The organism is Nonomuraea ferruginea, assembly GCF_039540635.1.
Lineage (GTDB): Bacteria > Actinomycetota > Actinomycetes > Streptosporangiales > Streptosporangiaceae > Nonomuraea > Nonomuraea ferruginea.
Map to the genome: position 1 here is coordinate 1 of NZ_BAABFD010000013.1, position 112,260 is coordinate 112,260.

Annotated in this window: 106 protein-coding genes and 2 tRNA genes (1 of these 108 only partly in view); 48 read left to right on the forward strand and 60 right to left on the reverse strand. The window is 71.8% G+C overall.

Features of this window, described 5'->3' with window-relative positions; translation table 11 throughout:
• The first annotated feature begins 502 nt into the window (after positions 1 to 502).
• The 3 genes from ABD999_RS24010 to ABD999_RS24020 all read left to right on the forward strand — a co-directional run bounded on the left by ABD999_RS24010 (position 503) and on the right by ABD999_RS24020 (position 1,439).
• Positions 503 to 907, forward strand: a complete 405-nt coding sequence (locus ABD999_RS24010; RefSeq protein ID WP_271280197.1) for a hypothetical protein — start codon at positions 503 to 505, stop codon at positions 905 to 907.
• A 128-nt stretch (positions 908 to 1,035) separates the two neighbouring features.
• Complete coding sequence (locus ABD999_RS24015; RefSeq protein ID WP_246639496.1) at positions 1,036 to 1,209, forward strand: hypothetical protein; 174 nt, start codon at positions 1,036 to 1,038, stop codon at positions 1,207 to 1,209.
• A 5-nt stretch (positions 1,210 to 1,214) separates the two neighbouring features.
• Complete coding sequence (locus tag ABD999_RS24020) at positions 1,215 to 1,439, forward strand: hypothetical protein (protein WP_148029319.1); 225 nt, start codon at positions 1,215 to 1,217, stop codon at positions 1,437 to 1,439.
• Here ABD999_RS24020 and ABD999_RS24025 read toward each other — a convergent pair.
• Entirely contained in the window at positions 1,436 to 1,903 is a 468-nt protein-coding gene (locus ABD999_RS24025) for a group II truncated hemoglobin (protein WP_271280198.1), read from the reverse strand. The two genes, ABD999_RS24020 and ABD999_RS24025, sit on opposite strands and share 4 nt — an antisense overlap.
• A gap of 55 nt (positions 1,904 to 1,958) precedes the next feature.
• Here ABD999_RS24025 and ABD999_RS24030 point away from each other — a divergent pair, with 55 nt between their 5' ends.
• Positions 1,959 to 2,537, forward strand: a complete 579-nt coding sequence (locus ABD999_RS24030; protein WP_271280199.1) for a class I SAM-dependent methyltransferase — start codon at positions 1,959 to 1,961, stop codon at positions 2,535 to 2,537.
• On the opposite strand, the gene ABD999_RS24035 is transcribed toward ABD999_RS24030, so the two are convergent.
• Entirely contained in the window at positions 2,534 to 3,109 is a 576-nt protein-coding gene (locus ABD999_RS24035) for a hypothetical protein (RefSeq protein WP_148029316.1), read from the reverse strand. The two genes, ABD999_RS24030 and ABD999_RS24035, sit on opposite strands and share 4 nt — an antisense overlap.
• A gap of 192 nt (positions 3,110 to 3,301) precedes the next feature.
• Between ABD999_RS24035 and ABD999_RS24040 the strand changes: the two genes are divergently transcribed.
• Complete coding sequence (locus ABD999_RS24040) at positions 3,302 to 4,621, forward strand: glycoside hydrolase family 6 protein (RefSeq protein ID WP_271280200.1); 1,320 nt, start codon at positions 3,302 to 3,304, stop codon at positions 4,619 to 4,621.
• On the opposite strand, the gene ABD999_RS24045 is transcribed toward ABD999_RS24040, so the two are convergent.
• Genes ABD999_RS24045 through ABD999_RS24060 form a run of 4 tightly spaced genes read right to left on the reverse strand, consistent with a single transcriptional unit; the run spans position 4,618 to position 8,182 of the window.
• Positions 4,618 to 5,205, reverse strand: a complete 588-nt coding sequence (locus ABD999_RS24045) for a GTP-binding protein (protein ID WP_148029314.1) — start codon at positions 5,203 to 5,205, stop codon at positions 4,618 to 4,620. The two genes, ABD999_RS24040 and ABD999_RS24045, sit on opposite strands and share 4 nt — an antisense overlap.
• Positions 5,186 to 5,536 (reverse strand): DUF742 domain-containing protein, encoded by a 351-nt coding sequence (locus ABD999_RS24050; RefSeq protein WP_219543950.1) that lies wholly within the window; start codon positions 5,534 to 5,536, stop codon positions 5,186 to 5,188. The genes ABD999_RS24045 and ABD999_RS24050 overlap by 20 nt, the downstream gene beginning before the upstream one ends.
• Positions 5,533 to 5,958 (reverse strand): roadblock/LC7 domain-containing protein, encoded by a 426-nt coding sequence (locus ABD999_RS24055; protein WP_148029312.1) that lies wholly within the window; start codon positions 5,956 to 5,958, stop codon positions 5,533 to 5,535. The genes ABD999_RS24050 and ABD999_RS24055 overlap by 4 nt, the downstream gene beginning before the upstream one ends.
• The gene (locus tag ABD999_RS24060) at positions 5,951 to 8,182 is read right to left on the reverse strand and encodes a sensor histidine kinase (RefSeq protein ID WP_271280201.1); all 2,232 of its coding nucleotides are present in this window, start codon (positions 8,180 to 8,182) and stop codon (positions 5,951 to 5,953) included. The genes ABD999_RS24055 and ABD999_RS24060 overlap by 8 nt, the downstream gene beginning before the upstream one ends.
• 293 nt (positions 8,183 to 8,475) lie before the next feature.
• Between ABD999_RS24060 and ABD999_RS24065 the strand changes: the two genes are divergently transcribed.
• The gene (locus tag ABD999_RS24065) at positions 8,476 to 8,778 is read left to right on the forward strand and encodes an EthD family reductase (RefSeq protein WP_148029310.1); all 303 of its coding nucleotides are present in this window, start codon (positions 8,476 to 8,478) and stop codon (positions 8,776 to 8,778) included.
• On the opposite strand, the gene ABD999_RS24070 is transcribed toward ABD999_RS24065, so the two are convergent.
• On the reverse strand, positions 8,750 to 9,427 hold the full coding sequence (locus tag ABD999_RS24070; RefSeq protein WP_345482889.1) for a class I SAM-dependent methyltransferase: 678 nt from the start codon (positions 9,425 to 9,427) through the stop codon (positions 8,750 to 8,752). The two genes, ABD999_RS24065 and ABD999_RS24070, sit on opposite strands and share 29 nt — an antisense overlap.
• 133 nt (positions 9,428 to 9,560) lie before the next feature.
• Between ABD999_RS24070 and ABD999_RS24075 the strand changes: the two genes are divergently transcribed.
• The 4 genes from ABD999_RS24075 to ABD999_RS24090 all read left to right on the forward strand — a co-directional run bounded on the left by ABD999_RS24075 (position 9,561) and on the right by ABD999_RS24090 (position 13,611).
• Positions 9,561 to 10,649 (forward strand): ATP-binding protein, encoded by a 1,089-nt coding sequence (locus ABD999_RS24075; protein WP_271280504.1) that lies wholly within the window; start codon positions 9,561 to 9,563, stop codon positions 10,647 to 10,649.
• Entirely contained in the window at positions 10,646 to 11,872 is a 1,227-nt protein-coding gene (locus tag ABD999_RS24080) for a vWA domain-containing protein (RefSeq protein WP_378525272.1), read from the forward strand. The genes ABD999_RS24075 and ABD999_RS24080 overlap by 4 nt, the downstream gene beginning before the upstream one ends.
• Complete coding sequence (locus ABD999_RS24085) at positions 11,869 to 12,606, forward strand: hypothetical protein (RefSeq protein WP_271280502.1); 738 nt, start codon at positions 11,869 to 11,871, stop codon at positions 12,604 to 12,606. The genes ABD999_RS24080 and ABD999_RS24085 overlap by 4 nt, the downstream gene beginning before the upstream one ends.
• A gap of 201 nt (positions 12,607 to 12,807) precedes the next feature.
• Entirely contained in the window at positions 12,808 to 13,611 is an 804-nt protein-coding gene (locus ABD999_RS24090) for a hypothetical protein (RefSeq protein WP_271278955.1), read from the forward strand.
• 13 nt (positions 13,612 to 13,624) lie between these two features.
• Here the strand turns inward: ABD999_RS24090 and ABD999_RS24095 are convergent, their stop codons facing one another.
• A complete protein-coding gene (locus ABD999_RS24095) occupies positions 13,625 to 15,205 on the reverse strand; it encodes a peptide chain release factor 3 (RefSeq protein WP_271278956.1) in 1,581 nt (526 codons plus the stop codon).
• Between the two features lie 211 nt (positions 15,206 to 15,416).
• On the opposite strand from ABD999_RS24095, the gene ABD999_RS24100 reads away from it, so the two are divergent.
• On the forward strand, positions 15,417 to 16,340 hold the full coding sequence (locus tag ABD999_RS24100) for a CPBP family intramembrane glutamic endopeptidase (RefSeq protein WP_271278957.1): 924 nt from the start codon (positions 15,417 to 15,419) through the stop codon (positions 16,338 to 16,340).
• A 101-nt stretch (positions 16,341 to 16,441) separates the two neighbouring features.
• On the opposite strand, the gene ABD999_RS24105 is transcribed toward ABD999_RS24100, so the two are convergent.
• The 6 genes from ABD999_RS24105 to ABD999_RS24130 form a co-directional block, all read right to left on the reverse strand.
• Positions 16,442 to 16,515, reverse strand: a tRNA-Met gene (locus tag ABD999_RS24105).
• A gap of 165 nt (positions 16,516 to 16,680) precedes the next feature.
• Positions 16,681 to 16,757, reverse strand: a tRNA-Met gene (locus tag ABD999_RS24110).
• Between the two features lie 54 nt (positions 16,758 to 16,811).
• Positions 16,812 to 19,763: a UPF0182 family membrane protein gene (locus ABD999_RS24115; RefSeq protein ID WP_271278958.1), complete on the reverse strand. Its 2,952-nt coding sequence runs from the start codon at positions 19,761 to 19,763 to the stop codon at positions 16,812 to 16,814.
• A gap of 132 nt (positions 19,764 to 19,895) precedes the next feature.
• Positions 19,896 to 20,936: a YlbL family protein gene (locus tag ABD999_RS24120; protein ID WP_271278959.1), complete on the reverse strand. Its 1,041-nt coding sequence runs from the start codon at positions 20,934 to 20,936 to the stop codon at positions 19,896 to 19,898.
• A gap of 10 nt (positions 20,937 to 20,946) precedes the next feature.
• Complete coding sequence (locus tag ABD999_RS24125; RefSeq protein ID WP_148029300.1) at positions 20,947 to 21,372, reverse strand: molybdenum cofactor biosynthesis protein MoaE; 426 nt, start codon at positions 21,370 to 21,372, stop codon at positions 20,947 to 20,949.
• 20 nt (positions 21,373 to 21,392) lie between these two features.
• Positions 21,393 to 22,466, reverse strand: coding sequence for an NAD-dependent epimerase/dehydratase family protein (locus tag ABD999_RS24130; RefSeq protein ID WP_271278966.1), 1,074 nt, complete (start codon positions 22,464 to 22,466; stop codon positions 21,393 to 21,395).
• A gap of 130 nt (positions 22,467 to 22,596) precedes the next feature.
• On the opposite strand from ABD999_RS24130, the gene ABD999_RS24135 reads away from it, so the two are divergent.
• The 3 genes from ABD999_RS24135 (at position 22,597) to ABD999_RS24145 (ending at position 25,436) form a co-directional block, all read left to right on the forward strand.
• Positions 22,597 to 23,802: a zinc-dependent metalloprotease gene (locus tag ABD999_RS24135; protein WP_271278967.1), complete on the forward strand. Its 1,206-nt coding sequence runs from the start codon at positions 22,597 to 22,599 to the stop codon at positions 23,800 to 23,802.
• The gene (locus tag ABD999_RS24140; RefSeq protein ID WP_271278960.1) at positions 23,799 to 24,371 is read left to right on the forward strand and encodes an NUDIX hydrolase; all 573 of its coding nucleotides are present in this window, start codon (positions 23,799 to 23,801) and stop codon (positions 24,369 to 24,371) included. Before ABD999_RS24135 ends, ABD999_RS24140 begins: the two co-directional genes overlap by 4 nt.
• Before the next feature lie 63 nt (positions 24,372 to 24,434).
• A complete protein-coding gene (locus ABD999_RS24145) occupies positions 24,435 to 25,436 on the forward strand; it encodes an endonuclease/exonuclease/phosphatase family protein (protein WP_271278961.1) in 1,002 nt (333 codons plus the stop codon).
• Here the strand turns inward: ABD999_RS24145 and ABD999_RS24150 are convergent.
• Positions 25,423 to 26,007, reverse strand: a complete 585-nt coding sequence (locus ABD999_RS24150) for a hypothetical protein (protein WP_271278962.1) — start codon at positions 26,005 to 26,007, stop codon at positions 25,423 to 25,425. The genes ABD999_RS24145 and ABD999_RS24150 overlap by 14 nt on opposite strands.
• Complete coding sequence (locus tag ABD999_RS24155; protein WP_261808313.1) at positions 26,004 to 26,519, reverse strand: M48 metallopeptidase family protein; 516 nt, start codon at positions 26,517 to 26,519, stop codon at positions 26,004 to 26,006. The genes ABD999_RS24150 and ABD999_RS24155 overlap by 4 nt, the downstream gene beginning before the upstream one ends.
• A 325-nt stretch (positions 26,520 to 26,844) precedes the next feature.
• On the opposite strand from ABD999_RS24155, the gene ABD999_RS24160 reads away from it, so the two are divergent.
• On the forward strand, positions 26,845 to 28,179 hold the full coding sequence (locus ABD999_RS24160) for a thiamine biosynthesis protein ThiF (RefSeq protein ID WP_271278963.1): 1,335 nt from the start codon (positions 26,845 to 26,847) through the stop codon (positions 28,177 to 28,179).
• A gap of 16 nt (positions 28,180 to 28,195) precedes the next feature.
• Positions 28,196 to 29,533 carry an ABC1 kinase family protein gene (locus ABD999_RS24165; RefSeq protein ID WP_271278964.1) on the forward strand — a complete coding sequence of 446 codons (1,338 nt, stop codon included), beginning with the start codon at positions 28,196 to 28,198 and terminating at the stop codon, positions 29,531 to 29,533.
• Between the two features lie 41 nt (positions 29,534 to 29,574).
• Here the strand turns inward: ABD999_RS24165 and ABD999_RS24170 are convergent, their stop codons facing one another.
• Positions 29,575 to 30,018 (reverse strand): hypothetical protein, encoded by a 444-nt coding sequence (locus tag ABD999_RS24170; protein ID WP_271278968.1) that lies wholly within the window; start codon positions 30,016 to 30,018, stop codon positions 29,575 to 29,577.
• A 30-nt stretch (positions 30,019 to 30,048) separates the two neighbouring features.
• Between ABD999_RS24170 and ABD999_RS24175 the strand changes: the two genes are divergently transcribed.
• Together ABD999_RS24175 and ABD999_RS24180 are read left to right on the forward strand one after the other, a co-directional pair.
• Entirely contained in the window at positions 30,049 to 32,010 is a 1,962-nt protein-coding gene (locus ABD999_RS24175; RefSeq protein ID WP_333485738.1) for a heavy metal translocating P-type ATPase, read from the forward strand.
• A gap of 346 nt (positions 32,011 to 32,356) precedes the next feature.
• Entirely contained in the window at positions 32,357 to 32,947 is a 591-nt protein-coding gene (locus ABD999_RS24180; protein ID WP_271278965.1) for a hypothetical protein, read from the forward strand.
• 92 nt (positions 32,948 to 33,039) lie between these two features.
• On the opposite strand, the gene ABD999_RS24185 is transcribed toward ABD999_RS24180, so the two are convergent.
• From ABD999_RS24185 to ABD999_RS24205, 5 genes are all read right to left on the reverse strand, one after another.
• Positions 33,040 to 33,237, reverse strand: a complete 198-nt coding sequence (locus ABD999_RS24185; protein ID WP_148029291.1) for a hypothetical protein — start codon at positions 33,235 to 33,237, stop codon at positions 33,040 to 33,042.
• Positions 33,238 to 33,277: 40 nt separating this feature from the next.
• Entirely contained in the window at positions 33,278 to 33,547 is a 270-nt protein-coding gene (locus ABD999_RS24190; RefSeq protein ID WP_148029290.1) for a WhiB family transcriptional regulator, read from the reverse strand.
• Positions 33,548 to 33,678: 131 nt separating this feature from the next.
• Positions 33,679 to 33,975: a hypothetical protein gene (locus ABD999_RS24195; protein WP_219543968.1), complete on the reverse strand. Its 297-nt coding sequence runs from the start codon at positions 33,973 to 33,975 to the stop codon at positions 33,679 to 33,681.
• Positions 33,976 to 34,071: 96 nt separating this feature from the next.
• Complete coding sequence (tesB, locus tag ABD999_RS24200) at positions 34,072 to 34,956, reverse strand: acyl-CoA thioesterase II (RefSeq protein ID WP_271279780.1); 885 nt, start codon at positions 34,954 to 34,956, stop codon at positions 34,072 to 34,074.
• Between the two features lie 135 nt (positions 34,957 to 35,091).
• Entirely contained in the window at positions 35,092 to 37,128 is a 2,037-nt protein-coding gene (locus ABD999_RS24205) for an ATP-dependent DNA helicase UvrD2 (protein WP_271279781.1), read from the reverse strand.
• 152 nt (positions 37,129 to 37,280) lie between these two features.
• Here ABD999_RS24205 and ABD999_RS24210 point away from each other — a divergent pair, with 152 nt between their 5' ends.
• Together ABD999_RS24210 and ABD999_RS24215 are read left to right on the forward strand one after the other, a co-directional pair.
• A complete protein-coding gene (locus ABD999_RS24210) occupies positions 37,281 to 38,183 on the forward strand; it encodes an alpha/beta hydrolase (protein WP_271279779.1) in 903 nt (300 codons plus the stop codon).
• Positions 38,184 to 38,257: 74 nt separating this feature from the next.
• On the forward strand, positions 38,258 to 38,506 hold the full coding sequence (locus tag ABD999_RS24215; protein ID WP_148029287.1) for a glutaredoxin family protein: 249 nt from the start codon (positions 38,258 to 38,260) through the stop codon (positions 38,504 to 38,506).
• A gap of 45 nt (positions 38,507 to 38,551) precedes the next feature.
• Here the strand turns inward: ABD999_RS24215 and nudC are convergent, their stop codons facing one another.
• The gene (gene nudC / locus ABD999_RS24220; protein ID WP_271279778.1) at positions 38,552 to 39,526 is read right to left on the reverse strand and encodes an NAD(+) diphosphatase; all 975 of its coding nucleotides are present in this window, start codon (positions 39,524 to 39,526) and stop codon (positions 38,552 to 38,554) included.
• Positions 39,527 to 39,641: 115 nt separating this feature from the next.
• Between nudC and ABD999_RS24225 the strand changes: the two genes are divergently transcribed.
• Positions 39,642 to 41,348 carry an IucA/IucC family protein gene (locus tag ABD999_RS24225; RefSeq protein ID WP_271279777.1) on the forward strand — a complete coding sequence of 569 codons (1,707 nt, stop codon included), beginning with the start codon at positions 39,642 to 39,644 and terminating at the stop codon, positions 41,346 to 41,348.
• A gap of 268 nt (positions 41,349 to 41,616) precedes the next feature.
• On the opposite strand, the gene ABD999_RS24230 is transcribed toward ABD999_RS24225, so the two are convergent.
• From ABD999_RS24230 to ABD999_RS24280, 11 genes are all read right to left on the reverse strand, one after another.
• On the reverse strand, positions 41,617 to 44,871 hold the full coding sequence (locus tag ABD999_RS24230; protein WP_271279776.1) for an ATP-dependent helicase: 3,255 nt from the start codon (positions 44,869 to 44,871) through the stop codon (positions 41,617 to 41,619).
• Entirely contained in the window at positions 44,865 to 48,035 is a 3,171-nt protein-coding gene (locus ABD999_RS24235) for an ATP-dependent helicase (protein WP_345482894.1), read from the reverse strand. Before ABD999_RS24235 ends, ABD999_RS24230 begins: the two co-directional genes overlap by 7 nt.
• Positions 48,036 to 48,221: 186 nt before the next feature.
• Positions 48,222 to 51,074 (reverse strand): CDP-glycerol glycerophosphotransferase family protein, encoded by a 2,853-nt coding sequence (locus tag ABD999_RS24240; RefSeq protein WP_271276325.1) that lies wholly within the window; start codon positions 51,072 to 51,074, stop codon positions 48,222 to 48,224.
• A 94-nt stretch (positions 51,075 to 51,168) separates the two neighbouring features.
• The gene (locus ABD999_RS24245; RefSeq protein WP_148029282.1) at positions 51,169 to 51,489 is read right to left on the reverse strand and encodes an MGMT family protein; all 321 of its coding nucleotides are present in this window, start codon (positions 51,487 to 51,489) and stop codon (positions 51,169 to 51,171) included.
• Positions 51,477 to 51,836: a hypothetical protein gene (locus tag ABD999_RS24250; protein ID WP_148029281.1), complete on the reverse strand. Its 360-nt coding sequence runs from the start codon at positions 51,834 to 51,836 to the stop codon at positions 51,477 to 51,479. The genes ABD999_RS24245 and ABD999_RS24250 overlap by 13 nt, the downstream gene beginning before the upstream one ends.
• A 22-nt stretch (positions 51,837 to 51,858) precedes the next feature.
• Entirely contained in the window at positions 51,859 to 53,016 is a 1,158-nt protein-coding gene (locus tag ABD999_RS24255; RefSeq protein WP_148029280.1) for a S8 family serine peptidase, read from the reverse strand.
• Positions 53,010 to 53,918, reverse strand: a complete 909-nt coding sequence (locus ABD999_RS24260) for a hypothetical protein (RefSeq protein WP_271276324.1) — start codon at positions 53,916 to 53,918, stop codon at positions 53,010 to 53,012. Before ABD999_RS24260 ends, ABD999_RS24255 begins: the two co-directional genes overlap by 7 nt.
• A gap of 57 nt (positions 53,919 to 53,975) precedes the next feature.
• A complete protein-coding gene (locus ABD999_RS24265; protein ID WP_261808308.1) occupies positions 53,976 to 55,232 on the reverse strand; it encodes a S8 family serine peptidase in 1,257 nt (418 codons plus the stop codon).
• Entirely contained in the window at positions 55,226 to 55,942 is a 717-nt protein-coding gene (locus ABD999_RS24270; protein ID WP_261808307.1) for a hypothetical protein, read from the reverse strand. The genes ABD999_RS24265 and ABD999_RS24270 overlap by 7 nt, the downstream gene beginning before the upstream one ends.
• Positions 55,943 to 55,998: 56 nt before the next feature.
• Positions 55,999 to 57,180, reverse strand: a complete 1,182-nt coding sequence (moeZ, locus tag ABD999_RS24275) for an adenylyltransferase/sulfurtransferase MoeZ (RefSeq protein ID WP_148029279.1) — start codon at positions 57,178 to 57,180, stop codon at positions 55,999 to 56,001.
• A 42-nt stretch (positions 57,181 to 57,222) separates the two neighbouring features.
• Positions 57,223 to 58,119, reverse strand: a complete 897-nt coding sequence (locus tag ABD999_RS24280; protein WP_271276323.1) for an alpha/beta fold hydrolase — start codon at positions 58,117 to 58,119, stop codon at positions 57,223 to 57,225.
• Positions 58,120 to 58,237: 118 nt separating this feature from the next.
• Here ABD999_RS24280 and ABD999_RS24285 point away from each other — a divergent pair, with 118 nt between their 5' ends.
• Positions 58,238 to 58,603, forward strand: a complete 366-nt coding sequence (locus tag ABD999_RS24285) for an SH3 domain-containing protein (RefSeq protein ID WP_271276322.1) — start codon at positions 58,238 to 58,240, stop codon at positions 58,601 to 58,603.
• Positions 58,604 to 59,240: 637 nt separating this feature from the next.
• Positions 59,241 to 59,609, forward strand: coding sequence for a hypothetical protein (locus ABD999_RS24290; protein WP_148029276.1), 369 nt, complete (start codon positions 59,241 to 59,243; stop codon positions 59,607 to 59,609).
• A gap of 781 nt (positions 59,610 to 60,390) precedes the next feature.
• Here ABD999_RS24290 and ABD999_RS24295 read toward each other — a convergent pair.
• The gene (locus ABD999_RS24295) at positions 60,391 to 60,675 is read right to left on the reverse strand and encodes a hypothetical protein (protein ID WP_148029275.1); all 285 of its coding nucleotides are present in this window, start codon (positions 60,673 to 60,675) and stop codon (positions 60,391 to 60,393) included.
• Between the two features lie 316 nt (positions 60,676 to 60,991).
• Positions 60,992 to 61,927 carry a non-homologous end joining protein Ku gene (gene ku / locus ABD999_RS24300; RefSeq protein WP_271276321.1) on the reverse strand — a complete coding sequence of 312 codons (936 nt, stop codon included), beginning with the start codon at positions 61,925 to 61,927 and terminating at the stop codon, positions 60,992 to 60,994.
• A 213-nt stretch (positions 61,928 to 62,140) separates the two neighbouring features.
• On the opposite strand from ku, the gene ligD reads away from it, so the two are divergent.
• The 4 genes from ligD to ABD999_RS24320 all read left to right on the forward strand — a co-directional run bounded on the left by ligD (position 62,141) and on the right by ABD999_RS24320 (position 64,271).
• Positions 62,141 to 63,025 (forward strand): non-homologous end-joining DNA ligase, encoded by an 885-nt coding sequence (ligD, locus tag ABD999_RS24305; protein WP_271276320.1) that lies wholly within the window; start codon positions 62,141 to 62,143, stop codon positions 63,023 to 63,025.
• Positions 63,026 to 63,058: 33 nt separating this feature from the next.
• Entirely contained in the window at positions 63,059 to 63,271 is a 213-nt protein-coding gene (locus ABD999_RS24310; RefSeq protein WP_246639498.1) for a hypothetical protein, read from the forward strand.
• Between the two features lie 62 nt (positions 63,272 to 63,333).
• Positions 63,334 to 63,954, forward strand: a complete 621-nt coding sequence (locus ABD999_RS24315) for a TetR/AcrR family transcriptional regulator (protein WP_148029272.1) — start codon at positions 63,334 to 63,336, stop codon at positions 63,952 to 63,954.
• Between the two features lie 83 nt (positions 63,955 to 64,037).
• Positions 64,038 to 64,271: a DUF3107 domain-containing protein gene (locus ABD999_RS24320; protein ID WP_246639500.1), complete on the forward strand. Its 234-nt coding sequence runs from the start codon at positions 64,038 to 64,040 to the stop codon at positions 64,269 to 64,271.
• Between the two features lie 50 nt (positions 64,272 to 64,321).
• On the opposite strand, the gene ABD999_RS24325 is transcribed toward ABD999_RS24320, so the two are convergent.
• Complete coding sequence (locus tag ABD999_RS24325; RefSeq protein ID WP_148029271.1) at positions 64,322 to 64,966, reverse strand: ferritin-like fold-containing protein; 645 nt, start codon at positions 64,964 to 64,966, stop codon at positions 64,322 to 64,324.
• Between the two features lie 349 nt (positions 64,967 to 65,315).
• On the opposite strand from ABD999_RS24325, the gene ABD999_RS24330 reads away from it, so the two are divergent.
• On the forward strand, positions 65,316 to 67,256 hold the full coding sequence (locus tag ABD999_RS24330; RefSeq protein WP_271276319.1) for a DEAD/DEAH box helicase: 1,941 nt from the start codon (positions 65,316 to 65,318) through the stop codon (positions 67,254 to 67,256).
• Positions 67,257 to 67,411: 155 nt separating this feature from the next.
• A complete protein-coding gene (locus ABD999_RS24335) occupies positions 67,412 to 68,296 on the forward strand; it encodes an alpha/beta fold hydrolase (RefSeq protein WP_271276318.1) in 885 nt (294 codons plus the stop codon).
• 5 nt (positions 68,297 to 68,301) lie between these two features.
• Here the strand turns inward: ABD999_RS24335 and ABD999_RS24340 are convergent, their stop codons facing one another.
• Genes ABD999_RS24340 through ABD999_RS24350 form a run of 3 tightly spaced genes read right to left on the reverse strand, consistent with a single transcriptional unit; the run spans position 68,302 to position 70,712 of the window.
• Entirely contained in the window at positions 68,302 to 69,234 is a 933-nt protein-coding gene (locus tag ABD999_RS24340) for a RecB family exonuclease (protein WP_271276317.1), read from the reverse strand.
• Between the two features lie 28 nt (positions 69,235 to 69,262).
• Complete coding sequence (locus ABD999_RS24345) at positions 69,263 to 69,979, reverse strand: MBL fold metallo-hydrolase (protein WP_219543983.1); 717 nt, start codon at positions 69,977 to 69,979, stop codon at positions 69,263 to 69,265.
• Between the two features lie 49 nt (positions 69,980 to 70,028).
• On the reverse strand, positions 70,029 to 70,712 hold the full coding sequence (locus tag ABD999_RS24350) for a DUF6758 family protein (protein WP_345482896.1): 684 nt from the start codon (positions 70,710 to 70,712) through the stop codon (positions 70,029 to 70,031).
• Between the two features lie 17 nt (positions 70,713 to 70,729).
• Here ABD999_RS24350 and ABD999_RS24355 point away from each other — a divergent pair, with 17 nt between their 5' ends.
• Complete coding sequence (locus tag ABD999_RS24355) at positions 70,730 to 71,125, forward strand: NUDIX hydrolase (protein ID WP_271276316.1); 396 nt, start codon at positions 70,730 to 70,732, stop codon at positions 71,123 to 71,125.
• 21 nt (positions 71,126 to 71,146) lie between these two features.
• Here the strand turns inward: ABD999_RS24355 and ABD999_RS24360 are convergent, their stop codons facing one another.
• The gene (locus ABD999_RS24360; RefSeq protein ID WP_271276315.1) at positions 71,147 to 73,393 is read right to left on the reverse strand and encodes a beta propeller repeat protein; all 2,247 of its coding nucleotides are present in this window, start codon (positions 73,391 to 73,393) and stop codon (positions 71,147 to 71,149) included.
• Between the two features lie 1,417 nt (positions 73,394 to 74,810).
• Entirely contained in the window at positions 74,811 to 75,803 is a 993-nt protein-coding gene (locus tag ABD999_RS24365; RefSeq protein ID WP_345482897.1) for a CPBP family intramembrane glutamic endopeptidase, read from the reverse strand.
• A 98-nt stretch (positions 75,804 to 75,901) separates the two neighbouring features.
• On the opposite strand from ABD999_RS24365, the gene ABD999_RS24370 reads away from it, so the two are divergent.
• Together ABD999_RS24370 and ABD999_RS24375 are read left to right on the forward strand one after the other, a co-directional pair.
• A complete protein-coding gene (locus tag ABD999_RS24370) occupies positions 75,902 to 76,609 on the forward strand; it encodes a hypothetical protein (protein ID WP_271276313.1) in 708 nt (235 codons plus the stop codon).
• On the forward strand, positions 76,606 to 77,151 hold the full coding sequence (locus ABD999_RS24375; protein WP_148029262.1) for a DUF6529 family protein: 546 nt from the start codon (positions 76,606 to 76,608) through the stop codon (positions 77,149 to 77,151). Before ABD999_RS24370 ends, ABD999_RS24375 begins: the two co-directional genes overlap by 4 nt.
• Here the strand turns inward: ABD999_RS24375 and ABD999_RS24380 are convergent.
• Positions 77,148 to 78,089: an HpcH/HpaI aldolase/citrate lyase family protein gene (locus tag ABD999_RS24380; protein ID WP_148029261.1), complete on the reverse strand. Its 942-nt coding sequence runs from the start codon at positions 78,087 to 78,089 to the stop codon at positions 77,148 to 77,150. The genes ABD999_RS24375 and ABD999_RS24380 overlap by 4 nt on opposite strands.
• A gap of 43 nt (positions 78,090 to 78,132) precedes the next feature.
• On the opposite strand from ABD999_RS24380, the gene ABD999_RS24385 reads away from it, so the two are divergent.
• The gene (locus ABD999_RS24385; RefSeq protein WP_271276312.1) at positions 78,133 to 78,534 is read left to right on the forward strand and encodes a hypothetical protein; all 402 of its coding nucleotides are present in this window, start codon (positions 78,133 to 78,135) and stop codon (positions 78,532 to 78,534) included.
• Here ABD999_RS24385 and ABD999_RS24390 read toward each other — a convergent pair.
• On the reverse strand, positions 78,462 to 79,433 hold the full coding sequence (locus tag ABD999_RS24390) for an EamA family transporter (RefSeq protein WP_271276311.1): 972 nt from the start codon (positions 79,431 to 79,433) through the stop codon (positions 78,462 to 78,464). The genes ABD999_RS24385 and ABD999_RS24390 overlap by 73 nt on opposite strands.
• Positions 79,434 to 79,529: 96 nt before the next feature.
• Here ABD999_RS24390 and ABD999_RS24395 point away from each other — a divergent pair, with 96 nt between their 5' ends.
• The 3 genes from ABD999_RS24395 to ABD999_RS24405 all read left to right on the forward strand — a co-directional run bounded on the left by ABD999_RS24395 (position 79,530) and on the right by ABD999_RS24405 (position 82,521).
• On the forward strand, positions 79,530 to 80,726 hold the full coding sequence (locus tag ABD999_RS24395; protein WP_308248843.1) for a magnesium transporter MgtE N-terminal domain-containing protein: 1,197 nt from the start codon (positions 79,530 to 79,532) through the stop codon (positions 80,724 to 80,726).
• Position 80,727: 1 nt separating this feature from the next.
• Complete coding sequence (locus ABD999_RS24400; protein WP_148029259.1) at positions 80,728 to 81,195, forward strand: DUF1003 domain-containing protein; 468 nt, start codon at positions 80,728 to 80,730, stop codon at positions 81,193 to 81,195.
• Positions 81,196 to 81,381: 186 nt separating this feature from the next.
• Positions 81,382 to 82,521 carry an Mrp/NBP35 family ATP-binding protein gene (locus tag ABD999_RS24405; RefSeq protein WP_148029258.1) on the forward strand — a complete coding sequence of 380 codons (1,140 nt, stop codon included), beginning with the start codon at positions 81,382 to 81,384 and terminating at the stop codon, positions 82,519 to 82,521.
• Positions 82,522 to 82,539: 18 nt separating this feature from the next.
• Here ABD999_RS24405 and ABD999_RS24410 read toward each other — a convergent pair whose 3' ends face one another.
• The 4 genes from ABD999_RS24410 to sigE all read right to left on the reverse strand — a co-directional run bounded on the left by ABD999_RS24410 (position 82,540) and on the right by sigE (position 86,365).
• A complete protein-coding gene (locus ABD999_RS24410; RefSeq protein WP_148029257.1) occupies positions 82,540 to 82,893 on the reverse strand; it encodes a sec-independent translocase in 354 nt (117 codons plus the stop codon).
• Positions 82,894 to 83,154: 261 nt separating this feature from the next.
• Complete coding sequence (locus ABD999_RS24415) at positions 83,155 to 85,104, reverse strand: trypsin-like peptidase domain-containing protein (protein ID WP_271276310.1); 1,950 nt, start codon at positions 85,102 to 85,104, stop codon at positions 83,155 to 83,157.
• Between the two features lie 165 nt (positions 85,105 to 85,269).
• On the reverse strand, positions 85,270 to 85,794 hold the full coding sequence (locus tag ABD999_RS24420) for an anti-sigma factor family protein (protein WP_148029255.1): 525 nt from the start codon (positions 85,792 to 85,794) through the stop codon (positions 85,270 to 85,272).
• A 1-nt stretch (position 85,795) separates the two neighbouring features.
• A complete protein-coding gene (gene sigE, locus ABD999_RS24425; RefSeq protein ID WP_372452411.1) occupies positions 85,796 to 86,365 on the reverse strand; it encodes an RNA polymerase sigma factor SigE in 570 nt (189 codons plus the stop codon).
• A gap of 248 nt (positions 86,366 to 86,613) precedes the next feature.
• Here sigE and ABD999_RS24430 point away from each other — a divergent pair, with 248 nt between their 5' ends.
• The gene (locus ABD999_RS24430) at positions 86,614 to 87,252 is read left to right on the forward strand and encodes an O-methyltransferase (RefSeq protein ID WP_148029253.1); all 639 of its coding nucleotides are present in this window, start codon (positions 86,614 to 86,616) and stop codon (positions 87,250 to 87,252) included.
• Between the two features lie 6 nt (positions 87,253 to 87,258).
• Here the strand turns inward: ABD999_RS24430 and ABD999_RS24435 are convergent, their stop codons facing one another.
• Together ABD999_RS24435 and ABD999_RS24440 are read right to left on the reverse strand one after the other, a co-directional pair.
• On the reverse strand, positions 87,259 to 88,668 hold the full coding sequence (locus ABD999_RS24435; protein ID WP_271276309.1) for a leucyl aminopeptidase: 1,410 nt from the start codon (positions 88,666 to 88,668) through the stop codon (positions 87,259 to 87,261).
• Between the two features lie 76 nt (positions 88,669 to 88,744).
• On the reverse strand, positions 88,745 to 88,912 hold the full coding sequence (locus tag ABD999_RS24440; RefSeq protein ID WP_020545024.1) for a DUF3117 domain-containing protein: 168 nt from the start codon (positions 88,910 to 88,912) through the stop codon (positions 88,745 to 88,747).
• 188 nt (positions 88,913 to 89,100) lie between these two features.
• Between ABD999_RS24440 and ABD999_RS24445 the strand changes: the two genes are divergently transcribed.
• Positions 89,101 to 89,877 carry a PaaX family transcriptional regulator gene (locus ABD999_RS24445; RefSeq protein WP_148029251.1) on the forward strand — a complete coding sequence of 259 codons (777 nt, stop codon included), beginning with the start codon at positions 89,101 to 89,103 and terminating at the stop codon, positions 89,875 to 89,877.
• The gene (locus ABD999_RS24450) at positions 89,874 to 90,650 is read left to right on the forward strand and encodes an enoyl-CoA hydratase-related protein (protein WP_148029250.1); all 777 of its coding nucleotides are present in this window, start codon (positions 89,874 to 89,876) and stop codon (positions 90,648 to 90,650) included. The genes ABD999_RS24445 and ABD999_RS24450 overlap by 4 nt, the downstream gene beginning before the upstream one ends.
• 12 nt (positions 90,651 to 90,662) lie before the next feature.
• Here the strand turns inward: ABD999_RS24450 and ABD999_RS24455 are convergent, their stop codons facing one another.
• From ABD999_RS24455 to ABD999_RS24480, 6 genes are all read right to left on the reverse strand, one after another.
• Positions 90,663 to 91,211 carry a DNA-3-methyladenine glycosylase I gene (locus ABD999_RS24455; RefSeq protein ID WP_148029249.1) on the reverse strand — a complete coding sequence of 183 codons (549 nt, stop codon included), beginning with the start codon at positions 91,209 to 91,211 and terminating at the stop codon, positions 90,663 to 90,665.
• The gene (locus tag ABD999_RS24460; protein WP_271276308.1) at positions 91,208 to 91,996 is read right to left on the reverse strand and encodes a hypothetical protein; all 789 of its coding nucleotides are present in this window, start codon (positions 91,994 to 91,996) and stop codon (positions 91,208 to 91,210) included. The genes ABD999_RS24455 and ABD999_RS24460 overlap by 4 nt, the downstream gene beginning before the upstream one ends.
• A gap of 69 nt (positions 91,997 to 92,065) precedes the next feature.
• Positions 92,066 to 92,650 (reverse strand): LOG family protein, encoded by a 585-nt coding sequence (locus ABD999_RS24465; protein WP_219543993.1) that lies wholly within the window; start codon positions 92,648 to 92,650, stop codon positions 92,066 to 92,068.
• Positions 92,651 to 92,661: 11 nt separating this feature from the next.
• Positions 92,662 to 93,459, reverse strand: a complete 798-nt coding sequence (locus ABD999_RS24470; RefSeq protein WP_148029246.1) for an LOG family protein — start codon at positions 93,457 to 93,459, stop codon at positions 92,662 to 92,664.
• Between the two features lie 221 nt (positions 93,460 to 93,680).
• On the reverse strand, positions 93,681 to 94,748 hold the full coding sequence (gene dapE / locus ABD999_RS24475; RefSeq protein ID WP_148029245.1) for a succinyl-diaminopimelate desuccinylase: 1,068 nt from the start codon (positions 94,746 to 94,748) through the stop codon (positions 93,681 to 93,683).
• Positions 94,748 to 95,578, reverse strand: coding sequence for a 2,3,4,5-tetrahydropyridine-2,6-dicarboxylate N-succinyltransferase (locus ABD999_RS24480; protein ID WP_372452409.1), 831 nt, complete (start codon positions 95,576 to 95,578; stop codon positions 94,748 to 94,750). Before ABD999_RS24480 ends, dapE begins: the two co-directional genes overlap by 1 nt.
• On the opposite strand from ABD999_RS24480, the gene ABD999_RS24485 reads away from it, so the two are divergent.
• On the forward strand, positions 95,571 to 96,479 hold the full coding sequence (locus tag ABD999_RS24485; RefSeq protein ID WP_271276307.1) for a hypothetical protein: 909 nt from the start codon (positions 95,571 to 95,573) through the stop codon (positions 96,477 to 96,479). The two genes, ABD999_RS24480 and ABD999_RS24485, sit on opposite strands and share 8 nt — an antisense overlap.
• Here ABD999_RS24485 and ABD999_RS24490 read toward each other — a convergent pair whose 3' ends face one another.
• The 3 genes from ABD999_RS24490 to fdxA all read right to left on the reverse strand — a co-directional run bounded on the left by ABD999_RS24490 (position 96,480) and on the right by fdxA (position 98,777).
• Complete coding sequence (locus tag ABD999_RS24490; RefSeq protein WP_246639503.1) at positions 96,480 to 97,154, reverse strand: DUF4178 domain-containing protein; 675 nt, start codon at positions 97,152 to 97,154, stop codon at positions 96,480 to 96,482. It abuts the gene before it with no gap.
• A 113-nt stretch (positions 97,155 to 97,267) separates the two neighbouring features.
• The gene (dapC, locus tag ABD999_RS24495; RefSeq protein ID WP_219543997.1) at positions 97,268 to 98,338 is read right to left on the reverse strand and encodes a succinyldiaminopimelate transaminase; all 1,071 of its coding nucleotides are present in this window, start codon (positions 98,336 to 98,338) and stop codon (positions 97,268 to 97,270) included.
• Positions 98,339 to 98,456: 118 nt separating this feature from the next.
• Positions 98,457 to 98,777, reverse strand: coding sequence for a ferredoxin (gene fdxA, locus ABD999_RS24500; RefSeq protein WP_148029241.1), 321 nt, complete (start codon positions 98,775 to 98,777; stop codon positions 98,457 to 98,459).
• A 105-nt stretch (positions 98,778 to 98,882) separates the two neighbouring features.
• Here fdxA and ABD999_RS24505 point away from each other — a divergent pair, with 105 nt between their 5' ends.
• The 8 genes from ABD999_RS24505 (at position 98,883) to ABD999_RS24540 (ending at position 111,726) form a co-directional block, all read left to right on the forward strand.
• Entirely contained in the window at positions 98,883 to 99,113 is a 231-nt protein-coding gene (locus ABD999_RS24505; RefSeq protein WP_148029240.1) for a putative acetyltransferase, read from the forward strand.
• Positions 99,114 to 99,130: 17 nt separating this feature from the next.
• Complete coding sequence (locus ABD999_RS24510; protein ID WP_187280948.1) at positions 99,131 to 100,192, forward strand: ABC transporter substrate-binding protein; 1,062 nt, start codon at positions 99,131 to 99,133, stop codon at positions 100,190 to 100,192.
• A 101-nt stretch (positions 100,193 to 100,293) separates the two neighbouring features.
• Entirely contained in the window at positions 100,294 to 101,070 is a 777-nt protein-coding gene (locus tag ABD999_RS24515) for a class I SAM-dependent methyltransferase (RefSeq protein ID WP_219543998.1), read from the forward strand.
• Positions 101,071 to 101,239: 169 nt separating this feature from the next.
• Entirely contained in the window at positions 101,240 to 104,017 is a 2,778-nt protein-coding gene (locus tag ABD999_RS24520) for a midas domain-containing protein (protein ID WP_271276305.1), read from the forward strand.
• A 4-nt stretch (positions 104,018 to 104,021) separates the two neighbouring features.
• Entirely contained in the window at positions 104,022 to 105,842 is a 1,821-nt protein-coding gene (locus ABD999_RS24525) for a UvrD-helicase domain-containing protein (RefSeq protein ID WP_271276304.1), read from the forward strand.
• Between the two features lie 47 nt (positions 105,843 to 105,889).
• The gene (locus ABD999_RS24530) at positions 105,890 to 107,731 is read left to right on the forward strand and encodes a sigma factor-like helix-turn-helix DNA-binding protein (protein WP_271276303.1); all 1,842 of its coding nucleotides are present in this window, start codon (positions 105,890 to 105,892) and stop codon (positions 107,729 to 107,731) included.
• A gap of 16 nt (positions 107,732 to 107,747) precedes the next feature.
• The gene (locus ABD999_RS24535; RefSeq protein ID WP_271276302.1) at positions 107,748 to 108,953 is read left to right on the forward strand and encodes a cysteine--tRNA ligase; all 1,206 of its coding nucleotides are present in this window, start codon (positions 107,748 to 107,750) and stop codon (positions 108,951 to 108,953) included.
• 271 nt (positions 108,954 to 109,224) lie between these two features.
• Complete coding sequence (locus ABD999_RS24540) at positions 109,225 to 111,726, forward strand: penicillin acylase family protein (protein ID WP_378525273.1); 2,502 nt, start codon at positions 109,225 to 109,227, stop codon at positions 111,724 to 111,726.
• 4 nt (positions 111,727 to 111,730) lie between these two features.
• Here ABD999_RS24540 and ABD999_RS24545 read toward each other — a convergent pair whose 3' ends face one another.
• Positions 111,731 to 112,260: the 3' portion of an MBL fold metallo-hydrolase gene (locus ABD999_RS24545; protein ID WP_271276300.1), read on the reverse strand. It continues 406 nt past the right edge of the window; the window shows 530 of its 936 coding nt (coding positions 407-936); its start codon lies beyond the right edge, outside the window; the stop codon is at positions 111,731 to 111,733.

Here is a 112,260-nt window from a genome sequence, read left to right on the forward strand (position 1 = left end):
ATGCACTGGCTTTTAACACACTGTTGAGTTCTCAAGAAACGGACGCGTACACCCCGGCAAGACCCGACCAGCGGCCCCCGCCGAAGAGGCGTTCATTTCGTCTTTGTGTTACCAATCTTCGCAGCCCTCCAAGTTCGTGTCAAATTGACGCGAACCCCATCGAGCTTCAAAAGTCGGCAACCACCCCGTTTCCGAGGCAACCCCTCTACCCTACCGGCCGATCCGGACAGATGCGAACCATCCGGACGATCAGTGTGGAGTGGGACTCGCCGGGCTTCTCCGGGACTCTGGTGAGTCCCTGGCCGCCCGTGCCTGAGCAACTGTAGCAGCCTCCAAGACCATCTCGGGCCCACAGAGGTAATCCTCAGGTCCTTCCCTTCCCAGGGGACACCCAAACCTCACTGGTCCGGGAGGGCCCAGGGCAAGCGAACAGCAAGTGGTCCGCAATGCCCCGGCGGTACGAATTGCCACGAGCAGTCCCGCGCTCTCGGAGGTGTCCGGCATGACCCGCTCGGAATACGACGACATCCGTGCTTTCCTCGCCGACCCGGCGACCCAGGCGGGTGACCTGCTGGACGTGGCGAGGACCCTGGTGGAGGACCTGGAGCAGGCCCGCATGCGCGAGGCGATGCTGCGGACGCACTACCTGCGGCTGCTGACCGCCGCTCGCGCGACCGTGGCCGCCGAGCACGCCGGCGCGCCGGACCCGATGACGTTCGTCAGGCACGAGCTCGACGAGCGGGGGCAGCTTCCGCAGCCCGGAGAGGCCGTGCAGCGCATCCTGTCGGACGCCCAGGCGGCGGCCGCCCTGCTCGCCTGCCTGGCGGAGCAGCAGACCAAGCCGCGCCCCCGTGACAGCATGCGGCTGCGCCGCTGCGTCGGCCCGGTCCGCAGCCTGCGTCGCTGACTTCCGCCGTGATCCGCGCGGCGCGCACTCGACAGGCGGGCTGGAACGGCAAACAACGCGGCGGTGACCCAACGCATACCCGGGCTTGGGGTGGCGACTGTAAGACTGCGCATATGTGGCAGAGAGGGATGAATTGGGCGGCCATCGCGCTGGTAGCCATATTCAACCTGATGTGGCTGGGCGTGGTCGTCTACGCGGACGTGACCTCCACTTTCTGGTCGCGCGCCACCCAGGTGGTGGTCGCCCTGTCCCTGCTCGGCTGGGCCGCCAGGAAGACGGTCGAGATGATCGGCAAGGCGTGAGTTCGATGAGTGAGCAACCGTACGAGATCGGCAAGGATCTGGGGGACGACCCGCAGCAGTCGTGGGCCGCGATGTACGAGGACGTGTTCCCCCAGCAGCACCAGATCGTGGAGATCGACGACGAGATCCCGCGTGGCATCTCCAGATGGGTGGACGAGGAGGACCCCCGCGAGTCCGACACCTTCATCGACCCCATGGAGGTCGAGGACCCGCCGCAGCTGGAGTTCTAAGGCTGGTACGGAGGAGCGACGCCCCAGCCCCACCGTGGCACCGGCGCCTGTCGCGGCGGCGTGGCGCCGGGCTGCGAGTTGGTGCGGGCGATCCTGGTGCCCCATTCGATGTAGCCGGCGAACGCGGCCCTGAACTCGGGGTCGTCCGGCAGCCCCACCTCGTCGGCGGCGTCCATGAGCAGGCTCACCCATCGGCGCCGCTGGTCCTCGGTGATGCCCCGGTTGAGGTGGTGGGCCAGCATGTGCGAGTATCCCCCGCGTTCGCCGGTGTAGCGGGCGGGCCCGCCGAACACCTCGCCCAGCCACATGGCCACGTACCGGGGATGGCCGGGATCCATGTGCGCGAACAGCGGCCCTATCAGGTCGTCCTTCACGACCTGGCGGTAGAAGACCTCGGTCAGCCGCTCCAGCGCATCCGTGCCGCCGGCCCATTCGTAAAGCGTCGGTATGCCGTCTTCGGTCATGTAATCATGTAATCATCATGATGTCGGCCCGGCAACACCCTCAATACTCGGATCCATGACCTTCGATCACAACGACCACTACCACCCTTTGCTGCTCCGCCATCTCCCGGCGGGCGCGGCCACCGCGCTCGACGTGGGCTGCGGAACCGGGCTGTTCGCGCGCCGGCTGGCCGCCCGTGGTGTGGTCGTGGACGCGATCGATCCGTCGCCGGAGGTCATCGAGGCGGCGCCGCGCGCGGCGGGTGTCCGATACGCGCGCGCCGACGTCACCGCCATGGACCTGCCCGAGGCCCACTACGACTTCATCTCGTGCCTGGCCAGCCTGCACCACGTGCCGTTCGAGACGGTGGTCAGGTTGCGTGCGGCGCTGGTGCCCGGTGGGGTTCTCGCTGTGCTCGGCTGCTACCGGGAGAGCACCGCGGCCGACTACCTGACCAGCCTGGCGGCCGTCCCGGTGAACGCCGCCGCGCGGCTGGCGCTGAGCCGCCGGAGCTCCGCACCGGTGAAGGCGCCGGTCACGCCGCCGGTGATGACCCTCGGCGAGGTCAGGGAGCACACCGCCCGCCTCCTGCCCGGGGCCCGGGTCAGGCGCCTCCTCTTCTGGCGCTATCTGCTGGTCAGCCGCAGGCCCTAGAAGTCCTCGCACGTCGCGTACCAGCTGTCGGAGAGCCGGTCGACGGACGAGAACCGGTAGGTTCTCAGCCGCTCCCCGTGCACGTACGTGAGACCGCAGAACTCCAGCCAGCCCCCCGACCCGATGACGCCCAGGTCGGCCCGGTCGACGTGGCGCACGGCTCGCCCGACCGGGAAGAGCCCGACCCATTCGACGCCGAGCCCGCTCTCGGCGTCGCCCACCGTGACGCTGTCGGGATGCAGCGGCAGCGACCGTACGTAGGCGGTCAGCGCGGGCTCCGACACCGCGAACGCCGCGCGCATCGGCAGGTCGGCCGCGACGGTCGCGCAGGTGAGCGCGGCGACGAGCGGCGCGACCGCGATGCCGGGGCTGCGGCGGTAGCGGGGGACGCAGAGCAGGACGATCCACAGGGCCGTCGTCAGGATCCAGAACAGGACCGCGTAAGACAGGACATAAAGGCTGCCGCCGGGAAAGACCATCGCGATGAGGGTGAGAAGGGCCGCGAGTGTGGCCGGCGCCACGAGCCAGAGCCACCGCACCCTGCCGGTGGAACCCGTCACGGGGACACGCACACACGGGACCCTAGCAAGAGCAGGCCGGTTGACCGGCGCGATCGCCGTCAGTCGTAATCCCGCTTGAAAGTTTCAGCCGCTCATCGGCCTCCCGCCTGTGCCTTTGCCTTCCGGCGGCCGATCGCGCTTCTGGCGGGAGGCGGGGGCTCCCTACCATGCGTGGGAGCGCTCCCATATCAGGACGGAGTTTCCATGTCTCGTAGAAGGCCCGTGCTGGCCGCCCTCTTCACCGCGGTCGCGACCGCCGTGGCGGGGGCGGCCGTCTTCACCTCTTCCGCCGTCCAGGCCGCCGACTCGGCGTTCTACGTGGACCCGGAGACGAACGCCGCCAAGTGGGTGGCCGCCAACCCCGGCGACAGCCGCGCCCCGGTGATCAGGGACCGGATCGCCGCGGTCCCGCAGGGCCGCTGGTTCGCCACGTACAACCCGTCCACCGTCCGGGCGCAGGTCGACGCGTACGTGGGCGCGGCGTCGAGGGCGGGCAAGATCCCGATCATGTCCGTGTACGCGATGCCGAACCGCGACTGCGGCGGCCCGAGCGCGGGCGGGGCGCCGGACCACACGGCGTACCGGGCCTGGATCGACCAGATCGCGGCCGGTCTCGGCGGCCGCCCGGCCACGATCGTGCTGGAGCCGGACGCCCTGGCCATCATGTCGAACTGCATGAACTCCACCGAGCAGGCCCAGGTGCAGGCGTCGATGTCGTACGCGGGCCAGCGGTTCAAGGCGACGTCGTCGCAGGTGAAGGTGTACTACGACATCGGGCACGACGCCTGGCTGTCGGCCGGGGAGGCGGCGAACCGGCTGCGCGGCGCCAACGTGTCCAGCAGCGCCGACGGCATCGCGGTCAACACCTCCAACTACCGCTCGTCGCCCGGTCTGGTGTCGTACGCGAAGAGCGTCATAGCGGCGACCGGCGACTCCAGACTGCGCGCCGTGATCGACACCAGCCGCAACGGCAACGGCCCGGCCGGGAGCGAGTGGTGCGACCCCGCGGGCCGCGCCACGGGCACGTGGAGCACCACGGCGACGGGCGACTCGATGATCGACGCGTTCCTGTGGGTGAAGCCGCCGGGTGAGGCCGACGGCTGCATCGCGGCGGCGGGCCAGTTCGTGCCGCAGCGCGCCTACGACCTGGCCATCGCGGCGGGCGAGCCGACCCAGACGCCCACCGTCACCCCGACGGTCACCCCGACCGTGACCCCGACCGGCCAGGGCTGCGCCGCGGCGTTCACGATCGTCAACAGCTGGCAGGGCGGCTTCCAGGCCGAGGTCACCGTGCGCAATACCGGCGCGTCGGCCATCTCCGGCTGGCAGGTCGGCTGGTCCTTCGCCGGCGGCCAGTCGATCTCCCAGCTCTGGAACGGCGACCTGAGCTCCTCCGGTTCGTCCGTGACGGTCGGCAACCTCGGCTGGAACGGCACGGTCGCCGCGGGCGGCACCACCACGTTCGGCTTCCTGGCCAACGGCTCGGCCGCCACCCCGGCGCCGATCGCCTGCACAGCCCGCTAGCGGACCTCCATGGCATGGGTGACGAGCATGGTCAGGACCTCTTTGACCGAGGACCGGTTACGCGCGTCGCACATGATGACCGGAGTCGTCTCGTCCAGTCCGACGGCCCGCCGCACCTTCCCAGGATCGTGCCGGCGGGCCCCGTCGAAGCAGTTCACCGCGACCACGAAGGGGAGCTTGAGCTGCTCGAAGTAGTCGACGGCCGGGAAGCAGTCGGCCAGCCTGCGGGTGTCGGCGAGCACGACGGCGCCCAGCGCGCCGAGCGCGAGTTCGTCCCACATGAACCAGAAACGGTCCTGCCCTGGCGTGCCGAACAGGTACAGCCACAGATCCTGGCGGATGGTGATGCGGCCGAAGTCGAGCGCCACCGTGGTGGCGACCTTCCGCTCGACGCCGGACACGTCGTCCACGCCCACGCCGCGGTCGCTGAGGAGTTCCTCGGTGTGCAGAGGGCGGATCTCACTGATCGTGCCGACCATGGTGGTCTTGCCCACGCCGAAGCCGCCGGCCACCAGGATCTTCAGGGCGGTCGCGGTGAGCGTCCCTCCGGAGGGCCGGGGGCGATCAAAGCCTGCGAATTCCATGCAGTACATCCCTGTAGGTACGTTCATCGATCGACTGGTTGGCGGGCTTCGGCGGGGTGATGCTCACGAGCCCCTCGCGCCGCAGGTCACCGAGCAGCACGCGGGTGACGTTGAGCGGCAGGCCGAGCCCGGCCGCGACATCGGCCACGGGGGTCGGCCTGCGGCAGATGCGCAGGATGGTGTGATGCTCCGGGTTCAGCACGGACGGCTCCTGCGGCAGGTGGACCGTGGCGACGATGGCCACCAGGTCGAACGCCTCGCCCTGGGGCCGCGCCCGGCCGCCCGTGAGACCGTACAACCGGATCAGAGGCCCCGGATCGTCGTCTGTCACGGTGTCATCCCGTTCCACACCGGCGCGGGCGCCGCGCCTCTCGGCAGCGCGGTCAGGTGCTCGCCCACGCGCCGGACGAGCAGGGCCATCTCGTACGTGATCAGGCCCAGCTCGGAGTCGCCCGCGGCCAGGACCGCCAGCCGGGCGCCCTGACCGGCCGCGGTGACGAACAGGAAGCCGCCTTCCAGCTCGATGATCGTCTGGCGGACGCCGCCCATGCCGAAGTGCCGGCCCGCGCCCATCGCGAGGCTGTGGCTGCCTGCCGCGATCGCCGCGAGGTGTTCGGTGTCCTCCCTGGTCAGCCCCTGGGACCCGCCCATGGTGAGGCCGTCGGCGGACAGCAGGATCGCGTGCCGCACTCCCGCGACCCGGTTGGCCAGGTCGTCGAGCAGCCAGCTCAGCTCAGATCTCGCGTCAGCCATGGGAGTCCCTTTCGTCGCGCACGTCGCGGTCGCCGTTCGTCTCCCTGCGCGCCTGCCGCCAGCCCTCCTGCATGGAGGTCATGAGGCTGAACAGTTCCTCGGGGGCGCGGGCGGAGACCTCGGGCTCCTGCTCCGGACGTGTTTTCCTTAGTTGTGGTGCCAGATGTGCCTGGCGTACCCGGACCGGCAGGCCGTCCAGGTCGTCGTCCGGTTCCGTCTGCCGCGGGATCGGCCCGGTGGGCGGGTCGAGCGTCCGCACGGGGCCGGACGCGCGCACCTCCCTGGGCGGCGGGGGCGGGACCTGCCGGACGGGTTCGAACAGCGACTGGCTGAGCTGCGACGGGACCGGCGCGCGCTCCGCGAGCATGCACGTCGGCAGCATCACGATCGCGGTCGTGCCGTCGTACGGGGACGGGCGGAGCGTGACCTTGATGCCGTGCCGCGCGGCCAGCCGGGAGACCACGAAGACGCCCATCCGGTCGCTGCGCGCCAGGTCGAACTCCGGCGGGGTGATGAGCTGGGCGTTCAGCTCCTCCAGGGTGCCGGGGTTCACGCCCAGGCCGCGGTCCTCGATCTCCAGGGCGAAGCCGTTGGCCGCCGTGAGACCGCGTACCTGCACGCTGGTGTTGGGCGGCGAGAAGGCGGTGGCGTTCTCCAGCAGCTCGGCGACCAGGTGGATGACGTCGGTCACCGCGCCGCCGGTGAGCAGCGGGCTGTCCGGCATCGGCTGGATGGTGACGCGCGTGTAGTCCTCCACCTCCAGCGCGGCGCTGCGTACCACGTCGAAGATCGGCACCGGGTCCCGCCAGCGGCGGCCGGGGGCGGCGTCGGACAGGATGATGAGGTTCTCCGCGTGGCGGCGCATGCGGGTGGTGAAGTGGTCGAGCTTGAACAGGCCCTCAAGGGTGTCCGGGTCCTCGGCCTTGCGCTCCATCGCGTCCAGCAGCGAGAGCTGGCGGTGCAGCAGCGCCTGGTTGCGGCGGGCCAGGTTCAGGAAGACCTGGCCGACGCCCTTGCGCAGGGTGGCCTGGCCGACGGCGGCCTCGACGGCGGTGCGCTGCACGGCCGAGAACGCCTGCACCACCCGCTCCACCTCGGCGGTGCGGGCGCTCTCCAGCTCCGGCGTCTCGGCCGGGTCCACCTCCTCGCCCTTGCGCAGCCGCTCGACCAGCCGGGGCAGCCGCACCTCGGCCAGTTCGACGGCCGAGCCCTGCAGCTTCTTCAGCTCGTTGACCAGCGACCGGCCGAACCGGTACGAGAGCGCGATCGACAGCACCACGGCCAGCAGGCCCAGGCCGACGACCAGGACGATGCGCATCAAGCCGGCGAAGACCAGGTCCTCGCCCTTGGCGGAGGCGCGGGCCAGCTCCTTGGCGTAGTTGTCGCTCAGGATGGTGTGGACGGCGCCGGCGTCCCGCCGCCACGATTCGGCCAGGATCGGCGGCTTGCCGCTCTTGTTCCAGTGGAAGACGGCGTCCTCGGCGGTGGTGAACCGCTGGTAGGCGGGCTCGGCCAGCAGTTGCTCGTGCCAGACCCGCAGCTCGGGGCCCATGTCCCGCTCGGCGTTCACGAGCTGGACGCGGCGGCCGGCCATCGCCGCGACGAACGCGCCGTGCTCGGCCCTGGTCATCTCGCCGCGCTGCAGCGCCGGCGTGAGGATGGCGTTCTCCCTGGCCACGTACTCGTCGACGGCGCCGTAGTAGCCGAGGCCGCGCAGCACCCGGTACGAGGAGACCGCGGTGATCATCTCGGTGCCGGCGAACTGGCGGTTGGCGACGCTGATGACGTTGTTGAACTTCTCGGTGGTGGCGAGCACCGGCACCTGGTCCAGGTCGGCGCCGGCCCGGATGCTGGGCAGCCCGTCGAGCTCGCCGAGCAGGTCGCGCACCGCGTCGGGCGGGGTGCTGACGTCGCCCATCAACGTGGCGGCCACGTCCCTGATGCGGGCCACGGCCTGGTCGGTGTGCTGGCGCTGGGTGCCGAGCTGGGCGTTGCCCGACGTGTTCCCGGCGGCCTCGGCGGTCAGCTGCCGTTCGCGTTGCAGCTGGGTGATCAGGTCGCGGGAGGGGACGCCGACGGCGTCCCACTCGCTGCGGCTGCCCGCGAATCCGGAGGTCTCGCCCACCATGGTGTACGCGATGTAGATCCATAAGCCGATCAGCGAGACCAGCGGGACGATGAGGATGCGGACCAGCTTGGAGCGGATCGGTGGGGCGGCTCTCATACGCTTCATCCAATCCGCGCGTGCCTGCGCATAGTCGATGCCGTAGAGGCGGCGAGTGCCTGCAGAGCACTCCCGCGACGGATGCGCGCTGTGATTTGCCCCACTATGCCGCTGAGGGTCACGGGCTACAACCCGGCGTCACAAAAGTTGAGAGTTTGATATCCAACTCGCCACATACTCGCGTTTACAACCGTTTGTCATGATGTATCGCGTCGTGGTCCGCGCTCCTGGCCGGGGCTACCGCTCGCGGCTCCGCCGATGTTGGATCGAGGCAACCGACATCTGGAGGCGTCATGGCGTACCAGCTCCTCGCGCTCTACCACCACCCGGAGAGCACGGCCGCGTTCGACAAGCACTATGACGAGGTGCACGCGCCCCTCGCCGCCCGGCTGCCCGGCCTGCGCTCCTACACGGCCACCCGGCCCGGGGGCGCGGAGCCGGCCTACTACCTGGTGGCGGTGCTGACGTTCGACGACGAGGCCGCGTTCAACACCGCCATGGGCAGCGACGTCGGCCAGCAGGCGGTGACGGACCTGGCGAACTTCGCGGGCGCGGGCGTCACGATGCTCACGGGCCCGGCGGACACTGTGGTCTGACGGCGCGCACGGCAAGGATCAACGGCACGGGATGCTCGCGCGGCTCTGCCAGCCGCTCGATCACCAGCCCGGCGTCGATGAACGCGTTGATGAGGTCGGGCAGCGGGACGTGGCTCATGCCGAGCCTGTCCCTGATGCCGCCCTCCCGCCACCACGGCCCCTTGGGATGCCATCCCGTCCTGCGGTAGGTGGGGTGGATGGTCACGGCGCCGTCCTCGCGCTTCTCGATGTGCGGGCCGTTGAAGCAGGGATGCACCCCGTAGAACAGCAGGAGGCCGCCCGGGCGCAGCACCCGGGCGGCCTCCTTCGTCAGCGCGGCGAAGTCGGGGATGTCGGTGGACACCCAGAGGGCGGTGACGGTCCCGAACGCGCCGTCGCGGAACGGCAGCGCGTGGCCGTCACCCTGGAACAGCGGCGCCGGATCCCTGCGGCGCGCGAGCCGCAACTGGTCGGCTGACCGATCGAGCCCGACGACGGTCCTGCCGGTGGCGCGGATCGCGTCGAGATACTGGCCGGTGCCGCAGCCCAGGTCCAGGCATGGGCCGTCGCCCGGGCCGAGCAGCTCGGCCAGCTCGGGCGCGTTCCCTGCGGCGCCTTCGGCGTTGAACTCGTCGTACCACTCGGCCAGGCCGTCGTAGCGAGCGCTCATGATCCAGTCATACGCCGACGCGCTCGTGGCCGCGCGGGGCGACATCGCTTCCGGCACCTCCACCTCCGTCAACCGTAGTTGACCGCCTTCCAAGGGGTCAACTACGGTTGACGCGACACCTTGGAGGATTCCCATGACGAAGAACGACAGCGTGCGCACGGCCCTCGCCCTGGCGGTGCGGGCGGATCTGCCCGTCCTGCTGTGGGGAGCGCCGGGCACCGGCAAGACGTCCGCCGTCGTCGCGCTCGGGCGGCAGCTGGACCTGCCGGTGGAGGTGGTCGTCGGATCGGTCCGCGAGCCCGGCGACTTCGCCGGTCTCCCGGTCGTCCGCCAGGAGGGGACGTGGTTCGCGCCGCCGCGCTGGGCGGAACGGCTGGCGTCCGCCGGGTCGGGGCTGCTCTTCCTGGACGAGCTGACCACGGCGCCGCCGGCGGTGCAGGCGGCGATGCTGCGGGTGGTGCTGGAACGTGCCGTGGGCGACCTCGTACTTCCCGAAGGGGTGCGGATCGTGGCCGCCGCGAACCCGCCGGACCTGGCCGCGGACGGCTGGGAGCTGTCGGCGCCGCTCGCGAACCGGCTCGTCCACCTGGACTGGGAGGTCTCGCCCGTGGACGTGGCCGACGGCCTGGCCCACGGGTTCCCCGAGCCGGACGCCGTCCGGGTCGTCCCTCCGTCGCGGGCGGGGGTGGCCGCCGCGAAGGCGCGGGTCGGCGCCTTCCTGCGGGTCAGGCCCGAGCTGGTGCTCGCCGTGCCCGGTACGCCGGAGCGCGCGGGCAGGAGCTGGCCGAGCCCGCGCAGCTGGGAGATGGCCGCGATCGCGCTGGCCGCCGGAGAGGCCAACGCGGCCACCGAAGCGGGGGTGGCGGCGCTGGTGATCGGGGCGGTGGGCGAGGCGGCCGGGTTCGAGCTGCTGTCCTGGCTGCGCACGCTGGACCTGCCCGACCCGGAGACCCTGCTGGACGACCCCGATGCGCCGCTGCCGGATCGGGCGGACCGGCTGCACGCGCTGCTGGGCGGGCTGGTCGCGCACGTGGTGGCCGACGGCGGCGCAGTAACCTGGGAACGCGCCTGGACGGTGATCGGCCGGGTCTCCAAGACGACGCCCGACGTGGCCGCGGCCTCGGCTCGGACGCTGGCCGCGAACCGGCCGGCCGGGGCGGGCCTGCCCTCCGCGCTCCTCGACCTCGCGCCGATCCTGCGATCCGCGGGCCTCATGCCATGAACCCCGTGGACCGTACCCCCGACGTGCTGCGGCGTTTCGCCGAGGCGCGGGTGTGGGCCGCCGCCCGCGCGCCCTACCTGGCGAGCGCGCTGTTCGCGCTGAGGCCGGTCGTCCTCGAACCGTATCTGGACGACGTGACCGGGGAGCCCGTCGCCGACGCCGAGTTCCGCGCCTTCCCCACCGACACCCGGTGGCACGTCCACCTCGACCCCGGCACGACCCTGGCCACGCCCGCCGGAGAGATCGGATGGTGGCTGCTGCACCACATCGGCCACCTCGTCCGCCACCACGCCGCCCGCTCCCCCGGGCCGTCACCGCACTGGATCCAGGCCGCCGACGCCGAGGTCAACGACGACCTCGAAGCCGGCGCACCCGCGGGGGTGATCTCCCCGCGCGCCCTCGGCCTGCCGGAAGGGCGGATGGCGGAGGAGTACCTGTCGCTGATCGAGGTTCTCGACGCCGCACACCGCCGGGGCGGCCGCCCGCTCGCCGAGCTGATCGACTGCGGCAGCGCGGCGGACGGGGTGGAGCGCCCGTACGAGATCTCCGGCGGAGGGCTGGACGGCGTCGAGCGCGACATCCTCGAACTCGCGATCGCCCGCGAGATCGAGACCAGGGCCGCCGCCCGGTCTCCGGTGGCCGGCGGGTGGCGGCGCTGGGCCGGGGAACGCCTGCGTCCCGCCGTCGACTGGCGGGCCGAGCTCGGCGCGCGCGTCCGGCGCGGCGTAAGGCAGGCCTCGGGACGGGTGGACTTCTCCTACCGCCGGCCCGCGCGGCGCCCGCCCGTGAACGGCGTGGTGCTGCCCGCGATGGTCGCCCCGGCGCCCGAGATCGTGCTGGTCGCGGACACCTCAGGCAGCATCCCGCAGCCCATGCTGGCCCGGTTCCTCGCCGAGATCACCGCTCTCGCCCGGGGTCCCGGACGGCGGCTGCGGGTGATCTGCTGCGACCTGCACGCGCACCCCGTCCAGACCGTACGCAGGACGGAGGACATCGAGCTGACCGGCGGAGGCGGAACGGACCTGCGCGAGGGCATCACCGCCGCGCTGGCCCTGCGCCCGCGCCCCGACCTGGTCGTCGTCCTCACCGACGGGCAGACCCCGTGGCCGGAGCACCGGCCGCCCGTCCCCGTATTGGTCGGCCTCGTCGGCACCGGACGACCGCCCGCCTGGGCCCACACCGTCACGATCCGAGACGAAGACCTCGACCGGGAGAGATCATGAGCATCGCCTACGCCGACCGCCCCGAGCCCGAGGATCTGCACGAGTGGACCGCCCGCGGGTTCACCGTCGCCGAGGCCCGGCGCTGGATCGGCGGCGGGTTCCCGCTGGACACCGCCGAACGATGGCGGGCCGGCGGCGTCCACACCCCCGATCAGGCCCTCGCCTGGCGCACCGCGGGCCTCTCCCCGTACACGGTGCAGCCTCTCCTGCGGGCGGGCATGACGCCCCGCGACGCCGTGCGCTGGCACGAACTCGGCTACCCGCACGAGGAAGCGGCCGAGCGGCACCTCGCCGGGGAGCGTCCCGGCCCGCGCGGGTGGCTGCGCACCCTGCTCCGTTCCCGCTCGCCCCGGCCCAGCGCGCTCGACGGCGAGCAGCGCGAGACCATGCGGGCGCTCCTGGAAGGCGGTGTGCCCGCCGCGACGGCCCGTGCCTATCTCGACGCGGGATGGACCGGCGCCGCGGCCGTGTCCTGGGCGGAAACCGGCATCGACCCGGCCGGCGCGGCCGTCTACCGCGCCATCGGCTTCACTCCTGCCGAGGCCGCCGCCCTGGCCGGACGCGGCGTCGACGCGCTCGGCCTGATGCGGGACTGGTGGGACGCGGCGATACCGCGTACCGAGGTCGCCGCCTGGGTGGTCGCGGGGTTCTCGGCCGCGGACGCCGCCCGCGCCCGCGAGGCGGGCACGACAGCCGAGCAGGCGGCCGTGCTCCGCGCCCTCCGAGGCGATTGAGCGATGCCAGGGGTGAACTCGACCGCCCGCTCCTCCGTACCTCTCCATGACCGTGGCTTCCCGAGAGACAGAGCCCTGGACAGCCGCAGGAGGTGCTGATGGCGTAAGGACCCCCATGCCCCGACCGGCGCCCTCCGAGGGAGACCCCGGAGGGCGCCGGCTTGTGGACACGGGTCCGGTCTCGCCGCGACCATGCTGCGTATGGCCCGTTTACAGGCAGCAGCCGTCGTCGAGGCGATCCCCCGCGACTGGTTCGAGGAGTACGTACGCGCCCTGCTCGACCGCGCGGAGGACCTGCGCACGGACGAGGAAGGCCGGATCCAGGGCGACGAGGAGCTCGCCGACGTCGCGCTCGTCGAGGGCGACCACCTGACCGCCGGCGCGCGCTACCAGCGCCACACCGACCCGCCGGAGGGCGAGGACGGGAACGGCACCACCAGCGAGCTGCTGATCACCTCGTGGGAGCGTACGAGAGAGGTGAGCGCGGCCGTCACCACCTGGCACCCCGACGACCAGAAGACCACGTGGACGGTGAAGCTGTCCGATCCCGGCGCGCCGCGGTCGCTCGTGGCCGGGGGCGAGCACCACGCCGCCAAGCGCCTCCACCGGCTGTCGTGGGCCGCTCGGCTCGACATCCGGCAGTGGTGGCGCCAGGTGGAGGGCGGAGGCGGGCAGGCGCCGGTGACCGTGCTGCTCCGTCATCACTACGGGCAGGCGCGCCTGCTGGTCAGGGCGGCTGCCGAGGGCGGCGGGAAGTGGCGGCTCGGCCTCACGCTGGTCGTGCGGGGACGCGGCTGGGTCCGGCCGCTCGCGGCGGTCGGCCTGCTGTTCGTGCGGAGCAAGCTGGAGGCCGAACTCCGTGAGGCGGTCGCCGAGATCGCCGAAAACTGGAACGCGGACATCCCCGAGCTGCTGAAGCACGACCCTCGCGACGCCGGGGTCTGGGTTCCGGAGCTGCGCCGGGACCGGGAGGAGCTGGACCGCTGGCTGGCGGAGAACGGCTAGCGGCGCGGGCCGGTCAGCGCTGCTCCCTGCTGGTGTCGGCGATCAGCGGCTCCAGGGTCAGGCCGGGCTGGTCGCGGGCGATCGTGCGCATCCGCCACTGGTCGGTGAACACCGCCAGCATCGCCTGGTCTCCGGAGCGGGTCAGCACCTCACAGCCGCGCTCGCGGTCGAGGGCCGGCGCGGAGGCGGCGTCGGTGCGGCGGGCCAGCGTGTAGTCGAGCCGGTCGAGGCTGATCTCGGCGCCGAACTCGGCGGCCATGCGGTGCTGCACCACCTCGAACTGCATCGGCCCGACCGCCGCCAGCACCGGCGCCTGGTCACCGCGCAGGTCGGAGCGGAGCACCTGGATGACGCCCTCGGCATCGAGCTGGTCGATGCCGCGCCTGAACTGCTTGGACTTGCCGGAGTCGCGTCCCCGGGCGACCGCGAAGTGTTCGGGGGCGAAGCTGGGGATCGGCGGGTAGGTCACCGGCGGCCCGTCGAACAGGGTGTCGCCGGGCCGCAACGCACCGGCGTTGACCAGGCCGACCACGTCACCCGGGTAGGCCTCGTCGAGCGTGGTGCGATCCTGGCCGAACACGCTCTGGGCGTACTTGGTGGCGAACGGCCGCCCGGTGGCGGCGTGGGTGAGCACCATCCCGCGCTCGAACCGCCCGGAGCAGACGCGGACGAACGCGATCCGGTCGCGGTGCGCGCGGTCCATGTTGGCCTGCACCTTGAACACCAGCCCGGAGAACGGCGCGTCCAGCGCCCTGGGCGTGTCGTGCACGTCCGGACGCGGCGCCGGCGGCGGGGCCAGCTCGACCATCGTGTCCAGCAGCCGCGCCACCCCGAAGTTGGGCAGCGCCGCGCCGAACAGCACCGGGGTGGACTCGTGGGCCTCGAAGGCCTTCTGGTCGTGGTCGGCCCCGATGGCCGACAGCAGCGCGGTCTCCTCACCGGCGCGCCGCCAGTCTTCGCCCAGCTCGGCCAGGGCCTGCTCGTCGGTCAGCTCGCGGGTCAGCGCCTTGGTGGCGCCGCCGGGAGTCCGCTCGTAGCGGACCGCGCGCCCGGCCGGCCGGTCGATCACCCCGTGGAAGTGGCCGGCGGCGCCGATCGGCCAGGTGACCGGCGTGGGGCGCAGGCGCGTGCGGTCCTCGATCTCGTCGAGCAGTTCGAGGGCGTCGCGGCCGGGACGGTCCCACTTGTTGACGAACGTGATGACCGGGATGCGGCGGTGGCGGCACACCTCGAACAGCTTCATGGTCTGCGGCTCCATGCCCCTGGCCGCGTCGATGAGCATGACCGCGCAGTCGACGGCGGCCAGCACCCGGTAGGTGTCTTCGGAGAAGTCGGCGTGGCCGGGGGTGTCGACGAGGTTGAACACGTGGCCCCGGTAGTCGAAGCGCAGCGCGGCGGAGGTGATCGAGATGCCGCGCGAGCGTTCGATCTCCATCCAGTCGGAGGTGACGCCGCGGCGCCCGGCCTTGCCGTGGACCGCCCCCGCCTGGGTGATCGCCGAGGCGTGCAGGGCGAGCGCCTCGGTCATGGTGGACTTGCCCGCGTCGGGGTGGCTGATGACGGCGAACGTCCGGCGCCGGCCGCCTTCACCCATGATGTCGATCATCGTCCTACCCCTGCCGTGCTCACCCCGCGGACCGCATCACTCTACCCGCGTGGCCGCCCGGCGACCGCCTGACACCTGCCGGGCCGACTCGGTACCCCTGGCTGTACCGCGGGTTGGGGCGTACACGGGAGCGACCGGCGGGGCCGCGGCTGGTGTGCTGATCAGCGTCAGCCAAGCCACTCCCCCAAGGAGCGATGTCATGTCAGTCGACAGCCCGCCAGGCGTCGATCAGCCGCCGAGCCGGACCGGGATCCGGGGGTTCATCCGCCGCCGTCCGCTGATCAGCTTCTTCGTCCTGGCCAACCTGATGAGCTGGGCCGCCTGGACGCCCTACATCCTCTCGGCGACCGGTCTCGGGGTCCTGGACTTCACCTTCCCCTCGGCGCTCGGCGGCACCCAGATCCTGGGCGTCCTCCCCGGCGCGTATCTCGGCCCCATCCTCGCCGCGTTCATCGTGACCGCGGTCGCGGACGGCAGGGAAGGCGTCCGCCGGTGGATCGGCCGCATGACCAAGTGGCGGGTCAGCTGGGTCTGGTACGTCGCGACGGCCGTCGGCGTGCCCGCCGCCATCATCGTCAGCGGCCTCGCGTTGTCCGGCGGAGACATCCGCCTGCCGTCCGCCGTCATGCTGGTGGCCTACCTGCCGGGCCTGCTCATCCAGATGGTCACGACCGGCCTGGCGGAGGAGCCCGGCTGGCGTGACTTCGCCCTGCCCCGCATGCAGCGCAGGTTCGGCCCGCTGGGCGCGACCCTCGTCCTCGGCCCGCTCTGGGGCATCTGGCACCTGCCGCTGTTCCTGAGCGAGTGGGGCGGGTGGCCGGACGTCACCTGGATGAGGGTCGGCGAGTTCGTCGCCTTCGCCTGCGTCTTCAGCGTGGTCGTCACCTGGGTGTTCAACCGGACCGGCCAGAGCCTTCCGCTGGTCATGCTGCTGCACGTCAGCGTCAACAACTTCATGTCGATCATGTACGCGGACGTGTTCCCTTCGCTCGCCACCGCCGAGCAGGCGTCCCACGTCACTCTGCTCGCCGGCACCACGGCGGCGCTCGTGGTGCTCGTCGCGACGCGCGGCCGGCTTGGCTACCGGCCGGAACCCGCGCCGGAGGCTGTCCATCGGAGCTGAACGCTCCAGCCAGGCACTGGGCGTGCGCGGGCCCTGCGGGAATCCGCTGCCCGGACATGCGAAACGCCCTCCGGGATGATCCCGGAGGGCGTTTCTTCTCGTAGCGGGGGCAGGATTTGAACCCACGACCTCTGGGTTATGAGCCCAGCGAGCTACCGAACTGCTCCACCCCGCGTCGGTGTGTCTTGACACTATCCCTGAAACGGGAGTTCACGCAAATCGACGGGCGCCCGCGGGAAGATCGACTGCCGCCGACCGGATCGCCTGCGACGTTCCTCTGCCTGAAGATGGCTGTACATGCGAAATGCCCTCCAGGAAGATCCTGGAGGGCATTTCCTCTTGGTAGCGGGGGCAGGATTTGAACCTGCGGCCTCTGGGTTATGAGCCCAGCGAGCTACCGAACTGCTCCACCCCGCGTCGGTGTGTGTCTAAAGACTATCCCCGACGCGGGACTCACGCAAATCGAGAGAGCTAGGACCCTTGCTCCGGTGATTCGGTCGGCGCCGGGGTCGCCGACCCGGTCGGGGACGGCGACGGCGACGGTGAACCGGTCGGCGAGGGGGTCGGGGTGACCGGCGCCTGGACCCCGGCGGTGCGGAGCTTCTCCAGGGCGTCGTCCAGGCGCTGCTGCGCCTTGCCGAACTCCTCCCAGTTGGGCGGGTCGCTCTGCAGGGCCTTGGTGGCGTCGTCGTACGCCTTCTGGGCGTCGCCGATCGCGGTCTGCAGGGCGGACTGCTGCTGTTGCTGGTTTTCCTGCTGCTGGTTCTCCTGCGACTGCTGTTGCTGCTGGTCTCCGGTGGTCTGCTCCTTGCCGAAGACCTGGGCCAGCGCCTCGTCGAGGTTGCGGGCGACGCCGATCTCGCTGCCGAACGACACCAGGACGCGCTGCAGGATCGGGTACGGCTCCTGGCCGCCTCCCGCCGCGACCTGGATGTAGACGGGTTCGATGTAGACGAGGCCGCCCGCGTACGGCAGCGTCAGCAGGTTGCCGTAGCGGACCGAGGAGGCGCCGACGCCCAGCAGGTTGAGCTCACCCGCGAACCGGCTCTGGAAGGCGTTCTGCGCCTGGCCGGGGCCCGGGATCGGGGTGTTGGACGGCATGCGCAGGATGCGCAGCTTGCCGTAGCCGTCGCCGGCCGTGGAGTCGACGGCCATGAACGCCGCCAGGTTGGGACCCTGCCGTGGCACGAACGTGGTGGTCAGCGAGAACTTCGGCTGGTCACCCGGCATCGTGGTGGTCAGGTAGTAGGGCGGCTGCTTGACGTTCTGCTCGCCCTGCGACGGGTCGTTGGGGACGTTCCAGAAGTCCTGGCCGCTGTAGAAGGCCGCGGCGTCGGTGATGTGGTAGCGCGACAGGGTGTAGCGCTGCACCTTGAACAGGTCTTCGGGGTAGCGGACGTGCGCGAGCAGGCTCTCGCTCATCTCGGTCTTCGGCTGGATGATGCCGGGGAACGCGCTGCTCCAGGTCTTGAGCACCGGGTCGTCCGGGTCCCAGGCGTAGAGCGTGACGGTGCCGTCGTAGGCGTCGACCGTGGCCTTGACGGAGTTGCGCATGTAGTTGATCTTGTCCAGCGGCTGCTGGGCGATCACCCGGGACCGGTCGGTGGCCGTGTCGCGGGTCATCTCCTGCAGGCTCTCGCTCTGCGAGTAGGGGTAGGAGTTGGACGTGGTGTAGGCGTCGACGATCCAGGTGACCCGGCCGTCGATGATCGCGGGGTACGGGTCGGAGTCGAGCGTCAGGAACGGGGCGACCTTGGCGATGCGGTCACGCGGGCTGCGCTCGTACAGGATCTTGGAGTTGTCGTTGACGTCGCCGGACAGCAGGATGTTGACCTCGCTGTACTTGGCGGCGTAGAAGAGCCGGTTGATGAACGAGCCGACCGGGACTCCGCCCTTGCCCGTGTAGGTGGTGTTCTTCTGGCCGGTGCCGCCGGTCTCCGGGTAGTCGAGCTCCTGCGGGCGCTCGGGGTTGCCGCCGGCGATGACGTAGTCGGCGCCGGTGGTCTCGCCGAAGTAGATGCGCGACTCCTTGAGGCCGGTGCGCTCCGCCAGGGGGCCGGTGACCGGCATGTCCTTGGCGTCGTAGGCGGGCAGTCCGCTGGAGTCGACCTGGTTGCCGGGGGCGGCCACGAAGCCGTAGCCGTGGGTGTAGACCAGGTGGCGGTTGATCCAGTTGTTCTGGCCCTCGGGCGGGCCGGTCAGCTCGCGCACGGCCACGATGTGGTCGGTGAGCTTGCCGTTGGCGTCGGGGTAGCGGTCGACGTCGAGCTGGTCGGCGAAGTTGTAGAAGCCCCGGATGCGCTGGGTCTGCTCGTAGGTGGCGGACACGAGCGCGGGGTCGAGCAGGCGGACGCCGGTCACGGACGTGTCGCCGGCGGCGTTCTCCCGCACCTGGCTCGGGTCGGCCACGGCGCTGTAGGGCTCCACCTTGGCGTCGTCGACGTTGTAGGCGTCTCGGGTCGCCTCGATGTTGCGGGCGATGTAGGGGGACTCCTTGGCCTGCTGGTTGGGCCTGACCTGGAACTGCTCGACGAGCATCGGGTAGACGCCGCCGATCAGCACCGCCGAGAGCGCGAGCAGGCCGAACGAGACCCCGGGAAGCATGCCGCCCGGCCGGAAGATGCCGGCGAAGAACATCAGGGCGCAGATCAGGGCGATGATCGCGAGGATGTTCTTGGCCGGAAGCACCGCGTTGATGTCGGTGTAGGAGGCGCCGTGGACGAAGCCGCGGTCGGAGAAGACCAGGTCGAACTGGTCGTACCAGTAGGCGATGGCCTTGAGCAGGACGAACACGCCGAGCAGCACCGACAGGTGGATGCGGGCGGCCTTGGAGGCGTGCACGCCGGGCGACTGCAGCCGGAACCCGCCGTACAGGTAATGGGTGATCGCCGCCAGGATGGCCGAGAGGATCACGGCGGTGAACAGGAAGTTGAGCACCAGCCTGATGAACGGGAGCTCGAACATGAAGAACGAGATGTCGCGCTTGAACTCGGCGTCGGTCGTGCCGAACGGCTGGGCGTTGGCGAACTCGATCCAGGTCTGCCACTGGCCGGCGAGGGAGGAGCCCGCGAAGAGCGCGAGCAGGGCCAGGCCGACGATGAAGATCAGCTTGCGGTGCGGGTCGAGCGCGGCGCGGTAGCGGTCGGCGCCGCTGCCCCCGCCGAAGACCGCCGGGCCGAACGTCGGCCGCGTGCGGTAGGCGAGCAGCATGTTGCCGCCGACGATGCCGACCATGAGCACCGCTCCGATGAGGAACAGCACCACCTGGGTCAGCAGCACGCTGGAGAAGACCCGCGTGTAGTCGACAGCGCTAAACCATAGATAGTCGGTATAAATCCCGGAAAATAGGAAGAAGAGCGCCACAATCGCCACGAGTGCGATCGCGACGGGCAGAAGCAGTCGCGGTCGGCGGGGCAAGCGCATCGCCCTGCCGCCGGCTCCTGGGGTCCGGAAGCTCAAGGCCAACCCCTCGTCGTGATGAAGAAACGGTCCGTGTCTGGCAACCTACACCGCAGTGTCACCACTACGGCTAACGCGCGGCGATTGAGGGAAGTTTCATCCAGAGCAAGACGGGACCTTGCCTTTACCTGAGACCAAGGCTTCGATCGCCAGCCTCGCACTGTTGAGAGTCTCGGCCTTGACCAGCCGAAGCCCGTCAGGCACGGCCTTCAGGGCCTCGGCGCAGTTTCCCGCGGGCGTGAGGAAGATCGTGGCGCCGGCGTCGCGGGCGCCGACCAGCTTCTGGGGGATCCCGCCGATCGGGCCCACCGTGCCGTCGGGCTTGATGGTGCCGGTGCCGGCGATCTGCTTGCCGCCCGTCATCGGCCCCTCGGTGAGCTTGTCCACGATGCCGAGCGAGAACATCAGCCCCGCGCTCGGCCCGCCGACCTCGCCCACGTTGATGTCGACCTCGAAGGGGAACTTGTAGGTCGCCCGCATGCTCACCCCGACGACCGGCTCGCCGTCGGCGGCGACGGTCGGCACGGTGATCTTGAGATCCTCGTCACCCCTGGTGATGCCGAACGTCACCTCCTCGCCCGCCCGGCGCGCCCGCACCGCCTCGCCGACCTCCTCGGTCTTGGTGACCGGCTTGCCGTCGACGGAGGTGATCTCGTCGCCCTTCTCGATCTTGCCCGCGGCGGGCTTGTCCTTGGCGACCGAGACGACCGAGATCACGGTCCTGTACGGGATCTTCAACTCGTTCAGGGCGGCGGCCGTGGCGTCGTCCTGGGAGTTGGTCATCTCGACCGTGTTCTCCTCCTCGACCTCCTTCTGGCTGCGGTCGGGAGCGAAGATGGTCTCCTGCGGCACGACGGCGACGGTGGGGTCGATCCAGCCGCGCAGCGCGGTGAGCAGGTCGATCTGGGAGGTCGGCCCGCCCTGGTAGGCGACGGTGACGAGCCGGAGCGAACCGCTGGTCGGATAGGTCTCACGCCCGGTTATCTTGATCACCGGCTGCTTGTCGATCTGCCCGAGGGTGTTCTCCGTGGGCCCTGGGCTGAGCACGACGTACGGAACGTCCACGAGCGCGCCGCCGATGCCGAGCGCGAGCACGAGGAAGCCCGAAACCAGCAGGGTCAAGGCACGTCGTGACATGGATCCGAGCTTATTCGCAGGCGCCGACCCACTCGGTCGATCCGTCGGCGAACTCCTGGTGTTTCCAGATCGGCACCTGGGACTTGAGATCGTCGATCAGCCTGCGCGCCGCCTTGAACGCCTCGTCGCGGTGGGCGCAGGCCACGGCCACGATCACCGCGGTGTCGCCGAGCGCCAGGTCGCCGACCCGGTGGACGGCGGCGAGCGCGGTCACGGGGAAGTCGGAGGCCACCTTCTCGGCCACCGAGCGCAGCTCCTGCTCGGCGGACGGGTGGGCGGAGTAGGACAGCTTCGTCACCGGCTTGCCGTGATCCTGCTCACGCACGGTGCCCACGAACAGGGTCGTGCCGCCCGCCGCGTGGTCGGCCACCGCGGCCGTCACCTCGTCGACGGACAGCGGGGTGTCACGAATGCCGAGCAACCGGATGACGTCCACGCGAAGAGCCTACATATTTCTCACAGGCGGCGCTTCTTCCGCACCTGACGGACGATCGCGGCGGTGCCGATGACGGCGACGGTGGCGCCGGCCGCGGTGAGGGTGGCCTCCTTGACGGGCAGCCGCCTGCCGACCACGGTGGTGCGGTTCTCGCGCAGCTCAAGGAGCTGGTTGAAGGCCGTCTCGTTCGTCCACGACGGCTTCCAGCCGGCCTCGCGCAGGGCGGCGCAGTCGACCACCCACGGATAGACGACGTAGTGGAGGTCGGTGGCAGGCGCGGGCGTGATGCCCAGCCGGTGGAGGCGCTGGGCGGTGCCGAAGGTCAGCCCGGCCGGCAGCTCGAACCGCCGGATCCCGGACAGCTCCTCGATCTGCTCCTGTTCGAGCCAGCCGTCGCAGCCGACGGCCGCCACCCCGGTGACGGCGCCCTTGGCGGCCAGTTCGAGGGCGGAGACCAGGTCGTCGATGTGGCAGAACTGCCAGCGCTGCGCGCATCCCTTGACCGTCAGCAGCCGCGGCGACTCGAAGTGGCGGGTGATCACGGTGTCGATGCCGGGCCCGACGACCGCGGCCGGCCGCAGCACCGTGACCTCCAGGCCGGGATGGCTGCGCAGCGACGTGCGCACCAGCGCCTCGATCTCCAGGTAGTCGCCGACCACGCCCGTGTCTGGCTCGGCCGCCACCGGGGCGCCCTCGGCGAGGGGCACGTCGTTGTCGGCCGCGGCGCCGTACACCATCGCGCTCGTGACGACCACCACGCGCCGGACGCGCGCGGCCGCGCTGGCGGTGAGGACGGTCTGGGCGGCTCTCAGGTTGTACGCGCGGCGCTCGCCGGGATCGGAGTCGAGGGCGTAGTCGCCGGCCACGTGGACCACGACGTCGATGTCGGAGATCCGGTTCGCCAAGAGCGGATCCCGTACGTCGATCACCCGCCAGGTGGCTTCCTGCACGTCACCGCGCTCCTCGTCGATGGCCACGACTCTGCGGAAATCCGCGGAGGTGACGAGCCTGACGAGCAGCTCGCGGCCCAGGCCGGATGCGGCGCCGGTGACGGCTACGACTGGTCGGCGCGAGCGTTTCGAGGTAGGCACCAGGTCCTCACTTTGCACTGATCCGCCACAGGACGACTAACGTGGCGGATGTGGACTCCTCCATCCTGCACGAGGTAACGCGGTGACTGACCTGCCAGGTCGTGAAAACGACCCCAACGAAAACCCGTTCGCCATGTTCGGTGACCCTGAGCAGATGGCTCAGGCGATGCGCCAGTTCGCCGACATGCTGTCGGCGCCCCAGGGTTCAGGCCCTGTCAACTGGGACATGGCCAAGAACATCGCCCGCCACGCCGTCGTCGCGCAAGGCGACCCGAGCGTGATGGAGGGCGAGCGCCGCCAGATTGTCGAGGCGCTCAGCCTGGCCGACCTGTGGCTCAACGAGGCGACCACGCTGCCCAGCGGCGTGTCCAACCCGCAGGCGTGGAGCCGGTCCGAGTGGATCGAGAACACGATCCCGGTGTGGCGCAAGCTGGCCGAGCCGATCGCCGAGCGCATGGTCGAGACCATGGGCGGCGCCATCGGCGGCTCCGGGCTGCCACCCGAGGCCCAGCAGATGGCCGGGCCGCTGATGGGCATGCTCAAGCAGATGGGCGGCATGATGGTCGGCCAGCAGATCGGCCAGGCCATCGGCTCGCTGGCGCGTGAGGTGATCGGCACCACCGACATCGGCCTGCCGCTGTCCGGCACGGCCGCGCTGCTGCCCGGCGGCGTCGCCTCCTTCAGCTCCGGCCTCGAACACCCCGCCGACGAGATCAGGCTCTACCTGGCGCTGCGCGAGGCGGCGCACCACCGGCTGTTCCAGCACGTGCCGTGGCTCCGCGGCCACCTGCTCGGCGCCGTCGAGGAGTACGCCAAGGGCATCACGGTCGACACCTCGGCCCTTGAGGAGCAGATCCGCGGGCTCGACATCAACAACCCGCAGGCTCTCCAGGAGGCGCTGAGCGGCGGCGCGCTGCTCAAGCCCGAGGAGACCGAGCGCCAGAAGGCCGCCCTGGTCCGCCTGGAGACGATGCTGGCCCTGGTCGAGGGCTGGGTCGCGACGGTGGTCGACGACGCCGCCGCCGGCAAGCTGCCCTCCGCGGTCGCCCTGGCGGAGACCGTACGACGGCGCCGCGCGACCGGCGGGCCGGCCGAGCTGACCTTCGGCACGCTCGTCGGGCTGGAGCTGCGCCCGCGCAGGCTGCGCGAGGCCGCCAAGCTGTGGCAGGCCGTCAAGGAGGCGCGCGGCGTCGACGGCCGCGACGCGCTGTGGTCGCACCCCGACCTCATCCCGACGGCCGACGACCTCGACGATCCCGAGGCGTTCGTCCGGGGCGAGACCACGTGGGACATCTCCCAGCTGGAGGAGAAGCCCCGCGACGAGGGCGACCAGAGTTGAGCCTGCACGACGACGCGGTGGCCGTGCTCACCGCGTGGACCGCGCCGACGGCCGGGGAGGAGTCGCTGCGCGCGGAGTTCCTCGACCACCTGGCGGCTCACGAGGACGCCATGCTGCGCGAGTGCGTGCCCGGCCATCTCACGGCGACCACGGCCGTGCTGTCGCACGACGGCGCGCGGGTGCTGCTCACCCTGCATCCGAAGGCCGGGATGTGGCTGCCGATGGGCGGCCACTGCGAGCCTTCCGACACCACGCTGGCCGGGGTGGCGCTGCGCGAGGCCGAGGAGGAGTCCGGCATCGCGGACCTGAAGCTGCTGCCCGGCCCGCTCGCGCTGGACCGTCACCGGGTGTGGTGCCATCCGCCGCACAGCTGGCATCTCGACGTCGAGTACGCCGCCGTCGCCCCGGAGGGCGCCGAGGCGGTGATCAGCGAGGAGTCCCTGGACCTGCGCTGGTTCCCGGTGGAGGAGATCCCCGAGCTGTCCGACGAGGCCACCCGCCGCCTCGCGGCCAGGGGACGCGCCGCGCTGGCGGAGAGGGTCGCCGCCGGTCGGGGGACGGCTGGCTGACCGGCGGACCGGCCGTCAGCAGAGACCGCTGAGGTTTCGTAACGTTCCAGAGAGGTTTCGGCAGTGGGCGTGTCCTCGGAGAGTCCCGTCGGGGGGACGATCGTCACGCCCGCGCGCCGGAGGCGCACCGGGCGCGCCGGGGCCGTGCTGACGTGGCTGGCCGTGACGCCGTTCGCGGCGTGGGCGGTGACGAGGCTGGCAGGGCTGGAACGGGGGGCGATCCCCACCCAGATCATGACCGCGACCCCGTACGCGGCCGCCGGTTCGCTGGTCCCCCTGATGATCGCCGCGCTCGGGCGCAGGCGGGCCGCCACCGCGGTCGCGCTGCTGGCCAGCACGGTGCTCGGGTTCAGCGTGCTGCCCAGGACCCTCGGCGTGGCGGAGGCGACGGCGGGCCGGCCGTTCCGGGTGCTGACCGTCAACCTGCTGTTCGGCAGGGCCGACACGCAGACGATCATGAACATGGTGCGGGAGCTGCGGCCCGACGTGCTGAACACGCAGGAGCTGACGCCCGGCGCGGTCGAGGGGCTCGACGCGGCAGGTTTGACGGAGGTCATGCCGCACCGCGTGCTGCAGGCGGAGTGGAGCGCGGGCGGCAGCGGCATCTTCTCCCGCTTCCCGCTGGAGCCGCTGGATGACGCGCTGCCCCCGCTGGAGGGCCACAACATGCCGGTGGCCAGGCTGTCGCTGCCCGGCGGGGCGCCGGTCGAGCTCTTCGACGTGCATCCGGTGCCGCCGATCGGGCCGCATGCCGCCGCCTGGCAGAAGGCGCTGGAGTCGCTGCCCGGCCCGTCCGGCGGCACGGTGCGCATCCTGGCGGGCGACTTCAACGCCTCGCTCGACCACGTGCCGATGCGCCGGCTGCTGGCGCGCGGCTACAAGGACGCCGCCGACCAGGTGGGCGCGGGGCTGATCCCGACCTGGCCGGCCAACAGGCGGATCCCGCCGATCATCACGATCGACCACGTGCTGGTGGACGAGCGGGTGGGGGTGAAGGCGGTCAGCGTGCACGACGTGCCCGGCACCGACCATCGGGCGGTGTTCGCGGAGCTCAGCGTGCCGTGAGCAGGGCGCGGGTGCTCTCCCAGCCTTCGAGGCCGGGGTCGAGACGCTCGGCGTCGCCGGGGGCGCGCAGCCGGTGCCAGCCGGGCGTGGCCGCCACCATGCGCCGGCCGGGCGCCTGCGCGCGCAGCGCCGCCACCGGGTCGGGGTCGTCCAGGTCGGGATCGGCCCAGGCGGGTGGCGGCAGGTGGCAGGCGAGCGCGACGGCACCGCCTCCGTCTGCGGGACTGACGGTGATCAGCGCGCGTCCGAGCTCGCGGAAGAGCTTGCCGATCAGCAGCGGCGGCAGGTCGGGCGCGTCGGCGGCGACGATCGCGGCCTGATCGCCCTTGAGCAGCTGCAGAACGTCCTTGACCGGGTCGTCCTCGCCTATTTCGAGGATCTCGGTGCCGGGCCAGACGAGGTCGTCGAGACCGGGGACGCTCGTCGCCAGGACGGGGGTGACCAGCTCCAGGCCGGCGACCATCTCGTAGGTGTCTTCCGCGATCGCCTCCAGCCAGCGGGCGGGGTCGACCCCTGGCGGCGCGGATCGGGCCATGCGCTCCCGTACGAGAACCGCGACGGTACGCGTCAACACTCCTCCGGGGCGTTCTGGGCGGCGGCGGAGAATCCCTCCAGGAAGCCGCGGGCGCGCTCGGCCTTCGGGTAGCGCTCCACCAGGGTCCAGAACCGGGGGCCGTGGCTGGGCACGAGCAGGTGGACGAGTTCGTGGACGATGACGTAGTTGATGACCCACTCGGGCAGGCCCTTGAGCCGGGTCGAGATGCGGATCGTGCCTGTCTCCGGGGTGCAGGAGCCCCATCGGTGGTGCTGGTTGTCGACCCACCGCACGCTCGCGGGGCGGGCTTTGCCGTCGAGGTATTTCGCGGAAAGGTCCTTCGCCCGCTCCAGCAGCGCCTCGTCCGTCGGCCGTCGCTTGCGCTCCTTGGCCGCGAGCCGATCGAGCATCCGGCTCACCCATTCGTCCTCGTCCTCGCCGCTGAGCCAGGCGGGCAGGAGCACGATCGTCTTGTCGCCGTCGCGGTAAGCGGAGACCGTACGCCGGCGACGAGAACTGCGACGGACCTCGACTGTCTCGGGGGGCACATATGCACGGTAGCCGACACTCGCGGAATTCCCCAGAGGGCGAGTCATGTTTCTGCTGGTCAGATGATTAAGAGCCGGTGAATTTGGGCAAGCGCGGTTTCCCGATCCTGATCACCGCGGCACGCCGGAAGTGTCGTTCTGAGCGTGGATTCAAGAGCTGGGTGACATCCGGTCAAGGGCTCGCGGTGGGATCGTTCTGCGGTTTCGACTTTACCAAGAATTTAATGTCAGTGGTTGTCCACAGGGTTTCGGGAGCTTGGCCGGTTATCCACAGCGGCGGGTGTTCCGGAGCGGGATCTTGAATTCACGTGCAAATCTTCGGGCCATGAGGCCACGTGTGCATCCCGCCCTCCCCCGTGTCGACCGTGACGAGCGGACGCTCCAGCTCGGTGCGCATCCCGGGCGGGCCGTCGTCCTGACCGGGCTCAGCAGGGCCGCCCGGCGGTGGCTCGACAGGCTCGACGGCGTCCGCGACCTGGCCGGGGCGTTGCGCGAGGCGCGGTCGGCCGGGCTGCCGGAGGTCGCCGCCCGTGACCTGCTCGACCAGCTCGGCCGGTCCGGCGTGCTCGACGACGCGGGCGGGCCCGCTCTTCCGCTGCCGCTGGCCGAGCTCGACCGGATGCGGCCCGATCTGGACGCGATGGATCTGGCCGGGGCCGCGCCCGGCGGCGGGCGGGAGTCGCTGCTGCGCAGGGCGCGGTCGCGGGTGCGGGTCCACGGCGCGGGCCGGGTGGGGGCGCAGGTGGTCGCGCTGCTGGCGGCGGGCGGCGTGGGCGGGATCCGGGTGTTCGACCCTGAGCCCACACGACCCCGCGACCTGGTGCCCGGCGGGCTGACGTGGGCGGAGGTGGGGATGCCGCGGCAGGACGGCGCGGTCGCGGTGGCCGCGAGACTGGCCCATCCCGGCGAAGGCGGGGAAGTCACGGAGGTGGCTCGTGGCGGCGAGGGCCGGGATGGCCCACGGCCGGCTCGTTCCGGCGGCGGGAAGCGGTCTCGTGCCGGTGATGGAGAGGGACGAGCCGCTGGTGCCGGCGCTGGTGCCGGCGCGGGTGGCGCTGCCGCAGGGCAGCGGCGGGCGGTCAGCGGCTTGGGTGAGCGTGCGGTGGTGGAGGTGCGGGCGGGCGGGCCTTATCTGGGTGACGGGACCGAGCGTCCCGATCTCGTGATCCTCACTCCGGTGCGGCCGCTGGACATGGTGCTGGTCAACGAGTTGACGGCGCTGGGCATCCCGCATCTGCTCGGATCCGCCTTTGAAGGGCATGGATCCGCGGGTCCGCTCGTTGTACCTGGACAGACCGCCTGTTTGCACTGCCTAGACTTGACCAGACGGGATCATGATCCGGCCTGGCCGGTCGTCACCGCCGGGCTCGGTGGCTATCCCCCCGGGGAGATCGCCTGCGACGCCTCCCTGGCGGCCTCCGTCGCCGCCGCGGTGGCCGGTCATGCCCTGAACTTCCTCGATGGTCACGCCTCGGCTGTGACGAACGGCACAACCGACATATCGCCTGATCGACATTGGAAGCACCGATCGTGGACAATCCACCCGCAATGTCGTTGTATACGAACCTATCCATATCCGCTAACAATGGTCATGTCAGCTACCTGCGATTCACAAGCCCAGGTAACGACCGACGAAGGGGGGAAGCGGCATCTCGGCTGAGATTCCGCACATCAGGATGAGCGATCTTCCTCGCCGCGCCGTCACGCGCTCCGCCAAGCTGGCCACCCTGCCCCTCAGTTTCGCCGGACGCACCGCCCTCGGGCTGGGCAAGCGCATCGGCGGCAAGTCCGCCGAAATGGTCGCCGAGGAGATCCAGCAGCGCACCGCCGAGCAGATCTTCAAGGTGCTGGGCGAGCTCAAGGGCGGCGCGATGAAGCTCGGCCAGGCGCTGTCCATCTTCGAGGCCGCCCTGCCGCCCGAGATCGTCGCCCCCTACCGCGCCACGCTCACCAAGCTCCAGGACGCGGCGCCCCCGCTCCCGGTCGCCACCGTCCACAAGGTGCTGACCGAGCAGCTCGGCGACGACTGGCGCGACCATTTCCAGTCCTTCGACGACGAGCCGACCGCCGCCGCCTCCATCGGCCAGGTCCACCGGGCCGTCTGGCATGACGGCAGGGAGGCCGCGGTCAAGATCCAGTACCCCGGCGCCGGCAAGGCCCTGCTCGGCGACTTCGCCCAGCTCGCCCGGCTCGGCAAGCTGTTCGGGGTGCTCATGCCCGGCCTCGACATCAAGTCCGTCCTCGCCGAGCTGCGCGAGCGGGTCGCCGAGGAGCTCGACTACCTCCGCGAGGCCGAGGCCCAGCACGCCTTCGCGCTCGAGTTCCACGACGACCCCGACTTCCACGTGCCCGACGTCATCGCCGCCAACGAGACCGTGCTGGTCACCGAGTGGATGGACGGCGTCCCGCTGTCGCGTGTCATCACCGAGGGCACGAAGGAGGAGCGCGACCGGGCCGGGCTGCTGTTCGTCCGCTTCCTGTTCTGCTCCCCCGCCAGGGTCGGCATGCTCCACGCCGACCCCCACCCGGGCAACTTCCGCATGCTGCCCAACGGCAAGCTGGGCGTCCTCGACTTCGGCGCCGTCAACCGGGGCGGCTACCCGCTGGCGTTCGGGCAGCTCACCCGCATCTTCAACCAGGGCGACATGGACACCGTGATCGCCGGGCTGCGGGCGGAGGGCTTCATCCGGCCCGACATCGAGATCGACCCCGACGCGCTGCGCGCCTTCCTCTCGCCCTACGTGGAGCCGACGGCGGTGGAGGAGTTCACGTTCAGCCGCGCCTGGCTGCAGACACAGGCCGCCTCGGCGACCGACCTGCGGCCCGGCAACGTGGTCCGCCAGCTCAACCTGCCGGCCTCGTACGTGCTCATCCACCGGGTTCACATGGCGGGGATCGGGGTCCTGTGCCAGCTGGGCACCACGGCACGCTTTCGCGACGAGGTGATCCGCTGGGTTCCGGGCTTCTCCGACGACACCACCGACCCCGACGACATGGCCCTTGTCGCCACCTGATCTCCGCACCCGCGCCTCCAGGCCAGGTTCGAACGGGCGTATCACCGCGGATTGGTGGAACACGCGTAAGTCGGGGTATGAATGCCCGCTCCTCCTCCGTGGGGGAACGGGCTCCCTTCCCGCCGACATACCGGGGTTGAGATCCGAGCATGAGTACGCGCCGCAACCATCCGCACGCTCCAGGACCGGACACACCCGGCCATCAGGCCGATGACGACGGTCATGGCATCCATGGCGCTCACGAAGGCCACGGCGGCCGTGGTGATCAGGGCGACCGTGGTGATCAAGGGGGTCACGGCGGTCAGAACGGTCGCGGCGCTCACGAAGGCCAGGATGGCCATGCCGGTCAGGACGGCCATGCCGGTCAGGACGGCCATGCCGGTCAGGACGGCCATGCCGGTCAGGACGGGCACGGCAGGCAGGGCAGGCAGGGCAGGCAGGGCGGGCATAACGCTCACGGCGGGCATGGCGGGCATGGTGATCATGTCGGGCAGTTTCGGCGGCTGTTCTGGATCATGCTGGTCCTGGCGGTCCCCGTGGTGGGGTTCAACGAGATGTTCGCCCACATCATCGGCTACCGCCTGCCTGATTCCGCGTGGGTGCCGTGGGTCTCACCGGTGCTGGGCACCGTCGTCTATTTCTGGGGCGGACGGCCGTTCCTGACCGGGGCGGTCTCGGAGATCCGCTCCCGCCGACCCGGCATGATGCTGCTCGTCGGCCTCGCTATCACGGTGGCGTTCGTCGCCTCCTGGGGTGCCAGCCTGCACGTGCTCGACGAGGAGCTGAACTTCTGGTGGGAGCTGGCCCTGCTGGTCGTCATCATGCTCCTGGGCCACTGGATCGAGATGCGCTCCCTGGCGCAGACCACCTCGGCCCTGGATTCCCTGGCGGCCCTGCTGCCCGACGAGGCCGAGAAGGTCGACGGCGACGACGTGGTCAAGGTCGCCCCGGCCGACCTGGTGGTCGGTGACGTCGTCATCGTCCGTCCCGGCGCCTCGGTCCCCGCCGACGGGAAGATCATCGACGGTTCCGCGAGCATGGACGAGTCCATGGTCACCGGAGAGTCCAAGCCGGTGCGCCGTGAGGCCGGCGAACAGGTGGTCGCCGGCACCGTCGCCACCGACTCCGGCCTCCGCGTCGAGGTCACCGCCATCGGCGACGACACCGCCCTGGCAGGCATCCAGCGACTCGTCGCCGACGCCCAGGCCTCGTCCTCGCGTGCCCAGCGCGTCGCCGACACCGCGGCGGCGTGGCTGTTCTGGTTCGCCCTGGGGGCCGCCGCGATCGCCGCCGTCGTCTGGGCTCTCGTCGGGCTGCCCGACAGCGGGATCGTGCGGACCATCACCGTGCTCGTCATCGCCTGCCCGCACGCTCTGGGCCTGGCGATCCCGCTGGTGGTGTCCATCGCCACCGAGCGCGCCGCCCGGGGAGGCGTGCTGGTCAAGGACCGTCTCGCGCTGGAGTCGATGCGCACCGTCGATGCCGTCCTGTTCGACAAGACCGGCACCCTGACCAAGGGCGAACCCACCGTGACCGGGATCGAGCCGGTCGGCGGTCGCGGCGCGGACGAGGTGCTGGCCCTGGCCGCGGCGGCGGAGAGCGACAGCGAGCATCCGCTGGCCAAGGCCATCGTCGGCGCGGCCCGTACGCGTGGGCTGGACGTGCCCCAGGCCAGCGAGTTCTCCTCCTCCCCCGCGGTCGGTGTGAAGGCGACCGCGAACGGCGCCGTGATCGAGGTCGGCGGCCCGTACCTCCTCGACGAGCACGGCCTGGACGAGCTTCCCGTCGCCGGTGAGTGGCGGACGGAGGGGGCGATCATCCTGCACGTCCTCGCCGGCGGCCAGGTGATCGGCGCGCTCCGGCTGGCCGACGAGATCCGGCCCGAGTCCCGCGACGCCGTCGACGCCCTGCACGCCGCGGGCGTCCAGGTCGTGATGATCACCGGTGACGCCCGGGCCGTCGCCGACACCGTGGCCGCCGAGCTCGGCATCGACCGGGTGTTCGCCGGGGTGCGGCCGGAGGACAAGGCGGCCAAGGTCGCGGAGCTGCAGTCGGAGGGCAGGAAGGTCGCCATGGTCGGCGACGGCGTCAACGACGCCCCCGCGCTGGCCCAGGCCGACGTCGGCATCGCGATCGGGGCCGGCACCGATGTGGCGATCGGCTCGGCCGGGGTGATCCTCGTCTCCTCGGATCCGCGTTCGGTGCTCTCCGTCATCGATCTGTCGCGGGCGAGCTTCCGGAAGATGAAGCAGAACCTGTGGTGGGCCGCCGGCTACAACCTGATCTCGGTGCCCCTGGCAGCCGGGGTGCTCGCGCCGATCGGGTTCGTGCTGCCGATGAGCGTCGGGGCGATCCTCATGTCGGCCTCGACCGTCGTGGTCGCGCTGAACGCCCAGCTGCTGCGCCGGCTCGACCTCACTCCGGCACACAGCGCGAAAACGTTCCTCGACCACGCGACACCCGCCCGGACACCCTGATCGCCCGGCAACGGATGCGGCCGGGCACGCAGAGGGCCGACACCTGAACGACCGGCGACGAATGCGGCCAGGCGTATGGGCCGGCACTTGGACGACCGGCGGAGGATGCCGCCGGGCGCGCACGGCCGGTACCTGGACGACCGGCGGCGGGTGCGGCCGGCGGCTGTTCGCGAAGCGAGATGGTTAAGGCGTCGGCGACCAGCGCGTTTCGCGGGTGGCCGCAGCTGGCTCGGACGCCCCGTGACGTCTTTCGGGGTTCTTACGGATGGCGGCGGGCCATCGGCCCGGCCGGAAAGCGCGCCTGATGATGGCGGCAACCATCGTCGAGTGAAAGGCGGGATCCGGGATGGGTCTCTTCCGCATGGCCGGGTCAGCCGGCTATGTCTGCGCCGTGCTGCTCGTCTTCAACGTGTTCCGGCGGGCCGGGGTGGTCCCCGAGACGCCGGTCACGCACGCGGTGGCGCCGTTCGCGGCGCTGTCCGGGCTGTTCGCGATCACCGGGCTGTACCTGCTCATCCGGAGCGGGACCGGCGGGCTCGGGCTGGCCGGGTACGTGCTCAACGGCGCCGGTCTGGCCGGGGCGTTCGCCGTCGAGTACACGCTGCACTTCGTCTTCCCGTCGCTCCCCGGCGCGACGGTGAGCGGGCTGCTGGCCGGAGGGACGGGGACGGCGTTCCTGGTGACCTCGGCGGTGCTGCTGTCGGGGGTGCTGCTGTTCGGCGTGGCGGCGATCCGGTCGGGGACGCTGCCGGTCGCCGCCGTGCTGCTCTACGCGGCGGGGATGGTGCCCGGGTCGCTGCGCGGGGTCGTGCCGGAGTGGGCCTACCTCGGCGGGCTGGTCGTCGCGGCGGCGGGCATCGCGTGGATGTCCGCCCGCCTCTTCGCCGCCGCCGGGACGGCCGATCCCGTGAGGAGACCGGCCGGCCAGCACGCGTAGAACCGAACGCGGAAGACCCGCGCGGAACCGTCGTTCCGCGCGGGCCTGATTCTCGGCGGGGAGGTCCTGCGCCGGCGGCAGGACCTCCCCTGTCATAGCACCAGTCGCAACGCCCGGTTCAGGCGCTCGTTGGCGCGCTGGACACCACGCTGCGCCCTGCGGACGCGGCTGATGCGGGAGGCCAAGCGCTGCTCCTCCGCCTCGCGGTGGAGGGTCCGTATTCGGTCGTTGACGAGTTCATGGTAGAGATACGGGGCCGAGAACTCGCCGCTCGTCGGGATGAGGCTCATCAGATCGTCTTCTTTCTGCTGGTGTTGGTGGATCGGTGGGTCAGGCCGCGACCGGGTGCTTGCGCGGACGGCCACGCGGACGCTTGCGGGGCACGATGGTCCCGCGGAGGATGAGCTCGCCGCCCCAGACGCCCCACGGCTCCTCGCGCTCGAGCGCGCGCTCGAGGCAGGCCTTCTGGATCGGGCACCCGGTGCAGAGCGCCTTGGCGAACTCGACGTCCTCCGGCGACTCGGCGAACCACAGGTCAGGGTCGGTACGACAGGGGATCTCGGCTTCGTCGATCAGGTCCATGATCGTCTTCGCCCCCATCAGGATTCTCCTTTGATCGAACACGTTGTTCTTGGTCGGGACACACCTCGTGGGTGATCGGGATCACGGACAAACAAAGAGGCCGCGGATCCTGTCTGCGGATCCGCGGCCTGGGGGCTGCTGTGTGCCGGTCAGGTTATGACCGGAGCATCCCTCCAGGGTTGCGGACCCACTCCACGCTTGGCGATCGGCTGGGTCGGCACTTCGGCGCCTGCGGTGCCCGCAGGGACGCCCAGAGCGACGGCTGCGGCGAAGACGGGAGCACCGGAGGTGGCGGCGCCGGCGTGGGCGCGCGCGTACATCAGGGACTCCTGGCGACGGGCAGACTCGTCCTGCCGCAGCTTGGCCGGCCCACTGACGAGCCTCACCGAGTCACGGCACGCGGAAAGCAGCCACTGCGTGGCCGGCGTGTTGTTGATGCTGATCACTGTGACTCACCTCCGCTCTGGGATCGTCGGGCAGGGACGCCCGACTCGCTTGACCATGACCCTAAACCCGGATCTCGGGGTTGGGCAACGTATTTTCTACCTGCGATTTCGTGACAAATTCGTGCGGATCATGGCCTCCTGGACCACGGACACCACGAGTTCGCCCGAGGCGTTGAACATCTCCCCCCGCGCGAGCCCTCTGGCGCCTCCGGCGGAGGGCGACTGCTGCGCGTAGAGCAGCCACTCGTCGGCCCTGAACGGCCGGTGGAACCAGATGGCGTGATCAAGCGAGGCGCCCATGATGTCGGAGGCGCCCCAGGCCAGGCCGTGCGCGAGCAGGATCGTGTCGACCAGGGTGTAGTCGGAGGCGTAGGCGGCCAGCACGACGTGCAGCAGCGGGTCGTCGGGCAGGTCGGCGTCGAAGCGGAACCACACGTTGGTCTCGGTGCTGCGCAGGTCGGGGTCGAGATGCGCCTCCCAGACCAGCGGGGAGACGTAGCGGGCGTCGACCGGGCGCGGCCGGGCCAGCCACTCGCGCTGCTCGTGGTCCTCGCCGACCAGCGCGGTCATCTGCTCCTGGAAGGTCGGCAGCGTCTCGGGGGTGGGCACCACCGGCATCGCCGAGGCCTGGTGCTCGATGCCCGGCTCCTCGACGTGGAACGAGGCCGACATCGTGAAGATCGCCTTGCCGTGCTGGATCGCCACCACCCGCCGGGTGGAGAACGACCGGCCGTCGCGGACCCGCTCGACGTCGTAGACGATCGGGATGGCCGGATCGCCGGGACGGATGAAGTAGGCGTGCAGGGAGTGGACGTTCTTGCCGGCCGGGACGGTGCGCCCGGCGGCGACGAGGGCCTGCGCGGCGACCTGCCCGCCGAAGACGCGCTGGACGCGCTCCTCCGGGCTCCGGCCGCGGAACATGTCCTGCTCGATCTGCTCCAGGTCGAGCAGGTCGAGCACTTCCTTCAGGGCCTCGTTCACTCATCCCCCTTCACGCGGCACGCGCGAGCAACCCCCCGGGCTCGCCCCCTTATGGTGGCATCCCGTGGTTTCGCGGTGGTTACGACGGTGTCGTCCTGAGCCGGAGACGACAGGACAGGATACGCGGGGTCAGGGTCAGGAGCCGCGGCACAGGCCGAGCACCGCCTCCCCGTAGCGGTCGAGCTTGACCCGGCCGACGCCCGCGATCGACAGCAGCTCCTGCTCGGTCGTCGGCGCCCGCTCGGCGATGGCCTGCAGCGTCACGTCCGTGAACACGACGTACGGCGGGATCTTGGCCTCCTTGGCCGTGGCCGTGCGCCAGGCCTTCAGGCTCTCCAGCAGCGCCTCGTCGTAGTCGGCCGGGCAGGTCGCGCACCGTCCGAGCTTCTGCTCGGCCGCGGCCACCAGGGTCTTGGCGCAGACCCGGCAGCTGACCGGGGCCGCCACCTCCCTGCGGTCGCGGGCGGGCGCGGCGGGCCGCGACGGCGCGGACGGGCGGCCCGTCAGCCCGTCGAGGAACCGGGACGGGCGGCGGCTCCTGCGCCCGCCCGGCGCGCGGGCCAGCGCCCACGACAGCGAGAGGTGCAGCCGGGCACGGGTGACGCCGACGTACAGCAGCCGGCGCTCCTCCTCGATCTGCTCCGGCGTCTCCGCGTAGATGATCGGCACCATGCCGTCGGTGAGGCCGACGAGGAAGACGGCGTCCCATTCCAGGCCCTTGGCGGCGTGCAGGGAGGCGAGCGTGACGCCCTCGACGGGCGGTGCGTGCTGCTCGGCGGCGCGGCGCTCCAGCTCGGCCACGAACGCCGGCAGGTCGGCGCCCTCGGCCGCCAGGTCCTCCGCCAGGTCGGCCAGGGCCTTGAGCGACTCCCACTTCTCACGCGCCTTGCCGCCGCCGGGCGGCGAGGGGGTCAGCCCGACGCCGGTCAGGATGTCGTGGACCTCGGAGGCCAGCGGCTCGCCGCTGTGGGAGCGGGCCGCGCCGCGCAGCAGCACGACGGCCTGCCGCACCTCGGGCCGCTCGAAGAAGCGCTCCGCGCCGCGCACCACGTACGGGATCTCCGCCTTCGACAGCGCCTCCTCGTAAGACTCGGACTGCGAGTTGGTACGGAAGAGGATCGCGATCTCGCGGGACGGGACGCCCTGGTCGATCAGCTTGCGGATGCCGCGCGCGACGCCGGCGGCCTCGGCGGGCTCGTCGTCGTAGTCGGCGAACACGGGCCTGGGGCCGTCGGGGCGCTGCGCGACGAGCTCCAGACGGTGAGGCGACTTGCTCTTGGCGATGACGAGGTTGGCCAAGTTGACCACCTGGGGGGTGGAGCGGTAGTCGCGCACCAGCTTGATGACCGCGGCGTTCGGGAACTCGACCGCGAAGCCGGTCAGGTAGCGCGGGGTGGCGCCGGTGAAGCTGTAGATCGTCTGGTTGGGGTCGCCGACCACGCACAGGTCGTCGCGGCCGCCGAGCCAGGTGTCGAGCAGCAGCTTCTGCAGCGGGTTGACGTCCTGGTACTCGTCGACGACGAAGTAGCGGTACTGCTGGCGGATCTGGGCGGCGACCTCGGCGTGCTCGGTCATCACCGCCGCGGTCAGCTCCAGGATCGTCTCGAAGTCGACGAGGTGGCGCTCGCGCCGGATCCGCTCGTACGCCTCGTACAGGCGCACCACCTCCTCGGCGGGAACCGGAGGGGTGCGGTGGTGCTTGGCTGCGGCGGCGACGTAGTCGTCGGGGCCGATCTGGGTGACCTTGGCCCACTCGACCTCGGCGGCGATGTCTCGCAGCTCGGACCGTTCGGGATTTTTCCGGATCTGGCGGCAGGCTTCGACCAGCACCGGAAGCTTGGACTCGATCACCGACGGCGCCTCGCCGCCGATCACCCGCGGCCAGAAGTAGGTGAGCTGCCGCAGCGCGGCGGCGTGGAACGTACGCGCCTGCACCGCCGGCGCGCCCAGCTCGCGCAGCCGCTGGCGCAGCTCGCCCGCGGCACGTGTGGTGAACGTCACTGCGAGCACGCTCCGCGCGTCGACCGCCCCGCTGCGCACGGCATGCGCGATCCTGTGGGTGATGGCCCTGGTCTTGCCCGTGCCGGCTCCGGCCAGCACGCACACCGGGCCGCGCACGGTCTCGGCCACCTCGCGCTGCTCGGGGTCGAGCCCGGACAACACGTCGTCCACGCTGCTCACCTGTCCATCCTCCCAGCCGGTGGCGGTCCGAGAGCCATTCTGGCAACAGGTGGCCTCACCCGTTTCACAGGCAACGAGATGCAAACAACCGGTCTCTTCCACCACAATGGGGCCCGACCATCTGGCGGGGAGGAAGGAAAGCCGTGCGTACAGCGGTTTCCCTGAGCGCGATCGCGCTCGCTTGTGTCGCGCTCACCCCGGTGGGCGCGCAGGCGGCGCAGGATCCGACGCCGGGTCCCGCGGTGACCATGCCGACCGACCCTGACGGCATCGGCGGGCATGCCACGGAGACCATCTCCTACGGCAAGCACCGCCGCCAGCAGATGGACGTGTGGTGGACTCCCGACGGCATGCAACGGCCCGGAGTCTTCATCGTCCACGGCGGCTGGTGGTCCAGCGGCGACAAGCGGGGCATGACCCAGATCGCCCGCTCGTACGCCGACATGGGCTACACGGTCTTCAACATCAACTACCGGCTGTCGACCCAGGCCGCCTGGCCCGCGCAGCGCACCGACGCGCTGGCCGCGATCGCCGCCGCCCGCCGCCACGCCGACCGGTGGGCGTTCGACGCGAACAACTACGTGGTGGTCGGCTTCTCCGCCGGCGGCCACATCGCCGCCGCCGTCGGCACCTTCGGCAACGGCACGCAGGGGCTGAAGGGCGTGGTCGGGCTGTCGCCGATCATCTCCCCGCTGCGCGCCTACACCGACGGGGCCGCGGCCACCCAGCCCAACAAGGTACGGCTGCGCAAGGCGGCGGTCCGGCTGGCCGGCGGCTGCCACCCCAAGGGCAAGTGCTCGCGGGTGTGGGCCAGCATGGAGGTCGCCTGGCACGCCAGCCGCAAGGACGCGCCGATGCTCACCGTGCACGCCCAGGACGAGTTCGTGCCGCCGCAGCAGAGCGAGCTGGTCAAGGACGCTCTCGGCAAGCTCGGCGTGCCCGTGAAGATCATCACCGTCCCGGGCCAGTCCCACAGCACCACCCTCTACCGCGAGATGGGCGTGGCCGAGCGCGTCCAGGCATGGATCGCCAGCCGCATCGGGTGAGGGATTAACCAGGCCACCCGCGTTGTTGCACCGAACGCCTTCGTTTCCCCTGACCTTGGAGGGATTCCCCAGCGATGACGCTCACGGTCTACAGCACCACGTGGTGCGGCCCCTGCAAGCGGCTCAAGTCCCAGCTGACCCGGGAGGGCATCAGCTTCACCGAGGTCGACATCGAGCGTGACCCGGACGCGGCCACCTTCGTCATGAGCGTCAACGGCGGCAACCAGGTGGTGCCCACGGTGGTCATCGAAACCCCGAACGGGCGCATCGTCCGCACGAACCCGTCCGCCCGCGAGGTCAAGGCCCTCCTCGAACCGGCCTGAGACGGACTACTCCGAAGACCTGGGTGCGTGGATCACCCAGGTCTTCTACCAGTCGCCCGTCAGAGCGCTGCCGTACCAGGTCTCTATGAGCCGGCGGGCGATCGAGACCGGGGGCGGGAGGCGGACCTCGCCGGTTTCGAGCGCGCGGGCCAGGTCCTCGCGGGAGAACCAGCGGGCCTCGGCGATCTCCTCGGCGTCCGGGGTGAGGTCGGTGGAGAGCGCCTGGGCGAAGAAGCCGAGCATGAGACTGCGCGGGAAGGGCCACGGCTGGCTGCCGAGGTAGCGCGGGTTGGTGACGAGGATGCCGACCTCCTCGGCCACCTCGCGGACGACGGCGGCCTCCAGCGACTCGCCGGGCTCGACGAACCCGGCCAGGATCGACAGGCGCCCCTCCGGCCACTGGGGACCGCGGGCCAGGAGGCAGCGGTCGTCGGGGTCGCGGATCAGCATGATGACCGCCGGGTCGACCCGGGGGAAGTGCTGGCTGCCGTCGTGAGGGCAGACCCGGATGTGGCCGCCCGCCTCGACGGCCGTGCGCGCGCCGCAGCGCGGGCAGAACTGGTGGGTGCTGTGCCAGGCCTCCAGCGCCACGGCGTAGACCAAGAGGCCGGCGTCGCGGTCGCCGAGCAGACCGCCCGCCTGACGCAGCCCCGCCGGCACCGGGTGACCCTCGGGAGCGTCGTGCGGGCTCATCGGTACGGTGACGCGCCCGTTGACGTCGCCCGGCGGGGAACCTGGCAGCGGGGCGGCCACGGCGAAGTAGGCGACGCCGTCGGCCACGCCGAGCAGGAAGCGCTCGCCGGCCGGGGCGTCGGCCGTGGTGTAGAGCACCGCCCGCACCTCGTCGCCGGCGCGTTCGACGAGGGTGCGGCCGTTGTCGATGACGAGCACCCGGGTGGAGGGGGCGTTCCAGGCACGTTCCAGCCACGCGCTGTCGGATCTCAGGGCGGCCGATCTGTCGATGGTGCCCCGGGCCAGGAGCAGCGGTCCGATGAGTTGCTCTTCCGCTTGCGTTTCCACAGGGTCCACCCTTCCAAACTCTCTGTCATCCTATGGCGGCTTCGGGAAGATCTTCGAAGGGGTTAGGATCTTGGGTAGTTAGGCAGACCTTACTTGCAGGGCCCGGGGGTGCCGCGTGCGGGAGTCTCACCTGGCCGCCCGGGTGCTGGACGCGCTGCTGCGCGAGGACTACGGCGGCCTGTCGTCCCAGGTCGTCAGGGGCCGGGGCGGCGTCGGGCTGACACTGGCCGACGGGAGGCTGGTGCGGCTGGCGCCGGGTGCGCCCTTCCAGGACTTCGTGGTGGCGGCCGGGGAGCTGCTGGGCCTGGAGCAGGTGCTGGACACGCTGGCGGAGATCGCTCCCGAGGAGGACGCCGACGGGGTCAAGGCGTTCTTCGACGAGTGCGTGGCGGCGCTGGCCGCGCTGGAGCTGCACGACGCGCGGCCTCCCGGGGTGCGGTCGTACGAGACGCTGGCGGCCCTCGCCGACCATCCCTGCTATCCGACCGCGCGGGCGCGGCCCGGGGTTCCGGACGGGGAACTGGCCGCGTACGCGCCGGAGTTCGGGCCCGTGTTCGAGCTGCGCTGGGCGGCGGTGCCGCGTCGCATGCTGGAGCCGGGCTCGGCGCCACGGCTGCCGCCGGACGTCCTGGCGTCCCAGGGTGCCGGTGCGTTCTCCCGGGAGCTGCTCGGGCCGGACGAGGTGCTGTTCCCCGTGCATCCGCTGACGGTCGACGAGGCGCGGCGGGCCGGGGCGCGGGTGCTCGACGTACGGCGCGGCACCGTACGGCCTACCGCGTCGATGCGCGCCGTCGAGGCCGGGCCGCGCACGCACCTGGTGCTGCCGCTGCCGATCAGCGTCCTCGGCACGCGCGACCGCCTCGGCATCGAACCGGGCAGCCTGAGTGCGGCGGCCCGCGCGGAGCCGCTCCTGCGCGCGCTGGCCGGCCCTGACGTGCTGGTGGCGGGCGAACAGGAGTACGCGCGTGCCGGGCACGAACACCTCGCCTGGCTGGTGCGCCGACTGCCGCAGGGCCGTCGCGTCCCGGTAGCGGCGCTGACCCTGCCTGACACCCCGGACAAGCCCGGCACACAGGACCAGCCTGACACTCAGCATCGACGGGGTCCGCGCGCCCGGACCAGCTTGAGTGCTGAGGTCGAGCTGCAAGGCGAGGTGCCTGACGGGGCGCCTGAGGGAGTGCCGGACGGGATGCCTGGCCTGGTGCGGGGCGAGCTGCAAGGCGGGGTGCGGGGCGGACCTGGCGGGGTGCGGGGCGAGCTCCAAGCTGAGCTGCAAGGCGGGGTGCCTGGCGAGGTGGTGGATGTGCCGGTCGCCTATGTGCGTGCGCTGTTGCGGTGGAGCGTGCGGCTGCTGGTGGAGTACGGGGTGGTGCCGGAGGTCCGGTGGCACGACGCGGCGCTGGTGCTGGTGGATGGCGCGATGAAAGTGCTCGTGCAGGGGCATGACGGGGTGTTGGTCTCGCCCGCGAGGCTGGCCGCGGCGGGGATCGTGGCGCCGGGGCTGCCCGAGCGGATGCTGACGGACGACCCGCACGCGCTGGCGGACGCGTTCGTGACGGGCGCGCTGCACCTGGGCGCGGCGGCGGTCGCGTTCTCGGTGCTGCCTCCGGCCGACGCGGCCGCGCTGCTGCGCCGCTCGCTGGAGGAGGCGTTGCGGCCGTACGACGCCCATCCGACGGCCCGGCTGCTACGGGCCAGAACGCTCGACGCGGCCAGGCTCACCGGCAGGCCGTGGCTGACGGCCGGCACGCTGGCGTCAGCGAAGCGGCTGTCCACCAAGCCGCCACGCATGAGCGGCCCGAACTACCTACGCCTACGCTGACACCCTCAACCCAGACCCGCCCCCGCAACCCAGCGGTACGACGCTGACGCCTTCGGTCCCGACGCGCCGCCGCAGCGTAGCGGCGCGGTGCTGACGTCCCCAGAGGGCGGACACACCACCGCGACGCAGCGGTACGACGCTGACGCCCTCGGCCCGGACCCACCGCCGTGGTACGGCGCTCACGTCCTCGGGCCGGGCGCGCCGCTGCGACCCAGCAGTGTGGTGCTGACCTTTCCGGAGGGCGGATGCGCGGCGGTGGGGTGTGGGGTCAGGTTGTGGGGACCGATTCGATGAGTGCTACCAGGCCGTCGGCGTCGAGCAGGTTGACGGGGCGGACGGTGAGGTTGGCGCGGACGTAGTGGAAGGCCGCGCCGACGCGGTCCAGGGGCACGCCGGCCAGGTGGGACCAGGCCAGGCGGTACGCGGCGAGCTGCACGGACGCGGCGCGGGCCGCCTTGCCCTTGGGCGGGCGCCCGGTCTTCCAGTCGACGACCTCGTAGCGGCCGTCGGGCAGCTCGAAGACGGCGTCCATGCGGCCGCGCACCAGCCGGTCGGCGATCATGGTCTCGAACGGCACCTCCATGTCGACCGGCCGCCGATCCGCCCACTCGCTCTGCTCGAACCGCTCCTGCAGCTCCGCCAGCCGCACGTCCGCCTCCTCCGGCTCGACGTCCAGGCCGAGCTCGAAGTCGTCGATGAGCCGCTGCTGGTCCCAGCGGGTCTCCAGCCACCTGTGGAAGGAGGTGCCGCGCCGGGCCAGTGGGGCGGGCTTGATCGGGACCGGGCGGCGGATCCTGCGAGCCAGCTCGCGCGGGTCGTCCGCCAGGGTGACGAGGGACGAGACGGTCAGCCTGGCGGGCAGCTCGACGGTGGTGGAGTCGGGCCGCCGGTGCAGCTCGCGCTCGCGCAGCAGCAGGTCGGTGTCGCGCTCCCAGGCCTGGACGCGCTCCTCCTCGAAGGCGCGCAACGCCTCGTCCTCGTCGCCGTCCAGGCCGCCCGCGAGCGCGTCCTCCACCAGCCGGGCGCCGTCGAGGACGGACTCGTACCGCAGACCGGCAGGCTCGACCGGCCAGATGGCCTGGGGCGGCTCGGCCAGCAGCGGGTTGGTGGCGCCGGGTTCGAGGTCCGGGGCCCAGACCGCGACCCGGTCGGCGGTGTCGCGGATCTCCAGCAGGAACTCCGACGGCGCGAGCGGCTTGGATGCGGTGCCCCACCGGTAGCCGGAGGCGATCAGGTGGTAGTGGGCGCGGGTGACGGCCACGTACGCCAGCCGCCGCTCCTCCATGAGGTCCCTGGCGCGGCAGTGCTCGTCGAAGGCGGCCAGCTCCTCCTTGCCGAGGCCGGTGAGCCGGGGCAGGTCAGCGGCGTCGCCGCGGAGCGGGTAGGGCAGCTTGCGCGGGTTCTCCGTCCAGCGGCCGTTCACGACGGGGGTGGCGGGGAACACGCTGCCCGTGGTGATCGTGCCCATGGAGCTGAGGAGCTGCGACAGTCCGGGCACGACCACGACGGGCCACTCAAGGCCCTTGGAGGCGTGCACGGTCATCAGCTTGACGCTGTTGCTCTCGCCGACCCGGCCGCCCTCCAGCCCGAACTCCTCGCTCTCGGCCGCCTCCAGGTAGGCGAGGAACGCGCCCAGCGTCGGGTCCTCGGCGTCGCCCGCGAACCGGGAGGCCGCGTCCAGGAACGCGTCCAGGTCGGCCCTGGCGGCGAACGCGCTCGCCGTGCCGCTGCGGGCGGCCACCTCGATGTCCAGGCCGAGCCGCCGCTCCACCTCGCTGATCAGGTCGGGCAGCGGCTGCGCGGTGTGCGCGCGGAGCTGGCGCAGCTCGTGCGCGAGCGCGACCAGCCGGGTGGCGGCCAGCGGCGAGAACGACGCCAGCCACTCCTCCCTGTCGGGCAGCTCGTCCAGCGCGTCGACCAGGCTGCCCTGCTCGTCGGCCAGGTCGGCGACGGCCTGCTCCAGCGGGTCGTCCTCGTGGCGGCTCTCGCGGGACTGGCGGACCAGCTCGCGGGCGTGGTCGCCGAGGACCCGCAGGTCGGCGGGGCCGATCCGCCAGCGCGGCCCGGCCAGCAGCCGGGCCAGCGCGTCGCCGGCGGTCGCGTCGTAGAGCACGCGCAGCGTGGCCACGATGTCGCTCACCTCGGGCACGGTGAGCAGGCCGCCGAGACCGACCACCTCGACCGGGATGTCGCGGTCCTCCAGCGCCCTGCGCAGGGCGGGGAACTGCGAGCGCTTGCGGGCCAGGATGGCGACGTCCTGCGGCTGGATGGCGAGGGTCTTCTTGCGCTCCTTGTCGCCCCAGGGCAGCCCGTCGGGCGCGACCTCCTGGCCGATCAGCTTGGCGACCATGCCGGCGATCCACGCGGCCTCGTCCTCGGCGGTCTCGTGGAAGGCGCAGGTGACCCGGCCCCGGTCGACCCGGTTGGCGCCGGGGACCAGCACAGGCACCTCGCGGGCCTCCATGCGCAGCGGGAGCTGGACCCGGGCGGCGACGTCGAGCACCCGGTCGCCGTTGCGGAAGCTGACGCTGAGCTGCCGCACCGGCGCCGGGTCTCCTGAGGCGGCGCGGAAGTCGGCCGGGAAGCGGCGCAGGTTGCCGGCCGAGGCGCCGCGCCAGCCGTAGATGGACTGGCAGGGGTCGCCGACGGCGGTGACGGGGTGCCCGCCGCCGAACAGCGAGCGCAGCAGCACGAGCTGGGCGTGGCTGGTGTCCTGGTACTCGTCGAGCAGCACCACCGCGAAGCGGGAGCGCTCGATCTCGCCGACCTCCTTGTGTCCGGCGGCGATCCGCGCCGCCAGCGCCATCTGGTCGCCGTAGTCGATGACCTCCCGCCTGCGCTTGAGTCTCTCGTACGCTTCCACGAGCGGCAGCAGCTGCTCCCTGGCCTCGTGCACGACGACCGGCCGGCCCTGCGCCTTGGTGACGCGGCCGGGCAGCTCGGCGTGCCGGTCGCGGAGCCATTCGCCGATCCTGCGCACGTCGCCGGGGCCGCGCAGGTGCTCCGACAGCTCGCCGGCGAGCTCCAGGACGGCGGCGGTGACCGAGGCGGGGCCCAGCTCGATCCTGTCCATCGGCCCGTCGTACATGGCGACGACGCGCGAGGCGAGCTGCCAGGAGACGGCCGGGGTGACCAGCCGCATGGTGGGCTCCAGCGCCTCGCGCAGCGCGTGGTCGGTGACCAGGCGCGAGGCGTAGGCGTGGTAGGTGGAGACGGTCGGCTCGTCGTGCAGCAGCTCGGGCTCGACCAGGCCGGCCTCGGCGAGCCCGGCGAGCCGTTCCCTGACGCGGGTGGCCAGCTCGGCGGCGGCCTTGCGGGTGAACGTCAGGCCGAGCACGTTCGCGGGCTTGACCAGGCCGTTGGCGACCAGCCAGACCACGCGGCCGGCCATGGTCTCGCTCTTGCCCGAGCCCGCGCCGGCCATGACGACCATCGGCTCCAGCGGGGCCTCGATGACGGTGGCCTGTTCGGCGGTGGGCGGCAGGATGCCGAGCTTGTCGGCCAGTTCGACCGGGTTCAGCACACCTGTCCCCCGCTGTCGTTCACGGGGCAGCTCGCCCTGGCCGCGCAGGTGCGGCAGCCGTCGTTCGTCCTGGCCTGGAAGAGCGGGCCGGACATGCCTATCGCCACGGTGTCGACCAGGTCCTTGGCCCAGCCGGGGTTCTGGTCGTCGGCGAGCGCGTCCTGCTTCTGCTCGATCGCGTCGTGCTTGCCCGCGGCCTTGCCGAGCTGGACGAGCGCGGCGCCGCCCGGCTCGTCCATGCCGTGCCTGGCGAACGCGCCCAGCAGCGCGGCGAGCTGGTAGACGCCGAGCTGGGGGTGGCGGTCGAGGTCGCCGGGCCTGGGTTTGGAGCCGCCGGTCTTGAGGTCGATGATCACCGCGCGGCCGTCCTCGTCGCGCTCCAGCCGGTCGACCCGGCCCTTGATCTGGACGCCTTCGGCGATGGTGGCCACGAACGACTCCTCCAGGGCGATCAGGTCGCGGCCGTTGTCCTCCTGCCAGCGCAGGAACTTGCCGATCATCTGCTCGGCCACCTGCCGCTGCTTGCGGTTGAACCAGACGCCGCCGAAGTCGAGCTCCTTCCAGACGTCGTCGAGGCGTTTGCCGAGCATGTCCTCGTCGGGCAGGCCGGTGGCGGCGATCACGGCGAGCGCGTGGATGACGTTGCCGAGGCCCTGCGCGGTGCTGGTGCCGGCGGCGCCGACGGCCGTCTCCAGCAGCCAGCGCAGGCCGCACTTGGTGAAGCTCTCCACGGCGGACGGGGAGATGGTGACCACGTTGTCGGGCCAGCTCAGCGGCCGGTCGTCGGAGATCGGCGTGAGCGCGTACCAGTCGTTGGGATGGGCGCCGGGCACGCCGGCGGCGGCGAGCCTGGCGAGCTGTCTGGCCGCGTTCCTGCGCATCTTCGCCGGTTTGGTGGGGTCGGTGACGGCGCTGCGCAGGTCGGCCACGAGCGCGGGCATGCTGAGCCAGCGCGACCGGTCGCCGACGCCCGCCTCCTCGACCGCGCCCGGCATCAGCTCGGACAGGAACCTGGACGGCCGCTCGTCGGTGTCCTCTCCGCCGACCGCGGTGACGACGAGCCGGTGACGTGCGCGGGTGGCGGCCACGTAGAACAGCCGCCGCTCCTCGGCCAGCAGCTTGGAGGCGAGCGAGGCCGCGTTCGGGCGGCCGCCCTCGACCACCTCGACGAGGTCCTCCACACCGAGCATGGTGCCGCGCAGCCGCAGGTCGGGCCAGACCGCCTCCTGCACGCCCGTCACCACCACGATGTCCCACTCCAGGCCCTTGGCCCGGTGGGCGGTCAGCACGCGCACCGCGTCGCCGTCGGGGGCCCGCTCGGCCAGCGTGTCGCCGGGGATCTCCTGGGACGCCAGGTCGTCCAGGAACACCTCGGGCCCGGCCTTGGGCATCCGGTCGACGAACCGGGCGGCCTGGTCGAACAGCGCCACCACCGCGTCGAGGTCGCGGTCGGCCTGGGCGCCCCTGGTGCCGCCGGACAGGCTGGTGTCGGTCCACTTCCCGGCCAGTCCGGCGGACTGCCAGACGGCCCACAGCACCTCTTCGGCGCTGCCCTGCTCCTCCACCGCCGTGCGGGCGGTGGCCAGCAGCTTGGCGACGCGCTCGGCGGGCACCGCGACGTGCGGCTCGATCCGTACGAGCTCGCGGGGGTCCCTGATCGCGGCGACCAGCAGCTCGCCGGACGAGCGCGGCACGTACGGGAGCTCAGGGGGGTCGGCGGCCAGCTCGTTCTCGGCGATCTTGAGCGCGCGGCGGAGGCGGCGCACGCCGATCATGTCGGTGCCGCCCAGCGGGCCGGTCAGCAACTCCTCGGCGACGTTCTCGTCCAGCTCGGCCGGGTCGACCGCGACCTTGAGCATCGTCAGCAGGGGGCGGACGCCGGGCTCCTGGGCGATCGGCACCTCGTCGCCGGCGATCATCGTGGGCACGCCGGCGTTGACCAGCGCCCGGCGCAGCAGGGGCACCTGGCGCTTGGCCGAGCGCACCAGCACCGCCATCCGGTGCCAGGGCACGCCCTCGATCAGGTGGGCGCGGCGCAGCGTGTCGGCCACCACCGCGGCCTCCTGGCTCGTGCTGTCGGCCAGCAGCACCCGCACCTCACCCGGCGGCGCGTCGGGCGACGGCACCAGGTCACGATGCCCGCGCCCGCCGAAGGCCCGCCCGGCGGGCTCCGGTGCGGCGGGGTTCGGCGCGGGGTCCGTGGTCGGCAGGGGGGCGGCGGGGAGGCGGGCGGCCACGCGCCGGGTCGCGGCCAGCAGGTCGGCGCCGCTGCGGCGGCACACGCGCAGCGCCACGATCGGCGCGTCGCGGCCGTCGAGGGTACGGAAGCGCTGGGGGAAGCCCAGGATGCCGTGCACGTCCGCGCCGCGGAACCCGTAGATCGACTGGTCGGGGTCGCCCACCGCGACCAGGTCGCGCCCGTCGCCGGCCAGCTGCTGGAGCAGGAACTCCTGGGCCGGGTCGGTGTCCTGGTACTCGTCCACGAACACGGCGTCGAGCGCGGCACGCTCGCGCGCCCGCACGCCGGGGTCCGCCAGCAGCCTGCCCGCCTCGGCGATCAGCTCGGCGTAGTCGAGCGTCCGTTCAGGGTCGAGGTCGAAGCGGGTCTCGTAGCGGTCGGCGAAGCGGCCCACGGCCACCCAGTCGCCACGACCGTGCCGCCTGCCGAGCTCCCTGAGCCGCTCGCCGTCCAGCCCGCGCTCGGCCGCGCGGGACAGGAAGTCGCGCAGCTCCTCGGCGAACCCGCGGGTCCTGAGCGGCTCGCGCAGGTCTTCCGGCCAGTCGAGCGCGCCGTCCTCCAGCTCGCCGTGGAGCAGTCGCCGCACCTCCAGCAGTTGCTCGGGGCCGGTCAGCAGCCGGGGCGGCGGCTCGCCCGCCTGCACCGCCGCGCGGCGCAGCAGCGCGTAGGCGTAGGAGTGGAACGTCATGGCCACCGGCGTGCGGGTGGTGCGGCGCAGCCGCCCGGTGACGCGGCGGCGCAGCTCCTCGGCCGCCTTGCGGCTGAAGGTGAGGATCAGCACGCGCTCGGGGTCGGCGCCCCGGCGCTCGATCCGGTCGACCACGCTCTCGACGATCGTGGTGGTCTTGCCGGTGCCGGGCCCGGCCAGCACGAGCAGCGGGCCGCCGGGATGGCCGACCACCGCGCGCTGATGTTCGTCCAGCACAGGAGGCTCAGCAGGCCCCCCACTGCCACGGCGCACCAGCCGCCAGGTCTGACCACTCACAACCCTAGATTCCACCAGACCACAGGGGTAGATCGTGCCGGATTGACCGGTCTCCCGAGCGATCGTCCAGGGTAGCGGGGCAAATCTGAGTTTTCCCGCCCGACACGCCGGGCGGGAAAACGGGCGTCAGGAGAAGATGTGGTCCACGACGCGGGCGGTGGCCTTGCCGTCGTCGCGGGGCGCGAACGTGGCGCGGAAGGCGTCGTAGCGGTCGGCGTGGGCCGCCGCCACCTCGTCGATCGACCGCAGCGCGTCGATCACCTCGGCCGAGGTCGGCAGCACCGGGCCCGGCGCGATCTCCGGCAGGTCCAGGTAGAGGCCGCGCTTGGCCGAGTACTTGGGCAGGTCGTAGCCGTACAGGACGATCGGCCTGCCGGTCACGACGAAGTCGGCCAGGACGGACGAGTAGTCGGTCACCAGGACGTCCGTCACGAGCAGCAGATCCGCCATATCCGGATAAGTCGTGACGTCGTGAGCGATGTCGGGAACGGCGGGCGCGGCCTGCATCGGGTGCGCGCGCACCAGCAGCTCGTGGTCCGCCCCCAGCGCCTCCCTGGCCTTCGCCAGGTCGAGCTTGACCATGGCGTTCTTGCGGTCGTAGTCACGCCACGTGGGCGCGTACAGGACGACCCGCTTGCCCTCGGCCAGCCCGAGGCGCGCGCGCACCTTGGCCGCGAGCTGCTCGCGGTCGGGCGAGGTCAGCACGTCGTTGCGGGGCAGCCCGCTCTCCAGCACCTCGCCCTGGTAGCCGAACGCCTTGCGCAGCACGGGCGTGGCCCACGGCGACTGCGACAGCAGCACGTCCCAGCCGCGCACGTCGGCGGCCTGCCGGTGCCAGACCGGCGGTCTGGGGTCGCGGCGCATGTGCGGCTGGTCGTTGCCGATGTGCTTGACCGGGGTGCCGTGCCAGGTCTGCAGCACCACCTGGCCCTCGCGGGAGCGGAACCAGACGGGCAGGAACGAGTTCGTCACGATGTAGCGGGACCTGGCCAGCGCCGCCTTGTGCTCGCGGCTGCCGGCCCGCACGACGGTGGCGGGGCCGGGAGGGGTGAACGCGCCGTCCTTGACGATCCAGATGTGCTCGCGGTCGTCGCCGCGGCGCAGCCGCTCCTCGTAGATGGCGCGGACGCTGTCGGCGTACAGGCGGCCCTCGTTGACCACGTAGACGGTGGCGTCGTTCAGCGGCTCGGTGCGCTGCTGCGGGTAGAAGACCTTGCGCAGCACGTGGGTGCCGGCCAGGCCCTTCTCGTTGGCGGGCCGGTCCTCCTCCGACAGCACCACCGGCACGTCGAAACGGGTCGACACGATGCGGAAGCAGTGGCCGCCGGCCGTGCGCGGGCTCTCGTCGAGGCCCTCCAGCGCGGCGTGGTCCATGCGCACCGGGACGATCTCACCGGACGGGTGCCGCATGGACATGTTCCAGGTGCCGGAGGCCAGCGGCACGGGCTCGCCGAAGCGGTCCATCGCGCCGGGCTCGAACCGCACCTCGAAGTCCTCGCCGGTACGCGTCATCGGCAGCTGGTAGGACAGCCCGGAGCGGTGGCGCAGCGAGACGGCGCGCGGGCCCGCGGCGTCGGGGTAGCGGCCGCGCAGCACGAGCGTGGTGCCCTCCCACACGGCCGAGACGATGACGGGCCGGATGCGGTGGGCGGAGATGATCACGCGGTCACGCCGGTCGCCCAGCACGGTGATCTCGCGGTCGCCGCTGGTGAACCTGGTCTCCCCCAGGTCGCCGAGCATGACGGTGGCGGCCGGGTCGCCCTTGGGCTCGACCCACAGGCGGCGGCCGTCCTTCTCCTGCAGCAGCGCGGGCACGGCGAGGTCGAGCGTCACCTCGGTGGCGGCGCCCTTGGGGGTGAAGTCCGCGGCCATGCGGTGGCCGCCGACCCGGGCGTGGCCCTTGGTCACGACCCGGCCGGCCAGGGTGATCTTCAACTGCAGGTGCTCGTCGTCCACGCGGACGCCGGTGAGCTCGGCCCGGTTGGGCTGGAACGCCACCTGGAGCGCGCGGTCGGAGGTCCACACCGGCCTGACCCACCAGCCGGGGCTGAGCTGGCGGCCGGCGGGCCGCTCGCTGCGCCCGACGCCGTAGCCGCGCAGCAGGCCGGTGGCCCGGGCGCCGCGGCTCCAGAACACGATCTCGGCCCGCCACGTCGTGGTGTCGGCCACGGCCGGGCGGCGGCGCAGCCGGCGGCGCACCGCGGAGACCATGCCCCTGGCCGCGCCGCGCCAGCGCAGCGCCCACGGGTTCAGCTCGGCGGTGAAGCCGGACCAGTCGTAGTTGCAGCCGACCTCGCGGGCGCCGTGGGTGGCCTCGGGGGCCAGCACGCGCCTGGTGCGCAGGCGCACCGGCGGCAGCCAGCGCGGGCCGCGCAGGACCACCGTCGCCCAGTTGGCCCGGCGGCTGCGGACCGACAGCCCGGCCAGGTAGGCGTAGCCGGAGATGCGCAGCTTGCGGCCGTCCCACACGATGTCGTCGATGTGCGTGACGGGCACCAGGTCGGCCTTGCGCAGCCGGTACAGGTCGGCCGGCAGCTCGTCCTTGAGGGGCAGATCGGCGTACCAGCGCAGGCCCTTGCGGATGCGCTTGGACGGCTCGGCCGCGGCCGCCACGACCTGGGCGAGCGTCTCCCCCTCGACCAGCTCCTCGTCGGCGCGGGTCTCGATGAGGTGGCACATGAGGCGGCGCGCGACCGGCAGCTCGCGCTTGACCTTCGGGTCCACCCCGGAGAGGTACGGGCGCACGAGGGTGAGGAGCTCGCGCCGCGTGTCGGGGCCGCGCTTGACCGCCAGGTCCATCCGCGCGCCCAGCGGCCCGCTGAGCACCTCGGTGTCGAACTCCGCGCTGCGCCCGCCGGGCCCGACCAGGGTCATGATCTCGTCGAGCGGCTCGCCGCGGTCGCAAAGGTCCTGGACAGCCTTCAGGCGGTCGGGGATCGCTTCGCCGCCGGGGCTCTGGGCTGTCAGGCCGTTAGCCATCGCGGTAGGCACCGCCTTTCAGGCCGCCGTTATGTTCAGCCCATGGTAATAGGAGTCACAAGATGTGAAATCGCACAGTTCGCGAAGAGGCAGGTCAACGGGCTTCCTGTGAATCCGCTGAACGCCCGTCCCAGCGCGCCCGGCGCATGTCGACCCGTTCGCCGCGCAACGGGGTGCCCTCCTCGCGCCAGTGGGACAGGCATCGCGCCTGGTGTCCGGGGGCGCCCGTGCCGTCGGCGTGCACCACGCGCCACCAGGGCACGCCGCCTCCCCAGGTGGACATGACCCGCCCGACCTGACGCGGGCCGCCCTCGCCGAGATACTCGGCGACGTCGCCGTAGGACATGACCTTGCCGGGAGGGATGCGGTCGACGACGTCGAGCACCCGCTCGGCGTACGGGTTCAGGGGGTCCACGCCGCCGGGCCCGCTCGGAGCATCTCGTCGAGCCTGCCGAGCTCCGTCGCCAGGCCTTCGGCCAGCACCTCGACCGCGCCGTCGCGCAGCGCGTAGACCTCGCCGTCCTCGCCCACGAGCCGGGCGCCGAGCGCCGCCGAGAGCCTCACGAGCTGCGCCACCTGCCAGTCGGAGCCGGGTTCGCCGACCACCTGGCCGCGCCACGCCCCCACCGCGTGGGCGCCGTCGCCGTGCCTGGCGACGATCTCTTCGGAACCGCGCAGCTCGAACCCCGCCGGCTCGATCGCCTTCGCGAGGTCCGCGAGGGCGATCGGCGACTCACGAACCACGCGCAGTTCGTATCCCATGGGGCGCGACCTTAGCGGATCTTCACTCCCTGCGTTGGTTGAGAACCACGATTCCACCGCAGAACATGACAAGGGCCACCAGAACCCCAATCCCGTACAGCCAGAGCCGCCACGCGTCCGGCCCCGGCGCCGTCGGCGGCGGGGAGTCCTCCCCCTGCCCGAAGTGCTGATCGTCGGGTACGGGGACGCTGCGGCGCTGCCCGCCGAGCGTGGCCGCGGCGTCCAGCGCGGCGCCCGCGTCGACCACGCCGAAGCCGACCTCCTCGTCATAGCCGTCGGCCGGCCTGCCCTTCGCGCCCGCGGCCAGCGCCTGCGCCACCTGGTCGGGCCGCAGGCCGGGGTAACGCGCCTTGATGAGGGCGGCGACCCCCGACACCAGAGCCGCCGCCGAGCTGGTGCCCTCCGACAGTTCGTAGCCGCTGCCGCGCCTGACCACGGGGACCCCCGAGCCCGGCGCCGCGACCAGCACCGACAGGTTGTCACTGCTGTACGAGGCCACCCTGCGCTGTTTGTCGACGGCCGCGACGCCGATGACGCCCGGGTATCCGGCCGGGAAGCTCCAGTAGGAGGTGCCGTTCTCCCTGGCGTACTCCGTCTTCCCGTCGTTGCCGACGGCCGCGACCAGCACCACGCCCTTGCCGAGCGCGTACGAGACCGCCTCGCGCTCGGACCTGTGGGCCCCGTACGTGCCGATGGACATGCTGACGACCTGCGCGCCCTGGTTGACCGCGTACCGCAGGGCCCGCGCGAGCGGGCTCTCGATCACCGCGCGGTCGTCGGCCAGCGGCGGGTCCACCCGGTCCGGGTCCTCCGCCACCGCCAGCGGCAGGGACAGCACGCGGACCTCGGGCGCGACGCCGACGTAGCCGTCGTCGGCGCCGGAGGCGGCGATGAGCCCCGCCATCGCGGTGCCGTGGCGGCCCGGGGTCACCTCGCGGCGCACCGCGCCCGAGCTCATGTCGGGGCCGACGGTGACCCGGCCGCGCAGCTCCTTGACGTCGGGGTCGACCGCGCTGTCGATGACGGCCACGGTGACGCCGGCGCCCTTGGTGGTCCGCCACGCCTGCTCGACGTTGAGCGCGTCGAGCACCCACTGCTGCCGGTCGCGGATGGGCGCGGCGTGCGCCGGGGTCTGCAGCAGGAGAAGGGCGGCGACCAGGGCGCGCACGACGGTCAGCACACGTTCCCCTGGGTGCACGGCGGGACCTTGGGCGGATCCGCCAGGAAGTAGGCGATCTGGTTGCCGATCGACCGGGCGGCCGGCCAGAGCTCGCTGTGCAGCTCCTCCTCCGGCGGGATCGCGGCCCTGGTGCGGCCGTCGGCGTAGCCGCCGGTGGTGAAGACGAGGTAGGGCCCGGCGCCGGCCCAGCCGGTGCGCTGGCGCTGCTCGGCGCCGAACCGCTCGGCCACGGTGCCGGGGAAGGCGACGGGCAGCACGCCCACCCGGTCGTCCTGGGTGAGGTCCCCACCGGCCGAGGCCCTGGCCTCCTGGTCCTTGAGCACGGCCACGCCGATGGTGAAGACGAAGGTGGAGCTCTGGTCGACGTACGTGGCGCGCAGCAGGCTCACGCAGCCGTGCTCGGCCAGGATCGCGCCGACCGCGGGGTCCACGGCGTCGCGGCACCTGGCCTCGGGGGCGATGCCGACCCGCCTGGCGTACTGCTGGGTGCGGTCGAGGCCGAGGTACTTCAGCTCCTCGGGGAAGATGCCGGTGGTGGGCCACGACTGCCAGCGCCGGGCGATCTCCTCCTGCTTGTAGCGGTTCTGCTCCTCGGCGGTCAGCGGGCGCGAGCGCGTCTCCTTGAACAGGCCCACGGTGCCGAGCAGCACGACGACGGCCGAGAGTGCCACGATGACGCCCACCAGTGCCACGAACGCCCGCCGGTAGCGGACGCCCTGCTGCAACTGGTCGGTCTCGGCCCGTTGCCTGGCACGCTGCCTGGACATGGACCGGCCGGTCGCCGGCGACCAGTCGCGCACCCGCGACCTGCGGCCGGTACCGGCGCCGAGCGGGTTCTTCCGTCCCGGCGTGGCGTCCCCCGCGGCGCGCGGCAGCCCTGTGGTGGACCTACGTGCCTTCACCACCGCCTCGTTCCCAAGCTCGGCTTTCTGTGTCATTCGTCCCCGTAACAGGGCGGATCATGCGTCTTGGTCATTGTGCGCTCGTCGCACCCTCCTCACCAAGGCGAGGATGACCGCCACCGAGCCGACCGCGCCTCCGGCCGACGCCACCGCGATCGACGCGTGCAGCACGACGCGCCGCTCGTCCCTGTGGACGACCTTGACCGGGCCCGCGGCGCCGCCGCCGAGCGGCCGGTCGGGGTCGTGCGCCAGCGCGGCGGGCGCGGCCTCCGTGTGTCCGGCGAGCTTGGCCGCCTCGGCCAGCGCCCTGGCGGCGTTGACGACGCCGAAGCCGGTGCCGGTGTCGTAGCCGGTGGGCGGGCTGTCGACGGCCCCGGCGGCGAGGGCGCGGGCCACGAGCGGCGGCGACATCTTCGGGTATTTCGCCCTGACGAGAGCCGCGACGCCGGAGACCAGGGCGGTCGCCTGCGAGGTGCCCCGGCCCGTCCAGTACTCGTCGCCGGGACCCGCGCCCATGATGTCGACGCCGGGCGCGGCCACCAGCACCGAGGCGTTCCCGTTGGAGAAGGCCGCCCGCCGCAGGCCCGCGTCGGCCGCGCCGACCGCCACCACGCCGGGGAAGGCCGCCGGGTAGGAGTACGGGGCCGCCCCCGCCACCTTGCGGGTGCCCTCGTTGCCGGCCGCGGCGACCAGCACGACGCCCTTGCCGATGGCGTAGCGGACCGCGGCCCGGTCGGCCTTGCTGGCCAGCTCCTTCGAGATGGACAGGTTGATGACGTCGGCGCCCTGGTCGACCGCGTAGCGGATGCCCCTGGCCACCACGTCCTCGAACCTCGGGTCGACGTTGAACGTCCGGAACCCCGGCTCCTCGTCCTCCAGGATCACCCGTACCGACAGCACCTCGGACTCCGGGGCGACGCCGATGATCCCGTCGGCGCCGCCGGGGCCGTGACCGTGACCGGCGATCAGTGACGCCATGTACGTGCCGTGCAGGCGACGCGGCGCCACCCCCGGCGCGTTGGCGCCCTCGGTGAAGTCCTCGCCCACGGTCACGGAGCCGGCCAGGTCGCGGTGGCCGGGGTCGACGCCGGAGTCGAGCACGGCCACGGTGACGCCCGCGCCCCGGCTGACCTCCCAGGCGGCGGGCAGGTCGAGTGTCTTGATGACCCGCTCCTGACTGGCCCGCACCTCGTCGGCCACCGCGGGCGCCGCGTCGAGCAACAGCACCCCGGCCACCGCCAGCGTCCCGGTCAGCGCGGCCTGCCCGCGCCCGCCTCTGCCGGGGCGCGAGGTACGCGGGCGGCGGGTCAGCACTGCCAGTCCTCGGAGGCGCAGTCGGGCATCCGCGGCATGGTCAGTTCGGCGAGGACGCGCTCGGAGATCTCGGTGGCGAAGGCGAAGACGGCCGGCCGCTGCTCGGCCGCGCCACCGGGCCGTCCGTCCACCTGACCGGCCGTGGTCAGCACCAGGTACGGGCCGGACTGGCGTACCGAGCCCCGCTGGCGCACCGCCGGCGCGAACCGGTCGGCCACCGTGCCGCGGAAGGCCAGCGGGAGCAGGCCGGGAACCGGCTCGCCGCCGGCGGGGAACGCGGACTTGGCCCGGGCGGCGCGCGCCGCGTCGGGCAGGGCGACGACGCCGATGGTGACGAGCACACCGCGCAGGGCGTCGATGTACGTGGCGCGCAGCACGGCGCGGCACCCCGACTCCGTCAGCGCGGGGACGGCCACGGCGTCGACCGCGCCGGCGCAGCCGGTCGTCGGTGAGATGCCCAGCCTGCGGGCCCGCTCCTTGCCGCCCTGCTCGGCGGAGTAGGACAGCGTGGCGGGGAAGATGCGGCCCGCGTCCCAGGTGCGCCAGCGCTCGGCGACCTCGCGCTGGGAGGCCGCCCTGAGCTCGGCGGCCGTCGGGCCCCGGGTGAGCTCGGAACTCACCGAGCTCGCCGCGACCCCGGCGGCCACCGCGCAGACCGAGGTCAGCGCGGAGGCCACCACCAGGATGGGCCAGAGGCGAGCGTTGTCCACAGGATCGACCTTAATGCGGCCGACCCTCCGCCATCCGCAGAAACCGGACCGCCGGTCTAGTACTCCGGCAGGCTCGGGTCGACGGTCTTGATCCAGCTCAGCACGCCGCCGCCGACGTGGACGGCGTCGGAGAACCCTGCGTCCTTGACGACCGCCAGGGCCTCGGCGGAGCGGGCGCCCGACTTGCAGTGGAGCACGATGCGCTTGTCCTGCGGCAGCTTCTCCAGGGCGGAGCCGTTGAGGAACTCACCCTTGGGGATCAGCGTGGCGCCGGGGATGCTCACGATCTCGTACTCGTTGGGCTCGCGGACGTCGACGAGGAAGATCCCGTCGCCGTTGTCCTGCATGGCCTTGAGCTCGCGGGCGGTGATGGTGGAGCCGGAGACCGCCTCGGCGGCCTCGTCGGACAGCGCGCCGCAGAACGCCTCGTAGTCTTCGAGCAGCTCGGTGACCGTCGGGTTCTTGCCGCACAGGACGCACTCGGGGTCCTTGCGGACCTTGACGTCGCGGTACTTCATCTCCAGGGCGTCGTAGATCATCAGCCGGCCCACCAGCGGCTCGCCGATGCCGGTGATCAGCTTGATGGCCTCGTTGACCTGGATGGAGCCGACCGACGCGCACAGCACGCCGAGCACGCCGCCCTCGGCGCAGGACGGGACCATGCCGGGAGGCGGGGGCTCCGGGTAGAGGCAGCGGTAGCAGGGGCCCTGCTCGGCCCAGAAGACGCTGGCCTGACCGTCGAAGCGGTAGATCGAGCCCCACACGTACGGCTTGCCCAGCAGCACCGCGGCGTCGTTCACCATGTAGCGGGTGGCGAAGTTGTCGGTGCCGTCGAGGATGAGATCGTACTGGGAGAAGATCTCCATGACGTTCTCGGTGGTGAGCGTGGTGTTGTGGATCACCACGTCGATCAGCGGGTTGATGGCGCGCACGGAGTCGGCGGCGCTCTCGGCCTTGGGCCGGCCGACGTCGGCCTGGCCGTGGATGACCTGGCGCTGCAGGTTGGAATCGTCGACGACGTCGAAGTCGATGATGCCGAGCGTGCCGACGCCCGCCGCGGCGAGATACAGCAGCGCGGGCGAACCGAGGCCGCCGGCGCCCACACACAGCACCTTGGCGTTCTTCAGCCGCTTCTGCCCGGCCATCCCCACGTCGGGGATGATCAGGTGGCGCGAGTAGCGGCGCACTTCGTCAACGGTCAGCTCGTCAGCCGGCTCGACCAGCGGTGGCAACGACACTTTCTACGCTCCCGTTCCAGGGGTCTTATCTCCCTTTGAAACCTAGCCGGGCAGTGGGGCATTCCCCAATCGCGTCTCACCGATCAGACGACGCGTCTCCAGCGCGACGAGACGGGGCTGCTCCATCATCGCCACGTGCCCGGATCCGGGCAGCAGAACCAGCCTCACCTGCCGGAACGTGCGCGCCGCCCGGGCGGCCATGGCGGGCCTGACGAGCCGGTCGTGCCTGCCGTGGATGATCAGCGTGGGCGCCTCGACCCTGGCGGCCAGCCGCCACAGCGACTGCGGGCCGCGGCGCAGGTATTCGGCCACGATGCCGCGGGCCGAGCCGAGCATGGCGGCGATGGTGTGCGGCAGGTCGTCGCGGCGGCGCAGCTCCTCGACCGCCTCGCTCAGCCGTACCGGATGGATCGCCCGCGCGTTCGCCCAGACCATGGCGAACGTGGCCTCGACCCGCCGCTCCGCCGGGAGCAGCTTGAGCCTGCCCGCCAACCACTCCCCCACCCAGGGCGTGGCGGCCGCCGCGACCCGGACCGGGCCGTACCTGGGGATCAGGTCGGGCAGCGCGGGCGAGACGAGTGTGAGCGAGCGCACCAGGTCGGGGCGGGTGGCGGCGACCCGCACGGAGACCGCGCCGCCGAGCGAGTTGCCGAACAGGTGGGCCGGGCCGGTGTGCTCCAGCAGGCCGATGACCGCGCGGGCGTGCGCGGGGACGCCGTAGTCGCCGTCGGAGGCGGCGGGCGAGCATCCGGATCCGGGCAGGTCGACGGCGTGACCGGTGACGACGTCCTTCAGCTCGTCCATCAGGTCGGTCCAGTTGGTCGCGGAGCCGGCCAGGCCGTGCACGAACACCGCCTGCTCGGGGGCGCCCTGCGGGGTCGATCTGACGTGCACGGGCCCGATCATCCGTCCCGGCCAGTGCGGGACCGGCTCTGCCATGGCTCCTCCTCATAACCATCCTGCTTAGGGGCGGTCTGCATTCCGTACAGACGCGTTTTCGCCTCGCGCCGCAGGACATCAGCCGCGTACGTCCAACGATACGGACAGGGGAAATGTGATGAGGTTCAGCCGTGTCGCGGTGGTGCTCGCGTTCGCGGTCGTGGCGGGCGGCGGGTTCGCGACCGGCACGGCGGGGGCCGCCCGGGGGCCGGCCCCGACGGTGGCCGCCGCCGTCGGAGGAGCGCGGGACGGGGACGGGCGGGCGCCGAAGCGGTGCAGGTACGCGGTGCGCCGGATCGAGACGAGACTCAACGTGCGCGGGGGGCCTGGGACCCGGTACCGGATCGTGGACAAGCTCTACCCGGGCGACTACACGTGGGGGAGCTGCCGGAAGTTCGGCAGGTGGCGGAAGGTGCGGGGGGTCGACGCGGACCGGCTCGGGTTCAGCCACGCGTACTACCTGAGGCGGATCGACACCCGCTGACCGGACAGATCCCGATTTTTCGTGTTTAGGGATCTAATCGATCTTTTGATACGCCGAGAACATGGCAAAAGCCACCACATGCCGTTTATGGCGGCCATCGCCGGAAAACATGAGAGCAGCGGCACCCAGCGTGATGTCAACGGCACTCATCGTGACGAACGGTCAGGGTCGACGACGCGGCACATGGCGCCACATCCACGGCATGCGCCGGAGGAGCCCGTCACATGCCTCCTCCGGTTGACGCCGGTCATGGAAGCGCCCCGCGATAATTCGCTCGCTGGGTGCCGCCGTTTCAGCGCGAACATGGCACGGCTCGCGCGTTCTCGCTTTTTCGGAGCAGTATTTACGGGGCGCTCCGGCCTGCCCTTTTCCGCAGGGAATTCATTGCGGGAGAACAGGCCGGAAAGACGGTGTTCCACCCTGTGGAGCCGCCCACATTTCCGCCCGAATCGGACATATCGTGCCATTTTGCGAGATAGATCTACAAGGCGAGCAATAAGATTGTTATTGCATAGCAAAATAGGGCGAACTCCGTTTCATAGGCCACAGGCCGGAAATGACATTCAGCAGGATGACTCATTAGTAGCCGTCCAGATCGTCGAGAACGGGGCAATCCGTCCTTTAGGGGGAAAACGCAATGCCCAAGCTCAAGAGTGTTATCGCGGGCCTCGCCGTCAGCACCGCGCTTACCGGCGGCCTGGTTGCCGGAGGTGCGACCGCCGCCGCCGCCATGCCGACCACCGCGCCCGTCGTCACCGACGACGGCTTCGGTGACGGCTTCAACGACGGCTTCGGCTTCAACAACGGCCTCGGCTTCGGCTTCTTCGGGGGCCACACCTTCGGCAACCGCCACAGGTGCGGCCACCACCACGGCGGCGGCTGGGGCCGTCGCAGCAAGAACAAGCACATCTGCGTCGTGGTCCGGAACTTCAACTTCAACGAGAACAAGCTGCGCCGCCACGACCGTCACCACCACCGCCGTCACCACAGCAACCTCATCAACTAAGGCGAGCCACCTCGCCGACCGCCGGGTGCGGATGGGATGAGCGCTCGTTTTCATTGATGGTCGTCCGGTCCCTTTCCAGGGATGTGGTTTCCCGGCTCGTAGTGAATTCCGGGCTCTCGGGACAGGCCGTGTGCGATGGCGCGGCCTGTTCTGAGATTTCCTTCTCGTCTCCGCGGCAACTTCGAGGGCTCCGCCGGCAATGGCGCCGGCGGGGCCCTCATTGCGTCGCCCCATGGACGGCCGGGGCTTCCGAGCTCTCAGGATCCGCTCCTGGAGTCCGCCCAGGCGCCGAGCTCCCGCGCACCGCCGACGCCCGTATCCATCGGTGCGGCCCTTCTCACGAAAGGCCGCACCGATGGATACGGGCTCTTTCATGTCCCCTGCGCACCCCTCAGCCAGGTTCGCATCGGGGCGTCACAAGGGCTCTCAGCGCTCCCGTGAGACCGCCCGGCAAGGGACATGCCGAAATCCCCGCCTCCGGGAATGCGCCCGTGCACGACAAAAGGAGAGGGCTCCCCCGGCGCCAGTGCCGGCGGAGCCCTCGAAGTTGCCGTGGAGACGAGAAAGGAAAACTCAGGACGGGCCGCGCCATAGAACGCGACCCGCCCCCGAGAGAGCCCGGAATTCACCACAGAGCGGAAACCGTATCCCCAGAAAAGGGGCCCCGAACCGATCCTCAATGAGAACGAGCACTCATTCCTGCGCCGTCAACGACGATTGATCACTAGCCGACGTGTCATCCACTGGCTGCGCCATGCGACGGCCGGCGAGGTTGTCGATGTCAGTCGAGGTCGTCCCAGCCCCAGTTCCGGTGGTGGCGCCGGTGCTCGTTCGGGTTCCGGTTGATGTTGAAGTTCTCGACGATGACCCGGACTTGCTTGCGGTGGTGCTTGCGCCACCAGCAGCGGTGGCCGCAGTGCCCGCCGGTCAGGACCGACGTGCCCGCGCTGACCTGAGTGGCGGCAGCTGCGCTGGTGGTGGTCATGGTCGCGCCCGCGACCACGACGCCACCTGTCACGGCGGTGCTGAGGGCGAGGCCCGCGAGAACACTCTTGAGCTTGGGCATTGCGTTTTCCCCCTAAAGGTTCGATTGCCCCGTACTCGGGACCTTTCTTAAGGTCCAAGAAAGGTCCCCGGATGATGCTGAAGACTCATCCGGTAAGTGATATTCCCGTCACTCTGGGTGAGCAAACGGTCATCCTTCCATTTTGCTATGCATTAGCGTTGCTATTGCTTAAATTAAGCGTTTATAGAATGTAACTGCACGAATTGTCCGATATGTCCGCTAATGCAAGGCAAGCGCCGGCAGGATCATCCGGGTACGCGGCCGCATGGCCGCGCGTGAGAACGGACAGCGGGGGTGAGTCCAGGGGCAGGAGGCGTCAGGCCGACTTGCGGGCCTTCCGCTTGGCGGGGGCCTTCTCTTCCTGGCCCTTCTCTTCCTTGGCCTTCTCTTCCTTGGCGCTGTCGTCCTTGGCCCTGTCGTCCTTGGCCTTCGCCTTGCCCGAGGCGGCCCGCTTCGGCTTGGCGGGAGCGCCCTCGCGCTCGCGCTTGGCGGCCTCGACGCTGGCCCGCAGCGCCGCCATGAGGTCGACGGCGGGGCCGCCCTCCTCCTCGGCCTCCGGAGGCGTGATGACCTCCTTGCCCGCCACCTTCGCCTCGATGACCTCCTGCAGCGCCTCGCGGTAGGTGTCGTGGTACTCGGCCGGGTCGAAGTCGGCCTCCATCGTGGAGATCAGCGACTCCGCCATCTTGAGCTCCTGCGTCCGCACGTCGATGTCCTCGTCCAGGAACTCGAAGTCCGGCTTGCGGATCTCGTCCGGCCACAGCATGGTCTCCAGCACGAACACCCCGTCGCGCACCCGCAGCGTCGCCAGCGACTCGCGCTGGCGCAGCGCCACCTTGACCACCGCCACCTGGCCGGAGCTCTCCAGCGCGTCGCGCAGCAGCACGTACGGCTTGGCCCCCTGCGCGTCGGGCTCCAGGTAATAGGACTTGGCGAAGTAGATGGGGTCGATCTGCTCGGCGGGGGCGAACTGCAGCACGTCGATCCGGCGGGAGGTGCTCAGCGGCAGCCCTTCGAAGTCCTCGTCGGTGAGCACGACCATCTCGCCCGTGGCCAGCTCGTAACCCTTGGCGATGTCCGCGTACGCGATCTCCTCGCCGTCGAGCGTGCACACCCTCTTGTAGCGGATGCGGCCGCCGTCCTCGCGGTGCACCTGGTGGAAGCTGACGTCCTTCTGCTCGGTGGCCGAGTAGAGCTTCACCGGGATCGTGACCAGCCCGAAGGAGATCGCACCTTTCCAGATGCTGCGCATGGGCAACTCCTCAGTAGTGTCGGGCGGTTCGCCAACGGGGACATACCCGTCCCCGTGCGACCAATGCCATAGCTCGTCGAACCCATGCCGGGCCGGTCCTGTGGCGTTATCGATGGGTTAGACCCGATCTCGTCGGGGAGGTGGCGTACACGAAGGCCGCGCCGTCCCGTGTGGCGCGGGCCCGGAGAAGCTGCCCCCGGAGGTGACGGCCCGATGAGCCCGGCGAGCAAGGTCCCGGTGCGGGTGGACGGGCGGGAACTCGTCCTGAGCAACCTGGACAAGGTGCTCTATCCCGAGTCCGGCTTCACCAAGGCCGAGGTCATCGACTACTACAGCCGGATCGCCCCGGTGCTCCTGCCGCACCTGGAAGGCCGGCCGCTGACGGTCAAGCGCTTCCCGAACGGCGTCGAGGGCATGTCCTTCTTCGAGAAGAACGCCCCCGAGCACACCCCCGGCTGGGTGCGCAGGGCGCGGCTGCCGGCGCCCGGCAGCACCAAGGACCGCGACACCATCGACTTCGCCCTGATCGACGACCTGCCGGGGCTGGTCTACTACGCGAACCTGGCCGCGCTGGAGCTGCACGTGCCCCAGTGGCGGGTGGACGGGGAAGGACGCGCGCTGCCGCCGGACACGCTGGTGTTCGACCTGGACCCCGGGCCCCCCGCGACGATCGTGGAGTGCTGCGAGGTCGCCCTGATGCTGCGCGAGGTGCTGTCGGCCGACGGCCTGGAGGCCAGGCCGAAGACCAGCGGGAGCAAGGGCATGCAGCTGTACGCCGCGTGGGACGGCCGCGAGGAGCCGTCGGCGTACGCCAAGCGGCTGGCCCAGGCGCTGGCGAAGCGGCACCCCGAGCGGATCGTCAGCGTGATGGCGAAGAAGCAGCGGCCGGGCAAGGTCTTCATCGACTGGAGCCAGAACAACCCCGCCAAGACCACGGTCGCGCCATACTCGCTGCGGGCCAGGACGCGTCCGACGGTTTCCACGCCACTGCTGTGGAAGGAGGTCGAACGCTGCGAGAGCCCGGAAGACCTGGTGTTCACGTCGTCCGACGTGCTGGCCAGGATGGAGAAGCACGGCGACCTTTTCAGCCGGGCGTAATCTGGTTCAGTCCACACGAAGAGGGGGACCGACATGTCGGAGATGGACGTACGCGGGGACGACGACAACTTCGCCGATGACCAGGAGCTGCCGATCGAGGCGACGCCGGCCGACGCCGCCGAGCAACAGCGTCCGCTGCGGGAGGACGACGAGCAGTGGCGCCTCGAGCTTCCCCTTGAGGTCAACCCGGCCGACGCGATCGAGCAGGACCGCGTGGTCGGGTACGACGACGACGACTATCGCTGAGGTGATGACTACCCGCCCGTAGGATGTCGGCAGACCCGGCACGAAACCCGTTGGAGACCCGTGTGACCGCTACCCCGGACGCCAAGCCCCGGGGCACCCGGCTGCCCCGACTCGCCCGCCGCAGGCAGCTGCTGAGCGCGGCGCAGGAAGTGTTCGTGGAGAACGGCTACCACGCGGCCGCCATGGACGAGATCGCCGACCGCGCGGGGGTCAGCAAGCCGGTGCTCTACCAGCACTTCCCGGGCAAGCTGGAGCTCTACCTCGCGCTGCTCGACCTGCACGTCGACGACATGGTCACCCGGTGCAGGGAGGCGCTCGCCTCCACGACCGAGAACAAACTGCGGGTGCAGGCGACGTTCAGCGCGTTCTTCGACTTCGTCTCCACCCAGGGCGAGGCGTTCCGGCTGGTCTTCGAGTCCGACCTGCGCAACGTGGCGCCGGTGCGGCAGCGCGTGGAGCGCTCGCTCAACGAGTGCGCCGAGATGGTCAGCGCGGTGATCCAGGAAGACACCGGCTGCACCAGCGACGAGGCCCACCTGCTGGGCGTCGGGCTGGTCGGCATGGCGGAGGTGAGTGCCCGCTACTGGGTCAGCGAGCACGGCTCCATCCCCAAGGACGCGGCCGAGCAGCTCATGGCCCGGCTCGCCTGGCGGGGCATCAGCGGTTTTCCGCGTACGGCTTAACCCGTTCGCTGGGCGCGATCAGCTGCGCTTTTCCGGCGTCGAACGGCCACGATGAGGGAAGCCCCGCCCCGTGGAAAGGGAGCATGATGGAAATCAAGATCGGCGTGCGTTCGGTGCACCGTGAGCTCGTTGTGGAGACCGACCTGTCGTCCGAGCAGGTCGAGGAGGAAATCCGGAAGGCCCTTGCCGCCGATCGCGGCGTGTTCGCCATCACCGACGTGAAGGGCAGGCGTGTGGTGGTGCCGGTGGCGTCGCTGGGCTTCATCGAGATCGGCGAGGACGAGTCGCGTCCCGTGGGCTTCGGCGGCACCCTCTAGGCGCCGCCGCCCGGGAGCCGCCTTGAGGCGCGGCTCCCGGGCGTGACGCCTCAGATGCCGAGCGCCGCCATGCGCTTACCGTGCTGCTCCGTCAGTTTGGCGAACAGGCGGGAGATCTCCGCCTGGTCGTTCGCGCCCGACTCCACCAGCATGAGCGCCAGCTCCGGGCGTTCCGCCGCCACCCGCTGGCCCTGGCTGAGCGCCTCGCCGACGAGCCGCCTGGCCCACAGCGCCAGCCGCCCGCTCACCGCCGGGTCCGCCGCGACGCCGGCCCGTACGCGCTCGACGGCGAACTCCGCCCGCCCCTCGTCCGTCAGCACCTCGTCGACCAGCTCCACGATCGACGGGTCCAGCCTCCGGGCCGCCTCACGATAGAAGTCGAGCGCGATGCCCACCCCCACATAGGCCTTGACCAGGGCCTGCAACCAGTCGGCCGGGCTGGTCTGGGTGTGCCAGGCGTCCAGCGCCCCGGCGAACGGCTGCATCGCCCGCTCCGGGTCCGCCCCCAGCTCCCGCAGCCGGTCGTAGAGCAGCCGGAAGTGCTGATACTCGGCGACGGCCAGCTCGCACAGCGCCGTCCGGTCGGCGAGCGTGGGCGCCAGCGTGGCGGCGTCCTCGGTCATCCTCGTGAATGCGCTCAGCTCGGCATAGGCCAGGACGCCGAGCAGGTCGGCGACCCCAGGAGACTCGTTCATGGAAGGCAGCGTACTTCCGGGAATCTTCGGGAACATCCGTAAGCCTGGTCAGCGTTGTGGTATCGAGTACACTGCTCTGAGAAAGTGCGACCGCACTGTGTACATTCGGGGGTCTCTCCTCCGAATCCCCCGATCCCCGGGTGCGCGGTCGTAATGACGCGAGAGGGCTGGCTCTACCGCGAGGACCCAGATACGAGGTCGGATTTCCGCCCGTAGGTCCCGGCAGGCCCGCCTTCATTTGAGACTGAGGCAGGCCACGCTGACGACTTTCCGAGACCTCGGAGTCACACCAGAAATCGCCGATGCCCTCGAGACCGAGGGCATCACGACACCGTTCCCGATCCAGGAAATGGCGCTTCCGCTGGCGCTGAACGGCCAGGACCTGATCGGCCAGGCCCGCACGGGCACCGGCAAGACCTACGCGTTCGGCATCGCGATGCTGCAGAGCATCGGCAAGCCGCGCAAGAACCGCAAGAAGCCCCGCGGGCTGGTCGTCGTGCCGACCCGCGAGCTCGCCACCCAGGTGAGCGAGGACCTGGTCACCGCCGCCGGCAAGCTCGGCTCGCGGGTGCTCACCGTCTACGGCGGGCGCGCGTACGAGCCGCAGATCGAGGCGCTCAAGGCGGGGGTCGACGTCATCGTCGGCACCCCCGGCCGGCTGCTCGACCTGGTCAAGCAGAAGCATCTCGACCTCGGCCAGGTCAACACGCTGGTCCTCGACGAGGCCGACCGGATGCTCGACCTGGGCTTCCTGCCCGACATCGAGCGGATCTTCAAGCTGATCCCGGCGGAGCGGCAGACGATGCTGTTCTCCGCCACCATGCCGGGCGAGATCGTCACCCTTTCCCGCAAGTACCTCAGCCGCCCCACCCACGTGCGCGCCGAGAACGAGAGCGGCGAGGCCGAGACCACCCCGCAGGTGCGCCAGATCGTGTGGCGCGCCCACCGGATGGACAAGATCGAGATCGTGTCCCGGCTGCTGCAGGCCGAGGGCCGCGGGCTCACGATGATCTTCTGCGAGACCAAGCGCGCCTGCGACATGGTCTCCGAGCAGCTCGACACCCGTGGGTTCGCGGTCGCGGCCGTCCACGGCGACCTCGGCCAGGGCCAGCGTGAGCAGGCGCTGCGGGCGTTCCGCAACGGCAAGGTCGACGTGCTGGTCGCCACCGACGTGGCGGCCCGCGGCATCGACATCGACGACGTCACCCACGTGGTCAACTACGACTGCCCCACCGACGACAAGACCTACGTGCACCGCATCGGCCGCACCGGCCGGGCCGGGCGCACGGGCATCTCGGTCACGTTCGTGGAGTGGGAGGAGCTGACCCGCTGGAAGATGATCAACCAGATGCTGGGCCTCGACTTCCCGGAGCCCGAGGAGACCTACTCCACCTCTCCTCACCTCTACACCGAGCTCAACATCCCCGAGGGCACCAAGGGCGTGCTGCCGCACGCCAGCCGCTCCCGGGCGGGCCTTTCCGCGGAGCGCATCGAGGACCTCGGCGAGACGGGCCGGCCACGCGCGCGCGGCCGTCGCCGCGACGAGCGTGAGGAGCGGGAGCGGGAGCGGGAGCGTCCGGCCCGCACGCGCCAGCGCCGCCGCACCCGCGGCGGCAGGTCCGCGGAGGAGAGCACCGCGGGCAGCCCTGCCGTCGAGACGCCGGAGGTCGAGCTCGTGACCGGTCGCTCCAGCCAGCACCAGGAGGAGACGCCCGCGATCATCACTGCCGAGGAGGTGGCGACGGCCGCCGAGCCGCGCCGCCGCACCCGGCGGTCCGCCGTCCAGGAGGAGCAGGTCGCGGACGTCACCGCCCGCCAGGAGCGGTCCGTCACGGCCCCGCCGAGCGACCACACGGCCGCGCCCAGGCGCGACCAGATCGCGGCCCCGCCGCGTGACGAGATCGCGACGCCGTCGCGGGACGAGATCGCGGCCTCCCAGCGGGACGAGGTGGCCACGCCGTCGCATGACCGGATCGCGGCCTCCCAGCGGGACGAGGTCGCGACGCCGTCGCGTGACCGGATCGCCGCCTCCCAGCGGGACGAGGTCGTGGCGCCGGCACGCCAGGAGACCGAGTCCTCGTCGCGTGACGAGGCCACGGCGCCGGGCGAGCCGGAGTTCGCCGCACCGCGGCGCGAGCCGGAGCGGATCATCCCGGCCAGCCCGTTCACGGTGATCTTCCAGTCACCTGACCTGGCGACGGACGACGACGACATCGCGCCGTCGGCGGCCACGGAGCGCAAGCAGCAGCGCCGCGGCGGCAACCGCGGCAACCGCCGCCGCACCGGCTGACACGTTCGGCGAAAGGCGCGCATCCCGACCGGGGTGCGCGCCTTTCCGCATGTCACGGGCTTTCTCACGGACATGGGCACGACTCGCCCCAGATCGCACCGGCGTACCGTGTTCACCGGTGTCGAGGTGGTGGGCTCTGGGTATTGTTGCCCCACGTGAGTACGCCGCGATTCCTGCACCTGCCTCCTGGCGTCACCCCACGCAAGATCGAGACCGACCGCGGCATGTTCGCGGCCCTCGAGGCGCTGCCGGCGACCGGCGTGGTGGAGCGATGGCCCGCGATCCTTCTCCCGGGCCTGACGGGCAGCAAGGAAGACTTCATCGCGGTCCTGCAGACGCTCGCCCTGTCGGGCCGCCGCGTGCTGGCCGTCGACCTGCGCGGCCAGTACGAGACGCCGGGCCTCGACGACCCCGCCGCCTACACCTGCGCGGCGCTGGGCGCCGACGTCGACGCGCTCGCCCAGCGGTTCGGCGACGGCGAGCCGGTCCACCTGGTGGGCCACTCCTTCGGCGGGCTGGTGGCGCGCGAGGCGGCGATCGACGGGCGCACCAAGTTCGCCTCGTTCACGCTGATGGGCTCCGGCCCCGCGGGCATCACCGGCAAGCGCGCCGGACACGCCCGATGGCTGACGCGCACGATCCCCCTGTCGGGGCTGGAACACGTGTGGCATGCCGGCTTCGAGCCGGAGGCGCTGGCCGCCGGCGTGCCCGACGACATCCTGGCCTTCCTGCGCCAACGGCTGCTGTCCAACTCGCCGACGGGTCTGGCGCGCATGGCCGACGAGGTGGTGTCCATGCGCGACCGCACCGAGGAGCTGCGCCAGATCGAGGTGCCCACGCTCGTTCTGTACGGGGAACACGACGACGGCTGGCCTGCCGAGACGCAGCAGGAGATGGCGGCGGCCCTGGGCGCCGACTGCGTGGTGGTGCCGGGCGCGGCCCACTCACCCGCGGTGGAGGCGCCGGAGACCACGGCGGCGGCGCTCGTCAGGTTCTGGAACGAGGCCGAGAGCCACACCCTCGACACCCGCGCCACCTGACGGCGTCACTCCGCCAGGCCGTCCCAGGGGCGGTGCTCGGGGGCGGCGGTCACGCCTTCGGGGCAGTGGCGGCGGAAGTCGCACCAGCCGCAGATCGGGCCGGGGCTGGGGGCGAACACCTCGTCCAGCTCCGCGGGCACGCGTGGCGGGCTCACCAGGGGCCGGTCACGCCGCTCGGGGGCCGGCGCGTCGTCACGGGCCGCCGGTGGACGGCCCGCGTCGCGGGGCCGAGGGCGCTTGGCCTGGGCCGGCTCGCCCATCACCGTCCGGTAGCGCTCGTCCGCCTCCGCCGCCTCCATCGCGATCTCCTCGGCGCGCCGCAGATGGCGGTCGAGCGACTCGTCCGTGTGACGCCACTGCACGATCTCGCCCGTCGGCAGGTGGTGCAGCTCGACGGCGTGGGCCGGGGTGCGCATCATGCGGGACGCCGCCACCGCGTAGATCGCCAGCGCCAGCGAGGAGCGCGCGTCGTCCTGCGTGAGCGGCCGCCGCCCGGTCTTGTAGTCGACCACCACCAGCTCGTCGCCGCGCCGGTCGAGCCGGTCGATGCGGCCGGAGACCGCGATGACCGAGGTCCGGGTGGCCACGGTGCGTTCGACGCCGACCGGGTCGTCGGACGGGTCGAGCGTGGCCACGTAGCCGGAGACCAGGTCGCGGCCGCGGCCGAGCCACTGCGCCGACTGGGCCTCGTCCCTGAACCCCTCGGTGATCCAGCCCTTGGTGAGTAAGACGGCCGCCGTCAACGGCGTGCGCCGCTCGTACGGCTCCCGCCACCACGCCGCCAGCGCGTTGTGGACGCTCGCCCCGACGCTGTTGTGCGCCCAGCCCGGGCCCTTCGACGGCTGCGGCCGGTCCAGGTAGGTGAACCGGTAGCGGCGCCGGCAGTCGAGCCAGGCGTTCAGCCGCGACGGCGTGCACGAGTAGAGCCGCCGCGGCATCCCATCCAGCGGAAGCTGGTCGTACACCCTAGTCGTCGCCGGAGTCGAGCCTGATGCGGGCGGCCCTGGTGCCGTCGACGAGCGGGCCCTCCTCCTCGGGCTCGGTCTCGACCCGCGTCAGCGAACCGCCGATCCAGTCGTCGAAGTGCGGCTCCAGGTCGCCGATGGTGACCTCCTCGCCGTGGGAGGGCAGCACCCGCGTGTCGCCGGGCAGCGTGAACAGCCGCCCGCCGATGGCGGTGAGCTGGTCGGCCAGGCGGGGGTACTCGCCGCCGAGCTTGCCGGGCCCGTCGGCCTGGAGCGTCTTGCCGGAGAAGACCGCGCCGAGGCCCTCGCAGTAGAGCGAGACCCCGCCGGGCGTGATGCCGGGCGTCTCCATGACGTCGAGCTGGACGTCGGCGACCTGGAAGATGCCGTCGTCCTCCATGTCGATGTCGGGCCAGGTCTCGGTCCAGGTCTCCCGCCAGAGCGGCTTGTCCTTGGGGTGGAGTGCGACGACCGCCTCGTCCCTGGCCGCCACCTCGATGGCGGCGCCGACGTGGTCGGGCAGGCCGTGGGTGCAGATGACCGCGAGCACCTCGCGCTCACCCACCTGCTCAAGGATCTTCTCGGCGTCCCTGGCGGGGTCGATGACGATGGCCTCCTCGTCGTCGCCGATGATCCAGGTGTTGTTCTCGACCTTGTGCTCGGTGCCGTCGATGTCGACGAGGCCCTCGGTCACCACTCGCTCGATACGCGCTGTCACGCCTCCGAACTCTAGCCCGTCCGCACCGGTGAGCGAATCCCGTTGGGCATCAGTCTTCGAGCCGGGGGGAGAACGCGCCGAAGGGGATGTCGAGGTCGTGGTCGCGCAGGTCGATCAGGCTCAGCTCGGCGAGCACGATGAGGCAGCCGGCCTCGGCGGGCCAGGCGATGACCCACAGCCAGTTGCCGAGCGCCTCACCGGCGTAGACGGCCCGGTCGGCGGCGCCGTTCACGCACCACAGCGGGGCCGGATGCCCGAGGACCTCGATCTTGGCGTTGGGCGGGCCCGAGTCGAACCCCTCGCCGGGGTCGGCCCCGTCCAGACCGGCGAACGCGGCCCCGAGGCCGACGCCCGGCTCCTCGGCGATGACGAGGATGTCCGCGGGCCCCTGCGTCAAGGACGGCCCGGACAGCGCGACCAGGCTCGCCCGTATGCCCTTGCGCTCGTCGCCGACCTCGCCGAACCCCGTCACCAGCCATCCGGACGGCAGCGGCCAGGGCAGCCAGACCGGCACCAGCGAGGTCTTGCGCATCGCCTCCGCGGCCGTCTGCGACGGCGGCCAGGGCGGCTGGTACGGCAGGACGTCGCCGTGCGCATCGCAACGCCAGGCACTGGACCACACGCTCGGCGCGTGCAGCGGACCGAAGCACCGTGGGCAGGTTGGAGCCGCTCTCACAGCTACCCACGGTGCTTCGTCGGGCACCGCCCCGTCAAGACCGCAGTCCGTTATCACGTCGTAATCTTGACCATGTGCGCGTAAATTGTGTCGGCGCGATCGTCCTGGACGACGCGCGCCGCCTTCTGCTCATCCGGCGCGGGCACCCTCCGGACGCGGGTCGCTGGTCGCTGCCGGGCGGCCGGGTGGAGCCCGGCGAGTCCGACGCCGTGGCGGTGCGGCGCGAGGTGCTGGAGGAGACCGGGCTGGAGGTGGCCGTGGGCCCGCTCGCGGGCACGGTGGACCTGCCCGCTCCCCGCGGGGACACGTACGCGGTCCGCGACTACCGCGCCACCGTGGTCGGCGGCACCCTCACACCGGGCGACGACGCCGCCGACGCCCGCTGGTGCACGCGGGAGGAGCTCGCCCGGCTGCAGCTCACCACCGGCCTGCTGGACACCCTGCGCTCCTGGCGCGTCCTGCCCACGTGACGCCGCGGCCACCGGCGGGGCTCAGCGGCCGGCGGTGAGAGTCGACGTCCAGAGGATGAGGTGGTCGTCGCTGTAGGTGGTGGACCGGCCCAGAGCCACCACTTCCTCGCCGGAGATCGTCACCGCGGCCAGCCACTGGGCGCCCGGCCCGGCCAGGCGGTCCTCCTTCAAGTCCAGCCGGCTCCACGAGAGGCCGTCCTGGGAGATCCAGGCGGCGCTGTCGCCCTCCCCCTGCTCGCCGTGCCAGCCGACCGCGACCAGGCCCTGCCCGGCCGCCGCCAGGTCGTACACGCCGGCCGCCCGTTCCGCGGGAAGCCATGACGTCTCCCAGGTCACGCCGTCGTCCTCGGAGATCGCCGAGAAGGCCCGGGACGCGCCCGAGGCGGTCGAGGCGGTCCCGATGGCCACCAGCCTGTCCTGGTGCACCGCCACCTGGCGCAGCCCGGCCGAGGACGCGTCCGGCGGGGAGAGCCGCTCGCGGGCCGTCCAGTTCAGCCCGTCCGGCGACACCCAGACGATGCCGCTCTCGTTCCCGCCCGCGCCCGCGCCGCCGACCGCCACGTACCCGTCGGGGGTGGCGGCCACGTCGTGCAGGCGCACGCCCGAGCCGCCCTGCGGCAGCCGCTCCGAGCGGGTGTACGAGCGCAGGTCGGGGGTGAACCAGACGGCCGCCGCCGTGCCCGCCGGGCCGCGGTCCTCGCCCGCGAGCAGGTAGCCGTCGGGGCCCGCCGCGACCGTCCGCACGTCCAGATACGGATGATCGCCCGGCCTGGCCAGATCGCCCGAGAGCGGCACCTTCTTCCAGGCGCGCCCGTCGCCGGAACTGACCAGCAGCGGCTCCGTCTCCTGGAGGCCGGCCTGGGTGCCGCCCACGGCCAGCCAGCCGCGGCGGCCGAACACCACGTCGTTCAGCTGCTGCCGTCGCGGGCCGCCGAGCCCGATGGACCTCCAGTCCTTCCAGTCCTGGCTGGTCCAGACGCCCGCCTCGCCCCCGGCCGAGCCGACGGCCACGTAGCGGCCGTCGTGGCTGGCCAGGCCGCTGGTCTCGCGGGCCATCCTGGTCAGGCCACGGACCTGGTCGAGCGGCACGCGCGCGGGCTCGCCGCGCCGGGGCACCGCCATGAGGACCGGCTCGTTGTCCACGTCCGAGACCGCGCGGTCGCCGCCCGCGTACAGGGTGCCGCCCGCGGCGATCGCGAACCCGCGCAGCGTCGCCCCCCGGAGCTCCCCGATGCCCGCCCGCCCGCTCCACGAGCGGCCGTCCGTGCTGGTCAGCACCGCGTACGAGCCGATCCCCGCCTGGCTCACCGCGGCCACGCCGTCCTCGTACGAGACGAGCCGCTCGACGCCGGGGCTGGCCGCTGGCAGGCCGTCGATCGTGCCGCACTGCGACCACTCGGCGCCGGTGGGCGAGCAGTAGGCGCGCACGTCGCCGGTGATCGTACGCTGCCTGGTGGCCACCAGCACGAACCGCTTCGACGCGACCGCCAGCGAACCCGCCTTGGGCATCGCCTCCGGCAGCTGGAAGCCGGTCGACTGCCAGGTGCGTCCGCCGTCGGCCGACCTGAGGACGCGGGAGCCGTCGCCCTGCGCTGGCCTGGCCATGGCCACCACCGTGTCGCCTCTGGCGACCACGGCGCGGATCTCGCCCGCCTCCAGGCCCCGGGTCTCCACCCGCTCCCAGGCGTGGCCGTCCGTGGAGTGCCAGGCGGCCGGGCCCGCGCCGCCGTCGCGCAGCGCCGCCTCGCCCACCGCGACGAACCCGGAGCCCGTCCTGGCGATGTCGTGGATCAGGTCGCCGTCCCTGAAGGCCTCTCCCCCGCCGACCGCCTGCCAGTTCAGGCCGTCGGCGCTGGTCCACAGACCCCGCTCGCGCACCCCGTCGCCGCCGGTGGCCAGCCAGCGGCCGTCGCCGCCGGCCACCCGCTGCACGATGGGCGTGCTCGCGCCGGTGACGCGGCCGAGCTGCCACTCCTCGCCGTCGGCGGAGTAGAGGAACAGGGGCCTGGGCGTCGGGCCGGTGGTGTCGCTGCCCACGACCACCACGGCGCGGCCGACGGCGGCCACGTCGTTGAGCTTCTGGTCGGTGCCCTGGGCCGCCGCCGGGACCGTGAACAGGTTGTCGCCTGACCTGCCGGTGCCGGTGGCGAGCCTGAGCCGGGCCTCGTCGTCGGCGCGCCACTGCCACACCAGCACGCCGGCGGCCACCAGCAGCGCGACCGCCAGCGCCACGGCCATCGGCGCGGCCGGGCTGCGCCCCCGCCGCACGGGACTCGCCCGCCGCATCGCCGCCGGGGCCGGGCCCCTCTGGTGCCTTCCCCCGGGTCGTTCGGGGCCCGACGCGACCAGCAGATCAGGCCGCGCCGGCCTGCCGCCCGGCGGCCTCCCGACCCGCCGCACCGGCTCGTCCCCGTCAGCGTTCTCGTCCTGCCCGTCCCCCGCGCCCCCGGCTCCGCCGGAAGCGACCCCCCGTGACGGCTCACCGCTGGTCTCCTCCCCTCGGCCGGGCTGATGCGCGATCCCGTACGGAGCCGTACGAACTTCCTCTCCAGCCTGAGCCGAGGTGCCAGTGACCTCGCCGCTCCCGGGAGCCCGTGTGCCGAGGGCTTCCCCACCCCTCGGAGCGTCGTCTCCTCGGTCTGGCGCCGGAGGCTGGTGGGCGATTCCGTACGGGGCCGTGCGGGCGTCTCGCCTGGTCCGGGTTTCGGGGGCGGGCTCCGCTTCCGTGGGGGGGTTGTTCTCGGCGGCGACGGCATCGGGATGGGTGCCGGTGGTGTCGTGGGGGGACCCGAGGTCCTTCCCCGCCCCCTCGCCGGGCGGGGAAGGCTCGGGCTCTCGTGGCGGGTCGTGGGGTGGTGGGACGGGGCGTGGCGGGCCGCTGGCCACGAGCTTGTCGGGGCGGTCGACCGTGCGGCGGCGACGCCTGGGTTCCGTGTCCGGCTCCGCGGTGGGGGAGCTGTAGGGGCGGCGGCCCTTGGGGAGCTCCTGGGGCTCGTCCTCCGGGGTGGGCGCGGCGAACGGCGGCATCCCCCAGGGCGAGGTCAGCGGTAATCCGCGCGCCCGGTCGTCCGTCGGCCCCGGCGGGCTGTGCCGGATGCGCGGCTCCCGCGGCTGCGCACCGCCGGCGGCGGGACCGCCCGGGGACTCGGCCGGCGGGACGGGCTCGCCTCGGCCGAAGGCTTCCAGTCCGGCGGGGTCGGGCGCGAGCGCGTCGCCGGGGGCTCCCGGGCCGGGGGAGGCGGGTTCGTCGGCGGGGGGTGAGTCCGGGGCTGGGGCGTCGCCGGGACGAGGGTCGTCTGGCGGCTGCCGATGCTGGTCACTGGCGCCGGAGGCCACGCGCCGTACCTCCTAGTCGGACGGGTCGAGCGGGACGGGGCCCGGAGCGGGCGGGCCGGTCGGCTCGAAGGGTCGGGTTCGAGTCTGCTCGGCGGAACCGGCAGGAACAGGGGGACCGTTCCAAGGATGACTTATCCGAACATATGCGCTATATGGACTGAATTCGACCTTCGCGTCCCCTCCTCCGGCATCGCGCCACAGGATCGCTCGCACAACGACTACTCCTACCCCGCCGCCCGAAACGATCACCCCTCATCTCGTACGCCCGAGTCCACAAGAACCAGACCAGCACGCCGGAGCCGGAATGGCGAGACCTCTCTAGCGAGATTCCCGGCACCCACCGGTTGATTTATCCAGAAGTAGTGCTGATTGACCGCTTTTTAGCGAAATAGAGCACCAGGAGGATGAACACTCCCAGCTGCACGACGGTCCCCACGAGCGACTGCCACGGCACCGGCACCGACGCCTGATCCAGCGCCTGGTCCAGCTGCCCCGCGGCCGCGCTGATGCCGAACGCCACCGTGTTGTTCAGCACGTGCAGCGCGATGGCCGCCTCCAGCCCGCCGGTCCACACCGTCAGGACCGCCATGGCCAGGCCGAAGGCGAACACGTCGAGCAGCCCCGCCCACTGGTATCCGTGCAACGACGCGAACAGCACCGAGCTGATCACGATCCCCCACCAAGGGTTGCGCAGGTGAGCCCCGAACGCCTGCAGCAGCCACCCCCGGAACAGGTACTCCTCGGTGGCCGCCTGGAAGGGCACGAGCAGCACGATGACGACGAGCGCCGGCAGGAACCGCTCCCACCCGGTCCACCCGAAGATGCCCTCGGTCCGCTCCCCCGTGGCGACCAGCAGGACCACCTGGGCGATCTGGGCCAGCACCATCGACAGCACCGCCGCGCCCACGCAGATCAGCAGCCACGACCAGCGCACCCGCCCGGCCACGGACGAGAGCGTCCCCGGCCGCCGCCGCTGCACCAAGGCGGCCACGCCGAACACCACCGGCAGCACGGCCGCGATCGACAACAGCAGCAGGATCATCCCGTACACCGGATCGCCGGAGATCTGCTCGGGCCGCTCGGGCTGCGGGATGCCCAGGACGGCCCCGATGATCACCCCCGCCAGCAGCACGATCGCGCCGATGACGAAGAACGCGGCCGCGACCGCGAGGGTGCCCACGACCTGCCGCCACACCCGGCTGACCGGGGTCCTGGCGAGCTGGTCGTACCGCGCGTCATGCGGCACGGGCGCGTACCAGGACGGCCGTGCCGGCGGGTACGGGTAATAGCCCGCCGGCGGACCGCCGTAAGGGCCTGGTGAAGGCTCGGGATTATCCTGCATCTCCATATTCTGTCCATCCGGTGCGCAATAGTTCACAGACGGCGCGGCCTTTTCGGCGGATGCTCGGGACGTACGCATGTCGACCCTGGGAGCAAGCCATGTCAAGGCTGGGACCTATCGTCACCCTGGCGGCGGGCGCGGTGCTCGCCGCGGGGCTGGGTGTCGCCAGCATCACCGCGGCGCCGGCGGCGGAGCAGGCCGTCGCCACCGCCGATGAGGCGACGCGATCACCGGAAACCGGCGAGGAGACGGCCGCGGCCGAGCCCTCGCCCAGTGAGACGCCGACGTTCGAGGAGCCGGAGCCGCTCGTCCCGGAGAAGGCCGACTACGCGGGCCGGGTGAAGGACAACGGCGGCCTCATCGCGATCTCGATCCGCGACGGCAAGGCCGTCGGATACTTCTGCGACGGCAGGACCGAAGCGTGGTTCAAGGGGAACGCGACCAGCGACCGGCTGACCCTGAAGGGCTCGGGGAAGGCCACGGTCAAGGCCGAGCTCGGCGACGGCGGGGCCGAGGGGCAGGTCGCCGTCGGCGGCAGGAAGTGGAGCTTCGTCGCCGGCACCGCCAAGAAGCCCTCGGGCCTGTACCGGGCCAGCGCCGTCGTCAGGGGCGCCCAGGTCCGCGCGGGCTGGATCGTGGTGAGGAACCCGTCGGGCGGCTACACGCAGGTCGGCGCCGCCTCCCAGGACGGCGAGCCGGTGGACATCCCGCGGCTCGACGGCGACGACCCGACCAGCCCCGTCTCCGTCAACGGGGCCACCGTCACCCCCGAGGACGTCGACGGCTTCATCGAGGAGATGTCATGACCGCCCTCCACCACCGCCCTGCCCGCGGCGCCGTCTCGCTGCTGGTGCCGCTGCTGGCCGGCGGCGTCCTCATGGTCGCGCTCGGCGTGTACGGGCGCGTGCACGCCCCCACCGGCTTCGCCGTCGGCGTCGCGGGCTTCTCGGCCGCGCTGCCGATGAAGGTCTGGCTGACCACGGCCTCGGCGGCGCTGGCCGTGGTGCAGGTCGTCTCGGCCCTGTCGATGTGGGGCAAGCTCGGGGTGGACATCCCCGCCGGGGTCCACCGGTGGTCGGGCAGGCTGGCGTTCCTGCTCACGATCCCGGTGGCCTTCCACTGCCTGTACGCGCTCGGCCTGCAGTACGACGTGCCGAGGGTGATGGTCCACTCGCTGCTCGGCTGCTTCTTCTACGGGGTGTTCACCACGAAGATGCTGGCCCTGCGCAAGGAGGACGCCCCCGGCTGGACCCTGCCGGTGATCGGCGGGCTGGTGTTCGCCGCGCTCGTCGGTCTCTGGCTGACCTCGTCGTTCTGGTTCTTCACCGCGGTCGGGCTGAAGGTCTAACCCTCCGGGCTGAAGCGCGTGGTGCGCTTCAGCCCGGCGGCCCGTCCCTTGGCCGCGACGACGAGCGCCATCTTCCTGGACGCCTCGTCGATCATCTCGTCGCCGAGCATGGCCGCGCCGCGCTTCTCGACCGTCGTGTAGTGCTCGTAAGCGTCGAGGATGAGCTCCGCGCGGTCGTAGTCGTCCTGCGGCGGCGAGAACACCTCGTTGGCCGCGTCGACCTGCAGCGGGTGGAGCACCCATTTGCCGTCGTAGCCGAGCGCGGCCGAGCGGCGGGCGGCCCTGCGGAACCCGTCGACGTCCTTGATCTGCAGGTAGGGGCCGTCGATGACCTGGAGGTCATGCGTACGGGCGGCCATGAGCAGGCGCATGAGGATGTAGTGGTAGGCGTCGCCCTCCTCGTAGCCGGGCGGCTGCTCGCCCACCACGAGGGTGCGCATGTTGATCGAGGCCATGAAGTCGGCCGGCCCGAAGACCAGCGTCTCCAGCCGCCCGGACGAGCCCGCGATGGCGTCGGCGTTCACCAGCCCGCGCGCGTTCTCGATCTGCGCCTCGATGCCGATCCTGCCGGGTTCGTAACCCATGGCCTTCTCGATCTGCGTGAGCAGGGTGTCGAGCCACACGACCTCGGTCGGGTCCTGCACCTTGGGCAGGATCAGGCAGTCGAGCCGGTCGCCGGCGCCCTCGACGACCTCGATCACGTCCTTGTACGCCCACTGCGTCGCCAGGTCGTTGACCCGCACCGCGACAGTCTTGCCGTCCCAGCCGCCCTCGCGCAGCGCGGCCACCACGTTGCGCCGCGCCTCCTCCTTGGCCAGCGGCGCGACCGCGTCCTCCAAGTCCAGGAACACCTCGTCGACGGGCAGGCCGCGGGCCTTCTCCACGAACCGGGGGTTGCTACCGGGCACGGCCAGGACGGATCTACGCGAACGCAACATGAGCCACACCGTAACGGCACCCGGGCCGGTTACATTACAAGCTGTGACCGACAACACCCTGGCAATCGAGGAGGGCGCCAAGAAGTCCGGCATCCTCTGGCTGGATCTCGACCGGCCGCGACTGGCCTGGCACGCGTGGCACGACGGCGCGATCTATCTGGTGACCGGCGGCGAGGAGCAGGAGCTGCCGGGGCTGACCAGCCGTGAGCGCGTACGGGTCACGCTGCGCAGCAAGGACAATGGGGCCCGGCTGGTGGAGTTCGACGCGGCCGTGGCGGTCGTCGATCAGGCGGCGGCGCCCGAGGTGGTGGCCGTGCTGGCCAAGGAGCGGCTCAACGCCCGTGACAGCGAGGGCCTGCCCGGGCGCTGGGCTCAGGAGTCGACGGTGGTGCGGCTCACGCCCGCGTCCACGGGCGCGACCGGCTCGGCGAGCGCGGGCGCCTGACGGCTGACGGTCGCGGTCTGCGCGAGGAGCGCGCCCGTCAGCACGATGGCCCCGCCGAGGATCTGGTACGCGCCGAGCGCCTGGCCGAGCAGCAGCCAGGCCACGACCGCGCCGGCGATGACCTCCAGCGAGGCGACGGTCGCGCCCACGGCCGCCGAGAGCCTGCGCACCGCGTTCACCCCGAGGATGTAGGCGACGACGGTGGCGGCCAGCACCATCCACAGGTACGCGCCGAGCACCGGGAGCGTGGCGCCGCCGGCCGGGGCGACGGTCAGGGTGAAGGCGTCCCAGGGGATGTTCCAGGGCTGGGAGATGGGGGCGAGCACGACGGCGGCGCCGGTCATGCCCCAGGCGATCAGGCCGAGCGGGTCGACGTCGTCCCCGAAGCTATCGCTCATCAGGAAATATCCGGCGCAGCACGCCCCGGCCATCAGCGCCAGCACCAGCCCGATCGCGTCCAGCCGGATGCCCTCCCAGGCCTCGACCACGATGGCCAGCCCGGCCACGGCCATCACCGCGCCGATGTAGGCGGCCCTGGCCAGCCGGATCTTGCGCACGATCCGCACCCACGCCACCACCATCACCGGCGCCATGAACTCCAGCAGCAGGGCGATCCCCACGGGCAGCCGGGTGATGGCCGCGAAGTACAGTGACTGCACACCGGCGACGGCGACGACCGCGTACACCGCGAAGAACGGGAGCCGCGAGCGGGCGATCCGCAGCGCGGACGGCTTCACCACGGCCAGCACGGCGAGCAGCAGCAGCCCGGCGCCGGCCATCCGCACCCAGACCGCCTCCAGCGGCGCCAGGCCGGCCTCGTTGAGATACTTGGCCATGGGCCCGGAGAAGGCGAAGCAGAGCGAGGACGCGAACGCCATCGCGAGTCCCGCGTAGCGCACGCGAACCCCCGTGAAGAGTAATCACTGTTTAGCGGGTTTGATACTGACACGCCGGGGGTCCGCGGCGCAATGCCATAGCACTGTTAGCCTGCTGACGTGCAGATCTTTGTCGCCCGCCTGGCAGGCACGCCGGTCTTCGACCCGGCGGGCGACCAGATCGGGCGCATCAGAGACGTGGTGGTCGGGCTGCGCGGCACGCGCCCGCCCCGGGTGCACGGCATGGTGGTCGAGGTCCGCCCGCGCCGCCGGGTGTTCCTGCCCATCACCCGCGTACGGGGCATCCAGGCGGGCGCGGTGATCTTCACCGGCAGGCTCAACGTCCGCCGGTTCGAGCAGCGGCCCACCGAGACCCTGGTGATCGGCGAGATGCTCGACCTGACCGTGCGGGTCGACGGCGAGCCGATGACCGTCTACGACGTGGCCGTCGCCGAGGTCAAGCGGTCCGAGTGGCAGGTGACCCGGATCGCGGTCCACCGGGGCAGGCGGCGCGACGCGCGGGTGGTCGACTGGAGCGAGGTGTCGGGCTTCGACATCCTGCAGAAGGACCAGGGCGCCGCCGGGCTGATCGCCTCGTTCGAGTCGCTGCGCGCCGCCGACCTGGCCAGCGCGCTGCACGAGCTGTCGGGCAAGCGGCGCGAGGAGGTGGCCCGCGCGCTCGACGACAACCGGCTGGCCGACGTGCTGGAGGAGCTGCCGCCCGGCGACCAGGTCGGCATCCTGCGCACGCTCGAACCGGAGCGGGCCGCCGACGTGCTGGAGGAGATGGGCCCCGACGACGCCGCCGACCTGCTCCACGACCTGCCCCCGGAGCAGGCGGCCGCGTTGCTGGCGCTGATGGAGCCGGAGGAGGCCGCCCCGGTGCGGCGGCTGCTCACCTACCCGCACGACACCGCCGGCGGCCTGATGACCACCGATCCGGTCATCCTGCCGCCGACCAGCACGGTCGCCGAGGCGCTCGCGCACGTCCGGCAGAAGGAGCTGACTCCCTCGGTGGCGGCCCAGGTGTTCATCACCCGGCCGCCCAACGAGACCCCGACCGGCCGCTACCTCGGCATGAGCCACTTCCAGCGGCTGCTCCGCGACCCGCCCTCCACCCTCCTCGGCAGCGTCATCGACCCGTCGATCGACCCGATCAAACCGGACTTGCCGCTCCACGACGTGGCCGCCTATCTGGCGGTCTACAACCTCGTCGCGGCCCCGGTCGTCGACGAGCACACCCGGCTCGTCGGCGCGGTGACCGTCGACGACGTCCTCGACCATCTGCTGCCCGAAGACTGGCGCGAGAGGCTCTGACGTGACCACCGAACGCCTGGACCAGCCCCGCGAACTGCGCCGCTCGCTGCGCCCGCACTACGACCCCGAGGTGTTCGGGCGGCTGGCGGAGCGCATCGCCCGCTTCCTCGGCACCGCGCGCTTCCTGGTCTACATGACCGTGTTCGTGGCGGTCTGGGTGAGCTGGAACGTCGCCGCCCCGGCCCGGTTCCAGTTCGACCCGTACCCGTTCATCTTCCTCACGCTCATGCTGTCGCTGCAGGCCTCGTACGCGGCCCCGCTGATCCTGCTCGCGCAGAACCGGCAGGACGACCGCGACCGCGTCCAGTACGAGCAGGACCGGGAGACGGGCGAGCGCAACCGCGCCGACGTCGAGTACCTCACCCGCGAGATCGCCGGGCTGCGGCTGGCGCTCGGCGAGGTGACGACCCGCGACTACCTGCGCTCCGAACTGCAGCGGCTGGGCGAGGAGCTCAAGGAGCGGCGCTGACGCCGTGGGAGCCAGGGAGTAACCTTGGAGGGCTGCCCGGAAAACCGACGGATCCGACTGGATTAACGGGACCGGCTTCCAGGTTCATACCATGGAGGGGCATCCTCAACTGGCGTCCAGCGCCTGTCACACATATACCGGCAAAGGAGGGACGGCACCCCCTCACCCGGGCGTGCCGAGACTTCGATGGCACCAACCCAGGACCAGGTGACGGCCGCCCTCGCCACCGTCATCGACCCCGAGATCCGCCGCCCGATCACCGACCTCGGCATGGTCAAGGGCGTCGACATCGCCGCAGACGGCAAGGTGCGCGTCGGCGTCTACCTCACGGTCGCCGGCTGCCCGATGAAGGACACCATCCGGCGCGACGTCACCGCCGCGGTCGCCAAGGTCGACGGCGTCAGCGCCGTCGAGCTGGAGCTCGACGTGATGAGCCAGGAGCAGCGCAAGGAGCTGCAGACCAAGCTCCGCGGCGACCGGGGTCCCGAGAAGGAGATCCCGTTCAACAAGCCCGGCTCGCTGACCCGCGTCTTCGCGGTGGCCAGCGGCAAGGGCGGCGTCGGCAAGTCGTCCGTGACGGTCAACCTCGCCGCCGCCATGGCCGCGAGCGGGATGAAGGTCGGCATCGTCGACGCCGACATCTACGGCCACAGCGTCCCCCGCATGCTGGGCGCGGCCGAGCGGCCCACCAAGGTCGAAGACATGATCATGCCGCCGATGGCCCATGACATCAAGGTCATCTCGGTCGGCATGTTCAAGCCCGAGGGCAACACCCCCGTCGTGTGGCGCGGGCCGATGCTCGACCGGGCGCTCCACCAGTTCCTCGCCGACGTCTACTGGGGCGACCTGGACGTCCTGCTGCTCGACCTGCCGCCCGGCACCGGCGACATCGCGATCTCGGTGGCCCAGCGGCTGCCCGGGGCCGAGATCCTGGTCGTCACCACCCCGCAGATGGCCGCCGCCGAGGTGGCCGAGCGGGCCGGCTCCATCGCGGCGCAGACCCACCAGCAGATCGCCGGCGTCATCGAGAACATGGCCTGGCTGCCCTGCCCCCACTGCGACGAGCGCATCGCCGTCTTCGGCGAGGGCGGCGGCCAGACGGTCGCCGACGCGCTGACCCGCATCCTCGGCGCGCGCGTGCCGCTGCTCGGCCAGGTCCCGATCGACCTGCGGCTGCGCGAGGGCGGCGACGAAGGCAAGCCGCTGGTGCTCACCGACCCCGACTCCCCCGCCGCGACGCAGCTCCGCTCGATCGCGGCCACGCTCGGCAAGCGCTCGTCGAGCCTCAAGGGCATGCAGCTCGGGCTCTCGCCCAACCGGGGCTGACCCCGCGACGGGCGTGGGTCAGGTCGCCTCGTTGTCGTACGGGGGGATCTCGCCCACGCCCAGCTCGCCGCCCACCGGGACGGTGTCGGCGGGCTCCAGCTCGGCCGCGGCCGGCTTCTTCCAGTCGTCCTCGTCGTCCTCCAGCAGATGCTTGCGGACGAAGTTGCGCGGATTGAGGTCGGCCGGGTCGAAATTGGAGAACTCGGGCCCCAGGCCGGCCCGCAGGTCGTCACGCGCGTTGTTGGCCATGCGGCGCAGGTTGCGCAGGGTCTTCCCGGCCTGGGAAGCCGCCTGGGGCAGCTTATCCGGGCCGAAGACCAGCAGCGCGATAATGATCAGCGCGCCGACTTCCAGCCAGCCAAGTCCGAACACCGTCAGCTCCAAGCAGTCAACCGCCCCGGGGACAACCCCGGCTATCCCACAGACTAAGGGCTCTAACGGGTAGCTCGGCCTCCTCCTCGCGGACGAATCCCGCCTCCGAAGAGGCTCCAGGACCTTCCCCGGCTTTTCAGCCGAGCGGGCCGGAGGCACGCGTCACGGCGCCTCACCCGAGGGGTCCCTTCGGGTTGCCCCCCGAGGCACGCGTCACGGCGCCACACCCGAGGGGGTTCCCTTCGGCGGGAGCGCGCGAGATCAGGACGGAGTAGGCGTGGGAGCGTCGGCGCTGACCACGAGGGTGGCCGTGCGTTCCTCGTTGTCGCGCTCGTACTTGATGTTGATTTTCGCGCCCGGCGCCTTGCTGCGGATCAGCGCGATGAGCTCGTTGCCGTCCTGGAGGCGCAGGCCGTCGACCTCAAGGATGATGTCGCCGGGCTTGAGCCCGGCCTTCTCCGCCGGGCCGCCCTCGTCGATCGGCGGGCGGCCGTTCTGGCTGCCGGAGGCGATGCGTACGCCCTCGCCGCGGTATTCGGTGTCGAGCACGATGCCGATCTTGGGACGCTTGGCCTTGCCGGTGGTGATGAGCTCCTCGGCGACGCGGCGCGTCTGGTTGACCGGGATGGCGAAGCCGAGGCCGATGCTGCCGCTCTGGCTCGTCATGGACCGGCTGAGGGTGGCGATCGCCGAGTTGACGCCGACGACCTCGCCGCGGCCGTTGACGAGCGGGCCGCCCGAGTTGCCGGGGTTGATGGCGGCGTCGGTCTGGATGGCGCTGATGTACGCGGTCTCTTCACCGCCCCCGCCGCTCTCGTCGCCGGCGATGACCGGCCGGTTGAGCGAGCTGACGATGCCGGTGGTGACGGTGCCGGTCAGGCCCAGCGGCGAGCCGATCGCGATGACGGGGTCGCCCACGACCACCTGGTCGGAGTTGCCGAGCGTGATCTCGGGAGTGCCGAACGTCTCCTCGGGCTTGAGCACCGCGAGGTCGGAGCCGGGGTCGCGGCCGACGATGCGGGCCGTCGTGGTCTTGCGGTTGTTGAACATGATCTTGATGTCGCCGCCGCCGGCGGCCAGGGCGACCACGTGGTTGTTCGTCACCACGTACCCGTTCTTGATCAGGAACCCGGAGCCGGAGGCGCCCTCGGTGTTGCTGCCGTTGCCGACCTCCAGCGAGACCACGCTGGGCAGCACCCGCGCGGCCACGCCGGCGACGGAGGTGGGGGCGCGGTCGACGTTGCCCGTGGGGATGGGGCCGAGGCTGTAGGAGGGGTCGGTGCTGCCGCTCGGGCGGGTCAGCAGGTAGGTGCCGACGCTGCCGAGCCCGGACGCGACCAGGGCGACGACCAGGGCCAGCACGAGCAGCATCGGGGTGCTGGGGCCGCGGCGGGGGGCCGCGACCCTGGTGGCGCCGGGCGGCGGCGCCCAGTTGGCGCCCATGGGCAGGGCGTTCGGCGGCGGTGGCGGGCCGCTCCCGCCGAACGGGCCCTCGCCGCTGGGGTTGGTGAAGGAGCCGGGGCGCTTCTCGCCGCTGCCGAAGAACGGCCACTCGCCGGTCGCGTACGCGTTCTCGCCGGCCGGACCACCGAAGCGCGGTCCTTCACCACCGGGATGCCCGAAAGACGAACCCTCGCCGCCGGGGTTGCCGAAAGCCGGTCCTTCCCCACCCGGATGCCCGAAGGTCGGACGCTCGCCACCGGGGTTGCCGAAACCGGGGCCTTCCCCACCGGGGTGCCCGAAAGAGGGACGCTCACCACTCGGATGCCCGAAGGGCGGGCCCTCGCCTGAGTCGCCGAAGCGGGGTGACTCGCCGTAGGGCGAGCCTTCGCCACCTGGATGACCGAAGGACGGGCCCTCGCCGCTGGGGTTGCCGAAGGACGGACGCTCGCCACCCGGATGGCCGAAGGACGGGCCTTCGCCGCCGGGGTGGCCGAAGACGCTCGGGTTGCCGAAGGACGGGCTCTCGCCGCCGGGGTGGCCGAAGGCGGGGGGCGGGCCGGGGGGCTCGTACGCGCGGGTGTCGCCCGGGCGGGCCGGCTCGTCGTAGGGGTGGGAGGTGCCGAAGACGGAGGTCTCGCCGGCGTCGTCACCGCCGGGGGCGGGCGGCCGCCCGTCCTGCCGGTCTCCGGCGGGGAGGAACTCCGGCCGGCCCTGTGGCTCAGGGTGTCCCGACGGCGTGCGTCCTTCGGGGCGCGTCTCGTCGGTCATCTAATCCACCACTCCTTGCTCACGACACCGCAACCATGGTCTGTACGGCATACGGGTGCTGTAAAGCAATTGTCAGCCCGATTCTCCTGACATATCCCGATCTCAGATCGTATGCCCCTCACGCCATGGACTACGCCATCACGAGTATCCCAGCCGGGATCGGTCTCAAGGAGTGGCGGTGGACGGCGCGCCCGTGGGCGTCGGCTGCACGCGCTTGACGAGCTCGACCGGCGGGGTCTGGGTGTTCTGCCCGACGCCGGAGACGGCGAAGAACGTGCCGAGCGCCACGGCCGCCGACACGACGCTGACCGCGACGTACGTGCCGCGCCTAGTCGCGCGGCCAGGGCCCGAGGAGGCGCCACCAGTGCCGTTCCTTCGGGGCCGGTTGTCCAAAGGGGCGATGCTGTGCGGCCCCGGGATGGGCACCCCTCCGAACGTACGCGTAGGGAAAGGCCGCTCCCTGGGCGGCAGCGGACCGCCGGGCTCGGCCATGCGCAGCAGCGACATGGTGAGGTCCGCGGGCAGCGCGGGGGTCTCCAGCGAGCGCAGGCGGGACTTGAGCGCCCGCACCGACTCCACTTCTCTCCTGCAGTCGGCACAGAACGTCAGGTGGGCCAGCGCGCGCTCTCGCTCGGCGTGATTGAGTTCGCCGTCGACGAGCGCGGATATGCGTTCTTCAAGGTGAGCCATGTCAGACTTCCTCCCCACGGGTTACGGTCGGGGGGAGTTGGGAATTACGGGGTGCCCGATGTTCGAGCGCCTCGCGCAACTGTGCCCGGCCACGGTGAATCCGGCTTCTGACCGTTCCCAGCTTGACGCCGAGCGTGGCCGCGATCTCTTCGTAGGACAATCCCTCGATGTCACACAGCACGATCGCCGCCCGGAACTCGGGTGCGAGCGCGTCGAGAGCGGCCTGGATGTCAGGCTCCAGGTGAGCGTCGTGCAGGGCCTGCGCCGGCGACGGCTCCCGGCCGCGAAGCCGCTCGGCCGCGTCGTCGGCCAGTCCCTCGAACCTGATGCGCTGCTTGCGCCGCGCCATGTCGAGGAACAGATTGGTCGTGATCCGGTGCAGCCAGCCCTCGAACGTGCCGGGGGTGTAACTGGACAAAGATCGGAAGACCCGGACGAAGACCTCCTGGGTGAGATCCTCCGCGTCGTGGACGTTGCCGGTGAGACGGTACGCCAGCCGGTAGACACGCGCGGAGTGGGTCCGCACCACTTCCTCCCAGGTGGGAGGGGTCCATTCCGGTTCGGGGACCATGCCGGGGACATCGGACAACGGAGTATCGGCCTGGTGGTCACTTTCGTCCACCAGCACTCCTCTCTCTGGGACCACCGCTACCGTCATAGTGCCTGGTTTTGTCCCTTCGTGCGCACTCACTGCCATCCGGACCGGCAAAGCCCGTTTAAACCTGCAACGCCTCGAGGCCCTCCTGAGTTCCCGTCCCGGCACTACTCCCCTAGGCTGCGATCGGTGACCAATCGCACGAAAGTGGGGGGAGGAGGCCGATGACCAGTCCGTTGGAGGCCACTCTGGCCTATGCGGAGCAGTTCCATCACGAGGATGAGATCCTGCACGCGGCGCGGCAGCGCGGGCTGGAGATGGGTGCCCCGCCCATCCTTCCCGGCGGCGGCGCGGCGCTCTGCTTCCTCGCCACCGCGATCAACGCCAAGTCGGTGGTCGAGGTCGGCACCGGCTGCGGCGTCTCGGGGCTGTGGCTGCTGCGGGGCATGCGTGCCGACGGCACGCTCACGAGCGTCGACGTCGAGCCCGAGCACCAGCGGCTCGCCCGGCAGGCGTTCGCGGAGGCGGGCTTCTCGGGCGGCCGGGTGCGGCTGATCACCGGACGGGCGCTCGACGTGCTGCCGCGGCTCTCCGACGGCGGCTACGACCTGGTCTTCGCCGACGCGGCCAAGCAGGAGTACGCCGACTATCTCTCCGAGGCGGTCCGCCTGCTCCGCGTCGGCGGCATCGTGGCCTTCGACAACGTGCTCTGGCACCACCGGGTGGCCGACCCCGCCCAGCGCGACCCCGACACCGTGTCGCTGCGCGAGCTGGGCAAGCTCGTGCAGGCCGACGACCGGCTGCGGTCGCTGCTCATACCGCTCGGCGACGGCCTGCTGGCCGCGGTCAAGGTCTCCGGCTGAGGCGCGTCACAGCCCGGACAGCCACTCCAGCAGCACGCGCACGCCGAACCCGGTGGCGCCCTTGGTCAGGAGCCCTTCGTCGACCGTGCTCCGCCCCACCCCGGCGATGTCGAGGTGGGCCCACGGCCGGTCGCCGGCGAACTCGCGCAGGAACAGCGCGGCCGTGATCGAACCGGCGCCGTAACGGGAGCCGATCTCGACGTTGGCCAGGTCGGCCACCGGCGACTCCAGCGCCCCGGCGTAGTCGTCGATCAGCGGCAGCCGCCACAGCCGGTCGCCGCTGGCCTCCCCGGCCTCCAGCAGCCGCTTGGCCAGCTCGTCGTCGGAGGCGTAGAGGCCGCCGCGGTGGCGGCCGAGCGCGACGGTGACGGCGCCGGTGAGCGTGGCGACGTCGACGACCACGTCGGGGTCGAGCCGGGCGTCGGCGTAGGCGAGCGCGTCGGCCAGCACCAGGCGCCCCTCGGCGTCGGTGTTGAGCACCTCGACGGTGCGCCCGCCGTACGGCCTGATCACGTCGCCGGGGCGCTGGGCCGTGCCGGACGGCATGTTCTCGGCGGCGGCCACCAGGCCCGTCACCCGGATCGGGAGGCCGAGCCGGGCCAGCGCGCCCATCACGGCGATCACCACGGCGCCGCCGGCCATGTCGGTCTTCTGCGTCTTCATGTTCTCGGTGGGCTTGAGCGACAGCCCGCCCGAGTCGAAGGTGATGCCCTTGCCGACCAGCACCACGTGGCGCTCGGCGGGCTCGTCGGGAGTGTAGGAGAGCTGGATGAGCCGCGGCGGCCGGGCCGAGCCGCGGCCGACGGCCAGGAGGCCGCCGAACCCCTCGGCCTGGAGCTGCTCCTCGCCCCAGACGCGGATCGGGACGCCCTGCTCGGCGGCCCGATCGGCCAGCCACGACGGGCCCTTGACCGACGACGGCATGTTGGCCAGGTCGCGGGCCAGCGCGACGGCCCGCGCCACGCTCTCGCCCCTGCGGACCTGCTCCTCGTCGGCGCCGACGAAGGTGATCGCGCCCACCGGCCGCTTGCCCGCCGAACCGATCTTGAACGAGTAGGCGGCCAGCAGCGCGGCCTCGGCGAAGGCCCGCGGGTCGCCCTCGGGCGTGACCACGGCCAGCGACTCCTTGCCGCGGGCGCGGCGGGTCAGCGTGGCCGCGGCCTTGCGCAGGGCTCGCGGAGAGCCGTCGCCCACCCCGTAGAGCAGGACGCGGCCGACGCCGTCGCCCCTGGCCACCGGGACCTCGACGACCTCGCCCGCTTCTCCCTCGGCCTCGTAGTGCGCGAGCAGCCCGGTGACCGGCACGTGCAGGTCGAGCCGAAGCGCCGGGGCGAGCGCGGAGTCGTAAGGGACGGCCAGCAGCGGGGCGTCGTCGGGAACCTGGGCGACCACCGAGGCACCGGTCTCGATCGGCACGTTCTCTCCTCATACGTCGGCGACCCTGGCACGCGGGTGCACGCCAGGGCCGTGGGGTGAAGATCGGTCGGAAGCTCTAGCCGACGACGTTCTTCAATGCTTCGCCGAGAGCCTTGGCCTCGTCCGCGGAGATCTCCACGACGAGCCGTCCGCCCCCCTCCAGGGGGACCCGCATGACAATGCCGCGCCCTTCCTTGGTGACCTCGAGCGGACCATCGCCGGTCCGCGGCTTCATCGCCGCCATGCGTGCATCCCTTCCTGCCTTGGGCTCCCGCGGCCCGCGATCTCCGACCTCCGACCTCCCGAAACGGGTGGTCGGCGTATTCACGTCTTCTGTGATGTCCTATTCTCCCGCATCGAGAGCCCTCATGGGTAACGATCTCCTCCCAGAATGCGTTGTCGAGCGGGGCGAAGCCATCCAAACTGGACTTCGTGCACGCACGCGCCGCCCTGTTCGACCTGTATGGAGACCACCTACGCTCTCGCGGTGGGCAGGCGTCCGTGGCCGCTCTCGTTCGATTGATGAAACCCCTGGAAATCGCCGCACCGGCCGTGCGTACAGCCGTTTCCCGCATGGTCAGGCAGGGCTGGCTGCGGCCGGTCCGGCTGCCGCGCGGGCCCGGCTACGGTCTCACCCCGAAGTGCGTCAGACGGCTGGATGAGGCGGCGCTGAGAATTTACCGAGCCGGAACCTTGAGCTGGAACAGCCGCTGGCACCTGATCGTGTTCCCGCCCGTCAAGGAACGGCCGCGCCGCGAGCGGATCAGGATCACGCTGGCCTTCCTCGGCTACGCGGCGCTTTCCGAGAGCACCTGGATCGGCCCGCGTTCCTCCGCCGAGCTGGACCACCTGCTGGAGAGCGAGGGAGTGCGGGCCGATAGGTTCGAGGCGGCACTGGAGGGAGACCCGCGCGAGCTGGTGGCGCGGGCCTGGGATCTGGACGCCATCGGCGAGGCCTACGAGCAGTGGCACGCCGAGGCCGACACACTGATCACCGCCCTGCCCGCCCAGGCCAGGCCCGACCTAGTCTTCGCGACAAGGAGCAAGCTCGTGCACGGATGGCGGAACTTCCTGTTCCGTGACCCCGGCCTGCCGCCCGAGCTGCTGCCCGCGGGCTGGCCGGGTGAGAAGGCCAGGGCGTTCTTCGAGCAGGAGGCAGCCCGGCTGCTGCCCGCAGCCGCCGCGTTCGTCGACAGGGAGTTGCATTGATCCGTTATGACGTGGCCGACGCCGTCGCCACCATCACGCTCGACCGGCCCGACGCGATGAACTCGCTGACGGCGGAGGTCAAGACCGCCTTGCTGGACGCGCTGCGGCGGGCGGCGGCCGACCCCGGCGTGCGCGCCGTCCTGCTCACCGGCTCGGGCCGGGCCTTCTGCGCGGGGCAGGACCTGCGCGAGCACGCCGCCAACCTGGAGGCCGGCCGCGGCCTGGACAACACGGTGCGCGAGCACTACAACCCGATCATCGAGCTGATCACCACGATGGACCAGCCGGTCGTCGCGGCGGTCAACGGGGTGGCCGCGGGCGCGGGCGCCGCCCTCGCCTTCGCCTGCGACCTGCGGATCGCCTCGGAGAAGGCCAAGTTCGCGCTGGCGTTCGCGGGCATCGGGCTGGCGCCCGACTCGGGCGCCTCGTGGACGCTGCAGCGCCTGGTCGGCCTGGGCCGGGCGACGGAGCTGATGCTGCTCGGCGAGCCCGTCACCGCCGCCCGCGCGCTGGAGCTGGGCATGGTCACCCGCGTGGTGCCCGCCGACGACGTGCTCAAGACCGCGCACGAGCTGGCCGTACGGCTCGCGCAGGGGCCGACGAAGGCCTACGGCGCCACCAAGCGGGCGCTGGCCCACGCCGCCGCGCGTCCGCTGCCCGAGGCTCTGGCGCTGGAGGCCGACCTGCAGGACGCGTGCGCGGCCACCGACGACCACCTGCGGGCCACGGCGTCGTTCCTGGCCAAGGAGCAGCCGGTCTTCCACGGTCGCTGACGGCGCGCGGGCTCAGGCCCGCGCCACGCAGCCCTTGATGTGATCGTTGACCAGCCCGATCGCCTGCATCAGCGCGTACGAGGTGGTCGGGCCGACGAACCTGAACCCGTGGCTCTTCAGCTCCTTGGCCAGCGCCTTGGACGCGGGGGTCACGGCGGGCACGTCGGCCATGGTCGCGGGCACCGGCGCGGACGGGTCGGCATATTTCCAGACCAGGTCGGACAGGCCGCCCGGCACCTCCATCGCCGCCCTGGCGTTGGCGACCGTGGCCTCGATCTTGGCCCGGTTGCGCACGATGCCCACGTCGGCGAGCAGCCGCCGCACGTCGTCCTCGGTGTACGCGGCCACCTTGGTGATGGCGAAGCCGTCGAAGGCGGCGCGGAAGTTCTCCCGCTTGCGCAGGATCGTCAGCCACGACAGGCCCGACTGGAACGCCTCCAGCGTCACCCGCTCGAAGACCCGGTCGTCGCCCCGCACCGGACGGCCCCACTCCTCGTCGTGGTAGGCGAGGTAGAGCGGGTCGGCCATGCCCGCCCACGAGCAGCGGATCACCTCGCTCACGCCCGCCCGTCCCCCTCCTTGCCGCCGTCCTCGTCGCGCGCTTTGTCGTCGCCGTCTTTGTCGCCGGAGACCCGCACCAGTTCGCCGACGTCGCCGGACCCCTCGGAAGACCGTCGCCGGTCGCCCCTCTCGGACCCCTCCGCCGCGCTCTGCGCCGTCTCGAACCGCTCCTGCTCGTCCCGCTCCACCGGACCCTGCTCGGCCTCGGACGGTTCAGACCCGTCCCGCTCCGCGGAACTCTCCCCGGTCTCAAGGTCTTCGGGCTCGTCGTGTTCGGATGATGCGGCGAGGTCCTGGCCGTCGGGTCCCACCCAGGAGACCGGCTCGTGCTCGACGCCGGCCGGCGCCTCCAGCGCGGACGGGGGCACGTGACCGTTGGACGGCGGGCCGCTCTCGGCGGTCAGCGCGAGGGGCGAGGCGGGCGGCTCGTGCTCGGTGCGTGGCCCGTTGCCCGGCGCGGCGTAGACCTCCTGGCGGGCGTACAGCCTGCTCGACAGCAGCTCCGACACCCGCTGCTCCAGGATCGCGATCCTGGTGTCACGCGCGCTGATGGCGTTGGCCATCCGGCGCAGGGACTCGTCGACGCTCTGCGTGTGGTAACCGATCAGATTGACCGGCAACTGCAACGCCAGGACGTCGACCGCCGCGAGATTGCCCGCCTCGGGAAGGTTGAGCGGCGGCACGTCCGGCGGGAACTCGGTCAGCTCACCGCCCTTGCCCAGGGACACCAGGACCACGCCGGCCAGGATGGCGAGCGCGGCGATGGCGAGGATGACCAGCAGCACATTGGCATCGTACTCATACCACCGGGGCACGAGTCCCGCACTTGCCCCACCCGGTGCGCAGCCGGACGCTCAGTCGACGGCCTCGCTCAGCTCCTCCACGCTCGGCCGGACGGGCTGCGCGCGGGCTTCGAGATGGGCCAGCGCCTCGTCGACCGTGGTGGTCCAGGAGATGGCGTCGAAGACGCCGGCGCGGGTGAACCCGGCGTCGTACATGCCGCTGACCAGGTCCCTGAGCGGCCGGTAGAGCCCCCAGGGATCGAGGATCACCAGGGGACGGTCGTGGATGCCGAGCACCCTGGCCGTCCAGATCTCGAACAGCTCCTCCAGCGTGCCGATGCCGCCGGGCAGCACCAGAAAGGCGTCGGACCTGGCGTCCATCTGGCCCTTGCGCTCGCGCATGTCGGCCGTGACGATCAGCTCGTCGGAATCCTCGTCGGCGATCTCGATCTCGACGAGGACCTGGGGGATGACGCCGATCGTGCGGCCGCCGGCGGCGCGGGCCGCCCTGGTGACCTCGCCCATGCAGGAGACGGTCGCGCCGCCGCTCACCAGGGTGTGGCCGCGCCGGGCCAGCTCACCCCCCACCTCGGCCGCCAGGCGGAGATACTTGTCGTCGATGTGCCGGCTTGAGGCGCAGAAGACGCAGATGTTCACGGAGAGCCAGCCTATTGCGGCTCGGCCACCTGCGCCCTGACGGACTCCTCCTCGTCCTCCCGCCGGCGCGACCGGTTCAGCTCGGAGTCGGTGATGATCCGCACCGCCTCGTCGACGTCGTCGGTGACCGTGATCAGGTCGAGGTCGTGGGGGGCGATCTTGCCGGTGCCGCACAGCTGGCTCTTGACCCAGTCGAGCAGCCCGCCCCAGAACTCCGAGCCCATCAGCACCACGGGGAAGCTGGTGACCTTGTGGGTCTGGACCAGGGTGAGCGCCTCGAACAGTTCGTCGAGCGTGCCGAACCCGCCGGGCAGCGCGATGAACCCGCACGAGTACTTCACGAACATGGTCTTGCGTACGAAGAAGTAGCGGAACTCGATGCCGAGGTCCACGTAGTCGTTCATACGCTGCTCGAACGGCAGCTCGATGCCGAGCCCGACCGACACGCCGCCGTCGACCTCGGTGGCGCCCCGGTTGGCCGCCTCCATGACGCCGGGCCCGCCTCCGGTGATCACCGCGAAACCGGCCTGCGCCAGCGCCCTGCCGAGCTCCCGGCCCACCTTGTACTCCGTCGAGTCGGCGGGGGTCCTGGCCGAGCCGAACACGGTGACCGCGCGGGGGAGCTCGGCCAGCTGGCCGAAGCCCTCGACGAACTCCGCCTGGATCCGCAGCACGCGCCACGGGTCCTGGTGCACCCAGTCGGCGGGCCCCTGACGGGCCAGCAGCCTCTGGTCATGGGTCGACTCGGGCACCAGGTTGCCGCGCACCACCGCCTGGCCTTGCCGCCGTTCGCGGCGATTCGCTCTCATACGGACCACGCTATCCCTCAACAGTTCGCTGGATGTCCGGTATCTGCCTACCCTGCGGGGACGTGGCCGGGATGCCGCCAGGAAGGCCGCCGGAAGAATCTTGAAAAACTTCCCGGGAAACCTGGAACCAGATTTCGCGACCCCTGCGTCTAACCGGCGAGGGTGCTGCTCGGGACTGAAAGTGGCTCTCCCCGTCAAATGGCCGGCGAGGAGAGCCACTTTCACTGTTTCCGGCCCCCGGTGAGCCAGGCGCGCATCGCCCGCTCGCCCTCCACGATCTTCTCCAGCGTCACGTACTCGCCCTGCTGGTGTGCCAGATTGGGGTCGCCGGGGCCGTAGTTGACGGCCGGGACGCCCAGGTCGGAGAAGCGCGCCACGTCGGTCCAGCCCAGCTTGGCCCGCGGCGTGCCGCCGACGGCGGCGGTGAAGGCGGCGGCCACCGGGTGGGTCAGGCCAGGCCGCGCCCCGGGCGCCGCGTCCACGAACGCGACCTCGTACCCGTCGAACACCTCGCGCACGTGCGCCCGCGCCCGCTCGACCGTCAGGTCGGGGGCGAAGCGGTAGTTGACGGTGACCACGCACTCGTCGGGGATGACGTTGCCCGCCACGCCGCCGCGCACGCCGACCGCGTTCAGCCCTTCGTGGTACTCCAGCCCGTCGACCACCGGCCGCCGCGCCTCGTAGGCGTTCAGCCTGGCGAGCACCGGCTCGATGCCGTGGACGGCGTTGACCCCGAACCACGACCTGGCGCTGTGGGCGCGCTTGCCGGTGACCCGGATCTCGGCGCGCAGCGTGCCCTGGCAGCCGCCCTCGATGACCCCGTCGGTCGGCTCCATCAGCACGGCGAAGTCGGCCGCCAGCCAGCCGGGGTGCTCGCGGGCGACCCGGGTGAGCCCGTTGCGCGCGGCCTCGATCTCCTCGCAGTCGTAGAAGACGTACGTGACGTCGCGGACCGGGTCGGGCACCGTGGCCGCCAGCTTCAGCGCGACGGCCACCCCGGCCTTCATGTCGGAGGTGCCGCAGCCGTAGAGCAGGCCGTCCTCGACCCGGCTGGGCAGGTTGCCGGCGACGGGCACCGTGTCGAGGTGACCGGCGATCACCACCCGCTCGGCCCGGCCCAGCGTGGTGCGGGCCACGACGGTGTTGCCCGACCTGTCGACCTTCAGGTGCGGCAGCCCGGTCAGCGCCCGCTCGACCAGCCCGGCGAGGTGCTCCTCCGCGCCGCTCACGGACTCGATGTCGACGACGGCCGCCGTCAGCGTGCGGACGTCCTGCGTCAGGTCAAGCATCAGGTGTTCACTCCGTGTTCGCGCAGCACCTCGTTGAGCGCTGCCTTGTCGTGGCGCCGCCCCGGCTCCAGGCGCTTGAGCACCAGGACGCAGGGCAGCCCGAACGTCCCGCCGGGGTACTCCTTCTGGCGGGTGCCGCCCACCGCCACGCACCAGTCGGGGACGCGGCCGCGGGCCAGCTCCTCGCCGGTCTGGACGTCGACGACGGGCATGGACGCCGACAGGATCGTGCCGGCGCCGACGACGGCGCCGCGGCCCACCCGGGCGCCCTCCACGATCATCGCCCGGCTGCCGATCAGCGCGCCGTCCTCCACCACCACCGGCGCCGCGTTCGGCGGTTCCAGCACGCCGCCGATGCCGACCCCGCCGGACAGGTGGACGTCGGCGCCGATCTGGGCGCACGAGCCGACCGTGGCCCAGGTGTCGACCATGGTGCCCGGCCCGACGTAGGCGCCGGTGTTGACGAACGACGGCATCAGCACCACGCCCGGCGCCAGATAGGCGCCCCAGCGGACGATCGCGCCCGGCACCACCCTGACCCCGTCGAAGGAGGTCTTCAGCGGCACCCTGTCGTGGTGGTGGAAGTCGCCCACCTGCGACCTGGCCATGCCGAGCACCTTGAACGCCAGCAGGATCGCCCGCCTGGCCCGCTCGTCCACGACCACCTCGTCACCCGACGGCCACGCCACCCGCGCCTGCCCCCGGTCGAGCAGGTCCACGGCGGCCACCACCGCGGCGCGAGCCTCCGCGTCGGCCGGTGACAGCTCGGCGCGCCGCGCCCACAACCGGTCGATCGCCGGTGACAGGGTGCTCACTTCGGTCATGGCCACGGAGCCTATCCCGCCGGGTAGGTTCTACAGCGTGCACCTGCGCTTCTCACGGGGAGTCATCACCATCGCGGCGATCGTGCTGATCCTCGCGGTGGGCATCTCGTTCGGCGTCTACCAGTTGCTCAAGCGGGCGCCCAAGCCCCTGGCCGTCCCCGAGGCCCACTGCGTCGTGCGCACCCCCGGCGGCGATCGGGAGATGGACATCGAGCAGGCCCGGATCGCGGCCACCATCGCGGCCGTGGCCGCCCGGCGCAAGCTGCCGGAGCGGGCCGTGGTGATCGCGTACGCGACGGCGCTGCAGGAGTCCAAGCTCTACAACCTCGACTACGGCGACCGCGACTCGGTCGGCGTGTTCCAGCAGCGCGAGTCGCAGGGGTGGGGCACCAAGAAGCAGATCATGGACCCCGTCTACGCGACCGAACGCTTCTTCGCCGCCCTGGTCAAGGTCAAGGGCTACCGCAAGATGCCGGTCGCGGAGGCCGCCCAGGAGGTGCAGCGCTCGGCGGCCGGCTACGCCTACGGCCCCCACCAGGAGGAGGCCGAGATCCTCGCGGCGGCGTTCACCGGGCGCGTCCCGCGCGCCGTCCACTGCTGGTATCCGCCGGAGACGGGCCAGGCCGGCGATGCGCAGGCGAGCGGCGGCAAGGCGGGCGCCGAGCAGGCCGCCGCGCCCCGGCCCAAGACGGCCCAGGCCCGCCGCCAGCTCAAGCGGGCGCTCGGCAGCACCACCGTCACCGGCAGCAAGCGCGGCTGGCTGATCGCCGCCTGGTCGGTGGCGCACGCGCAGAAGTACGGGCTGAGCCGGGTGGAGTACGCCGGCGCCCGCTGGTCCAACGACACGCGGGTGGAAGGCTGGGTCGACGGCAGCGCGTCCGGCAGCCGGAAGGTCGAGCTGGCCTGACTAGGAGGAGGCGCGGCTGATGATGCCGATCGAGCCGGGCGGCAGCGGCTGCGCGTACGCTGCCGTCCACGCCTGGCCCTGCACCCGCTCGAACGACAGCAGCCGCCCGTCGGTCGACCGGTAGTCGGCGAAGTCGAGCAGCCCCCTGTCGGGCTTGCTCGTGCTGCCCTCCGACCGGAAGGCGGCGGTGCCCCGCTCCAGCGGGTGGAACTCGACGTCATCCATGATCAGGCTGCTCCGCGCCGGGACCATGCCCTGGGTGGGCACGTCGGTCCAGAGCAGCACCTCCAGGTGCGGCGGCTGGTCGGGGGTCTGGCCCTTGCGCATCTCGACCGTCAGCCACTGGACGCGGCGGGCGCCGTCGCGCAGGCGGTACTCGACCCACTGCTGGCCCTGCCACGACACGTACAGGGCGCCGAGCACGCGCACCGGCGACCCGAGAACCTCGATCTTGTCGCCGACCCTGAGCGTGCGCGGGTCGGTGTAGTCGATGCCGGCATGCCCGGCCGCCGCGACCGGCGCAGGTAGCGGGGGCTCGGCGGGAGCGACCTCGACCGGCTGCTCGACCGCCGTGCGGTCCTTCCTGTCCTGGCGCAGGGTGGCCAGGAACGCCCCAAGCAGGAGGAGGACGGTGGCGATGCTCAGCCCGAGAACGACCATGGAGGTCATGCTCATCGTACGGCTCGCTCCACTCGCGGTTCGCCTCGGCGAACGCCCGGTATCTACTTGTGTTGCTGTCTATCCGGCTCGCCCCTTCCGACGACGGGAGGGGCGTTTGAGGGGCGATCCTACTGGAGGCGGCGCACCGCCGCATCGATGCGTTCGTCAGTGGCCGTGAGCGCGACCCGGATGTGCCGCCCACCTGCCGGTCCGTAGAACTCACCGGGCGCGACCAGAATGCCGGTTTCGGAAAGCTTGCCGACCTGATCCCAGCAGTTCCGGCCGTCGGACGCCCACAGATAGAGCCCGGCCTCGGAGTGGTCGACGCGCCAGCCGGCCCGTTCCAGCGCCGGCCGCAGCAGGGCGCGGCGCGCGGCGTAGCGCTCGCGCTGCTCGTCGGCGTGGCGGTCGTCGCCCAGCGCGGCGGTCATCGCCGCCTGCGCGGGCTCGGGCATCAGCATGCCGGCGTGCTTGCGGATCTCCAGCAGGCGCTTGATCAGCGCGGGGTCGCCGGTGACGAAACCGGTGCGGTATCCGGCCATGTTGGACCGCTTCGACAGCGAGTGGACGGCGAGCAGGCCCTCGTGGGACCCCTCGCACACGTCCGGGTGCAGGATCGACACCGGACGCTCCTCCCAGCCGAGCTCGATGTAGCACTCGTCGGAGGCGACGATCGCGCCGCGCTCGCGCGCCCAGGCCACCACCTTGCGGAGGTGCTCCACGGGGAGCACCTTGCCGGTCGGGTTGCCCGGCGAGTTGACCCAGACGAGGTCGGCCTGCTGCGGGCCGAGCGCGAGCAGCCCGTCGGCGGCCGTGCCCGCGGCCCCCGCCAGCCTGGCTCCCACGTCGTAGGTGGGATAGGCCAGCTCGGGGAAGACCACCCGCTTGGCGCCGAGATAGGTCGGCAGCCAGGCGACGAACTCCTTGGAGCCGATCACCGGCAGCACGTCGCGCTGGTCGACCCGTACGCCGTGCCTGCGCGCCAGCCAGCCCGCGGCCGCCTGCCGCAGCGCCTGGGTCCCGTGGGTGAAGGGGTAGCCGGGGCTGTCGGCCGCCCGGGACAGCGCTTCCTGGACGAGCCCCGGCACCGGGTCCACGGGAGTGCCGACCGAGAGGTCGACGATGCCGCCGGGGTGCGCGCGGGCGCGCTCCTTGTACGGCTCCAGCCGGTCCCAGGGGAAGTCAGGCAGCTTGTTCACGGTTCTCCAGGCTCATACGTACGGGCTGGGACCGCGCACCCGCACGGCGGGCACGCGGCGCGTGCGGCAACGGCCTGCCGCCCCGCCGTGTGAGCGGCCCGCGCGCGGGCCGCTCCGGTTACTCGCTCTGCGGCGGGAGCGCCGCCACGACCGGGTGGTCCTTCTCGATCTTGCCGACCTTGGACGCGCCACCGGGCGATCCGAGGTCCTCGAAGAAGTCCACGTTGGCCTTGTAGAAGTCCTTCCACTGCTCGGGAAGGTCGTCCTCGTAGAAAATCGCCTCGACCGGGCACACAGGCTCGCACGCTCCGCAGTCGACGCACTCGTCGGGGTGGATGTAAAGCATGCGCTCGCCCTCGTAGATGCAATCGACGGGGCACTCCTCGATGCACGCCTTGTCCAGGACGTCCACGCAAGGCTGCGCGATGACGTAGGTCACCTCGAGCTCCTTCTTCTCCGCACCATGGCATGACTCTGACCGCGGTTTGCTACGCCCTAGTATTGCCGTGCCTGCCAGGCGACTGAAACGGAGGGTGGCAAACTCGTGGCCGCTCGCCTCGTGATCACTATCTCAGCATCCGACGTCGGAGCGCGCGTCACCACGCGCAGGCGGGTCCCGGAAGGGTTCAGAGACGCCGTCGGCACGCTCGAATCGTGGGAGGGCGGAGTGCTGCGCGTCCGCAAGCGCGACGGCACTCTCGTGGAGATCCCGGAGGAGACGCTGGTCGCGGGCAGGGTGGTTCCGGCCGCGCCTCCTCGACCTGGACGGAAGTAACGGTAAGTATTCATTGTGTGACCGTACGTACCTGCGCCGCCGTAGCCGCCATCCTCGCCAGCGCCGGATGCGGCGCGTCGCCGTCCGCTGAGCAGCCCGGCTCCGGGCCTCCCGTCAACGTCCATGCCGCCTCGCTCAAAGAGGGCTTCGGCACCATGGAACGGCTGGTCCAGGCGGCCCAGAAGGAGGGCACGCTCACCGTCGTCGGGCTCCCCCGCGACTGGGCGAACTACGGCGAGATCATCGACGCCTTCGCCGAGGAGTACGGCATCGAGGTCAAGCAGCTCGAACCGGGGGCCAGCAGCCGCCGGGCGCTCGACACCGCCGCCAAGCTCAAGCCCGACGTGTTCGACCTCACCCTGGAGGAGGCGGTGGGCGCCGGCGGGCGGTTCGCGCCGTACAAGGTTCAGGGCTGGCTCGACGTGCCCGACCACGTCAAGGATCCGGCCGGCGCCTGGTACGCCGCCTACGGCGGCTACATGTCCATCGGGTACGACCCCCGCGCGGTGCCCGCACCCGCCTCCTTCGCCGATCTGGCCAAGCCCGGATACAAGGTGGCGCTCGACGGCGACCCGCTGCGCTCCCAGGCGGCGTTCTCCGGCGTGATGGCCGCCTCCCTGCGGGCCGGCTCGCCGCAGCCGCAGCAGGGGGTGGCGCTGTTCGCCCGGCTCAAGCAGGCCGGGCAGCTCACCAGTCCGGCCTCCGCCAACACCGTCGTGACCTGGGACCACGTCAACGCCGCCCGCGAGGCCCGTGACTCGGCCGCCTGGAAGGTGGTGATCCCGAGGGACGCGCCGCTCGGCGCCTTCCACGTGCAGGCGATCGACAAGGCCGCGCCGCACCCCGCCGCCGCCCGGCTGTGGCAGGAGTTCCTCTTCTCCGACCAGGGCCAGAACCTGTTCCAGAAGGGGTGGACGCGACCGGCGCGGGGCGAGGCGATGCTCATGCGCGGCACGCTCGACACCGAGCAGGCGAGCAAGCTGCCGAAGGCTCCCGGGCCGCCCGTGCTGCTGACGATCCCGCAGACCGACGCCGGGAAGACCTACGTGAAGAAACAGTGGGCAAAAAGCACGGGGTGATACCGGTGTGATCAGGTATGTCGCTGCGACAAACTGGCTCTAAAGTGAACCGACACTACGGCCACGGGGGCCCGATGTCTCACGATTGAGAGCTGATCGTCTTGCGATATGACACACCGGGCCTGGAGCGGTGGAACAGTCGCGCCTACGACAGCAGCTTCGGCTACGTCTCCACCCAGGGCGCGCCGCTGGTGGACCTGCTCGACCCGCAGCCGGGTGAGCGCGTCCTGGACCTCGGCTGCGGCACCGGCGTGCTGACCGCCCAGATCGCCTTCCGCGGCGCCGAGGTGCTGGGGATCGACGGGTCCTCCGCCATGATCGAGAAGGCGCTCGCGCAGTATCCGGGCATGAACTTCATCGTCGGCGACGCGCACGACTTCACCGTGGCCCGCCCGTACGACGCCGTCTTCTCCAACGCCGCGCTGCACTGGATGAGCCGCGACCCCGACGCCGTGATCGCCAGCGTGCGGGAGGCGCTGCTGCCCGGGGGGCGGTTCGTCGCCGAGATGGGCGGGGCCGGCAACTGCGCCGAGCTGACCACGGCGATGCTGACCGCCTGGCGCGAGCACGGGCTGCGCGAGCCTGAGCTGCCGTGGTACTTCCCCTCCCCCGCCGAGTACGCCCGGCGGCTGGAGTCCGAGGGTTTCGTCGTGCGGCTGCTGGAGTACTTCGACCGGCCCACGCCCCTGGAGGAGTGCCCTGGAGGGGCCGCCGACTGGGTGAGGATGTTCGCGTCCTCGGCGCTCGACGGGCTGGCCCCCGGCCTCGTCGATCCCCTGCTCCGGCGGGTGAACGAGCTCGCGGCGCCCGCGCTGCGCCGGGAGTCCGGCTGGATGGCCGACTACGTGCGCCTACGGTTTGCCGCCGTTCGGCGCTGATGCGTAGTGCAGGATGCGTAGGGCTGTTTTGCCGGACTATGGTCTCTTCAGTGGGTGGCGCGATGATGGCACCGCGACACGGCGTCGCATGGCCCGCGACGGCACGGCGGCGTGAGGGGCTGGTGAACGGAACGGGATGAATTTCTGCCTGAGCGACCTCGTACCACCGTTGAGGTGGAGCGACACGTCCACGATCACGCTGCTCACCGGGCAGCCGGGGCTGCCGGACGCCTGGTGGCGCAGCCTGCCCATGCCGCGGGTGCTCGCGGCCATCGGGCCCGAGTCGCTGGGTGAGCTGCTCACCGAGATCGCCATCGAGCACTGGCCCGCGGCCGCCGTGGGTGACGTGCTGCCGGCGCTGCACATGCTGGACCCGGACGAGGCCGACGAGCCGCACGTGGCGATCGCGCTCGACCGGGCCGGGTCGTGGCCCGGGCTGCTGGCGCTCACCAGCCGGGAGCTGAGGGACCAGCCCTTCGTCCAGGCCCGGCCTGTGTTGACGGCGCTGTTCTCCGCCGCCCTGGTGCGTCTGTCGCCGTCGTCCGGCGCCGCCCTGGGCGAGGGGACCGCCCGGCCGCTCGTCCGCGAGTCCGCCGGGGAACCCGCGTCCCTCCTCGCCGAACAGCCGGTGGACGAACCCGCGCCCCTCCCGCACAGCGCCACCCCCAGGGAACTCACCCCCGTCGACAGCGCGGCCGAAAACGACCTCCAGGGCGACCCCGCGCAAAAGGACCGAACGCCTCACGGGGACCTCGCCCTTGACGAGGACCGGACGCCTCGCTCGGACCTCGCCCCCGAGCGGGACCATGCGCCTCACGCGGCCCTCAGCCGCGACGAGGACCGGACGCCTCGCGGGGACCGCACCCCAGAAGAGGGCCCCGGCAAGGACCGCGCTTCCGAGAAGGACCGGGCGCCTCGCGCGGGGCTCAGCCCCGATGAGGACCGCGCCTCCGGCGAAGAGCACGACCTCGCGGCCCGTACGGACGGCGACACCGCCGATGACGAGCGACCCGAGGCGGAGGTCCCCGCGTCCCACAGGGAGCTCGCCTCCGTAGACGGCGACACCGCCGACGAAGAGCATCCCGAGGCGGCGCAGGTCCCCACGTCCCACAAGGAGCTCGCCTCCGTAGACGGCGACACCGCCGATGAAGAGCATCCCGAGGCGGCGCAGGTCCCCACGTCCCACAAGGAGCTCGCCTCCATAGACGGCGACGCCCCCGACGGGACGGAAACCCCCGAAGAGGACCTCCAGGGCGACCCCGCACAGGAGCCCCGAGCGCCTCGCGAGGGCCGCGCCCTCGACGAGGACGGGGCTCCTCGTCCGGGCCTCGCCTCCGACAAGGACCGAGCGCCTGGCGCGGACCTCGCGCCCGACGAGGGCCGAGCGCCTAACGCGAACCTCAGCCCCGACGAAGAGCAGGCGGCTCGCGCGGACCTCAGCCCCGACGAGGACCAGGCGCCTCGCACGGACCTCGGCTCCGACGAAGAGCCGGCGCCTCGCACGGACCTCGGCTCCGACGAAGGGCGCGACTCCGTCGAGGGGCGCGTCTCCGGTGAACGCGGCTCCCGTGAAGAGGGTGTGGCGGGGCACGAGCTTGCTCCTGGGGGCGCCGATCTTCAGGACGGTGACACCGCCGACGACGAGCGGCCCGAGGCTGCCGAGGAAGGTGGCGACTCCGGTGGGGCGGAGACGCCGGAAGGCCGCCGGGAGGATGAGGCTGAGGAGGGCGTCGCGCCGGGGTTCTTCGCTGTGCAGGGCTCGGATGGGCGGCAGGAGGAGGCCGGTGGGGAACCGGTGGAGGCCGCCCCTGGGGCTCCGGAGGAAGACTCGGATCTGCCGCAGCTCATAGAGGCCGCGTTCGCCCATCTTGACGACAAGAGCTGGGCGGTCGCCCAGAACCGGGTGTTCACCGACCAGCCGTCGGCCGTGGACCAGCTCGCCAAGCTGTTCGCCGTGGCCCCCGCCGAGATCACCGCCACCGAGGACCGGCTGCGCGCCATGCTCGACGAGTGGCTGGCCAGCGACGAGGCCGCCCCGTACCGGGCGCACCTGGAGGAGCTGCGGGAGAAGATCGGCCCGTCCGCTCCCAAGGAGCGCCTGATCAAGGCCGCCGACTGGCACGGCAAGGAGATCAAGGCGCTGGAGGTGCCCGCCTGGCAGTTCGTGCTCGCCACGCTGCCCGACCGGCCGCTGCCGCAGCGCTCGCCGGCGTCGCCGTCGGCGTTCAGCGCGCCGTACGGCAAGCTGCCCGAGCCGCCGCCCCCCGCCTTCGCCCCCAAGCCAGCCCCGAAACCAGTACCGAAGCCGGTCCAGAAGCCGGCCCCGACGGGGCTGCCGCCCGGGTTCATGCCGCCCGATCCGGTGCCGTCGCAGTTCCAGGCGTTCGCCCCGGCGGTGCCGGTGCAGAGCGAGGAGAACGGCAAACCGTACCAGCCGCTGAAGGACGTCTCGCAGACCAGGCGCTGCTTCCGCCAGCCCGACGGCCGGTGGTGGCTGCGCGTGGACGTGACGGCCGAGCAGCTGAGCGGCGGCGAGTGCCCGCTGCCGACCGGGTTCGCCGCGTACCTGGGGCTCTCGCCGGGCGAGAGCAAGGCGGCCAGGAGCGCCGCGGGCGAGCTGACCATGACGTGGCACGGCCGGCCGGTGCTGGAGTCGATCGACAGGCTGCTGGCGGACGTCGGCGCGAAGGAGGGCGGTCACCTGTTCCTCACCCTGTCGGACGAGGGCGTGCTCCGGGCCCGGCACCTGCCGGTCGCCGCGGCCGGCGCGGAGAAGATCACCAAGGCGCTCCGCCTGGTCGGCTACACGGCCCCGGGCGGCACCCGCGACCAGGCGGCGCGGGTGATCGCGACGAGGATCGGCATGACGGGCCCGGTGAAGCTGCCGGACCTGCTCACCAGGCTCCGCGAGCGCGGGGACCGCGACCTTCTCCAACTCCTGGACTGATGCGGTGCCGCGGCTCGCGATCGGCCCTGAGGTTCCCAGGGAACTCGGCGCACTGGCACAGCCGGTGCGCCGAGACGCCGTGGTCGCGCTGCGGCGGTTCCTGCTGAACGTGTCGGGCGCCCCGCATCCCGAGTCGGTCAGGGGCGCCAGGGACCCCCGGGTGGCGACTCTCCGGCTCGCCGGGGGGCACCGGGGGGTGGTGGTGCGCCGGCGGGACGTCTACTGGCTGCGCACCGTGCTGCCCGACCCCGAGGCCTGGTCGTACGCCGCACGGCACCGGTACGGGATCAACCCGGTGCTCGGCGTGGTCGAGGAGTGGGACGCCGAGGCGCTGGAGCGGGTCGAGCCCGCGTTACGCCGGTCGGCGGGCGTCGCGAGGCTGTTCGACCCGATCTGCGACGGCGACCTGCTGGCCCTCGGCATCGACGTGCACGCGCTGCCGCTGGTCCGGCTCATCACCACCGAGGCGGACGTGGCCGCGCTCGAGCCGCTGCTGCCGCCCACCCAGTACGTTCCGCTGGCGGTGCTGGCCAGGGGCGGCACGCTGGCCGAGGCGTGGCGGGAGCTTGACGGCTGCCGCGCCTTCGACGAGGACCCCGAGGAGCCGGTCGACGCCGAGGACCTCCACCAGGCGCTGCTGCGCAGCCCTGGCCGGGCCGCGTTCGCCGCCGACAAGACGGAGCTGGACCGGCTGCTGACGGCGCCCGAGTGGTGCGTGTTCCCGCATCCGCCGCAGCACCGGCTGTCCAGGGCCCGTTACGACCATCCGGTGCTGGTGGTGGGCGGGGCCGGGACCGGCAAGACGGTGCTCGCGCTGCGCCGCGCCGCTCACCTGGCCGCGCACGGCAGCGGGCCGGTGCTGCTGGTGACGTTCTCCCAGGGGCTCTGCGACGAGCTGACCGGCCGGCTGGACCAGTTAGTCCAGGACGAGCCGATGCGCAAGCGCATCGAGGTGGACAACCCGGAGCGGCTGGCGATGCGCATCGTGGCCCAGGTGGAGGGCCGCCGCCCGGCGCTGGTCGGGCCGGGCGCGCGGACCATGGACGAGCTGATCGACGAGGCGCTCCGGCTGCTGTCGAGGACCACGGGAGATCTGCTCGACGACGTCGAACCGGGGCGCAAACCGTACCGGCACATCGTGGTGGACGAGGCGCAGGACGTCAGCCCGGCGCAGTGGCGGCTGCTGCGGGCGGCGGCGCCGCGCGCGGCGGACGACCTGTTCATCGTCGGCGACCCGCACCAGCGCGTCACCGACACGCGGGTCGCGCTCGGCGCCGTCGGCATCCCGGCTGTCCAGTACACGCTCAAGGTCTCGCACCGGCTGCCGCAGGAGCTGCTGACGTTCGCGGTCCGGCTGCGCGGCGGCGGGCCCGCCGACGGGCTGGTCAAGGGCATGTCGGCGCTGTACGGGTTCCGGTCGGGGCGGTTCGGGCCGCGGCCGGTGGTCCGCGCGTACGAGAGCGAGGAGGCGGAGCTGGCCGGCCTGGAGCGCACCGTCGCCGACTGGCTCGACGAGGGCGTGCCCGCCGACCGGATCGCGGTCGGGGCGCGCAACCAGGGGCTGGTACGGGCCGCCAAGCGGGTGTTGCGGGACGTTCCGGTACGGGTGTCGACGTTCGCCAACCTCAAGGGGCTGGAGTTCGACAGGGTGGCGCTCATCGGCGTGGCCGAGGGGGTCGTGCCGGAGCGCCCTCCCGACGATCCGGGCGCCCGGGCCCGCGCGCTGCAACGGGAACGGAGCATGCTGTTCGTGGCGTGCACCCGGGCCCGGACGATGCTCTACATTTCGCATTCCGGAAGAGGTAGCCCTTTTCTGTCCTTCTGATCACATAGTCTGAACTGCGGATATCTATCGTTGCCGGTTGGACCCCAATGAACCTCAGTCTGAGCGACATCGCGCCACCACTGCGCTGGACCGCACCTGGCCAGATCGCACCGATCGCGGAGGAGCCACAGCTGCCCGAGGCATGGTGGCAGGCGATCCCGCTCGACCGGGCGTGCGCCATCGTGGGCACGCAGGTCGTGGCGGGCCGCCTCGCCGACCTCTCCGTGGCCTTCTGGGGGCATCTGGTGCTGGGCGACATCCTGCCGCTGCTGCGCTTCTCCGACCCCGCCGAGGCCGAGCGGACGCCCGAGACGCTCGGCAAGGACGTGGTGCAGAAGCTGTTCGGCGGCGTGCTCGACCGGCTGCTCGAACCGGCGGCCGCGGTCGCCGCGCCCGTCCAGCAGGACAAGCCGCTGCCTGAGCTGGTCGACGCCCTGTTCGCGGCGCTCGACGAGCGGCAGCGGGCCATCGCCCGCGACCGGCTGTACGCGGCCGACCGGGCCACCCTGGACGAGCTGGCCCAGCGCTTCTCGGTGACCAGGGAGCGGATCCGGCAGATCGAGCGCGACCTGCGCGACCACGTGGAGCTGTGGCTCGCGGGGCCGGAGGCGGCGGCGCTGGTCGCGCACGTCACCTGGCTGCGCGGCCGGCTCGGCTCGGCCGCGCCCGCCGACGACCTGACGGCGGCCGTGCCGTGGCACCGCGCCGAGCTGCGCACGCTGGGCATCCCGGCCTGGCGGTTCGTGCGCACGCTGCTGACGGGCTACGAGCAGACCGACGGCTGGCTGATCGCGGGCGGCGCCGACGACCTGCGCGAGAAGACCCGCCAGCTGTTCGCCGACGGGCCGCACCCGCTCGCCGAGGCGGTGACCATGGTGACCCAGCTCGGCGTCCGCGAGGACGTGGCCGAACGGTGGATACTCGCCGTGCCGCAGCTGCGGGTGCTCGACGGGCACGTGGTGCCGTGGCCGCGCAGCATCAACGACAAGGCGGAGGCGGTGCTGGCCGTCTCCGGGAAGCCGATGTCCCCGGAGGAGATCCAGGAACGCATCGGCGAGGACTACAGCCTCGTCGGCATCCGCAACCAGCTCACCGCCGACGACCGGTTCCTGCGGCTCGACAGGAACAAGTACGGCCTGACCCGCTGGGGCGGCGACCAGTACCTGGGCATCCGGGAGATGATCGTCAGGGAGATCGAGCGGGCCGGCGGCGAGGCCCCGGTCAGCACGATCGTGGCCAACCTGACCTCCCGCTACGACGTCAGCGAGAGCTCGGTGCGCGCCTACTCGGGCGGTCCCGGGTTCGAGCGCAGCCAGCGCGGCTGGATCCGGGTGGCGGGCACCTCGCCCTCCGGGGAGGCGGGCGCGTACCAGCCGCGCAAGGACGTCTCGGAGACCCGGCGCAGCTTCCGCAGCCGCGACGGGCGCTGGTGGCACCGGGTGGACGTGAACGCCGAGCACCTGCGCGGCTCCGGCTCGCCGCTGCCGACCGGGTTCGCCGCGCACCTGGGCATGGCGCCGGGCGGGTCGCTCACCGCCTCGACGCCCTCGGGCGACGTGGTCATCAGCTGGCACAACCAGCCGACGATGGGCTCGATACGCAACGTACTCGCCGACTTCAAGGCCAGCGAGGGCGACCACGTGTTCCTCACCGTCTCCGACGGCGGGGAGCTGCTCACCCGCTACCTGCCGGCCGCCCCTCCCGGGATGCCCGCGCTCAACCGGGCCCTCTACCTCATCGGCTACACCGCGCCGGTGAACTCCGAGCTGGAGGGGCTGCGGCTGATCGGCGCGCGGGTGGGGCTGCCCGAGACCGCCACCCGCGAGGAGGTCCTCGCCCGGCTGCGCGAGCGGGGTGACCGCGACATCCTCGGCTTCCTGGGGAGATGACGGCTAGGGTCGAGGCATGCTGCGGATCTACGACACGCTGACCGGGCAGGTCGAGGAGATCGCGCCCGCCCGGGGGCTGCGGATGTACGCCTGCGCGCCGCCCGTCCACCGCCGGGCGGACCTCGGCGACCTGCGCCCGGCGCTGCTGTCCGATCTGATCCGCCGGGTCCTGGAACGGCATCGGGTGCGCATGGTGGTCTGCCTGGGCGTCGACGACGTGGGCTGCCCGGTGGAGAGCGCTCGGGCGTACGAGGAGGCGTCCGCCCGCGACGCGGCGGCGCTCAACCTGCGCTCGCCCGAGCTGTCCCCGCGCGCCGCCGAGCACGCCGGCGAGGTGGTCGAGCTGGTCGCCGCGCTGGTCGAGCGCGGTCACGCGTACGCGGCCGACGGCGGCTGGGTGTTCTTCGACTCCGCCGGCTCTCCCTCGTACGGCGAGCTGTCCGGGGAGAAGGACCCGAACGGCGGGGATGGATTCCCCCACGACGGGGAGCGGTCCCCGCACGACGGCGGGGATGGATTCCCCCACGACGGGCCGGAGCGGCGGCGCCCGGCCGACTGGGTGCTGTGGCGGCCCGCGGACGGCGAGGCGGCCTGGGACTCGCCGTGGGGGCGCGGAGTGCCCGGCCCGCACGTCGCGTGCTCGGCGATGTCGTCGCGGCGGCTGGGCGACCGGGTCGACATCCAGACCGGCGGCACCGAGCTGATCTTCCCGCACCACGAGGCCATGCGCGCCCAGTCGGACGCGGCGGCCGGGCACGAGGTGGTCCGCCGCTGGGCGCACAGCGCAGGGCTGGCGCCGGGCGGCAGTGCGCCCGGTCCCGACGGGGTGACGCCCGGCGACGGGCCGCGGGAGCTCGCCGAAGTGGCGGAGGCCGGGCTCGACCCGCTGGCGGTGCGGCTGGCGTTCCTGCAGCACCACTACCGCGGCCCGCTGGACCTCACCTGGGACGTCCTGCGCGCCGCCGACGGCACCCTGCGCCGCCTGCGCGCCCGGGTGGCCGAATGGTCGGAGTCGCCGAGCGCGCCGATGGCCGCCGCGTACGTCCGGCGGGCCGAGTCCGCGCTGGACGACGACCTCGACACCCCGGCCGCGCTGCGTGTCCTGGAGGAGCTGGAGCGCGACGACTCGGTGCCGCCGGGCGCGAAGTTCGAGTCGTTCCTGCACCTGGACCACGTCCTGGCTCTCGACCTGCCCGCCGACATCGGCAAGCCCCGGCCCTGAGCGGGCGGCCCGTCGCGGTGTGAGGTCGGGCGGACGGCATGGCAGGAGCCGTCCGCCCGGGATGGCGCCGTCCTGGTGCGGGGGTGTGGACGGTAGCGCGCCAAGCGAAACGATAGGCAGATCTCGGGTTGCATCTGGGTTGCGAGGTACCTCCCGGTGCGTGGAGGAAAACGCGGTGTGACGGCGGCGAGAGGAGTCGGCGAGGACTGCCACACTGGGTGCCAGCGCGGGGAGTATGGAGGTTTTCGTGAGGTTGAGGCCGTACGCGTGGATGCCGGGGCCGCTGCGGTGGTTCGCGCGGGTGGTTACCGTTCTCCTGGCGATCGCGTTGATGCTCGCGGCGGTGCTCGTGGTCACCGTGCGGCAGTCGTTCCCGCAGGTGGAGGGTACGGTGCGGCTCCCCGGCTTAACCGGGAATGTGGAGATTTATCGTGATAAATACGGAATCCCGCACATCTACGCCGACACCGCCGAAGACCTCTTCATGGCCCAGGGCTTCGTGCACGCCCAGGACCGCTACTGGGAGATGGACTTCCGCCGCCATGTGACCGCCGGCAGGCTCTCCGAGCTGTTCGGCGCGACGACCCTCGACAGCGACAAGGCCATCAGGACCATGGGCTGGCGCAAGGTGGCCGAGCAGGAGCTGCCCGAGCTGACCGAGCGCACCAGGCGCTTCCTCGACTCCTACGCCAAGGGCGTGAACTCCTGGACCGCCGCCAACCCCAACGCCTCCGACCGCAGTCTCGAATACTCGATTCTCAAGGCGCAGAACGGCGCCTACGACCCCGAGCCGTGGACCCCGCTCGACTCCGTCGCCTGGCTCAAGGCCATGGCCTGGGACCTCCGCTCCAACCTCGAGGACGAGATCGACCGCGCCCTGGCGCTCACCGCGCTGCCGCCGGAGCGGGTGGCCCAGCTCTACCCCGGCTATCCGTACGACGAGCACGAGCCGATCGTCACCCGGGGCACGATCGACCGGGAGCGCTTCGACCAGACCGCCGAGCCGCGCACCCGGCAGGACACGCGGACCGGCGCGCGGGCCCTCGCCCAGGCGGCGCGGGCGCTCGACGCGGTGCCCAGCACGATCGGCGCGACGGACCGGGAGGGCATCGGCTCCAACTCGTGGGTGGTCTCCGGCGAGCACACGAAGAGCGGCAAGCCGCTCCTGGCCAACGACCCGCACCTGTCGGCGCAGCTGCCCTCGGTCTGGTACCAGGTGGGCCTGCACTGCCGCGTGCCGAGCGAGGCGTGCCCGTACGACGTGACCGGGTTCTCGTTCTCGGGCGTCCCCGGTGTGATCATCGGGCACACCGACAAGATCGCCTGGGGGTTCACCAACCTGGGTCCCGACGTGGCCGACCTGTTCCTGGAGAAGGTCGACGGCGACACGTACCTCTACCAGGGCGAGCAGGTCCCGCTGGAGACCCGTCAGGAGCGGATCGAGGTGGCGGGCGGCGCCCCGGTCACCATCACCGTGCGCAGCACCCTGCACGGGCCGCTGGTCAACGAGGTCATGGGCGCGGTGGAACCGAGCGGCGAGGCCAACGCGGTGGCCCTGTCGTGGACCGCTCTCATGCCCGGCCGGACCGTCGACGCGATCTTCGAGCTGAACCAGGCGGGCGACTGGCACGAGTTCCGGGCGGCGGCCGCGCTCTTCGAGGTGCCCGCGCAGAACCTGGTCTACGCCGACACCTCGGGCACCATCGGCTACCAGGCGCCCGGCCGCATCCCCGTGCGCAAGTCGGGCGACGGCACCGTGCCCGTGCCCGGCTGGACCGGCGAGTACGACTGGAACACCGCGCCCATCCCGTACGACCAGCTCCCGTCGGTGCGCAACCCGGCGGAGGGGTTCGTGGTCACGGCCAACAACGCCGTCATCGACCCCCGGCGCTACCGGCCGCACCTGACGGAGGACTGGTCGTACGGATACCGCTCGCAGCGCATCCTCGACCTGCTGCGCGAGGAGATCGGCAAGGGCCAGGTGGACGCCGCGACGATGGCGCGCGTCCAGCGGGACGACCGCAACCTGTTCGCCGGGACCCTGGTGCCCTCGCTGATGGCCGTGGACCTGGCCGGGCCCGCCAAGGAGGCCCGCGGGCTGCTCGACGGCTGGGACGGCGCCCAGGACGCGGGATCGGCCGCCGCGGCGTACTTCAACGCGGTCTGGCGGCACCTGCTGGAGCTGACCTTCCACGACGAGCTGCCGGAGGGCGCCAGGCCGAACGGGGGCGACCGCTGGTACGAGGTCGTCGCCGGGCTCCTGCGCGACCCCGGCGACCCGTACTGGGACGACACCCGCACCGAGGGGATCACCGAGCGGCGCGACGACATCCTGCGCCAGGCCATGGCCTCGGCCTTCCAGGAGCTGTCGGACCTGCTCGGCGACGACGTGAAGGCGTGGCGCTGGGGCGACCTGCACGGGCTGAAGCTCACCCACGGCTCGCTCGGCACCTCGGGGATCGCGCCGATCGAGGCGCTGTTCAACCGGGGGCCGCTGGCCTCGGCGGGCGGCAAGGACGCGGTGAACGCCACCGGCTGGAACGTGCTGGAGGGGTACGCGGTCACGACGGTGCCGTCCATGCGCATGGTCGTGGACCTGGGTGACCTGGACGAGTCTCGGTGGATCAACCTGACGGGCGCGTCGGGGCACGCCTTCCACGAGAACTACTGGGACCAGGCGGAGCTGTGGGCCAGGGGCGAGATGCTGCCGATGCGCTCGGACGCGGGCTCGGTGACCAAGGCCGCCGTGCACACGCTCCGGCTCCGCCCCTGACCGTTCAGGTGGCGAAGGCGCGCGACTCGCCCACGGCCAGGTCCCACAGGCACTCGCGGGGCAGGCCGTGGGCGGCCCACTCCTCGCGGATCCACTCCAGGGGCCGCAGCAGCGGCTCACCGGACAGCACGAACGTGCCCCAGTGCATGGTGGCCATCCGGTGCGCGCCCACGTCCAGGAAGGCCCGTACGGCCTGCGGCGGGTTGACGTGGGCGGGCTCCATCGCCCACGGCGGCTGGTAGGCGCCGACCGGCATCAGCGCCAGGTCCAGGCCGGGGTGGCGGGCGCCGATCTGGGCGAGCCGCTCGCCGTAACCGGTGTCGCCGGCGAAGTACACCGACCCGCCGATCACCCACCCGCCCCACAGCGTCTTGCAGAAGTCGAAGAGCGTGCGCCTGCTCCAGTGGTGGGCGGGCACGAACTCGAAGCTCACGCCGCCGACGGTGGCCGACTCCCACCAGTCCAGCTCGATCACCTCGGTGAAGCCGCGATCGGTGAACCACTTCGCGAGCCCGGCAGGCACGAGCATCGGCG

Bases quoted from the DNA above. Each gene is read 5' to 3' on its own strand.
- ABD999_RS24010 (WP_271280197.1), top strand. From the start codon at position 503: ATGACCCGCTCGGAATACGACGACATCCGTGCTTTCCTCGCCGACCCG.
- ABD999_RS24015 (WP_246639496.1), top strand. From the start codon at position 1,036: ATGAATTGGGCGGCCATCGCGCTGGTAGCCATATTCAACCTGATGTGG.
- ABD999_RS24020 (WP_148029319.1), top strand. From the start codon at position 1,215: ATGAGTGAGCAACCGTACGAGATCGGCAAGGATCTGGGGGACGACCCG.
- ABD999_RS24025 (WP_271280198.1), bottom strand. From the start codon at position 1,903: ATGACCGAAGACGGCATACCGACGCTTTACGAATGGGCCGGCGGCACG.
- ABD999_RS24030 (WP_271280199.1), top strand. From the start codon at position 1,959: ATGACCTTCGATCACAACGACCACTACCACCCTTTGCTGCTCCGCCAT.
- ABD999_RS24040 (WP_271280200.1), top strand. From the start codon at position 3,302: ATGTCTCGTAGAAGGCCCGTGCTGGCCGCCCTCTTCACCGCGGTCGCG.
- ABD999_RS24045 (WP_148029314.1), bottom strand. From the start codon at position 5,205: ATGGAATTCGCAGGCTTTGATCGCCCCCGGCCCTCCGGAGGGACGCTC.
- ABD999_RS24055 (WP_148029312.1), bottom strand. From the start codon at position 5,958: ATGGCTGACGCGAGATCTGAGCTGAGCTGGCTGCTCGACGACCTGGCC.
- ABD999_RS24060 (WP_271280201.1), bottom strand. From the start codon at position 8,182: ATGAGAGCCGCCCCACCGATCCGCTCCAAGCTGGTCCGCATCCTCATC.
- ABD999_RS24065 (WP_148029310.1), top strand. From the start codon at position 8,476: ATGGCGTACCAGCTCCTCGCGCTCTACCACCACCCGGAGAGCACGGCC.
- ABD999_RS24070 (WP_345482889.1), bottom strand. From the start codon at position 9,427: ATGAGCGCTCGCTACGACGGCCTGGCCGAGTGGTACGACGAGTTCAAC.
- ABD999_RS24075 (WP_271280504.1), top strand. From the start codon at position 9,561: ATGACGAAGAACGACAGCGTGCGCACGGCCCTCGCCCTGGCGGTGCGG.
- ABD999_RS24080 (WP_378525272.1), top strand. From the start codon at position 10,646: ATGAACCCCGTGGACCGTACCCCCGACGTGCTGCGGCGTTTCGCCGAG.
- ABD999_RS24085 (WP_271280502.1), top strand. From the start codon at position 11,869: ATGAGCATCGCCTACGCCGACCGCCCCGAGCCCGAGGATCTGCACGAG.
- ABD999_RS24090 (WP_271278955.1), top strand. From the start codon at position 12,808: ATGGCCCGTTTACAGGCAGCAGCCGTCGTCGAGGCGATCCCCCGCGAC.
- ABD999_RS24095 (WP_271278956.1), bottom strand. From the start codon at position 15,205: ATGGGTGAAGGCGGCCGGCGCCGGACGTTCGCCGTCATCAGCCACCCC.
- ABD999_RS24100 (WP_271278957.1), top strand. From the start codon at position 15,417: ATGTCAGTCGACAGCCCGCCAGGCGTCGATCAGCCGCCGAGCCGGACC.
- ABD999_RS24115 (WP_271278958.1), bottom strand. From the start codon at position 19,763: ATGCGCTTGCCCCGCCGACCGCGACTGCTTCTGCCCGTCGCGATCGCA.
- ABD999_RS24120 (WP_271278959.1), bottom strand. From the start codon at position 20,936: ATGTCACGACGTGCCTTGACCCTGCTGGTTTCGGGCTTCCTCGTGCTC.
- ABD999_RS24135 (WP_271278967.1), top strand. From the start codon at position 22,597: ATGTTCGGTGACCCTGAGCAGATGGCTCAGGCGATGCGCCAGTTCGCC.
- ABD999_RS24160 (WP_271278963.1), top strand. From the start codon at position 26,845: ATGAGGCCACGTGTGCATCCCGCCCTCCCCCGTGTCGACCGTGACGAG.
- ABD999_RS24165 (WP_271278964.1), top strand. From the start codon at position 28,196: ATGAGCGATCTTCCTCGCCGCGCCGTCACGCGCTCCGCCAAGCTGGCC.
- ABD999_RS24170 (WP_271278968.1), bottom strand. From the start codon at position 30,018: ATGATCACCATGCCCGCCATGCCCGCCGTGAGCGTTATGCCCGCCCTG.
- ABD999_RS24175 (WP_333485738.1), top strand. From the start codon at position 30,049: ATGCTGGTCCTGGCGGTCCCCGTGGTGGGGTTCAACGAGATGTTCGCC.
- ABD999_RS24180 (WP_271278965.1), top strand. From the start codon at position 32,357: ATGGGTCTCTTCCGCATGGCCGGGTCAGCCGGCTATGTCTGCGCCGTG.
- ABD999_RS24185 (WP_148029291.1), bottom strand. From the start codon at position 33,237: ATGAGCCTCATCCCGACGAGCGGCGAGTTCTCGGCCCCGTATCTCTAC.
- ABD999_RS24190 (WP_148029290.1), bottom strand. From the start codon at position 33,547: ATGGGGGCGAAGACGATCATGGACCTGATCGACGAAGCCGAGATCCCC.
- ABD999_RS24215 (WP_148029287.1), top strand. From the start codon at position 38,258: ATGACGCTCACGGTCTACAGCACCACGTGGTGCGGCCCCTGCAAGCGG.
- ABD999_RS24240 (WP_271276325.1), bottom strand. From the start codon at position 51,074: ATGGCTAACGGCCTGACAGCCCAGAGCCCCGGCGGCGAAGCGATCCCC.
- ABD999_RS24250 (WP_148029281.1), bottom strand. From the start codon at position 51,836: ATGGGATACGAACTGCGCGTGGTTCGTGAGTCGCCGATCGCCCTCGCG.
- ABD999_RS24280 (WP_271276323.1), bottom strand. From the start codon at position 58,119: ATGGCAGAGCCGGTCCCGCACTGGCCGGGACGGATGATCGGGCCCGTG.
- ABD999_RS24285 (WP_271276322.1), top strand. From the start codon at position 58,238: ATGAGGTTCAGCCGTGTCGCGGTGGTGCTCGCGTTCGCGGTCGTGGCG.
- ABD999_RS24290 (WP_148029276.1), top strand. From the start codon at position 59,241: ATGCCCAAGCTCAAGAGTGTTATCGCGGGCCTCGCCGTCAGCACCGCG.
- ABD999_RS24295 (WP_148029275.1), bottom strand. From the start codon at position 60,675: ATGCCCAAGCTCAAGAGTGTTCTCGCGGGCCTCGCCCTCAGCACCGCC.
- ku (WP_271276321.1), bottom strand. From the start codon at position 61,927: ATGCGCAGCATCTGGAAAGGTGCGATCTCCTTCGGGCTGGTCACGATC.
- ligD (WP_271276320.1), top strand. From the start codon at position 62,141: ATGAGCCCGGCGAGCAAGGTCCCGGTGCGGGTGGACGGGCGGGAACTC.
- ABD999_RS24310 (WP_246639498.1), top strand. From the start codon at position 63,059: ATGTCGGAGATGGACGTACGCGGGGACGACGACAACTTCGCCGATGAC.
- ABD999_RS24320 (WP_246639500.1), top strand. From the start codon at position 64,038: ATGATGGAAATCAAGATCGGCGTGCGTTCGGTGCACCGTGAGCTCGTT.
- ABD999_RS24325 (WP_148029271.1), bottom strand. From the start codon at position 64,966: ATGAACGAGTCTCCTGGGGTCGCCGACCTGCTCGGCGTCCTGGCCTAT.
- ABD999_RS24330 (WP_271276319.1), top strand. From the start codon at position 65,316: ATGGCGCTTCCGCTGGCGCTGAACGGCCAGGACCTGATCGGCCAGGCC.
- ABD999_RS24340 (WP_271276317.1), bottom strand. From the start codon at position 69,234: ATGCCGCGGCGGCTCTACTCGTGCACGCCGTCGCGGCTGAACGCCTGG.
- ABD999_RS24365 (WP_345482897.1), bottom strand. From the start codon at position 75,803: ATGCAGGATAATCCCGAGCCTTCACCAGGCCCTTACGGCGGTCCGCCG.
- ABD999_RS24370 (WP_271276313.1), top strand. From the start codon at position 75,902: ATGTCAAGGCTGGGACCTATCGTCACCCTGGCGGCGGGCGCGGTGCTC.
- ABD999_RS24375 (WP_148029262.1), top strand. From the start codon at position 76,606: ATGACCGCCCTCCACCACCGCCCTGCCCGCGGCGCCGTCTCGCTGCTG.
- ABD999_RS24380 (WP_148029261.1), bottom strand. From the start codon at position 78,089: ATGTTGCGTTCGCGTAGATCCGTCCTGGCCGTGCCCGGTAGCAACCCC.
- ABD999_RS24405 (WP_148029258.1), top strand. From the start codon at position 81,382: ATGGCACCAACCCAGGACCAGGTGACGGCCGCCCTCGCCACCGTCATC.
- ABD999_RS24415 (WP_271276310.1), bottom strand. From the start codon at position 85,104: ATGACCGACGAGACGCGCCCCGAAGGACGCACGCCGTCGGGACACCCT.
- ABD999_RS24420 (WP_148029255.1), bottom strand. From the start codon at position 85,794: ATGGCTCACCTTGAAGAACGCATATCCGCGCTCGTCGACGGCGAACTC.
- sigE (WP_372452411.1), bottom strand. From the start codon at position 86,365: ATGGTCCCCGAACCGGAATGGACCCCTCCCACCTGGGAGGAAGTGGTG.
- ABD999_RS24430 (WP_148029253.1), top strand. From the start codon at position 86,614: ATGACCAGTCCGTTGGAGGCCACTCTGGCCTATGCGGAGCAGTTCCAT.
- ABD999_RS24440 (WP_020545024.1), bottom strand. From the start codon at position 88,912: ATGGCGGCGATGAAGCCGCGGACCGGCGATGGTCCGCTCGAGGTCACC.
- ABD999_RS24470 (WP_148029246.1), bottom strand. From the start codon at position 93,459: ATGAGAGCGAATCGCCGCGAACGGCGGCAAGGCCAGGCGGTGGTGCGC.
- dapE (WP_148029245.1), bottom strand. From the start codon at position 94,748: ATGCTTGACCTGACGCAGGACGTCCGCACGCTGACGGCGGCCGTCGTC.
- ABD999_RS24485 (WP_271276307.1), top strand. From the start codon at position 95,571: ATGGCCACGGAGCCTATCCCGCCGGGTAGGTTCTACAGCGTGCACCTG.
- ABD999_RS24490 (WP_246639503.1), bottom strand. From the start codon at position 97,154: ATGAGCATGACCTCCATGGTCGTTCTCGGGCTGAGCATCGCCACCGTC.
- ABD999_RS24530 (WP_271276303.1), top strand. From the start codon at position 105,890: ATGAACCTCAGTCTGAGCGACATCGCGCCACCACTGCGCTGGACCGCA.
- ABD999_RS24535 (WP_271276302.1), top strand. From the start codon at position 107,748: ATGCTGCGGATCTACGACACGCTGACCGGGCAGGTCGAGGAGATCGCG.
- ABD999_RS24540 (WP_378525273.1), top strand. From the start codon at position 109,225: ATGCCGGGGCCGCTGCGGTGGTTCGCGCGGGTGGTTACCGTTCTCCTG.